Origin of the sequence: Mesorhizobium sp. WSM3860 (genome assembly GCF_002294995.1) — a bacterium.
Taxonomy (GTDB): Bacteria; Pseudomonadota; Alphaproteobacteria; order Rhizobiales; family Rhizobiaceae; genus Mesorhizobium.
This window is the reverse complement of sequence record NZ_NSGF01000005.1, coordinates 57,672-173,014: the sequence shown is the minus strand read 5'-3', so window position 1 is coordinate 173,014 and position 115,343 is coordinate 57,672. Positions and strand designations below refer to the sequence as shown.

93 protein-coding genes, 5 pseudogenes and 1 riboswitch (2 of these 99 cut by a window edge) are annotated in these 115,343 nt (G+C 60.0%); of the genes and pseudogenes, 32 read left to right on the top strand and 66 right to left on the bottom strand.

Annotated elements, in window-relative coordinates; all coding sequences use genetic code 11:
• The 15 genes from CK220_RS11370 to CK220_RS11300 all read right to left on the bottom strand — a co-directional run.
• Window positions 1-267 carry the 5' portion of a hypothetical protein gene (locus CK220_RS11370; protein WP_095811616.1) on the bottom strand. The gene continues 1,284 nt to the left of window position 1, outside the view, so the window shows 267 of its 1,551 coding nt (coding positions 1-267); its start codon is at window positions 265-267; the stop codon falls past the left edge of the window.
• Between the two features lie 304 nt (window positions 268-571).
• Window positions 572-1,579, bottom strand: coding sequence for a polyprenyl synthetase family protein (locus tag CK220_RS11365; protein ID WP_176479056.1), 1,008 nt, complete (start codon window positions 1,577-1,579; stop codon window positions 572-574).
• Window positions 1,580-1,712: 133 nt separating this feature from the next.
• Window positions 1,713-3,056, bottom strand: a complete 1,344-nt coding sequence (locus CK220_RS11360) for a cytochrome P450 (protein ID WP_095811615.1) — start codon at window positions 3,054-3,056, stop codon at window positions 1,713-1,715.
• A complete protein-coding gene (locus CK220_RS11355; protein WP_095811614.1) occupies window positions 3,056-3,901 on the bottom strand; it encodes an SDR family oxidoreductase in 846 nt (281 codons plus the stop codon). Before CK220_RS11355 ends, CK220_RS11360 begins: the two co-directional genes overlap by 1 nt.
• Complete coding sequence (locus CK220_RS11350) at window positions 3,888-4,196, bottom strand: ferredoxin (RefSeq protein ID WP_095776552.1); 309 nt, start codon at window positions 4,194-4,196, stop codon at window positions 3,888-3,890. The genes CK220_RS11355 and CK220_RS11350 overlap by 14 nt, the downstream gene beginning before the upstream one ends.
• A 1-nt stretch (window position 4,197) precedes the next feature.
• The gene (locus CK220_RS11345) at window positions 4,198-5,487 is read right to left on the bottom strand and encodes a cytochrome P450 (protein WP_095811613.1); all 1,290 of its coding nucleotides are present in this window, start codon (window positions 5,485-5,487) and stop codon (window positions 4,198-4,200) included.
• A gap of 87 nt (window positions 5,488-5,574) precedes the next feature.
• Window positions 5,575-6,777: a cytochrome P450 gene (locus CK220_RS11340; protein WP_095811612.1), complete on the bottom strand. Its 1,203-nt coding sequence runs from the start codon at window positions 6,775-6,777 to the stop codon at window positions 5,575-5,577.
• Between the two features lie 971 nt (window positions 6,778-7,748).
• Window positions 7,749-8,588, bottom strand: coding sequence for an intradiol ring-cleavage dioxygenase (locus CK220_RS11335; RefSeq protein ID WP_095811611.1), 840 nt, complete (start codon window positions 8,586-8,588; stop codon window positions 7,749-7,751).
• 44 nt (window positions 8,589-8,632) lie between these two features.
• A complete protein-coding gene (locus tag CK220_RS11330) occupies window positions 8,633-9,412 on the bottom strand; it encodes an ATP-binding cassette domain-containing protein (RefSeq protein ID WP_095811610.1) in 780 nt (259 codons plus the stop codon).
• Entirely contained in the window at window positions 9,412-10,551 is a 1,140-nt protein-coding gene (locus CK220_RS11325) for an ABC transporter permease (protein ID WP_095811609.1), read from the bottom strand. The genes CK220_RS11330 and CK220_RS11325 overlap by 1 nt, the downstream gene beginning before the upstream one ends.
• A 67-nt stretch (window positions 10,552-10,618) precedes the next feature.
• Window positions 10,619-11,572, bottom strand: a complete 954-nt coding sequence (locus tag CK220_RS11320; RefSeq protein ID WP_095811608.1) for a sugar ABC transporter substrate-binding protein — start codon at window positions 11,570-11,572, stop codon at window positions 10,619-10,621.
• A 323-nt stretch (window positions 11,573-11,895) separates the two neighbouring features.
• Entirely contained in the window at window positions 11,896-12,966 is a 1,071-nt protein-coding gene (locus CK220_RS11315; protein ID WP_095811607.1) for a zinc-binding dehydrogenase, read from the bottom strand.
• Between the two features lie 89 nt (window positions 12,967-13,055).
• Complete coding sequence (locus tag CK220_RS11310) at window positions 13,056-13,856, bottom strand: SDR family oxidoreductase (protein ID WP_095811606.1); 801 nt, start codon at window positions 13,854-13,856, stop codon at window positions 13,056-13,058.
• Between the two features lie 23 nt (window positions 13,857-13,879).
• Window positions 13,880-14,662 (bottom strand): SDR family oxidoreductase, encoded by a 783-nt coding sequence (locus tag CK220_RS11305; protein WP_095811605.1) that lies wholly within the window; start codon window positions 14,660-14,662, stop codon window positions 13,880-13,882.
• A gap of 54 nt (window positions 14,663-14,716) precedes the next feature.
• Window positions 14,717-15,127, bottom strand: coding sequence for a Dabb family protein (locus tag CK220_RS11300; RefSeq protein ID WP_095811604.1), 411 nt, complete (start codon window positions 15,125-15,127; stop codon window positions 14,717-14,719).
• Between the two features lie 108 nt (window positions 15,128-15,235).
• Here CK220_RS11300 and CK220_RS11295 point away from each other — a divergent pair, with 108 nt between their 5' ends.
• Window positions 15,236-16,150 carry a LysR family transcriptional regulator gene (locus CK220_RS11295; RefSeq protein WP_095811603.1) on the top strand — a complete coding sequence of 305 codons (915 nt, stop codon included), beginning with the start codon at window positions 15,236-15,238 and terminating at the stop codon, window positions 16,148-16,150.
• 52 nt (window positions 16,151-16,202) lie between these two features.
• On the opposite strand, the gene pcaF is transcribed toward CK220_RS11295, so the two are convergent.
• The 9 genes from pcaF to CK220_RS11250 form a co-directional block, all read right to left on the bottom strand.
• Window positions 16,203-17,402: a 3-oxoadipyl-CoA thiolase gene (gene pcaF / locus CK220_RS11290; protein ID WP_095811721.1), complete on the bottom strand. Its 1,200-nt coding sequence runs from the start codon at window positions 17,400-17,402 to the stop codon at window positions 16,203-16,205.
• A 1-nt stretch (window position 17,403) separates the two neighbouring features.
• Window positions 17,404-18,072 (bottom strand): 3-oxoacid CoA-transferase subunit B, encoded by a 669-nt coding sequence (locus tag CK220_RS11285; RefSeq protein ID WP_095811602.1) that lies wholly within the window; start codon window positions 18,070-18,072, stop codon window positions 17,404-17,406.
• Window positions 18,069-18,803 carry a 3-oxoacid CoA-transferase subunit A gene (locus CK220_RS11280; RefSeq protein ID WP_095811601.1) on the bottom strand — a complete coding sequence of 245 codons (735 nt, stop codon included), beginning with the start codon at window positions 18,801-18,803 and terminating at the stop codon, window positions 18,069-18,071. Before CK220_RS11280 ends, CK220_RS11285 begins: the two co-directional genes overlap by 4 nt.
• 61 nt (window positions 18,804-18,864) lie before the next feature.
• Window positions 18,865-19,923, bottom strand: coding sequence for a maleylacetate reductase (locus tag CK220_RS11275; RefSeq protein ID WP_095811720.1), 1,059 nt, complete (start codon window positions 19,921-19,923; stop codon window positions 18,865-18,867).
• A 16-nt stretch (window positions 19,924-19,939) separates the two neighbouring features.
• Window positions 19,940-20,227 (bottom strand): YciI family protein, encoded by a 288-nt coding sequence (locus CK220_RS11270; protein WP_095811600.1) that lies wholly within the window; start codon window positions 20,225-20,227, stop codon window positions 19,940-19,942.
• Window positions 20,228-20,254: 27 nt separating this feature from the next.
• Window positions 20,255-20,977 carry an SDR family oxidoreductase gene (locus CK220_RS11265; RefSeq protein ID WP_095811599.1) on the bottom strand — a complete coding sequence of 241 codons (723 nt, stop codon included), beginning with the start codon at window positions 20,975-20,977 and terminating at the stop codon, window positions 20,255-20,257.
• 33 nt (window positions 20,978-21,010) lie between these two features.
• On the bottom strand, window positions 21,011-22,015 hold the full coding sequence (locus CK220_RS11260; protein ID WP_095811598.1) for an ABC transporter permease: 1,005 nt from the start codon (window positions 22,013-22,015) through the stop codon (window positions 21,011-21,013).
• Window positions 22,012-23,565: a sugar ABC transporter ATP-binding protein gene (locus CK220_RS11255; RefSeq protein WP_095811597.1), complete on the bottom strand. Its 1,554-nt coding sequence runs from the start codon at window positions 23,563-23,565 to the stop codon at window positions 22,012-22,014. Before CK220_RS11255 ends, CK220_RS11260 begins: the two co-directional genes overlap by 4 nt.
• A gap of 2 nt (window positions 23,566-23,567) precedes the next feature.
• A complete protein-coding gene (locus CK220_RS11250; protein ID WP_141245112.1) occupies window positions 23,568-24,581 on the bottom strand; it encodes a sugar ABC transporter substrate-binding protein in 1,014 nt (337 codons plus the stop codon).
• A 296-nt stretch (window positions 24,582-24,877) separates the two neighbouring features.
• Between CK220_RS11250 and CK220_RS11245 the strand changes: the two genes are divergently transcribed.
• Both CK220_RS11245 and CK220_RS11235 read left to right on the top strand, forming a co-directional pair.
• Window positions 24,878-25,738, top strand: a complete 861-nt coding sequence (locus tag CK220_RS11245; protein WP_210201421.1) for a sugar phosphate isomerase/epimerase — start codon at window positions 24,878-24,880, stop codon at window positions 25,736-25,738.
• A 622-nt stretch (window positions 25,739-26,360) separates the two neighbouring features.
• Entirely contained in the window at window positions 26,361-27,173 is an 813-nt protein-coding gene (locus CK220_RS11235; protein ID WP_095811718.1) for a TIM barrel protein, read from the top strand.
• Between the two features lie 14 nt (window positions 27,174-27,187).
• Here the strand turns inward: CK220_RS11235 and CK220_RS11230 are convergent, their stop codons facing one another.
• On the bottom strand, window positions 27,188-28,132 hold the full coding sequence (locus tag CK220_RS11230) for a LysR family transcriptional regulator (protein WP_095811595.1): 945 nt from the start codon (window positions 28,130-28,132) through the stop codon (window positions 27,188-27,190).
• Between the two features lie 109 nt (window positions 28,133-28,241).
• On the opposite strand from CK220_RS11230, the pseudogene CK220_RS11225 reads away from it, so the two are divergent.
• Both CK220_RS11225 and nolL read left to right on the top strand, forming a co-directional pair.
• A pseudogene (locus CK220_RS11225) lies at window positions 28,242-28,685 on the top strand (hypothetical protein); the annotation flags it as partial.
• Window positions 28,678-29,799 (top strand): nodulation factor fucose acetyltransferase NolL, encoded by a 1,122-nt coding sequence (gene nolL, locus CK220_RS11220; protein ID WP_095811593.1) that lies wholly within the window; start codon window positions 28,678-28,680, stop codon window positions 29,797-29,799. The pseudogene CK220_RS11225 and the gene nolL, both read left to right, overlap by 8 nt.
• Before the next feature lie 18 nt (window positions 29,800-29,817).
• Here the strand turns inward: nolL and CK220_RS32415 are convergent, their stop codons facing one another.
• Window positions 29,818-30,018 carry a hypothetical protein gene (locus tag CK220_RS32415; protein WP_280952726.1) on the bottom strand — a complete coding sequence of 67 codons (201 nt, stop codon included), beginning with the start codon at window positions 30,016-30,018 and terminating at the stop codon, window positions 29,818-29,820.
• On the opposite strand from CK220_RS32415, the gene CK220_RS11210 reads away from it, so the two are divergent.
• Window positions 30,017-30,922 (top strand): LysR family transcriptional regulator, encoded by a 906-nt coding sequence (locus CK220_RS11210; RefSeq protein ID WP_095811591.1) that lies wholly within the window; start codon window positions 30,017-30,019, stop codon window positions 30,920-30,922. The genes CK220_RS32415 and CK220_RS11210 overlap by 2 nt on opposite strands.
• A 290-nt stretch (window positions 30,923-31,212) precedes the next feature.
• On the opposite strand, the gene CK220_RS11205 is transcribed toward CK220_RS11210, so the two are convergent.
• Both CK220_RS11205 and nodU read right to left on the bottom strand, forming a co-directional pair.
• Window positions 31,213-32,430, bottom strand: coding sequence for an MFS transporter (locus CK220_RS11205; RefSeq protein ID WP_095811590.1), 1,218 nt, complete (start codon window positions 32,428-32,430; stop codon window positions 31,213-31,215).
• Between the two features lie 965 nt (window positions 32,431-33,395).
• Window positions 33,396-35,063, bottom strand: a complete 1,668-nt coding sequence (gene nodU / locus CK220_RS11200; protein ID WP_095811589.1) for a nodulation protein NodU — start codon at window positions 35,061-35,063, stop codon at window positions 33,396-33,398.
• 254 nt (window positions 35,064-35,317) lie between these two features.
• On the opposite strand from nodU, the gene CK220_RS11195 reads away from it, so the two are divergent.
• Together CK220_RS11195 and CK220_RS11190 are read left to right on the top strand one after the other, a co-directional pair.
• Window positions 35,318-36,193: an AraC family transcriptional regulator gene (locus tag CK220_RS11195; protein ID WP_095811588.1), complete on the top strand. Its 876-nt coding sequence runs from the start codon at window positions 35,318-35,320 to the stop codon at window positions 36,191-36,193.
• A 47-nt stretch (window positions 36,194-36,240) separates the two neighbouring features.
• Entirely contained in the window at window positions 36,241-37,371 is a 1,131-nt protein-coding gene (locus CK220_RS11190; protein ID WP_245429113.1) for a low specificity L-threonine aldolase, read from the top strand.
• Window positions 37,372-37,593: 222 nt separating this feature from the next.
• On the opposite strand, the gene CK220_RS11185 is transcribed toward CK220_RS11190, so the two are convergent.
• Entirely contained in the window at window positions 37,594-38,112 is a 519-nt protein-coding gene (locus CK220_RS11185) for a 2Fe-2S iron-sulfur cluster-binding protein (protein WP_095811587.1), read from the bottom strand.
• Window positions 38,113-38,135: 23 nt separating this feature from the next.
• Window positions 38,136-40,961: a molybdopterin cofactor-binding domain-containing protein gene (locus tag CK220_RS11180; RefSeq protein ID WP_095811586.1), complete on the bottom strand. Its 2,826-nt coding sequence runs from the start codon at window positions 40,959-40,961 to the stop codon at window positions 38,136-38,138.
• Window positions 40,962-42,535: 1,574 nt separating this feature from the next.
• On the opposite strand from CK220_RS11180, the gene CK220_RS11170 reads away from it, so the two are divergent.
• The 8 genes from CK220_RS11170 (at window position 42,536) to rlxS (ending at window position 50,519) form a co-directional block, all read left to right on the top strand.
• On the top strand, window positions 42,536-43,498 hold the full coding sequence (locus tag CK220_RS11170) for a zincin-like metallopeptidase domain-containing protein (RefSeq protein WP_095811584.1): 963 nt from the start codon (window positions 42,536-42,538) through the stop codon (window positions 43,496-43,498).
• Between the two features lie 143 nt (window positions 43,499-43,641).
• Window positions 43,642-44,061: a DUF2958 domain-containing protein gene (locus CK220_RS11165; protein ID WP_095811583.1), complete on the top strand. Its 420-nt coding sequence runs from the start codon at window positions 43,642-43,644 to the stop codon at window positions 44,059-44,061.
• A 79-nt stretch (window positions 44,062-44,140) separates the two neighbouring features.
• On the top strand, window positions 44,141-45,871 hold the full coding sequence (locus tag CK220_RS11160; protein ID WP_095811582.1) for a ParB/RepB/Spo0J family partition protein: 1,731 nt from the start codon (window positions 44,141-44,143) through the stop codon (window positions 45,869-45,871).
• A gap of 537 nt (window positions 45,872-46,408) precedes the next feature.
• A complete protein-coding gene (locus tag CK220_RS11155; RefSeq protein ID WP_095811581.1) occupies window positions 46,409-46,732 on the top strand; it encodes a DUF736 domain-containing protein in 324 nt (107 codons plus the stop codon).
• 149 nt (window positions 46,733-46,881) lie between these two features.
• Window positions 46,882-47,142 carry a helix-turn-helix domain-containing protein gene (locus CK220_RS11150; protein WP_095811580.1) on the top strand — a complete coding sequence of 87 codons (261 nt, stop codon included), beginning with the start codon at window positions 46,882-46,884 and terminating at the stop codon, window positions 47,140-47,142.
• A complete protein-coding gene (locus CK220_RS11145) occupies window positions 47,139-47,687 on the top strand; it encodes a S26 family signal peptidase (RefSeq protein ID WP_095811579.1) in 549 nt (182 codons plus the stop codon). The genes CK220_RS11150 and CK220_RS11145 overlap by 4 nt, the downstream gene beginning before the upstream one ends.
• Window positions 47,675-48,358: a lytic transglycosylase domain-containing protein gene (locus CK220_RS11140; RefSeq protein WP_095811578.1), complete on the top strand. Its 684-nt coding sequence runs from the start codon at window positions 47,675-47,677 to the stop codon at window positions 48,356-48,358. Before CK220_RS11145 ends, CK220_RS11140 begins: the two co-directional genes overlap by 13 nt.
• Before the next feature lie 190 nt (window positions 48,359-48,548).
• Complete coding sequence (gene rlxS / locus CK220_RS11135; RefSeq protein WP_095811577.1) at window positions 48,549-50,519, top strand: relaxase/mobilization nuclease RlxS; 1,971 nt, start codon at window positions 48,549-48,551, stop codon at window positions 50,517-50,519.
• A 63-nt stretch (window positions 50,520-50,582) separates the two neighbouring features.
• On the opposite strand, the gene CK220_RS11130 is transcribed toward rlxS, so the two are convergent.
• Genes CK220_RS11130 through CK220_RS11115 form a run of 4 tightly spaced genes read right to left on the bottom strand, consistent with a single transcriptional unit; the run spans window position 50,583 to window position 53,533 of the window.
• Complete coding sequence (locus tag CK220_RS11130) at window positions 50,583-52,142, bottom strand: E2 ligase fold family C protein (RefSeq protein ID WP_095811576.1); 1,560 nt, start codon at window positions 52,140-52,142, stop codon at window positions 50,583-50,585.
• Between the two features lie 2 nt (window positions 52,143-52,144).
• On the bottom strand, window positions 52,145-52,633 hold the full coding sequence (locus tag CK220_RS11125; protein WP_095811575.1) for a Mov34/MPN/PAD-1 family protein: 489 nt from the start codon (window positions 52,631-52,633) through the stop codon (window positions 52,145-52,147).
• Window positions 52,630-53,247, bottom strand: a complete 618-nt coding sequence (locus tag CK220_RS11120) for a putative metal-binding protein (protein WP_095811716.1) — start codon at window positions 53,245-53,247, stop codon at window positions 52,630-52,632. Before CK220_RS11120 ends, CK220_RS11125 begins: the two co-directional genes overlap by 4 nt.
• Window positions 53,240-53,533 (bottom strand): DUF2604 domain-containing protein, encoded by a 294-nt coding sequence (locus CK220_RS11115; RefSeq protein ID WP_095811574.1) that lies wholly within the window; start codon window positions 53,531-53,533, stop codon window positions 53,240-53,242. The genes CK220_RS11120 and CK220_RS11115 overlap by 8 nt, the downstream gene beginning before the upstream one ends.
• Before the next feature lie 728 nt (window positions 53,534-54,261).
• On the opposite strand from CK220_RS11115, the pseudogene CK220_RS11105 reads away from it, so the two are divergent.
• A pseudogene (locus tag CK220_RS11105) lies at window positions 54,262-54,496 on the top strand (segregation and condensation protein B); the annotation flags it as partial.
• Between the two features lie 310 nt (window positions 54,497-54,806).
• Here CK220_RS11105 and CK220_RS32405 read toward each other — a convergent pair.
• From CK220_RS32405 to CK220_RS32400, 19 genes and pseudogenes are all read right to left on the bottom strand, one after another.
• Window positions 54,807-55,087 (bottom strand): annotated as a pseudogene (locus tag CK220_RS32405) (hypothetical protein); the annotation flags it as partial.
• Window positions 55,084-56,259 carry a PAN domain-containing protein gene (locus CK220_RS11090; protein WP_095811573.1) on the bottom strand — a complete coding sequence of 392 codons (1,176 nt, stop codon included), beginning with the start codon at window positions 56,257-56,259 and terminating at the stop codon, window positions 55,084-55,086. The pseudogene CK220_RS32405 and the gene CK220_RS11090, both read right to left, overlap by 4 nt.
• On the bottom strand, window positions 56,243-57,820 hold the full coding sequence (locus CK220_RS11085) for a hypothetical protein (RefSeq protein ID WP_095811572.1): 1,578 nt from the start codon (window positions 57,818-57,820) through the stop codon (window positions 56,243-56,245). Before CK220_RS11085 ends, CK220_RS11090 begins: the two co-directional genes overlap by 17 nt.
• Before the next feature lie 323 nt (window positions 57,821-58,143).
• Window positions 58,144-58,950: a thermonuclease family protein gene (locus tag CK220_RS11080; protein WP_176479055.1), complete on the bottom strand. Its 807-nt coding sequence runs from the start codon at window positions 58,948-58,950 to the stop codon at window positions 58,144-58,146.
• A complete protein-coding gene (locus CK220_RS11075) occupies window positions 58,947-59,156 on the bottom strand; it encodes a hypothetical protein (RefSeq protein WP_095811571.1) in 210 nt (69 codons plus the stop codon). Before CK220_RS11075 ends, CK220_RS11080 begins: the two co-directional genes overlap by 4 nt.
• Before the next feature lie 9 nt (window positions 59,157-59,165).
• A complete protein-coding gene (locus CK220_RS11070; RefSeq protein ID WP_245429109.1) occupies window positions 59,166-59,531 on the bottom strand; it encodes an excalibur calcium-binding domain-containing protein in 366 nt (121 codons plus the stop codon).
• A 33-nt stretch (window positions 59,532-59,564) separates the two neighbouring features.
• Window positions 59,565-60,065: a hypothetical protein gene (locus CK220_RS31370; RefSeq protein ID WP_126078968.1), complete on the bottom strand. Its 501-nt coding sequence runs from the start codon at window positions 60,063-60,065 to the stop codon at window positions 59,565-59,567.
• A 912-nt stretch (window positions 60,066-60,977) separates the two neighbouring features.
• A complete protein-coding gene (gene nodB / locus CK220_RS11060) occupies window positions 60,978-61,631 on the bottom strand; it encodes a chitooligosaccharide deacetylase NodB (RefSeq protein WP_095811568.1) in 654 nt (217 codons plus the stop codon).
• A gap of 539 nt (window positions 61,632-62,170) precedes the next feature.
• The gene (locus tag CK220_RS11055; RefSeq protein ID WP_095811567.1) at window positions 62,171-63,640 is read right to left on the bottom strand and encodes a PLP-dependent aminotransferase family protein; all 1,470 of its coding nucleotides are present in this window, start codon (window positions 63,638-63,640) and stop codon (window positions 62,171-62,173) included.
• A gap of 1,181 nt (window positions 63,641-64,821) precedes the next feature.
• On the bottom strand, window positions 64,822-66,837 hold the full coding sequence (locus tag CK220_RS11050) for a carbamoyltransferase (protein WP_095811714.1): 2,016 nt from the start codon (window positions 66,835-66,837) through the stop codon (window positions 64,822-64,824).
• A 292-nt stretch (window positions 66,838-67,129) separates the two neighbouring features.
• Complete coding sequence (locus CK220_RS11045; RefSeq protein WP_095811566.1) at window positions 67,130-67,918, bottom strand: ABC transporter permease; 789 nt, start codon at window positions 67,916-67,918, stop codon at window positions 67,130-67,132.
• 3 nt (window positions 67,919-67,921) lie between these two features.
• Window positions 67,922-68,944, bottom strand: a complete 1,023-nt coding sequence (gene nodI / locus CK220_RS11040) for a nodulation factor ABC transporter ATP-binding protein NodI (protein ID WP_095811565.1) — start codon at window positions 68,942-68,944, stop codon at window positions 67,922-67,924.
• A gap of 43 nt (window positions 68,945-68,987) precedes the next feature.
• Window positions 68,988-70,262, bottom strand: a complete 1,275-nt coding sequence (gene nodC / locus CK220_RS11035) for a chitooligosaccharide synthase NodC (protein ID WP_095811564.1) — start codon at window positions 70,260-70,262, stop codon at window positions 68,988-68,990.
• Between the two features lie 127 nt (window positions 70,263-70,389).
• Entirely contained in the window at window positions 70,390-70,983 is a 594-nt protein-coding gene (locus tag CK220_RS11030) for a NodA family N-acyltransferase (protein WP_095811563.1), read from the bottom strand.
• Window positions 70,984-71,783: 800 nt separating this feature from the next.
• Entirely contained in the window at window positions 71,784-72,965 is a 1,182-nt protein-coding gene (ubiM, locus tag CK220_RS11025; RefSeq protein WP_095811562.1) for a 5-demethoxyubiquinol-8 5-hydroxylase UbiM, read from the bottom strand.
• Between the two features lie 410 nt (window positions 72,966-73,375).
• Window positions 73,376-74,350 carry a hypothetical protein gene (locus CK220_RS11020; protein ID WP_095811561.1) on the bottom strand — a complete coding sequence of 325 codons (975 nt, stop codon included), beginning with the start codon at window positions 74,348-74,350 and terminating at the stop codon, window positions 73,376-73,378.
• Between the two features lie 752 nt (window positions 74,351-75,102).
• Entirely contained in the window at window positions 75,103-76,518 is a 1,416-nt protein-coding gene (locus CK220_RS11015; protein WP_095811560.1) for a mannose-1-phosphate guanylyltransferase/mannose-6-phosphate isomerase, read from the bottom strand.
• On the bottom strand, window positions 76,518-77,948 hold the full coding sequence (locus CK220_RS11010; RefSeq protein ID WP_095811559.1) for a phosphomannomutase: 1,431 nt from the start codon (window positions 77,946-77,948) through the stop codon (window positions 76,518-76,520). Before CK220_RS11010 ends, CK220_RS11015 begins: the two co-directional genes overlap by 1 nt.
• A 575-nt stretch (window positions 77,949-78,523) precedes the next feature.
• Window positions 78,524-78,641, bottom strand: a pseudogene (locus CK220_RS32400) (IS481 family transposase); the annotation flags it as partial.
• Between the two features lie 299 nt (window positions 78,642-78,940).
• Between CK220_RS32400 and CK220_RS31870 the strand changes: the two are divergent.
• The 6 genes from CK220_RS31870 to metE all read left to right on the top strand — a co-directional run bounded on the left by CK220_RS31870 (window position 78,941) and on the right by metE (window position 89,233).
• A complete protein-coding gene (locus CK220_RS31870; protein ID WP_095811557.1) occupies window positions 78,941-79,153 on the top strand; it encodes an NYN domain-containing protein in 213 nt (70 codons plus the stop codon).
• Between the two features lie 1,607 nt (window positions 79,154-80,760).
• On the top strand, window positions 80,761-81,453 hold the full coding sequence (locus tag CK220_RS10995; protein WP_095811556.1) for an OmpW family protein: 693 nt from the start codon (window positions 80,761-80,763) through the stop codon (window positions 81,451-81,453).
• A 94-nt stretch (window positions 81,454-81,547) separates the two neighbouring features.
• On the top strand, window positions 81,548-82,810 hold the full coding sequence (locus CK220_RS10990) for a cytochrome P450 (protein WP_095811555.1): 1,263 nt from the start codon (window positions 81,548-81,550) through the stop codon (window positions 82,808-82,810).
• 320 nt (window positions 82,811-83,130) lie between these two features.
• Entirely contained in the window at window positions 83,131-84,561 is a 1,431-nt protein-coding gene (locus CK220_RS10985) for an NAD-dependent succinate-semialdehyde dehydrogenase (protein WP_245429133.1), read from the top strand.
• A gap of 500 nt (window positions 84,562-85,061) precedes the next feature.
• Complete coding sequence (locus tag CK220_RS10980) at window positions 85,062-85,835, top strand: HAD-IIA family hydrolase (protein WP_095811553.1); 774 nt, start codon at window positions 85,062-85,064, stop codon at window positions 85,833-85,835.
• A gap of 753 nt (window positions 85,836-86,588) precedes the next feature.
• Window positions 86,589-86,789: riboswitch (cobalamin riboswitch) on the top strand.
• 89 nt (window positions 86,790-86,878) lie between these two features.
• Window positions 86,879-89,233 carry a 5-methyltetrahydropteroyltriglutamate--homocysteine S-methyltransferase gene (gene metE / locus CK220_RS10965; RefSeq protein WP_095811550.1) on the top strand — a complete coding sequence of 785 codons (2,355 nt, stop codon included), beginning with the start codon at window positions 86,879-86,881 and terminating at the stop codon, window positions 89,231-89,233.
• A gap of 721 nt (window positions 89,234-89,954) precedes the next feature.
• Here metE and CK220_RS10960 read toward each other — a convergent pair.
• Both CK220_RS10960 and CK220_RS10955 read right to left on the bottom strand, forming a co-directional pair.
• A complete protein-coding gene (locus CK220_RS10960) occupies window positions 89,955-90,203 on the bottom strand; it encodes a DUF982 domain-containing protein (RefSeq protein WP_095811549.1) in 249 nt (82 codons plus the stop codon).
• A gap of 273 nt (window positions 90,204-90,476) precedes the next feature.
• A complete protein-coding gene (locus CK220_RS10955) occupies window positions 90,477-90,779 on the bottom strand; it encodes a DUF982 domain-containing protein (RefSeq protein WP_095811548.1) in 303 nt (100 codons plus the stop codon).
• Window positions 90,780-91,020: 241 nt separating this feature from the next.
• Here CK220_RS10955 and CK220_RS10950 point away from each other — a divergent pair, with 241 nt between their 5' ends.
• Window positions 91,021-91,482 (top strand): MucR family transcriptional regulator, encoded by a 462-nt coding sequence (locus CK220_RS10950; RefSeq protein WP_095811547.1) that lies wholly within the window; start codon window positions 91,021-91,023, stop codon window positions 91,480-91,482.
• Window positions 91,483-91,740: 258 nt separating this feature from the next.
• Here the strand turns inward: CK220_RS10950 and CK220_RS10945 are convergent, their stop codons facing one another.
• The 5 genes and pseudogenes from CK220_RS10945 to CK220_RS10920 all read right to left on the bottom strand — a co-directional run bounded on the left by CK220_RS10945 (window position 91,741) and on the right by CK220_RS10920 (window position 98,338).
• A complete protein-coding gene (locus CK220_RS10945) occupies window positions 91,741-92,040 on the bottom strand; it encodes a cold-shock protein (protein WP_280952722.1) in 300 nt (99 codons plus the stop codon).
• Window positions 92,041-92,682: 642 nt separating this feature from the next.
• The gene (locus CK220_RS10940) at window positions 92,683-93,675 is read right to left on the bottom strand and encodes an adenosine kinase (protein WP_095811546.1); all 993 of its coding nucleotides are present in this window, start codon (window positions 93,673-93,675) and stop codon (window positions 92,683-92,685) included.
• A gap of 128 nt (window positions 93,676-93,803) precedes the next feature.
• Window positions 93,804-94,970 (bottom strand): annotated as a pseudogene (gene metK / locus CK220_RS10935) (methionine adenosyltransferase); the annotation flags it as partial.
• A gap of 58 nt (window positions 94,971-95,028) precedes the next feature.
• Window positions 95,029-96,384 carry a serine hydroxymethyltransferase gene (gene glyA, locus CK220_RS10930; RefSeq protein WP_245429132.1) on the bottom strand — a complete coding sequence of 452 codons (1,356 nt, stop codon included), beginning with the start codon at window positions 96,382-96,384 and terminating at the stop codon, window positions 95,029-95,031.
• A gap of 1,438 nt (window positions 96,385-97,822) precedes the next feature.
• On the bottom strand, window positions 97,823-98,338 hold the full coding sequence (locus CK220_RS10920; protein ID WP_245429107.1) for a DUF2285 domain-containing protein: 516 nt from the start codon (window positions 98,336-98,338) through the stop codon (window positions 97,823-97,825).
• A 1,336-nt stretch (window positions 98,339-99,674) separates the two neighbouring features.
• Here CK220_RS10920 and CK220_RS10915 point away from each other — a divergent pair.
• From CK220_RS10915 to CK220_RS10905, 3 genes are read left to right on the top strand one after another with little or no spacing between them, the layout of a single operon-like run.
• Window positions 99,675-100,991: an NAD(P)-dependent oxidoreductase gene (locus CK220_RS10915; protein ID WP_095811544.1), complete on the top strand. Its 1,317-nt coding sequence runs from the start codon at window positions 99,675-99,677 to the stop codon at window positions 100,989-100,991.
• Window positions 100,988-101,692, top strand: a complete 705-nt coding sequence (locus tag CK220_RS10910) for a class I SAM-dependent methyltransferase (protein ID WP_095811543.1) — start codon at window positions 100,988-100,990, stop codon at window positions 101,690-101,692. The genes CK220_RS10915 and CK220_RS10910 overlap by 4 nt, the downstream gene beginning before the upstream one ends.
• Window positions 101,689-102,618, top strand: coding sequence for a 2-oxoglutarate and iron-dependent oxygenase domain-containing protein (locus CK220_RS10905; protein WP_095811542.1), 930 nt, complete (start codon window positions 101,689-101,691; stop codon window positions 102,616-102,618). Before CK220_RS10910 ends, CK220_RS10905 begins: the two co-directional genes overlap by 4 nt.
• 137 nt (window positions 102,619-102,755) lie before the next feature.
• Here the strand turns inward: CK220_RS10905 and CK220_RS10900 are convergent, their stop codons facing one another.
• The 6 genes from CK220_RS10900 to CK220_RS10875 form a co-directional block, all read right to left on the bottom strand.
• A complete protein-coding gene (locus tag CK220_RS10900) occupies window positions 102,756-103,802 on the bottom strand; it encodes a GlxA family transcriptional regulator (protein ID WP_095811541.1) in 1,047 nt (348 codons plus the stop codon).
• A gap of 91 nt (window positions 103,803-103,893) precedes the next feature.
• The gene (locus CK220_RS10895; protein ID WP_095811540.1) at window positions 103,894-104,832 is read right to left on the bottom strand and encodes an electron transfer flavoprotein subunit alpha/FixB family protein; all 939 of its coding nucleotides are present in this window, start codon (window positions 104,830-104,832) and stop codon (window positions 103,894-103,896) included.
• 23 nt (window positions 104,833-104,855) lie between these two features.
• Window positions 104,856-105,605, bottom strand: a complete 750-nt coding sequence (locus CK220_RS10890; RefSeq protein WP_095811539.1) for an electron transfer flavoprotein subunit beta/FixA family protein — start codon at window positions 105,603-105,605, stop codon at window positions 104,856-104,858.
• Between the two features lie 16 nt (window positions 105,606-105,621).
• Window positions 105,622-106,857, bottom strand: coding sequence for an FAD-dependent oxidoreductase (locus tag CK220_RS10885; RefSeq protein ID WP_095811538.1), 1,236 nt, complete (start codon window positions 106,855-106,857; stop codon window positions 105,622-105,624).
• A 26-nt stretch (window positions 106,858-106,883) separates the two neighbouring features.
• Window positions 106,884-108,179: an aminotransferase class III-fold pyridoxal phosphate-dependent enzyme gene (locus CK220_RS10880; RefSeq protein WP_095811537.1), complete on the bottom strand. Its 1,296-nt coding sequence runs from the start codon at window positions 108,177-108,179 to the stop codon at window positions 106,884-106,886.
• Entirely contained in the window at window positions 108,172-110,649 is a 2,478-nt protein-coding gene (locus CK220_RS10875) for an FAD-dependent oxidoreductase (protein WP_095811536.1), read from the bottom strand. The genes CK220_RS10880 and CK220_RS10875 overlap by 8 nt, the downstream gene beginning before the upstream one ends.
• Window positions 110,650-110,719: 70 nt before the next feature.
• On the opposite strand from CK220_RS10875, the gene CK220_RS10870 reads away from it, so the two are divergent.
• The 5 genes in view from CK220_RS10870 to CK220_RS10850 are tightly spaced (at most 12 nt apart) and all read left to right on the top strand, a layout consistent with a single transcriptional unit that may run on beyond the window.
• Window positions 110,720-111,616, top strand: a complete 897-nt coding sequence (locus CK220_RS10870; protein WP_245429101.1) for a MurR/RpiR family transcriptional regulator — start codon at window positions 110,720-110,722, stop codon at window positions 111,614-111,616.
• Window positions 111,613-112,713, top strand: a complete 1,101-nt coding sequence (locus CK220_RS10865; protein WP_095811534.1) for an aromatic ring-hydroxylating dioxygenase subunit alpha — start codon at window positions 111,613-111,615, stop codon at window positions 112,711-112,713. The genes CK220_RS10870 and CK220_RS10865 overlap by 4 nt, the downstream gene beginning before the upstream one ends.
• Entirely contained in the window at window positions 112,706-114,157 is a 1,452-nt protein-coding gene (locus tag CK220_RS10860; RefSeq protein WP_095811533.1) for an aldehyde dehydrogenase family protein, read from the top strand. The genes CK220_RS10865 and CK220_RS10860 overlap by 8 nt, the downstream gene beginning before the upstream one ends.
• Window positions 114,158-114,169: 12 nt before the next feature.
• The gene (locus CK220_RS10855; protein WP_095811532.1) at window positions 114,170-114,550 is read left to right on the top strand and encodes a carboxymuconolactone decarboxylase family protein; all 381 of its coding nucleotides are present in this window, start codon (window positions 114,170-114,172) and stop codon (window positions 114,548-114,550) included.
• Window positions 114,547-115,343: the 5' portion of a mandelate racemase/muconate lactonizing enzyme family protein gene (locus CK220_RS10850; protein WP_095811531.1), read on the top strand. It continues 310 nt past the right edge of the window; only the first 797 of its 1,107 coding nucleotides appear in the window; its start codon is at window positions 114,547-114,549; its stop codon lies off the right edge, out of view. The genes CK220_RS10855 and CK220_RS10850 overlap by 4 nt, the downstream gene beginning before the upstream one ends.

Sequence of the window (115,343 nt, the reverse complement as noted above, 5' to 3'; positions counted from 1 at the left end):
GGGAATAGAATCGGCACGTTGCAGTGCCAGCAACGCCGCCCACGTGGGCGCATGGCGGAACAGCGGGAAGTCCGCGTTTCCCCATCCGCCATCGGCCTGTTGCTGCGCGATGAGCCACGCGTAGGCCTCCTGCCGACCGGTGACGTTGCCGTGGAAATGCAGAGCTCGCGCCGTGTCGTATACGGACGGACCGACGGCGCCGCCGTCGCTCATCTCGCTCAGCAGCTGGCGCAGTTCGGAAAGGACCTGTTCGGACAGCGCGTTCACGCGGGATGTTCCTTCTGCAGACGGTTACCGAGGATAAGGATCGGGCAGACGCCGCGCGCCTCGCCGCAGGCCCGTCGCGGCCCGGCGCATGTGCAACGCCGTGCGGCCGCCCTGCTGCGGCGCGGCGACGCGCCCCGATGCTGGCGCCGGTGCGCTGCATAGGCTTGCGCGCAGAGCGCCGGTGTGCCGCGACCGTGCTGGGCAAGCGCTGACTATTGCCGCGGACGCGGACGCAGCGCAGCATGCACCGGTGGCCCCGGCCGATCGCAGCGGCACAGGGGCGACTTCATGCGGACGGGCGCGCTCATGCGCATGGCGCGTGCTTGGAGAGATACGCTTTGGCCCGCTGCAGCATCTGCGCCAACGGCTCCGCACGCGGCCCCAGCGGGGCGATGGCCTCCCCGGCGTCGCGCAACAGATCCAGCGCGAACTGGCGCGCTGCCTGCAGCCCCATGATCGACGCGCAAGTCGGCTTCTGCGCCGCCGCGTCCTTGCCAGGGGTCTTGCCCAGCGCCGCGGCATCCGCTGTCGCGTCGAGAATGTCGTCGACCACCTGCAAGGCGAGTCCGAAACAGGCGCTATAGCGATCGAGCGCACAGTACAGCGCAGCGTGCAGGGCATCCTCCGCAATGGCACAGAGCGCGCCCATGCGAACGGACGCGCGTACTAGCGCTCCGCTCTTCATCCGGTGCATCGCCACGATCCTGTCCAGCTCGACGTGCTTTCCGACTAGCGACAGATCCAAGGCTTGCCCCCCTGCGGCACCTTGGGCGGACACCGCCTGCGCCAGTTCGCGCACGATCGCTATACGGTTGTTACCTGGCGCATCCAGCCTCGCCAAGGTCAGGAAGGCGTGCGCCTGCAGCGCATCACCGACCAGGATCGCAGTGGCTTCGCCGAACTTGACGTGCACGGTCGGAAGGCCGCGGCGAAGCACGTCGTTGTCCATCGCGGGCAGGTCATCGTGGACCAGGGTACAGGCGTGCATCATCTCGATGGCGGCTCCGACGTCGTCGAGCATGTGCGCCGGCGTATCGGCCAGTGCGCCGGCAGCCAGACAGAGCAAGGCGCGGGTGCGCTTGCCGCCGTGCAAGGTGGCGTAGCGCATGGCCGCCATCAGCTCGGTCTCACCGTCATCTTCGGCGCAGAGAAGACGCGCAAGCGCCTGTTCGACGCGCTTTGCGCCGTCCTGCATCCAGATCTCCGGCGGTAGCGCGCCGGATGCGCCGCGCGACTTCGCGCCCAATCCGCCGAGCGCGGAAACGCCAGTTCGGTCGTCGTGTAGCGTGGAACCGGTCTGCATGCTGTTCATAGTCCTTGTACCTGACACGGCCACTGCGAGCGCCGAGCCGCAGTGTCGCCGGCGCCGAGCGGTTGCGCCGAGTGCTGCAATGCTGCCCGTCGCCGGCGCCGCTGCCTCGCCACACGGGGCATGCCATGCCAGCTCATGAGAAACCGATGCGGACTGTCATGGACGGATGTGCGGTCGGGTAATAGCGCCGGCCTTTTTCGACGCCGCTCAGCAAACGCGGCCGCACTCCGGCCTCGTGCATGGTCAGCGCCAAGGCGATGCAGAACTGCACCATTTCCAGCCATACCAAGTGGTAGCCGATGCAGACGTGTGGGCCGGTACCGAACTGCAGCATGTCCACCGGATGGATCGGATCCGTGCGTTGCAGCCACCGTGCCAGGCGGAACTGATCAGGCGCCTCGTGCAGCAGCGCCGAGGTCGAGAAATGCAGCAGTGGGATGCACAGATGGGTGCCCGCGGGAATGCGCCGTTGGCCGAGCTGCAATTCCTGCAGCGCGCGACGCGGCAGGAGCGTGGTCGCCGGATGCACTCGCAGCGTCTCGCGGAACAGCGCCTCGGCGACCGGACACTGCGCCAGGTCCGCGTGCCGGGTCGGCACCGCGCCTACGCGTTGCGCTTCCTCGACCAGGGCGTCCCACAGCATAGGCTGTCGCGCCAACTCGATCACCATCCAGGCCATCGTCGAGGCGGTGGTGTCGTGACCGGCGAGCAGCAGCAAGCGGATGTTGGCGACCAGTACGTCATCGGAGAGCGCATCGTCGCTGCGATCGAAGGCGCTCACCATGTCGTTGATCAACCCGGTGCGCGCGGCATTCGCGCGCGCGTCGCGGACGAACTGGTGCAACTGCGCGTCGATCCAGTCGCGGGCGGCGCGGCCGCGCCGCAAGGGCAGTCCGGGGAGATCGAGGGGGGGCGCGACGATCAACTGCAGCAGTTGCCGGTACTTGCGATGCCATCTCGGCAGGTCCTGCGCGGGGATTCCCATGAGGCTGAAGATTAGCTTGAGCATCAAGTCGCCGGTTTCGCGCAGGATGGTTACGTCGCCGCGGTCGCGCCACGCCTGCACCCGCGCTCGGATAACGGGCGCGAACAGGTCGCCGATCCCGGCCTGGGTCAGCCCCTTCGGCAGGAACGCCGCCTTGATCGCATCGCGCGCCTGCCGGTGCGCGCCGCCGTCCTGGGCGACCAACGTTCCGCCAAGCAATTCGGGCGCGATCTCTTCGATCAGCGCCGAGGACACGTCCTTGTGTCGGAGCAGTGCGAACGCATCCGGATCCATGCAGGTCATCAGGTGGCCGGCGGGGCCGAAATCCAGCCAGAAGTGGCTGCCCAGCGTCCGTTCCGCGCGCCGCAGCAGGCGCGGCAGGTCGCAGACGATGGCGGGAAGATGCCCGATCAGCGGGAAAGCGCCGGGCATGACCGGGATGTTTTGCCGCAACCGGCGCCGACGGTCCAGGGGGTTGAGGAGCATGTCCATCAGCAGTGCTGCTCCGCGGCCGCTTCTGCGATGCCGCCGGCAGGCCGCGCGGCGGCGCTGTTGCCTCCGTCAGCGTATGTCGGCACATGCGCCAGCATGCCGCCGTCGATGCACACGACCTGCCCGGTAATGAATGCAGCATCATCGGAGAGCAGGAACGCCACCAGCGCGGCCACGTCCTCGGGGCGGCCGACACGCGGCAGGAGCTGGTGCCGGCGCAGATGCCGTTGCATGCATTCGTCAAGCTTGGCGAGGAGACGCTCGGTCATGATGAGACCCGGCGCAACGGCGTTGCAGCGGATGTGCGCATGACCGTACTGCGTGGCGAGCGAGGCCGACAACATGTTCAGCGCCGCCTTCGACGCGGCGTAGGACGTCTGCGCGGTGTCACCGCTGAGCCCCTGGCACGACGACATGTTGACGATCGCACCACCGCCGCGGGCGATCATCAATGGGATGGCCTGTCGGCAGCAGAGCAGCGTGCCGCGCAGATTGGTCGCCATGGTCTGATCCCAGACCGCCAGGTCCAGGTCGAGGATCGCGCAGTCGCGCGGGGTCAGATGCATGGCGCTCGCGTTGTTCACCAGCAGGTCGACCCCACCGAAGTGCCGCTGCGCCGTCTCGAACAGCGCTGCCACCGCCTGCGCATCGGCGATGTCCATGGCTAGGGCCAGCGTGTGGTCTGCTTCGGCCCCGATCTGCGTGGTGCAGGCGATGGCCGCCGAGGCATCAATGTCGGCCACCACCACTCTGCCGCCCTCGCGCGCGATGGCGAGGGCGCATGCCTTGCCGATGCCGGCGCCGGCGCCGGTCACCACCGCCACCTTGCCCTCAAACCGTCCCATCGTGTCCTCCTGGATTGCGTTGGTCTTTCGCGGCATGCCGCTCGACCTCCACCGGAGAAGGCGCAGGGTCGGCACTGGCGAGCTCCTCATCGCCAGCGTCGCTTTCGATGACCAGAATGGCGGCGACTGGGCACTGGCTGGCTGCGAGTCGCACGGCGGCGTGCAGCGCCTGCGGAATCGTTGCCACGCACAGTTCGGCCACTCCGTCCGGTTCGCGCTGGCGAAAGGTGCCCGGCAGCGTAAGCGCGCACTGCCCGGTGGTTCCGCACAGGTCCTGGTCGACCACGACGCGCATCTCAGCCCCCCTGCGCTTGCAGCCGCACCGGCAGCGCGCGGAACGTCCTAAGGAACGCGGAGGGCTCCCGGGTCGGCTGCTCGGCCAATGCCAGCGTGGGGAAGCGCGCCTGGATCCGCGGCAGGCTCTCGGCCAACTGCACCCGGGCGAGTTGCGCACCGAGGCAGAAGTGGATGCCGTGGCCGAAGCTCAGCATGATCTTCCCATCGCTCGACATGCCAGGACTGGTGCCGTAGAACCGCGCGGGATCGAAGCGGTCGGGATCGGCGAAGGCGTCCGGGTCGCGATTGCCGGCCGCGATCAGCACGCGCACATCCGCGTTCTTTGGGATTACCACGCCGCCCAGTTCGATGTCGCGCTGGGCGATACGCGGAATGGAGCTGAACATGGCGGGCGCGTCGCAGCGCAGGACTTCTTCGACGAATGCCTTCACCCCCACGGCGTCCCCCTGCAGCCAGTGCCGCTGTTCGGGAAACGCCAGCATCGCCAAGACCGCATGGTCGATACTCGAAGCAGTGGTGGCGAAGCCGCCCAGCAGCATGCCCCACAGCATGCTGATCAACTCCGCATCCGACAGCGTGTCGGCATCGTCGTCGTGTGCGCCGACCAGCATCGACACGATGTCGTGGCGGGGATCGGTGCGTTTGCGCTGTATGAGGTCGCCGAAGTAGGCATGCACCTTGGCGCTGGCCGCGTCCGCCGCGGCGAGTTGGGGATCGCTGGCGTGCGGGCTCAAGCCTTCCAGAATGGCGCCGATGCCGGCGGCGAGCCCGAACATGTCGTCCTGGGGCATGCCGAACAGTTCGGCGAAGACCAGCATGGGCAAGGCCAGCGCGAATTCCCGATGCAGGTCCACCGCCTCCCCGCGCTCCAGCGCGGGCGCCATGGCGTCCAGGCGCGCTGCGACGATGCGCGCGATGGTCGGCCGCAGGTTGTCGATCTCGCGCACGGTGAAATCGCGCGAGATCAGCCGGCGCAGACGCGTATGCGTCGGTGGTTCCTTCATCGCTAGCGTTGACGCCAGCAGACTGAGCGAGAGGCTGGTCGCCGCGCGCGGGAAATAGCGCGCCAGTTCGCCCGGAGCCGGTCCCCGAAACGCATCGCCCGTGGCCTTGAGCACCCAGTAGATGTCGGCGTGGCGGCTCAACAGAAAGAGGCCCGACGCCGCGCGATGCACCGGATCGTGCTCGCGCAACCACCGCATGAATGGATACGGGTCATTGATGCACGCTGGAGATGCCAGTTCGGCAAAGGCGTCCCGGCATGCTGCCATGGTTTCTTGCACGTCCATCTTGGTTACCTGTTGGCTGGAGATCTGACCGGCGCGCGCCAGGGGCGCCGGCAAGTTAAGATCGCGGTTCCCGGCGGCGTCGGTGAATCACCAGAGCACCGGGAACTCCTCGAACCCGCCGGTGATGATCTCCTTGCGCAACTTTAGCGCTTCGGGCGCCACGGCCAGGCGCAGCGCGGGAAAGCGCTGGAAGATCGAACCGAACACCACCTTGAGTTCCAGCCTGGCCAGCGCCATGCCGATGCAGTAGTGCGGCCCGTGCGAGAACGTCAGGTGCGGATTTTCCTCGCGTCCAATATCGAAGATTTCCGGGTCGTCGAAATGGCGCGGGTCGAACGACGTCGCCGGCAGGCCGACGAGCACCTTGCTCTCCGCGGGGACATGCACGCCCGCGATAGTCACGTCGGTCCTCGGATAGCGCATGATGCCGTCCCAGCCCGCGCCCGGCGGGTACATGCGCAGGATTTCCTCCACGGCCTTGTCCACCAGGGATGGATCGCCGACCAGGCGTTCGCGCTGTTGCGGATGGCGGAACATTGCCAGCAGGCCGAATTCGATCTGCGCGACGGTGCTCTCGTGCCCAGCCACCAGCATGCCCGCCGCCAGGCCGATCGCCTCTTCCTCGGTCGCCTTGCCCTGGTCGACCGCCGAGAGCAGGTCCGTCAGCAGGTTGTCGCCCGGATCCTGGCGCTTGTCCCACATCTTGCCGCGAATGTAGGCGCGCAGTTCTTCCCAGGCCAGGCGAGACGCGCTGCGCGGACCGCTTTCATGCTGGTGCGTCATCACCTCGTCGGACAGCCCGGCGAAAAAGGCGTGATCCTCATAGAGCACGCCAATCAGCGCGCTGATGACCATGGCCGGAAGCGGAAAGGAGAAGTGGCGCCTCAGGTCGGCGGGCTGGGGCTGGACAGCTAACGTCTCGAACAACTTCGCAGCGATCGCCTCGACCTGCTGCGCGAGCAGCTTCACCCTGCGGTTGCTGAAGGCCGGCGCCACGATCGTACGTAACCGATCGTGCTCGCCCCCCTCGTGGGAGACCAGCCACCCCGGCGAACCGAGAATCACCGAATCCGGGGTGAATGCCGCCGGCGGCATTCCCCCGGGTCGGAATGCCGCGTCGGAAAGCGTCGCCTTGGCCTCGTCGTAGCCTGTCACCAACCAGCCTTCGTGCCCGGACGGGAAGCGCACGCGGTGGATCGGACCGTTGGCGCGTAGCGCCAACATCTCGGGCGAGGGCTCGATGTGATCGACGCGCCACATCGGCAGCGTCGGCAAGGAGTGTTCGGACATGGTGGCACTTCACTTCTCTAAGCGATGGAAGGGCGGAAGGCGCTGCGGGCAGCGAATGACGTAAGACGGCATGTAGACGTCCTCCGCGGCGTAGCCGGCGCGATTATCAAGATTGGCCAAGGTATAACTGTGCAGGCACCGCGCGGGGCGAGATGCAGAACTCATCCTGCGCCTTTGATGTCAGGATAAAGCGAGTGTGGTGGGCCGGCCTTTGAGTGGCAGCCGGCCATCAAGATTTCGTGCGCAAGGGTCGGCAAGGGCGGCGCCTGTTTGGGTACGGGGCGGTCTCGCCGAGGCCGCCCTGCCATAGAATGCTATCTGATGGGGATTTGACATTTGCTTTTCTTTCTTCGTTCCACCGATCGCGGTGTCATCCACGAATGAAGGTCGGTCGGCGGCCCCCGGCTCCCAACGAAGGAGTTTCAAAACTCGTGCCAATTTGGCCGACCCGACAGAAGAAAAAACATTGTGATTGTTTTCAGCCGATTAGCGTGAGGCCAGACAAGAGCTCCGCGAAAAAGACCGGTGGCAGGGACCCGACAAAAGCGACAGAACAGTGTCGGATAGTATACGATCGTCCCGCGCCAGACCGGCGACACACCCCCGCGAACGCGCCGTCCTCCCACTTCCTCGTTATTGAAGCCTGACCGGCACATCAGGGCACCAGCGCTTGCTGATGTTGGCGCTCATGTGGGGCGGCGCGGAAGAACCACCCATCGGGCGGTGTTTCCAGAATACTTGGGGGGAGCGGCTTTGGCCTTGAGATAACGCAATTTGAAAGGCGCAGACCGACCGCAGTCATACCCCCGCCTGAAGAAAATTATCGGTCGTAGTCTGAACTCGACAGTGTTCAAGACACCCGCACCGAGCGCTGCGAGCGGACAATACCGAGCACCTTTCTGCCTTCTTTACCGAAGGGCCGAGTTCGAGCGAGGGGGAGATATCCTCGCGATCGGCTTCCGCTGGGCGGGTCACTCCTTCTTCAGCACGAAATCGAACTGCGCTTTCCATTTGACGTCCCCCTCATCGACCTGGACGAAATCCACGATCAGCGAATCCTTTACGCCAAACACCGCATCCGACTCGATATAGCGGTCGCCCGCGACGAAGATATGCGTGCAAACGCGATCATACCCAGGCGCGCCGCATAGGAAATGCACGTGTGCCGGCCGGTAGGGATGGCGGCCCAGCTTCTCCAGCATCTGGCCGACGGGTCCGTCGTCGGGGATCGGATAGGAGACAGGCTTGATGCCGCGGAAGAAATAGCGACCGTCCGCTCCGGTCCTAAAGATGCCACGGTTGTTAAAGGGCGGCTGGATGTCCGGCTGCTGGACATCGTAAAAGCCCTCTTCATTGTCAGACCATACGTCGATGCAGGCGTTTTCAATGGGCGTTCCGTCTAGGTCGATAACACGCCCCTCATAGAGGCAAAGCTCCCCCAAGCCATCTAGGTTGATACTGTCCCCCATCTGCCTTTCGGGGGCGCCATCAACATGGAATGGGCCATACACAGTGCTTTCCGTCGCGCCGCTCGGTCTCCGGTGATTGATCGCGTCAACCAGCATTGAAACGCCGAGCACATCGGAGAGCAGGATGAACTCTTGCCGCGATTGACTGCAGATTTGCCCGGTCCGTGTGAGGAATTCGATGGCAAGGCCCCATTCCTCTTCCGTTGGTTCGACGTCTTTGACGAAAGCGTGCAGATGGGCAACGAGGGAGCCCATAACCTGGCGGAGGCGCGGGTTGGCGTTGTTGCCCATACGCGCGTTGACCGTTTCGGCTGAGTTGTGTTCGTTCAGATACTTCGCCATGTTCCACTCTTCCCATTTGCGCGCTTGCTCGTTGGTCGACCAAGTCAGACCGTTCCCCCCAGTGATGCTTCCAACTGCGCAAGCTCTTGTCCGCCGGCCATCAAATTTTGCAGCTCTTCGGCGCTGATATGACCCCGGTCAGCTGTCCCCAGGGTCTTGCCCCGATTGAGGACCGTGAAGCGGTCTCCGACTGCAAGTGCGTGCCGAACATTATGCGTGATGAACACGACACCGATGCCCTTTTTTCGGACATGATCGATGGTGGTGAGGACATTGGCCGTCTGCCGGACCCCAAGGGCTGATGTGGGCTCGTCCAAAATGAGAACCTTCGCACCGAAGTAAACCGCGCGCGCGATGGCAACGGCTTGGCGCTCGCCGCCAGAAAGGGTTCCCACTGCCTGGCCAGGCTCGCGCAGACTGATGCCCATATGCCGCATTTCCTGCATAGTTATGGTGTCGGCCGTTTCAAGGTCGAAGCAACGGAAAGGCCAAAAACCCTTCTGGGGCTCCCTGCCCATCCAGAAGTTTCGCGCGACGCTCATCAGAGGGATCATCGCGAGGTCCTGATAGACCGTTGCGATGCCCGCCGCCATTGCGTCTCGAGGGGTGGTGAAGTGGGCGACCTGCCCTCCTACCCTTATCTCCCCTTGGGAAGGCACATGCACGCCGGACATAGTTTTGATCAAAGTCGACTTGCCTGCGCCGTTGTCTCCGAGGAGGCAATGGCACTCGCCAGCCTGCACGCCGAAAGACACTCCAGACAAGGCTATGATGTGGCCAAACTGCTTGCGAATGTCGACCATTTCGAGGATCGGGGCAGCCATCACTTCTCTCCCGTGATCAGGCGGCGGACATACGTATTGGCCAGGACCGCGGCAAGCAGGATGCTCCCTAGGAACACTCGGAAAAGCGAGCTCTCCACGTTGGTGAAAAACAGGCCTTGCTGGACGACACCGAAAATAATCGCGCCCAGCGCGGCGCCGACCACAGAGCCGTAGCCACCGGTCAGAAGTGCGCCCCCGATCACCACGCAGATGATGGCCTCGAACTCCTTCATGATTCCCCGATCAGAGGCTGCCGAACCGAATTCGATGACTTGCTCGATGCCGAGGAACGCGGCACAAAGGGCCGCAACCATAAACATCAGTATCTTCACGCGAGCAACTGGAACACCAACGTATCGGGCAGCTTCCGGATCACCGCCTGCAGCAAAAATCCAGTTTCCGAAGCGGGTCCGGGTGAGAACCCATTGCCCGACAAGCACGAAAACGATGGCCCAGACCATCAACATGGGGATGCCGCTCACGACTGGCTGCCCCATGCGGGTGCCCTTGGTGAAGGTCGCGATGACGCCTTGCTGGCCAAGCCACTGGAATAGTCCTGTGAACGCCTCACCTCCAAAGAGCCAGGCGATCGGATCTCCGGCCGCGACTTCGCCAACGCCCGAAACAACGGGCTGACGGTTGAATGTAATGGCGCTCCAGATCGTGGCGCCGCGAAGAATGAAAAGAAAAGCGAGTGTGACGATGAACGATGGCAGCCCGGTTCGGATGACAAGCCAGCCGTTGATCATGCCTAGGCTAGCGCAGAGCATCATCGTCAGCAGGATTCCTCCCCAAACGGGAATGCCGAGCTTCATGACAAGAAGTGCAAATATCATCCCAGAGAAGCCGACCATCGAGCCTAGCGAGAGGTCGAATTCACCCGCAATCATCAAAAGACATACACCTACTGCAAGCACGACGAACTGAGCCGAAACCGTGCCCCAATTCATCACTCCCTCGAGGGCGAACATTTGCGTGCCGCCAGCAAGGATCATGAAGAATACAAAGACCGCGATCGTGCCACAGATTGCCCCGAGCTCCGGGCGGATGAGCGCCTTGTGGAGGCGATGCAGCTCTTTGACGCGCTCGTCTTTAGGGAGCGTAGGCCGTGGGGCCTCGTTGGTCTGGACGTTCGTCATGATTCCAACTCCTGCCGCAAAGCTACGGCGGAAGCACATGCCTCCGCCGTGCTCGATGGTGATTGCCCTAGCGGTACTGACCCGCGAGGGATTCAACCAACTTGATGTTGTCCTTGGTCACGAAGCCGGGTCCGGAGAGGACTGAGTTCGCCGGAACGACGCCGTAACGGAGGTAGTTGGTCAGAGTGATCACCGGCAGGTAGCCCTGCAGGAAGGGCTGCTGGTCAATGGCGAAATTGATGACGCCATCCTTGATCGCCTTGGAGATGTCGGGGTTCAAGTCAAAGGTCGCGAAGAAGATCTGTCCCGCCATTCCGTTGTCCTTCAGGGCCTGGATGGTCGGGAGCGCAGTCATCGGGCCGAGCGCCAGGACGGCGCCGGTATCAGGGTTGGCAGAGAGATAGGCCTTCACCCTGTTGGCGATCTCCGCGGCATCGGTGCCAGAGTCAATCATCTGCTTGCCGAGTTCTACGCCAAGACCCTTCGCGAAGCCCTGGCAGCGCTGCTCGCCGGCGACATTCGGAAACAGGCTGTTCACGCAGAGGAACGATTTGATGCCCGCAGCCTTCGCTCGTTCACCGGCGCCCTCGCCCGCGTCGAACTCTGGTTGCCCGACATGCAGAAGCGCTCCGAGCTTCTTCGACTGTTCGGCCGTTCCGGTGTTCATCGTCACCACCGGAATGCCCTTGGCGACCGCATCAGCGATGGGGCCGCCGACGAGGTCGGCGTCGGGAATGGTTACGATGATCCCACTCGGCGCTTCTGCAGTGGTCTGCTGAATGATGCGAACCATGTCTGCAAGATCGCCGGTCGGCGGATTGCGGAACGTAACCTCCGCTCCCACTTCCTTAGCCGCCAAGCTGGCGCCGTTCTTCACGGTGTTCCAGAAGGTCTCGCTATCGGGCGAATGCTCGATGAGGACGTATTTCTCGCCATCGGCATGAGCGGATAAATTCCAACCGACGGTGGCGGCGACGGTGAATACGGCCGAAAGCAGTGCGTTCTTGAATGAAGATTTCATTGGATCCTCCCTGGTGGAATCTTGCTGTCGCTCTGCCCAACGTTGCTTGAAGCGACCTCCCCGCTGTCCGGGCAGCTCGGCTGCCAGGTCCAACGTATGTTCATTTATGCAGATAGCGGCAATCGGGATAAACGGGGCAATCAAGGAAACAGTCTTGCATTACTTGCAAAAAGCTTTCCTGACTTGATCTTTCGTGCGAGCTGCAAAGCAAGGGCATTGCGCAAGCGAAGCCCAGCCGACCACCACCGTGATCGACGGCTATTGCACCGTTGCTTCTAAGGTCAGGTCGGCAGAGCGCCCGGCGTAGAACCCCTCGTTCGGGATTAGGCGTTGAGGTCTACAAGAATTTTCATTTTCGTTCCACTCGGGTCCAACAGTGGTTGGAAACCCTTGTCCACAAGCTCGTCGAGCGAGATGACCTCATCAACCAGTTGATCGACTGGAAGCCGCCCGCTTTCTATCATCGAGAATACCCGTGGCCACATCGAGGTCGGGTAACACAGTGAGCCCTGCAGCCGGATATCCCGCACAATGAGGTCGAATGGTGAGACCTCGACCTTGCCATTCGTGAGGCCGATCAACACCACTGTTCCCTGCGGTCGGACGGCCGATAGACAATCGGAGATCGCGCGTGGGTTGCCGGCGCATTCGATCGCGGCGTCGCAACCGAGCCCTTCGAACGTTTGTCTGCTGATCGACGAGGCCAGAGAGGATTGCGTCGGGTCGATCGTCGTAACCGGAACCCCGAGGTTTTCTATGCGGCGACGCCTTGATGCATTGGGTTCACTAAGGAAGATCTTCGCTGCTCCGGCGGCGTGGGCCGCCAAGACAGTCAGCGCTCCGATTGGGCCGCCCCCAGTGATTAGAACCGACCCCCCAGGCTGTAGTCCACTTCGATCAACCGCGGTCACCGCGACAGCCGCGGGTTCGACCAGGGCGCCCTGGCGAAACGTCAGCTTCTCGGGCATTTTCACGGTGGCGTAACCCTTCATCACCGCATATTGCGCGAAGCCGCCCCAAGGCCAGGTTAGTCCGGTGGCGGCCCCGCGCGTGCCCAGGAAATGCAATCCGCGAACGCCAAAATAGCCATCAAGCGGTCCCATGTGGGGCTGGATGGAAACGCGATCGCCGGGTTTCAGGTGGGTGATTTCACCGCCTACCTTCTCGACGATCGCGCTGAACTCATGTCCCAGGATTTGCGGAATAGAGGCGCCAGAAAATGCATTCGGTTGAGGCGAGATGAAAATCGGACCGGCAGCGAACTCATGAAGGTCGGTCCCGCAGATTCCGCAGAGTTGGTTTCGAACGAGAACTTCGTCGGGAGCGAGCTGTGCTGGCAATTCTACTTCCTCGACGCGAACATCGCCCTTCGCGTGAAACCGAGCTGCTTTCATGTCAGGTATCCTCCACGAATTCGCCGAAGGAGATGCGAGCCTCCGTTCCAGCAACCGGCGGCGCATTGTTGCTCGGCCGGCTCTAGTCGTTAAACAATCGACCGGATCGATCCACCATCGACACCCCAGACGGCCGAAGTGACGAAACTCGCAAGGTCGGAAGCGAGGAAGACGAGGACATTTGCGACCTCGTCGGGATCGCCAAGTCGCTGGAGTGGCAGCTGGCGGAGCTTCATCTCATGCTCCACGGCGGCTTGCGGCTCCATCTTGTGATACTTGCCCATCGTCTCGGCGAATCCACCAGGCTTTGTCCAGAACGGCGTCCAGATGGGACCGGGTGCCACTGCGTTAACGCGGATCTTAGGGCCTTCGGCGCGAGCAAGGGCTTTGGTCAGGGAGAGCACAGCAGCCTTCGACACCGAATAGTCGATCGGCACCGGTTCAGGTTGCCTGGCAAGATCGGATGCGTTGTTGACGATCACGCCGCCCTTTTCGCGAAGGATTGGCAACACTTTGCGGATGGCCCGCACGTAGCTCATGAAGTTCAGGGCCAGGGTAGCATCCCAAGCAGCATCATCGACGTCGTCGAAGGAGCGGATGGCCCCCGACCCGACATTGTTCACCAGAATATCAATGCGATTGCCGAAGGCGGCGAGTAACGTGTCCATACCATCGGATACGCCGCGCGCGGTCGAAAGATCTCCGGCCGCGGTGTGCACCGTGACTCCGAGAGCCTTGGCAGCCTCGGCTACCTTTTGCATTTCGGCCTCATCGATATCCAGGATGCCGACGTGCGCACCCTCTTTCGCGAACGCTATAGCCGTGGACCGACCAATTCCGTTCGCACCGCCAGTGATAAACGCGACTTTACCTTTGAGACCAGTTTCCATTGTCTTCCTCCATATGGTCCCGCTTAGATTGAAGCCCCTTCGGCCCCGGTGCGGAAGTCAAAGCCAGCAGTCAGGCCGCCGTCTGCGACGAGGTCTGCACCCAAGATCGCGTGGGCGCCGTCAGACAAAAGGAACAGCGCTGCTCGAGCGACTTCGACCGCCTCCAGGATCTTTCCCTCCGGCTGCCTGTTGGAGCGCGTCGCCAGGAATTTGTCGCCGTCGGTCGCGGATTCGAGGTGGCGCTTGAACAGTCCAGCCATCATAGGGCCGGGGCTGAGGACGTTGATGCGAACACCGGCGCGAGCATGGTCCAGGGCTGCAGTTCGTGCAAGTTGCCTTACCGCAGCTTTGGTTGCGTTGTAGACAGCCAATTGCTGCTCGGCCAAACCTGCATTTACCGATGCTACCGCAACGACTGAGCCCCCTCTCCTCTCCATCAGCGGGATCAACGCGGCCATTGCAAGCGCAGTGCCCGTGACGTTCACGTCCATCGCACGCGCGATAATCTCGGGGGTTGTGTCCGGTATGAAACCTGTGTCGAGGATCGCTGCGGAGGTAACCAGACCTAGCTTCCCGGAGCTCGTGGAATTGATGGCGTCTTTCACCTTTGTCCAGGTGCTCCGGTCGGAAACAGAACCTAGAACCTGGATGTAGCCTTCACGTTCAGACAATCGGGAGGACGTCAGATCCACTCCGACGACCTTCGATCCACAATCCAGCAGCAAAGTCGCGATCTCGCTCCCAAGCCCGGACGCGGTGCCGGTAACGACGATTAGGTCGGGCAATCCGAAGGTGAGCGTTGGCATTGATGTATATCCTCCAACTTCGAACGGCGATCGGCAAGGCTAAGCGATTCAAGCCTATTCGACGGCGTTGTGCGATCGACCAGTGCTTGAGAGCGCGCTCCTGGAAGAGGAGGCGACTGCCTCTACGTCCTGGACGTAGTCAACTTGGTGCCTTGCTATGCGCATACCCTCCAACTCATCTCGGACTTTCAAATGAGCTGGGTGGGTCGCGTATGCAGCAAGTGCTTCCTTACTGCTGAACTCGGAATACAGGACCACATCGCAGGCATAGGATACCCGGCTGAAATCCACACCGATTTCCAGATGGAGGAGCCCGGGAATGAGGCCCCTGAGGCCCTCGAACCTCAATTTTATTATAGCGGCAGCCTGATCCTTCTCGGTCTCGTTCGCGCCAGCAACGTTCCACATGACGATGTGCTTTATACAGTCGCCAACAGTTCGGTTTTCAATGCTGGGGAGACCCATCCGACCCTCTCAGGCGTGTGACAACTGATTATCGTCAGCAGGAATTGCATTTGCCGTAGAGACGATAAAGACTGCCAACGAGAAAACACCTTCCCGCTGGGCGCAAAAATGGATCGCTGGACCGAACTGGACGTGTTTGTAAGGATCGCGGAGGAAGCGAGCCTAACTCGAGCAGGCGAGACGCTCGGAATGTCTATTTCGAGCGTAAGCCGCAACCTGATGAACTTGGAGACACGCCTCGGCGTTCGCTTGGTCCAGCGATCCACCCGCCAATTGAGCCTCACCAGCGAGGGTGAGCAGTTTTATGAACAGGCACGGGAAATCATCCACAACCTTCTCGATGCTGAAGCAAACGTGTCAGCCAAAGCGGCTAGCCCGAATGGTCGACTGCGGGTCGGAGCCTCTCTTTCATTCTCCTTGCTGCATCTGATGCCTGTCGTACAACAGTTTCGCGATCGATACCCCAACGTCATTATCGATATCGTGTCGTCCAACCGATACTATGACATCGTCGAGAATGGCCTCGATCTCGCAATCAGAACGCGCCGTGTAGAAGCGGACAGTTCCATTACAATCAGACGCCTAGCCGAGACGCGGCGTCTTTTGGCGGCGTCTCCAGCCTACCTGGAGCGTCGCGGCACGCCCCAGCATCCCAGTGATCTGGCCGATCATGATCTCATTCTCTACACACTCGCCGACAACTGGAACCAGTTCAATTTCCGCAAGGGCGCCGACCAACTAAGGATCGACGTGGACGGCATCATCAATGCAAATGATGGCCAGTTGATCTGCGTGGCTGCGCGAAACGGGTTGGGGATTCTGGCCCAGCCAGCCTACATCATACAGGCCGATCTGGACGCCGGGCGTCTCGTCAGGGTTTTGGACGACTGGGACTTGCCCCGCCTTACCATGAACATCGCGTTTCCTACCAAGGTCATGCTTCCAACACGAACCCGCCTGTTCATAGATTTCCTGGTCGAACGCTTCCGCGTCGGCGAATACGAAAAAATTTGGACGAGTTAAGCGTGTGTTGGTGCCTGGGCTCGCACGAACGCCCGGCATTGGCGGCAACTGCCTATGTTCTCTCCAATGCCACCGCGATCCCCTGTCCGACACCGACGCACATGGTAGCAAGGGCTCGCCTGCCGCCCGACAGAGACATCTCGATTGCTGCCGTGCCGGCAATGCGGGCGCCCGACATGCCCAAGGGATGACCCAGTGCGATCGCACCGCCATTGCGGTTAACCCGATCATCATTCAGAGCTACCCCTAGCTCACGGAGCGTCGCCAGACCTTGCGAGGCAAAAGCCTCGTTGAGTTCGATGACGTCGAAATCGTCCGCCACTAACCCCAAACGGCTCATCAACTTCTGAGATGCTGGCGCCGGGCCGATGCCCATGATCCGCGGTGGAACGCCCGCGGTAGCGCCGGCCACGATGCGCGCGATTGGTGCCAGTCCATTCTTTTTGGCGGCGGTCTCGGTTGCGATGATCAAGGCCGCGGCCCCGTCATTTACTCCTGACGAGTTGCCAGCTGTCACGCTGCCACCATTGAAGAGCGGCTTCAGTTTGGAAAGGGTTTCGAAGGTAGTGGCGCGAGGATGTTCGTCGCGGTCGACCATCAGAGGGTCGCCCTTGCGCTGAGGAATAACGACAGGCGTGATTTCTCGCGCCAGGCGCCCATTCGACTGAGCATTTGCCGCCTTGTTCTGCGAAGCTACCGCAAACAGGTCTTGATCCTCCCGGCTGATCCCGAAATCGTCCGCAACGTTTTGGCCAGTCTGCGGCATCGAATCGACACCGTAGCGCCCCGCCATCGCTGGATTGACGAAGCGCCAGCCGATCGTCGTGTCGTGGACCTCTGCATGTCGAGAGAATGCCGTTTCTGCTTTGGGCAATACGAACGGCGCCCGCGACATGGACTCAACGCCCCCTGCGATCACAAGGTCTGCTTCACCTGCCTTGATAGCGCGGGCCGCGGTGATCAGAGCATCCATGCCTGAGCCGCATAGGCGGTTCATCGTCGTTCCGGGCACCGTTTCAGGTAGTCCGGCTAGCAGCAACGACATTCTTGCCACGTTGCGATTGTCTTCGCCTGCTTGGTTCGCGCAGCCGAATATCACCTCATCCACCGCTTGCCAGTCGAGGGACCCGTGTCGCTTCATCAGTTCCTTCAGCGGAACAGCTCCGAGGTCGTCAGCTCGCACCGACGAAAGCACGCCGCCGAAGCGGCCGATCGGCGTGCGAATGTAGTCGCAGATAAACGCTTCGCTCATGTCAAACATCCGCAACGATAAGGTCGGCGACCCCGCCGACAACGTGCAATTCAGCGCCGGTCAGCGCCTGCAATTCGTCGATTGAAATGGAGGACAGTTTTTCACGAAGCACGAAGTGCTCGTCCTCGACGTCGATCAATGCCAGGCTGGTGTAGATGCGTGTCACGCACTGGACACCGGTAAGCGGCAGACTGCATCGCTTGACGAGTTTGGCCTTACCATCCTTGGTGATGTGGTCGGTTATCACCGCTACCCGTTTGGCGCCATGGACCAGGTCCATGGCCCCACCGACGGCGGGGACACCTCTTGGCCCGGTCGACCAATTTGCCAGATCGCCATTTTCAGCCACTTCGTAGGCACCGAGAATAGCGACATCCAGATGGCCGCCACGAACCATCGCGAAGCTGTCGGCATGATGGAAGAAGGCGGTCCCTGGGTTCAGTGTCACTGCCTTCTTACCTGCATTGATCAAATCCCAGTCCTCTTGTCCTGCTGCAGGAGCTTCGCCGAAACCCAGGATTCCATTTTCGGTATGAAAGATCGCTTGGCGTCCGGGCGGCTGAAAGCGCGCGACGAGCTCAGGGAGCCCTATGCCGAGGTTCACGTATGCGCCATCAGCTATGTCCTGGGCAGCCCGCCACGCGATCTGGGTGGGGTTCAACTTGTTCATTGGACGGCCTCCGGGTAGACGGCATTTGCCCGGTTAAGCGTCTCCTCCTGCGCCGGCTCCGCAACCTCCACGAGGCCTTGCACAAAAATGCCGGGAGTAACGACGGTCTCCGGATCGATGTCTCCCGGGCGAACAATGCTGGAGACCTGGGCTATTGTGGTCTGGGCTGCCATACACATCAGCGGATTGAAATTTCGCGCGGCTTTGTTGAAGGTGAGGTTGCCAAACGTGTCGCCAAGATGCGCCTTCACCAATGCGAAGTCCGCCTTCAGCCAACGCTCCCTGATGTAGCCGCGTCCCTCGAACTCCTCGACCGGCTTGCCCTTTGCAAGGTCCGTTCCGTATCCTGTTGGCGTGTAGAAGGCCGGGATGCCGGCGCCTCCCGCACGAATACGTTCGGCGAGTGTGCCCTGCGGAACGAGTTCGAGTTCGATCTTGCCGGCCAAATAGAGGTCAGTGAAAACCCGCGGATCGGCCGACCTCGGGAATGAGCAGATCAGTTTAGACACCATTCCCTGTTCGATGAGGGCTGCGAGCCCGACATGCCCGTTGCCAGCGTTGTTGTTCACAACCGTCAAGTTCGTCGGATGGCCGGTTTGCACGAAACGGTCGATCAAAGCGTGGATCAGCTCGATCGGTGCCCCGGACCCTCCGAAGCCGCCGATCATCACCGTCATGCCGTCTTCGATGCCCCTCACCGCTTCGCGCAGAGACGCGATAGTTTTGTCCATACCATCTCCTCTTGGACCGGGCTTGCTCTCGCGAAGGCGAGGGAGGATCGGCCCACACTTTTCAAGCCTGTGGTGGTTCTCCGGCATAGGCCCGGGCGATCAGTTCCCTGATTGGACCGCGCTCCAAGGTGCGCGGATTCCAATACGGATTTGCGAGCGCACGGTCGGTTGCGATATCGATTCCGCTCTGCGGCATGCCGATGTCCGAAAGTGCACGTTTGGCCCCAATCTGTCCGGCCAGGTCATAGAGCGCCATCGCAGGATCCGCCTTCAGGATCGCACGCAAATTGTCGACGACCGTCGGAATGGCAGGAGCGTTGTAGGCTAGCGCATGCGGCAACACGATCGTGTGGGTCTCCGCATGTGGCAGGTCGAAGGTGCCTCCCAAAGTGTGGCAGAGCTTGTGATGCAACGCCATTCCAACCGAGCCAAGACATATGCCACAGAGCCAGGCGCCATACAGCGCTTTCCACCGCGCCTCTGGGTCTTGCGGCCGTAGCGCAATGACCGGCAAAGCGTCAGCGAGAGCACCAATCGCTTCTTTCGCCATCAAGCTGATTACCGGATTGCTTTCCCGGGCATAGAGGGCCTCAACCGCGTGTGCAATCGCGTTCATGCCGCTTGTTCCAGACATAGCGGCGGGAAGTGTCATCGTGAGCTCCACGTCATAGATGACAACCTCTGGCAGGACCTTCGGGCTCGATTGGGTAATCTTCGCACCGTCTTTGGTCTCACCAAGGATCGGGGTCATTTCCGAGCCAGCATAGGTTGTTGGGGCTACGATCTGCGGCAAGTCGGTGCGCAGCGCGATTGCTTTGGCGAGCCCCGTGGTTGAGCCACCTCCAACTGCAACCAACCCGTCGATATTGAGATCGGCCACCGTGCGCATCGCCTCTTCCGTGACCGAAACTGGCGTATGCATTGTTGCTTTTGCATAGACACCAGCAGCCCGTTCCCCGATTGACTCTGAAAGACGTAAGGCATCGGCCTCCTGCGGCGGGGTCGCCAGCACGAGAACGCGTTGCAGGCCCATCCGCTGGACCTCTTCCGGCAGGGTCGAGATCGTGCCGGAGCCGAAGATCACTCGAGCAGGTTGGCCGTTATAGACGAACGTCTTCATTGTCATTCCTTTCGCGTCAGAGGCGGTTGTCCACACGCATCAGAAAGGGATGGATGTTCACGCTCTGCCAGACATTGGCCGAAGCGAATGGATCTGCAGCGTTAAAGGCCTTTACGTCGTCGATAGCGTTGGCCGAGAAAACGAAGAGCGATCCAATCATGGTCACACCGTCCTGCGCGACCAACGGCCCGGAAATCACGGTCGCGACGGAACCGCTCGCAAGGTACGCCTTGTGCGCGTCGTAATTTGCAAGACGCCGCGGAAGTGCATCTGCATGGTCAAGGCAGTGAACGGCAAAGAGCAACTTGTATCTCCCGAGTTTTCGATCGGTCTATGGCGCAGTGTAGCCGCCATCAATGACGAGCTCGGCGCCAGTCATGAAGCTGGATTCGTCACTGGCCAGGAACAATGCGCCGTAGGCGATCTCTTCTGGTCTCCCGAGCCGCTTCATGGGTGTGATATTGACTATGACCGCCGTGATGCTCGAATCCTGGGCGTCGATCATCGGCGTGCTGATAATCCCCGGGTGGATTGAATTGACGCGTATACCGTCGCCCACATAGGTCAGAGCCGCGTTCTTACTCATATGCCGGACAGCGGCCTTGGACGCGGTATAGGCGGACACGCCTGCCGCTCCGGCAATTCCCCAGATCGACGACGTGTTGATAATTGACCCGCCGCCATTTGCCTTCATGTGAGGGATGACGACCTTCATTCCGTAGAATGGGCCAGTTTGATTGATGGCAATGACTTTGTTCCAGTCCTCGATCGCGATCTCTGCGATCCCCTCGTAGGACAGAACCGTCCCCGCATTGTTGAAAAGGATGTCGATCCTGCCGTCTTCAGCGATGATGGCTTCCACGACGGCAGTCCAATTCTCAAACTCTGTAACGTCGAGCTTGTGTCGAACCACGCTCTTGCCGGTGGGTTCGTCATCGAAACTGAGATCGCATGCGTGGACCTTCGCGCCCTCCCTCTCAAACAGCTCCACAGTAGCCTTGCCTATACCTCGTGCTCCGCCGGTTATGAGTGCCACCTTGTCCCTAAGACGCATCGTCTTTTCTCCCGTGTCGTGCCGTGGACCGTTTCAATTGGCCTTGTCGGCTCCGCTTATTTTGCTGATGAAGAGCGCAACGAGGATGATCCCGCCTGTCGTGGCATTGATCCAATATGCGGGGACTTGGGACAGGACCAACACGTCCTGGATCAGAACAAGGAGAAGCACACCCCCACACGCGCCAGCGATGGTACCGCGCCCGCCGTTCAAACTTACTCCGCCCAAGACAGCGGCTGCGAAGGCATTGAAGATCAGGTTCTGTCCGAGAGATGACGGGATTGACGCAATTCGTCCTGCCTGCAGCAACCCTGCCAGCGCCGCGAGGACGCCGGCTACCACGAATACGCCCATCAGAATTCGCTCCACCGGGATACCTGCGACCCGAGCTGCCTGTGGGTTGCCGCCAACCGCGTAGAGCATCCTCCCGATCCTGTGCCGGGACATGAATACGGTGAGAATGATCAGCAAGCCGACGGCGACCAAGAAGGAGACCGGCGCTCCCAGAGCAGTCGCTTCTCCGGGATATGTCAGAAGCGGAGGCAAATCAGAAAGAGTTTCGCCACGTGTCAGCCCGAGGCTGATGCCGCGCAGCAGGATCAGGGTGGCCAAGGTGGCGATGAAGGCGTTGAACTTGAGATAGACCACTAAGATGCCGTTGAATGCACCGATCACTGCGCCCGTTAGGAAAATTGCGATAAGCGCCAGGAACGGAGAGCCTGCGAGGTTCAGGCCACTACCGCCTGCATCGAGAAGGCAATAGACGCCGACCATAGGCGCTAGCCCAAAAGTGGATTCAAGCGACAAGTCGAACTTGCCGGCGATGAGAACCACGGTCAGGCCCATGGTGAGAATCCCAAGCTCACTGGCCTGCTGCACCACGCCATAAAAATTGTCGTAAGACAGGAAAGACGAGTTCAGCGCGGCGCCGACGATCATGACGACGACCAGGACCGGCAAGATTGCCCATTCCGGCTGGAGCAGATCGCTCAGAACCCTTTTTGGCGCGACCGCGCCTGCGATTGGGTTGTGTGTCATGGTAACTCCGGAGACAGATGGAACCCTTCCATTGCGGACACGAGCTCTTCCTCGCTCATCCCGCTTTTTTCGATGACTTTTCGCCCGCGAACCCAGACTTGGACACGATCGCAGAACGCAAGTTCCTCGGGTTCGTCGCTGACGAGGACAACGGCCAATCCCTCCCGACGGTGCCGTTCGACAATCTCGAGGATGGTGGCCTTCGAGGCGATGTCGACGCCGGCGGTTGGGTGGAAGAGGATCAGCACGGATGGGTTGCTGCTGAGCGCCGACCCCAGCAACACCTTTTGCTGGTTGCCACCACTCAATTCTCCGACGCCTTGCTTGATCGAATGACAGACAATTCCGAGATCTGCGCGATTGTCTTCCGCAAATTTTTTGCGAGCCCGCCGGTCAATGAGAACGCGTTTCGAAAATGCTTTGAGGGACGGTAGAGTGATGTTGTCCTCGATGGACATTGAGCCGACGAGGCCGGTTTTGATGCGATCCTCCGGCAAAAGCGCCATGCCTCGCGCGACCGCTGTCCCAGGATTCCAAGGCTTGGGAACGGTTTTACCGTTCAGCACAATCTCGCCCGACCACCTCGAAACGTGTCCCGCCAATGCGAGCGCCATATGGCGAGAACCTGAGCCAGAATGTCCGGCCAATCCGACGACCTCTCCAGCGCGGAGCGAGAGATCAAGGGCATCCTGGCAAGCGCCCACCTTAACTTGCGCCTTGAGCACTACAGGGGTCTTGGGGGGGAGCGCCGGCCGCGCTACGTGCTCGCTGGCCGTTAAAGCGATGCCAGTCGCCTCATCCCCTACCATGGCTGACACGATCTGGCCAGTAGAGAGCTTTTGCGCGTCTCCATGCAAAACATCGCGACCGTTGCGGAGCACAGTCACGGCGTCACAGACGCGCGGCACCTCATCCAAGTGGTGCGAGATAAAAAGGAAGGTCACCCCTCGCTCTCGAAGTTCATTAACCCGCGTTATAAGCTGATCGATCTCGCTTGTGATAAGCTGAGCAGTCGGTTCATCGAGGATAACGAACCGCGACCCCTGGCTGAGGGCGCGCGCTATCTCCACCATTTGCGCTTCCCCGACGCCGAGGTCTCTGACCTGCGTAGTGGGGAGGATGGGAATGTTCCAGCTCTCCAGGGCCGCTGCAGCTTCCCGGTTCAAGGCGCGCCAGGAAATCACCCGTTTGCCTTGGTAGCGCCCAAGGTAGAGATTCTCGGCGACGCTGAGGTCTGGAACGAGAGTTCGATGCTGATAGACGCAGGCTACCGCCTCGCGCCACGCATTTCGATCGCTCAGCGCCGGCGGCGCTGAGCCATTCAGCAAGAAGGTCCCGGAATCGATCGCCCTCAGGCCCGTGAGGACTGATACGAGGGTAGACTTGCCCGCGCCATTGCGGCCGATCAGGCCATGCGACTCGCCCCGTCTAATCTCGATGGACAACCCATTGAGAGCGGTGGTCCCGCCGAAGCGTTTGACGGCGCCGTCGATCTTGACGATCTGCTCGGACGCCGCCGACGCATTCGAATATTCGGGGCGGGCGGCCATGACTACTTCGCGTTGCCCCAGAGGGTTTTGTCGTCGACATTTGCTTTGGTGATAATCGGCGAGGGCAGTTCGTCGACGAAATACGCGCCGTCCCTCACGACCGTGCTGCCGTGATCGGTCGGGCCTTCTTTCATCGGCTTTCCCTCGAGTGCAGCATTGAGATACTCGACGCCGTGCTTGGCGTAGTCCACGACAGGCTGAGAAATGGTGGCGTCCAGGAAACCCGCGCGAATTGCCTTCAGGGCACCCGAGCCGCCGTCGATGGCAACCATGGCGATGTGTCCCGACTCGCCAGCCGGAACGAGGCGGCCACGGGACTTCAGCGCCGAAGAAACCGGATCATAGTAGAGGGTGTCCGTTGCCAGATAGATGCCGGCGATGTCAGGATTGCCGCTCATGACGGTGAGCGCAACGTTCGCGCTTGTCGGACCGTCCCAGTTGGCGGTCTGTTCAATGATTTTTGCGTCGGAGGCTTTTTTGAACGCCTTGTCGAAGCCGTCCTTGCGATTGCGGCCGTTGGTGGTCGTCAGCGCTCCGGTGATTTGTAGAACAGTGCCTTTCTTGTCGCCCATGGCGGCTTTGAGAGCTTCAGCTGCGCGCGCTCCCATCTCGAGATTGTCGGCACGCACAACTGCGTAAACCTCGCCGGCGGCAGGCTTGTCGTCGACGATGACCACCGGAACCTTGCGGCTCTTTGCGTAGTCGAGCGCCGGCTTGATGGCGGCGCGATCCACGACGCCGGCCAGGATCACGTTTGCGCCAGCACTGATCAGGTTGCGGAAATCCGTCACTTGCTGGCTCGCGTCCCTGTTTGCGTTCGTCGTTTGCACGACCTCTCCACCGACCGACGTGGCCCCATCGGTGGCTGCGTTCACCAGAACGGTGAAGAACGGAGTGTTGAGCGTAGGCATTGAGAGGCCGAGCTTCATTTTCTCGGCCGCATAACATTGCGACGCGAATGCGGCCGCTGAGACGAACAGCGTCGCGGTGAGCATGGATCTGTGCAGCTTATTCACAATCTACCTCCCTTGATGGCTCTAGATTCATGCCATTCCCGTCAGATGGGATAAAGGCGATGGATAGGGAAACAGTGTTGCTCCCGACGCAAAAAGCACCAAAGTCCTGAGGAGTAGGCGGTTAGTCTCGGGCGACCACTGGCGTCGGCAGTCCCCGGCCACCCCCGCCACACCGCTTATTGCGAAAACTGCAAAAGTGTTTCTTAAACGCTTCCCTTTCTTTCTAAATTCGGCATGATATTCCCTTGGGCAGGCGGGACGGGGCTGCCAAAATTTCAATGATAGGATGCAACATCGTGGCTCAAGACGTTGAACTCCTGATCTCGTATTTTGCCCTTTCGGGCGACGTTTATCCTCTCGGCCCTGTCGAGATCAGCCCGTTTCCATTCAAGGACAGGGTAGAGGCAGCAGCGCGAGCCGGCTTCAAAGGCTTCGGACTTCACTATGAGGACACGATAGCCACGCAGAGCAAAATTGGCTTTGCCGAGATGAAGCGCATCCTCAACGCAAACGGGATGAAATATCTCGAAATCGAGTTCTTGTTGAACTGGTATCGTAACGACGAGAAGCGGAAGGAGTCGGATAAATTCCGCCGCCAGTTGTTCGATGTCGCCGCAGAGCTCGGTATGCGCGATATCAAGATCGGCCCCGGTTTTCACGAACAGACTGCGGATGTCCCGCTTATGGCGGCTGAGTTCGCAAAACTGTGCCAAGAGGCGGCGGTCTATGGCGCAGATATCGTGTTGGAGATCATGCCTTGGTCGAACGTTCGCACGATCGAGACTGGCCTTGCCATTGTAAGCGAGGCAGACCAACCGAACGGCGGCCTGCTTGTCGACATCTGGCATCTGGCACGCGGGGGGATTCCGTTCAGCGATATCCGCAAGATCCCGACCCGCTTTATCAAAGCGGTAGAAGTTGACGACGCCATGAAAGTGCCGCCGGTTGACGACCTTTGGGAAGACACCATCCATCATCGCGAACTCTGCGGTGAGGGAGAGCTCGATGTCCCGGCGTTCTTGCGAGAAATTCGGGCCGCTGGTTACAAAGGCGTCTACGGGACAGAAATCCTGTCGGCACGCCACCGCAAACTGGGCCTCGATGAAATGGCAAAGCGCGTGTTCGACAGCACGATGGCACAATTCGCGGAGCTGTAAATTGCCGGCCTGCGTGATCAACGGGCAGGTTGAAGGTCGTGATGACTTGGGCATGCCCGAGACCGCGTTTCGGCAGCAAGCCAGGCGCGCGCATCACGTGCAAGCATAACTGGACCACGTCGATAGCTTCTGACTGGCTGTTTTCAGCAAGCCGAGCTTGCCGGTATGTGACTGGTAACGCAAGGAGTTTCGCGATGTAGACCCTACCGCTTTCCGCGACGAGCACAAGGTGCCTTCGCGACCAACGGCGCAGGGCTGCCTTCGTGGCCAGCGGCATTCAAGACGGTGCGGCAGCGCGTCCCGGGTTGATCCGCCGCCTGAGGCAAGCGTCGGGCGGCGCGATGGTCGCGCTGTGCGTCGGCCTCGGCTCTCGCGAAGCACCCTCCTGCCTGAACTTTGAATCCGATCGGTTGGGCATCTCTCCGTGTAGGCGGGTGAGCTTGCGGAAGCAGATGGAATGCCGCGAACCAGCTTCGGTCATTGCACCTATTCAGGCGATGTCTCAGCAGGCGCGGCACCACAGTGAGACAAGCGTGAGTTCGACTGACTCGCCGTGAATCAACGCACGGTAAAAGCCATGTCAGCCCAGAATGAAACCCGTTCATGGAAGGAAAACCAGCCCATGGGCCAAGCATCGCCCCGCTTTGCACTCGATCATATGGCGACACCCGGACTTGACGTCAGGGCACTTTTCGCTTTTGCCCGCGACCAGGGCCTGACCGATGTCCAGATCCGCAGCCAGCTGTGCGGTAACGATATTGCACTCGGCATGCCGGCTGCAGACGTCCGGTCTGCCGCCGCCGAGGCGGGCGTTGGGATTATTTCCGTCAATGCCCTGCAGCGCTTCAATGAGTGGACACCCGCCCGCAAGGCCGAGGCGAGCAAGCTCGCCGATTATGCGGCGGCCTGCGGAGCCAAGATGCTCATGTTAGTGCCGGTCAACGACGGCTCATGGCCTGCCAATGGCGAGCGCCGAGGCGATCTCCGTGTCGCCTTGAAGGCGCTCAAGCCGATCCTCCAGTCGCGCGGTCTGATCGGTCTCATCGAGCCGCTGGGCTTCCAAACCTGCTCGCTTCGATCGAAGCACGAAGCGGCTAAGGCCATTGCCGCGATTGATGGCCAGTCAGTCTTCCGCCTCGTGCACGACACGTTCCACCACACGCTCGCCGGGGAGACGTTCTTCTCCTGCGACCTGACCGGTCTTGTGCACATTTCAAGAGTGAACGATCCAATTCACTGGATTTACCCGGATCGCGTCCTAGCCGGTTCCGACAATGGCAGCCAGATCCGGGCCCTGCTTGATGGCGGTTATGGGGGCCCCTTCTCGTTGGCATCCTTTGTCGACGCAACCGACCCGCTGGAGGACCTCGCAGGCTCACTTGCAGCGAGCATCGATCTAGTCCGGCACGGACTATTGACGCGAGTGGCGGCGTAAGACGCGGGGGTAAATTAGGCGTGCCTGCGACGCCTTTTGGCGTCCTGCAGAGAAGTCATTCGAGACGCCTCCTGTAACAATACCTCTCGCATCCATATGCTTGCCGGATCGCTGTTGTGAAGGGCGGGCCATTGGACGGCCTCGGTGAACGTGGGTAGTGGCAGCGGCAGTTCGACGATCCGCAGGGGCAAGGTTCTTTCGAAATATTTAACCAGCCGGAAGGGCATGCTCCCTATACGAGCTGTGCCTGAAACCATCGGCGGGATCATGCTGAAGGCCTGCACGACGACCTCGATACGTCTCTTCAGGCCATGCTCAAGCAAGAACCGTTCCTCGATGGATGGCATCTGCGCACGGCCGAGCCTGACCGCGACGTGCCTCATCGACATGTATCTTTCGAATGTAAGCTGCCCTGGCAGCTGCTTGTTCGTGGGGCAGCCCACGCACACCAGCGTCTCGTCGAACAGCGCCGCTCTTGGATGGGCGCTCGACATGAACAATTCTGGACAAATCAGGAAATCAATGTCGCCGCGCCGGAGCAGCTCATCGGGCTCGTCGTCGAGCGGCAGCAATTCGAAGCTGATGGCGGGTGCTTCGCGTGCAACACGCTCCACGACCTTTTCAAAAAACACGAGTGTGATGAAATCGGAAAGAATGATCCGGAAGCGGCGATCGGATTGAGCCGGGTTAAACGGCTCCCAAGAAATAATCGAGCTCTGGATTTTCAGGAGTGCGCCGCGGACCGCGGGGGCGAGTGTTTCCGCACGCTGTGTTAGAACACGTTCGCGGCCGCTCATCGTAAACAGTTCATCGTTGAAAAAATCGCGCAGCCGGGCGACGGCCGCGCTCATGGCCGGCTGACTAAGGTTGATGCTGTTTGCCGCCGCCGTGAGGTTGCGCTCGGTCAGCAGCGCGTCGAGCACGACGAGGAGGTTCAGATCAAGACCCTTAAAGCGCATGGCTTTCAATTATCCATAGCGTGGATGCTCGCGATCTAAACAATCGATTTTACCAAACTTCCATGGCGCTGCATAGACACCTGAGATGCAACCGATCACGCCACTGCACGGCGTAGCCGCTCACTTGGACCTGCTGCGCCGTTTCCTCACGGCTGGCGAGGTTGATTTTTTGGTAGGCGAACTCGGATTGTACACGGTGCATCCGGATCTTGAGAGACTCGGAATGAGCCATTCTATCCGCGTCATGCGCCCGGTGCTGCAGCAGTTCGGCATTCCATTCGCCGTCGGCACGGTTCGGCACGCGCCGCGGAACCATCTTGAGAGGTTCTGCACAGACGGCGTAGTGCCGGGCGTCTGCGTCGCCACACATGATCGCGACCGCCACCGCGGTCGAGATTGCGATCAGGCACTTGTCCGCTTGCACCCGGTCGGCCCTCAAATCCACCCCGCGATCCGCGTCAATTTCGATCCTTGGCACCGAAACTGGCGCACTCGCCGTGCCCGTAAGCGGCAAGTAGCAACTGCGATAGATAGGCTGAGGTCTGATGCTTGATCACATAACAGTCGGAGCGGAGGCACGCGGCTCGCGCCGAGCAGGAGCAAACAACCGAGACCTAAGCTTTGATTTCGCCAAAGGTATACTCATTACTTTGGTGATAATTGGGCACCTATTGCAATATTGTATTTACCGCGGCACTGACGCCTTTTGGCTGTCGCCGTATTACAAGTCGATATACATATTTCACATGCCCCTCTTTATGGCGATAAGCGGCTATCTCTCTTCCGGGGCAATCTTGCGAAAACCGTTCATTCAAGCGGTCAGCGATCGAGCAACCCAGTTACTGCTGCCAATGCTTTTCTGGTGTGCGTTGATTTGGACGCTAAAGTCCACCGTGATGGTTCCGCCGAAGAGTTTAACTGATGGATTCTTGGGTCTATTAACCGAGGTCATTGGAACATACTGGTTCATATGGGCAGCATTTATTTCGTTCATCCTGGTTAAGTTTTTTACAACTTTCAATCGTCTATCGATGTGGATCATAGGCGCATCTGCAATTGCGATCGCAATCGCCCCCATCACATCATCGATAATCCCGTCGATAAGATACACTTACCCATTTTATTGTCTTGGGTTCTTTTTTGCTCAATCTAAAGGCTGGCAGGAGAGTATCATCTGGGCGAATAAATCAATTTTCTTATTTTTACTCTCGATAGCAGCTCTCATATGCTTCCTATGGTGGGATAAGCAGACCTACGCCTTCAACAATCACGTGTTCATCAATGATGAACTGTCAGCTAAGCAAGTATTGCTGATGTTTTCCGGCTCTGTGTCGGCTTCTGCAGTGGCAGTGCAGCTTATGTTTCAATGCTGGAGAAATGTCCATTCGACCAGAATAGCTCGCTTTGTCGCGGTCGAGCTTGGTCAGAGCACGCTGCTGCTTTATCTGGTTCAGGGTGCCGTGTTTCGCCTCACGGATTTTATACAGTTTGGGGAAGCCTGGAATCTCACGACCAGAATCGCGTTCGCAGGTGTTCTTGGAGTGGCCATCGTCCTGATCGCGATGGCAATTCGCAAGATTGCGCGCGACCTTGGATATGTGTCGCGCACCGTTGTCGGAGCGACGCCGCGCCCAAGTCTGCTCAAACCTCAATCTGTAAGCAACTAGCCACGTGAAAAATTCTTTTCATCGCTCCGGACCTATCCGATCAACTGTTGTGCATGTCGGCCATTCGCTCATCTCCCGCGAAATCGGCATAAACACGACGAGCACGTCCTCCACACGCGTGGGCGGCAGGTCGAGATACAACACCTCTGAGTTGGACTGTACGCGAACGCATACGATGGTCGCGATGACAAGCAACCACGTTACGGACGGATAGGGCATGCGTTTCAAAGGCCTTGATCTGAACCTCCTCGTCGTGCTCGATGCGCTGCTGACCGAGCGCAACCTTACGGCGGCGGCAAACAGCATCAACCTTAGTCAGCCGGCCATGAGCGCCGCCGTCGGCCGGCTGCGTAATTACTTCAACGATGAACTGTTTACGATGAGCGGCCGCGAACGGGTTCTAACCCCACGTGCGGAAACACTCGCCCCCGCGGTTCGCGGCGCACTCCTGCACATCCAGTGCTCGATTATTTCTTGGGAGCCGTTTAAACCGGCTCAATCCGATCGCCGCTTCCGGATCACGGCATCGGATTTCGTCACACTCGTGTTTTTTGAAAAGGTCGTGGAGCGTGTTGCACGCGAAGCACCCGCCGTCAGCTTCGAATTGCTGCCGCTCGATGACGATCCGGATGACCTTCTCCGGCGCGGTGACGTCGATTTCCTGATCCTTCCGGAATTGTTCATGTCGAGCGCGCATCCAAGAGCGCCGCTGTTCGACGAAAGATTCGTGTGCGTAGGCTGCCCCACGAACAAGCAGCTGCCGGGGCAGCTTACATTCGAGAGGTACGTGTCGATGAGGCATGTTGCCTTCAGGCTCGGCCGTGCGCAGATGCCCTCCATCGAGGAACGATTTTTGCTTGAGCATGGCCTGAAGAGACGTGTGGAGATCATCGTGCAGGCCTTCAGCATGATCCCGCCGATGGTCTCAGGCACATCTCGTATAGCGTCCATACCGTTCCGGCTGGTTCAGCATTTCAAAAAGACTTTCCCCCTGCGGATCGTCGAACTTCCGCGGCCACTACCCACATTCACCGAGGCCGTCCAATGGCCCACCCTTCACAACAGCGATCCGGCAAGCACCTGGATGCGGCAGATAATGTTGCAGGAGGCATCCCGCATGTGAAGTCGCGGGCGGTCCTGGTCTAAGCCCAGATCGTACTCAGCGCCTCGTAGTGTGCAAACGACCCGCAAAAACCGGGTCTGACTCAGATTCGATGATTTTGCATGACGAGGTGTGGTGCTGATTTCCCGACGCTGCAGCCGGGTGCTTCCCGAAAGATCAGGCGGCGATTGAGATACCGCCGTTAGCAGAGACCAAGCCTGCAACCGCCAAAAATCGTGCGTAGGATCGGACCGCGCGGCTGATGTGTTTGCATCTTCCCCGCACTGCACTGACGGCCTCTTTCAAGCGGTCTAGGGTTCGCGCTTCGGGCCAAGCAAGAACACCGTCAAGGCGGCGAGGAACGAGGCTACCGCGCTGTAGGCAAAAACACTGGCCACTCCGGCAGTGTCCACGAGTAGTCCGCCGAAAGCCGCGCCGGCTGCGATGGCCACTTGGAACGTTGCGGCCATCAGCCCACCGGCGTTCTCCGCCTGCTCGGGAGCAGCGCGCAGCACCATCCATGTCTGCAGTCCCACCGGCACCGCGCCGAAGGCGAAGCCCCATACTGCAACCGCAATCGCCGCGGTCCAGGCCCATGCTCCCAGCGTCAGCAGCGAGACAGCGGCCGTCGTTATGATCAGGGGCGCCAGGGCCGCGACTGCCTTGAGGCTGTGCTCGGCCAAGAATCCGCCGGCTAGATTGCCGAAGAAGCCGCCGATGCCAAAGGCGAGCAACACGAGCGAGATTGTCTCGATATCGAGCGCGGGAACATCCTCAAGGAAGGCGCGGATATAGGTGAAGGCGGCAAAGTGCCCGGAAGCGGCCAGCAGGACCACCAAAATCGCGACTTTGATGGTCGGGGTCCTGGCCACATCCAGCAGACTGCGAAAGCTGGCCGCTCCAATCGGAGGCAGCCTCGGAAGCGTCACGAGTTGCACTACCAGTGTAGCGGCGCCTGCGACTGCAGCGAGCATGAAGCCGCTTCGCCATCCCCAGATGTCGCCGACATAGGCGCCGATTGGAGCCGCGCAAACGTTAGCGACGGTAACGCCGGTGAGGATAATCGACATGGCTCGCGGCAGGAGGTCACTTGGAACGAGCCGCATCGCCAGCGCTGCCGACATCGACCAGAAGCCTCCAATCGCTATTCCGAGCAGGACGCGGGCGGTCAGGAGAACCGGCAGCGACCCCGCTACGGCCGACAGAACGTTCGACAGGATCAGCAGCAGCGTCATCGCCCACATGACGATCCTGCGGTCTAGGCGATTTGTGATGATGGCCATCATCGGCGCCGCGATGGCACCGACGATTGCAGTCGCTGTCAGCGCCTGTCCAGCTGCACCCTCGGTGATACCGAGATCATGCGCGAGCGGCGTCAGCACGCTGGCAGGCAGAAACTCTGCCGTCACAAGCCCGAAGGTGCCCAAGGCAAGCGAAATGACCGCACCCCATGCGGGGCCCGCCCGTTGATTTGGCTGTTCCGGGTCATGCAGAACGCCGCCCATGAAGCCTGTCGCCGAATCGGTCATGAACAGGGTCTCCAGTTTCGACGTGCTGCAACATCGGCGAGGCTGAGCTCCCGCATTGACGCCAGAAGGGCCTTCCGCTCGGGCGTTGCACGCAGGGGGTGTTCATCGCTTCGCGATACGCAAACGTTCGGCGCAAATGTGCACGGTCCTTGGGCGCTCGCGTTTTGCCATGGTTCTGTTGTTCTACGTGCGTTGATGGGCTCTAACGGATGACAGCAAGCGCCATGCCATTTCGCTTGGAGGCACCGAATCGGACTGTCTTTGCCGAATTCCTGTTGGCTTGAGCAGGGCTGCGGTGCCTTGACCTAGACCGAGTGCGCCGCACATCGATTTCGTCACCCGAACCGATCAAAAGAGCGTCTTGGCCGGATAATCAGCACACCGGCTCGGGAAGGCACCGAGCCCGATGCATTGCCGCACGCCGCCCTGCATCGACCGCGTAAGGCTTTGTCTCTAGCAGGCAATTGCGTCCGAAGGCCGCCGATCTTGGAGGACGCAAGCATCGCACCTCTACCATCGCGTTGTTGCTGCTCCCGCTATCGAGGAGGGTCTTTGACGCCTCCCCCCATCAGCACCGCGCGCGCCGGTTTGCCCGCGGCTCGGCCGTGCGCCTATCCGGAAACGTTGTTGTGTCCAAAGGCGGACGAGAATGTCGCAAGAGCGACCAAAAGATCGCCACGGCCGGTCTGCCCGTACGGGGGCATGAAAGGCAAATGACACGGCAATCACTTCCTCGACAATTTTGTCAGTGAAGACGTCAGCAGTGCTTCATAAAGCTCAGCGGATTGGCCAACGATTAGACGGCGTGGCGGTGTCGAATTCTGACGCGAAACACCGCGACGAGAGCCTTGATGCCCTATCGCCACGGGCATGTGACGCTGCCCGATGCTGCAGCATGTATGCGCCAAACCGGGCGCGATCGTCCCCGTAGACCCAGCCAGCGCTATTGACGACGGGAGCGGCGACTAACCTGTCTTAGTCAACAGCAACCCATTGCTCCAAACGTGGTCCACGCATCCCCACTCGCACGCCGCCGCGGCATCCGGAAAGAACCCACGTCCGTTAAGGTTGGCACTGGTGTTGCACAGCAGCGGGATGCCGGTGAGTTGTTCATATTCCTCCAGGAGCTCTGCAATAGGGTGATCAGATTTTCTAGACACTGTCTGTAATCGTGCCGTCCCGTCTAAATGAACGACTGCCGGGATTTTCTCTTTCCACTCCGAACGTGTTCGGTGATCAAACAGCATGTAAGGATCCGGCGTGCCAGGTTCGAATATCTCATGTGCACGATCCTCCAAGCATATTGGCGCTACCGGCCGGAAGTGCTCTCGACGTTTCACCTTGTTGAGGTGGTCCTTCATTTGCGGCGAAGTCGCGGCTGCCAGGATGCTTCTGCCTCCCAAGGCTCGTGGACCAAGCTCTGCACGGCCGGTGAGGAAAACGACGGGCTTGCCGTCGGCGAGCACGCTGGCCAGTTCTGCCACGCTGCATGGAGCAGCCTGCCATCCCGGAGGCACAGGGCCATCCTTAATGTCTGGTCCGCTGTAGACCGACCAATCGAGGTGAACGAGGCCTTTGTCGGCAGCCAGCGCGCAGCAAGCAGCACCGATCGCCGACCCGCTGTCGTTTGGAAACGGAGGCACCCAAACTGTGTCGAACAAACCGCTCGCCCGAAGTGCGCTGTTCCATTTGATATTCAGCCCGCATCCGCCGGCGATGCACAGGTTTCGCGTTCCGGCAACCGAGAGCCCACGCATCGCGATTGCCATCTCGCGAACGAGAAGACGCTCGAGAAAGGCATGAAACGAAGCAAGTATGTCCTCAGGTGTCTCGGCGACCAGCCGTGACTCGGCTGCATCGAAGAAATCATGCACGGCCGTGAGTAATGCGTCTTCGGAGCGGCTGTTGTTTCTATACTCAATTGCACGCTTCGTGTCACCGGCGAAATGTTGGTCGTAAAGCTCCCCAAATACTGTCTCGATCTTTTCGTTGACAGATCCGAGCGCGATATAGGCCATCAGCTTGCCGGCAATATCCAGATTCCAGCCCGTCCTCGTTTCCTGCCTGTAAGGACCGAAGTGTTGGCCCGCGGCGGCATAGGCATGACCCATCATCGGAAACAGGCATTCGATAAACCGCACTCCGCTTGGTTCCACGTAGTAAAGCCGCGGAAAGATGAAGCCGTCCCATACCAGGCAAAGGGCAGGTTCTTTGGCTTTAGCAAACGGGCTGGTGCAGTATGCGGAAGCTACGTGGCCAAGGACATGCGGATAACTTTCATAAGAAAATACCCCGCCGCCCAGCACGAGGCCTGAGCCGTGACAAGCTGTCAGGGGACTTTTAGGATCCCGCTCCACATACGGTGCCCCGTTGAGAGTGACCGGCGTGCCCTCACTAACAACCTGGAATCGCGACTCGATCTCACCGTCCCAGCCATCGATGACGAACCGATCAACATCGCGCGGATCCAGGCCATGTTCCGCTAAGGCGGCAACAATCGTTTCAAGACGATCGATGGATTGATATCGTGGATTATTGTCGAGTTTCTCCTGCTCGATGCAAAAGACCAATCGGCCGTCCTCGACGACAGCGATTGCCCCGTCGTGCGTGAGCTTGATGCCGCAAATTCGCATTATGGATCCATGTCAAAGTTAGCTGTGGAACAACTTAGAACAGCCGAGGAAAACGTGAGATGGAAAGCACGGAACATAGGCTTTCAAGCAATGCGCTATGCAGTATGAGGCCCCATCGGTAAACTTGATTGTTTGGATATATTGCATCCATGCTGTGGATATGCGTGCCATGTCCACGGGCGACTGGCCCGGTTGATGCACCACGATGAGCGAAAGCATGCACCGTAACGATGACCAATCTGGATGATCAATAAGTGGCCGATACCGCCGGCGAGTATGGGCAAAAGGTGCGTGGCCGTTCCTCTCTTCGGGGTCGGCCGCCGCAAAACCGCGCGGTGATGAAGCACTCCGATGTCCTTGGCGGGCTCGAATACCTCGCGGCGGATTATCACCGGCAGGACTTCGCCAGGCACGTCCACAACGAGTATCTGGTAGGCCTAATCGAGCGGGGCGTCCATGACGTCTGGTGCCGGGGGGAGACGTGGCACGCAGGCAGCGGCACCATCGCGACATTCGCGCCCGGCGAACCGCATTTCGGGGGTGCCGGTGACGATCTTGGCTGGAGCCAGAGGATCTTCTACCTACCCGAAGGCCTTGTCAGGCAGGTGCTTGAGGACAGCGGCCAAACCGAACCCGGAACGATCGACTTCAAGAGCCCGTTCCAGGAGAATGCCGCAGTTGCGCGCGGCCTCAGCGCGCTTTGGCGCCAGCTTGAACATCAGCACAGCTCGGCACTGGAGATCGAGGAGCATCTGATCCGTTGCCTGCCCTACATCTTCGCACAGGTCGGCAGGTCGCGCGTTGCTGAGCGCAAATCCGTGCCACCCAGGTTCCGCGACGTGCGCGACTTCATCCATGCCCACTCCGATGAAGTCCTGCAGCTCGCCGCCCTTGCCGCCCTCGCCGGATGCTCCAAAGCGACGCTGATCGACGGCTTCAAGGCCCATTTCGGGGTGCCTCCCACCCGCTACCTGATCCAGGTCCGCATCGACGAGGCGCGACGGCTGCTGAGGCGAGGTCAGAACGTCGCCGAGGTAGCCGTGGCGGTCGGGTTCGCAGACCAGAGCCACCTGACCCGACAGTTCAAGGCCGTGTTGGGGGTGACGCCGGCACGTTACCTCTCAATTTGAATATCGTTCAATAAAGCGCTCGGCGACCCGTCTAACTTGGACGCTCAATGGATGAAACGAGCGTCAAGACCATGAGCGACAGCAAGCAGACCCGCCCCCGCGGCTTCACCAGCGACAACATCGCCGGAGCCTCGCCCGAGGTTATCGCAGCAATCACGGCGTGCGCTTCGGGTCAGGCGCTTCCCTACGGCAATGATGAGCTGACGCACTCGGTCGAGCGCCAGCTCGCCGCAATGTTCGAGCATGAGGTCGATGTGTTCCTGGTCTCGACGGGGTCTGCGGCGAACGCACTGGCGCTCGCGGCGATTACGCCGCCATGGGGCAGCATCCTCTCGCACGCCGATGCACACATCCACCGCGACGAGTGCGGCGCGCCGGAGTTCTATACAGCGGGAGCAAAGTTGGTGCAGCTCCCGGGTGAGGCCGGCAAAATCGACATCGACGCCTTGGCGGCCAGTACGACGCGCATGGTGGGCGACGTCCACTCGGTCCAGCCATCCAGCGTCAGCATCACGCAGGCGACCGAGGTCGGATCGGTCTACTCTCTTGATGAGATCAAGGCGATCGGCCATATCTGCCGGTCGGCGAACCTGCCGCTCCACATGGACGGTGCCCGCTTCGCCAATGCTCTCGTCACTCTCGGCTGCTCGCCGGCCGAGATGACCTGGAAAGCCGGCGTCGACCTTTTATCGTTTGGCGCCACGAAGAATGGAACGTTTGGGGTCGATGCGGTCGTCTCGTTCCGCAAAGATCTCGCGAGCACGATCGCCTTTCGCCAAAAGCGGGCCGGCCAGTTGAGTTCCAAGATGCGCTTCATGGCGGCGCAAATGGACGGCTATCTGAGAGATGGTGTCTGGCTTCGCAACGCGGCCCATGCCAATGCGATGGCGTCGGCGCTCGCGCAGGGGTTGGCTCCCCTGCCGGCTGTGAAGATCCAGCAGCGTCCCGACGCCAATATATTGTTCTGCCGGCTTCCCATGCCCCTGATACGGGGGCTGCTCGACATGGGATTCTGCTTCTACCATGATCGCTGGCAGTCCGGAATCGTGAGGTTCGTCACCTCTTTCGCGACGACCGAGGCCGACGTGTCCGACTTGATCGGCGCGGCGACCAGTCTCTGCGCACGAATCGGCCCGGCTCGTGTTCCGGCGGCGCCGAATGGGTGTGGAGACCGTTGAAGGCTAGGCCACCGGCGCCGGACGCGGCGCCGGGCGCCATATGGCAGGCGGCCCAGTCGGCCGCTTGGGCAAGATTACCGGACAGCGGCTTGTCAACTACCGTTTGGTTCATTACCGCACCGACGCGCTCCTTTCGAACCGACCGAGGAACACCGCCAGGGCAGCAAGAGAAGGAGAATATGCCGCGGGCTAAATCGCCAGGCGCGCCTCATCGCCGGAAACTCAGCCCCGAACCAGTCCGGGCGTGCTCAGGATCACGTCGCGAACCGCCTCATAGTAGCCGACATAACCGGTGCAACGACAAATGTGCTGCGCAAGCGCCTGCTCGATCGTGCGTTCGACTTCGGCCCTGCGGATCGGCTTCCTCATTAGATGCTCAACCAGCACGGTTGCACCAGTGACAAAACCCGGCGTGCAATAGCCGCACTGGAACGAAAAATATTCGACGAAGGCCTGCTGAATCGCGGAGAGCCGGATGACGTCGCCATTCGCGCCGCGTTCGGCATGCGCTTCGATGGTGCGGACGGACTTGCCCTCGAACAAATGCGCGCCGGTGATGCAGGTCCGGATCTCGCGGGAACTTCCGTCCGGCCCATCGAGAATGATCGCGCAGGCGTGGCACATGCCTTCCCCGCAGCCGAGCCGCGAGCCTGTAAGGTTCAGATATTCGTGCAGGAAGTCGATCATCATCAGATCGTCCGGCACATCGACCGGGCCGACCTTGCGATTGTTGACGATCATGGAGAGTGGTCGCGTGGCGAGGCTCACAGCAGGGCCTCCAGGATCTTCTCGGGCGTGATCGGTGTCTGATAGAAGCGCTTGCCGATGGCATGGTTTAGGGCGTTAGCAACCGCGGGAACGATCGCAATCATCACGACCTCGGCCATGCCCTTCGGCGGATCGGTTTCAGATAGTGGCGGCAGCACCTCCGACGTCTGCGTCCAGACCGCGACATCGGTCGCTTGCGGCAGGCGATAGCGGTTCCAGTTCCAGGTGCCGTCACCGGGGCCGTCCTCATAGAGCGGCAACTCCTCGAGCAAGGCATGGCCGACTCCCATCGCGAGGCCGCCCTGGATCTGGCCGGAGACGAGTTCCGGTACGATTTGAGTGCCGCATTCAAGGATAGAATGATGTGATAGGAGCTTCACGTCGCCAGTGGCGGTGTCGACGGCGACCTCTGCGATCGTCGCCATGCCAGTATAACAGGTGCCGGCACCGTTCTGGCACTGCGGCGGATAGAAGACCTGGCGCCGGTCGAGAAAATGGAAGCCGCCCGAGGTCATCAACGCCTTCAACTCGGCTGGCGCGCTTCGGCCATAGCAGACCGAAAGCGCATCGACCGGCAACCGGACGGCGCCGACGTTCGGCACGTCGAACATCGCCTCGGCCCATTGCCAGCGATTGAAGACATGGACGCTGACCCCGCTGACCAGACCGAGCTTGTGCGCCACTGCCGCGAGCTGATCCAGTCCGAGCGGCTCCATTCCATCTGCCGTCAATTTGCCGTCGAGGACTCGCGCATCGGCGATATCGATCGCGAGCGGACGCGCCTGCCCGCCACCCGACCAGAGCGCGATTGCCGCCGGCCAGAGCGACAGGCGCAGCAGTGCGCGGGCCGCCGTGCGCGTTGCGTGGCCGATGAAACAGGCGCTGCTCGAGGCGCTCATCGGTGAAATGAATGAGGGCGTCCAGCGCGGGTTCTGCGCCAGCGCGTCCTCCTCGTCCTGTGGCGTCGTATAGGGCTCCTCGGTAGAAACGAGCGGCATTTCCGGCCAGTCGACGACGCCGAAGGCGCAGTCGTCCGGCACCCGGCCGATGATGTCGGCGACCATGACCGCCTGCGACGTGGTCAGGCCCGTACCGATGTCGTTGCCGTTCTGCCGCATGGTGAGCTGGCCGGACGGATCGAGCGACAGCGTGGTCACCGCTGCGTCCGCTCTGGTCCCGTAATCCTTCTGCACCTGCGCGAAACCGACGCCATAGCGCTTGCCCGGATTGGCGGTGTCGAACGCCGTTTTCTTCGCGGCGCGACCCTTCCAGAGCGGATGGGCACGGGCCCGTTCCAGGATTTCCTCCGTCCTCAGGACCCCGCCGGGACCGGCGCCCTGCGAGTTCTTCATGCCGGTCTTGAACGCATTCTTGAGGCGAAGCTCGATCGGATCGATGCCGAGCAGTTCGGCCGCCTCGTCGACCATCATCTCGGTCGCCGCCATGGTCTGCAGCGCGCCGTATCCACGCGTCGAGCCGGCGTCAACGGCGCGCGAGGCCCGGACCTCGACAGAGAAATCGCTCTTAGGCAGGTAGTAGATACTGCGCGCCGCGTTGGCGCCGACATTGCCGACATCGGGCGAGACATTGCGCCGCCCGCCCGCGTCCGTGCGATAGCTCCCCTTCATGATGCGAAAGGCGTGCGTGGAGCGATCGACGACCAGCGTGTTCTCCATCCAGAAGGCATGGCGCTTCAACCCCATCTGGAACTGCTCGAACCGATCGTTGGCAAGACGCACCGGCTGCCCGTCGCCATAGAGGCCTGCCAGGACGGCGTAGTAAGGGAAGATCGAATGGCTTTTAGTGCCGTAACCGACCGTATGGCCGATCGAAAGGTCGAGCGCCTTCACTGCGAACCGCGATTTCGACAGCATTTCCAGCGTCGAGGTCGCCACCTCGTAAGGCGATTGGGTCGCGAAGATTGCATGCAGCGTCGAACTGCCCGGCTCGAACCAGATATTGCCGTTGTCGGCTTCCATCGCCGAGGCGTCGATCGATTGCGAGAAATAACTTCGCTTCAGGATCAACGCGTCGGCGCCGGTGGCCGCGATCTCGCGCTCGATCTCGCCAGCCGCCCACATGGCACGGGCCTCGGCATCACCGCTCTGATCCGGCTTCGGCCAGACGACCTGGTCTGCGTCGAAACCGCCGTAGATCGTCGTGCCTTTTTCGAGTGGAGCAAAAATGTCGGCATCGTCCGATGTCGCGCCGACGATGCGCACGACACGGCCGGCGCCGTAATGCGGCGGCGTGCAGTATCCGCCGACCGCGCCCCAGCGCACGACCCCCTCGGCGACACGGACCAGCCGCTTCGCGGCGTCGAATCGCGCGAAATCCTTGTAGATCAAGAGCGCAACGGGCTGACCGAGCAGACGCGGCGTGCATCCCTTTGTCACCAGGAACATGTCGCCGTAAAAGCCCGGGGCCGCTGTTTCCGGCGGCACAAGGCCATCGCGGACAAGGTCTTCGCCAAGCACGAGCCGGTCGGGCTTGAGATCCTCGCCGAGCAATGAGAGGTCCAGTCCGTCGAACGGAGCGTTGGCCCGAGTTCCACGAATAAGGAAAGCATGGCTCTGTTCCTGCGGCCAGCCGGCCACGTCGCGGGCTCGAAAATCGCGGGTGAAAGTCTTGTCGCCGGTGACCTTGGCTACGGCGTCGATCCGGAAGCGCGGCCGACCAGCCGGTCCGATCCAGTTCGGCAAACCGTCCGACCGATTGGCAATGAGCGCCGCCGCAGGCCGACCCAGAAACCCGATCTTGACCGATATCCCCGCGCCGGCAGCCGCCGCTATGAACTGGCGCCGCGAAAACCTGCCGTTCATGTCGTCTTCCCGAACGGCCCAGAGCCCGACCTCACACTCGGCCGGCTCGCCTCCCGGCGTCGCTGAAAAACGAAACAGTCCCGCCAGATCATGAAAATCGCGAGAATTCCTTTGTACAAGTCAGCACCATTGAGCCGCCTAACTTCCGCTTCTGATCCGAACGTTCTGGCAGACATTGTCCTCTGTCTAGTTCGATGCGTTCGAGCCAAGCCGGCTGGCTTACGGTGGTGTGTCGCTCTTCAGCCCTCGGAATCGACATTGCGAGTTTTTTCCTTCTGCATCGGACCACCGTGATCGGCCAGTCTTATTCGCACAGCCTATACTTGCCTTTTCGCCGCCGACCTGCATTAGGCGTCGCAACTGTATTCAAGCTGGGGCTCAGCCTTTCCCACGTGAAAACACGCTCTGCTCGCTCTTGAGGAAGGCCGGTTTGTATGGTCGACTTCGTAATGATATTAGTCCTGCTTCCATCTGTTCCTGTGTCTGGCCGCCAGACAAATCGACAGCGCGACCGATGGCGGCATTCGGCCATCGGTGTGTCGCTGTTGCCTGCAACGTTTGAGGATCATCTGTTGCAGGAAGCTTGCCAAAGGAAAAAGCTTTCAATTACAACATTGTGAGCCGCCCTATGTCCGTCGGACCTCTGACTTTGTTGCAAAGCCGACAGACCTACTCGAGACATCTGGCGTGATGGCTAGTGTGGACGTTGGGCTTGGCGTCGCGCAGAAATGTCGGTGGCGAGAGCGCGCGAATGTCGCTCGCACGGTAAGCTAAAGCGTCTTTGAGCCGTGCCAGGCAACCAACGCAACAGGTTTGGCTGGCTCCGGTTGATGGTCACAGCCGTTGACGTACCCGGCCTCTTAATGCTGCTCGATGTTCAGCGCCGCAGGCCTCGAGGTTTTCGCCCGCTTCCACGTCAGCGGCCCCAGATATCGGCCGAAGCCGTGGTCAAGCGGACGTTTTCATCGCCACTGCGTGGGCAATCGCGCGCAATGGTGATTGCGGTGACGCTCACGGCTTGCTCACAGCTCTCTGCTCGCGCATGAACATTGCCCGCGCGGCGAAACGGCCGGGAGCGGCTGGCCAACTCGCGCCGCACTCCTCAACCACCCCGCTTCGCCCCTCGCCGACAATCCGCAAGTTCCTGAAGGCCGCCAAAGGGGTCGAATTCGCAGCGGTCGACTTCACGCCGTTGGCACTGCTCAGCGCCCGCGCGCCTGAAGGCGCGCGTCGGGTGCTCGTGAACCGAGCCCGCTTTTTCTTCGGCAAGCTCAGGCGGTCTCGGCCATGCGGCTTCGCCCCCTGGCGCGGGCAGCCTCTCGGCTGCTGACGGTCGCCGGCCCATGGGCCGGCGTCGTTTCTTGTACTGGCCTTCCCCGGTGGCGCGCGGTGGGCGGCACTCCCTTCTAGGCCCGCCGCGGCGTCCCGCAACCCTTCGCTTGACGCTTCGGGTCCTCCTCTTCGTTCCGGTCCTTCGGATGCGGCCCGCCTTGGACGTCGGGCCTTTCCGGTCGCTTTCGCCGCCCACCCCGCTTCCGGGGAGGGCGCGGGATTGAAGAGCGGAGGACCAGACGATGGGTGCGAAATACAAGCGTTCCGGTAGCCGAGAGGCTGGCGCAGGCAAGAACGGGCGCACGGGCGCCAGCCTTTATCAGCAAATCACAGATCGCATTATCGCCGAGCTGGAGCGCGGCACCGTGCCATGGGTCAAGCCATGGGGCAGTGCGAAGGCCGGTCTCGGCCTGCCCAGCAACGCGGCCACCGGTCGCCGCTATTGCGGCATCAACATCCTGATCCTTTGGGGCGCCGTCTTCGAGCGCGGGTATGCCAGCCAGAGCTGGCTGACCTTCCGGCAGGCTCTCGCGCTTGGCGGCAATGTCAGGAAGGGCGAACACGGCACCACCATCGTCCACGCTGACCGCTTTGTTCCCAAGGAAGAAAAGGAACGCGCCAAGACGGATGGCGATGAGCCGCACGCCGTGCCCTTTTTGAAGCGCTTCACCGTCTTCAATGTCGCGCAATGCGACAACCTGCCCGAACATCTCTATGCCGCCGCCGAGCCGCTGCCCGAGCGCCAGATCATCCCGCAGGCCGAGGCGCTGATTCACAGCTGCGGCGCTGACTTCCGCATCGGCGGCGATCGCGCTTTTTACATGCCGGGCAGCGACTTCATTCAAGTGCCGCCGCAGCCCGCTTTCTTTCACCAGATCGACTATTACCGCACCTGTTTCCACGAGCTTGGCCACTGGACCGGCCATCCAACCCGGCTTGCGCGCGACCTTTCCGGCTCCTTCGGCTCGAAGGCCTATGCGCGCGAGGAACTGGTCGCAGAAATCTGCGCAGCCTTCGTCTGCAGCTCTCTCGGCATCGAGCCGACCGTGCGCCATGCCGACTACATCGGCTCATGGCTCGCCGTGCTGCGCCAGGACAACCGCGCCATTTTCCGCGCCGCCAGCCAAGCCACGAAAGCCGCCGATTTGCTGCTTGGCCTCAACGCCGGCGACGAAGGCAAGCCCCATGACGAGATTGCCGCATGAGCGCGCTCGATTGGCCATGCACGACCGCCTTGCGCTTCTGACGGCGCGCCGAGCGCGCGCGCTCGGCGCAGAAGCCGCTCGCATCCGCCTGTTTCAAAAAAGCCGCTCTCAATCAACCCGAACCGTTTTGGAGGAATTCCGCAATGATCCTGATCACCGACGACCTTTGCGCCCGTCTCCTCGCCAATGGCGCCTCCGACACCGAGACCGACCATGTTCCGGTCGTAAAACTGTTCGACCCGACCGGGGCAGCAACCTGGCTCTTGAGCGAACTGGACGCCGACGGCGACACGCTGTTCGGCCTTTGCGATCTCGGCTTCGGCTTTCCCGAACTCGGCAGCGTCAGCCTTGCCGAACTGCAAAGCGTCAACGGCCGGCTCGGCCTCGGCATCGAGCGCGACCGCTGTTTCAAGGCCGAGTTTGCGCTCTCCGTCTACGCCGAAGCTGCTCGGCTGTGTTGCCGCATTACCGAGGACGAGCGGCTGCTGCGGCAGGCAGCAGACGCGCTTGCAAGCCCCCATTCCGAGCTTCCGCCTGACACGGCGGGACAGACGCGCCGCTAGGGCGCGAAAACCGTCCCGCCGCGCCGGCCTTGCGGCCTTTGCGGCGGGAAAACCTCAACCAGACCGAAGGAGACAGATCATGCAGCTTGCTCATATTCCCCTTGATAGGCTTAACATTTCCGCCCTCAACATGCGCCACGGCAAACGCGCGCCGGATATCTCTGACATCCTGCCGTCCGTTCGCGCGCGCGGCGTTCTCGTGCCGCTTCTGGTGCGGCCCAACGGAACGCCGGAAAGCTTCGAAATCGTCGCCGGACGGCGACGCTATTTCGCCGCCAAGTCGCTCGCCGACGAGCGCGGCGAGAGCGACGCCCTGCCCTGCGCCATCATGGAGGACGGCGACGACGCCGATGCGCTCGAAGCCTCGCTCATCGAAAACATCGCGCGCCTCGACCCCGACGAGGTCTCGCAATGGGAAACCTTCTCGCGGCTGATCAAAGAAGGCCGCTCCATTGCCGACATCGCCGCCACCTTCGGCATCAGCGAGCTTCAGGTGAAGCGCATCCTGGCACTTGGCGAGCTTCTGCCCAAAATCCGCGAAGCCTACCGCCGCGAGGAAATCGACGCCGAGACGGCGCGCTATCTCACCATGGCTTCGAAAGCGCAGCAGAAGGACTGGCTGGCGCTTTATGCCGACCCCGAGCAATACGCGCCGCGCGGCTATCAGCTGAAACAATGGCTGTTCGGCGGCCAGTCGATTTCCACCAAGGTGGCGCTTTTCGCCATCGAGGACTATCCGGGCCTCATCGTCTCCGATCTTTTCGGCGAGGACAGCTATTTTGCCGATGCCGACCTGTTCTGGCTCAAGCAGAACGAGGCGGTCGCGGCCAGGCGCGACGCCTATATCGAGGCCGGATGGAGCGAAGTAACCGTGCTCGAACCGGGGCAGTATTTCCATTCTTGGGACCACGAGAAAACCCCGAAGAAGAAGGGCGGCAAGGTCGTCATCACCGTCTCGCATCGCGGCGAGGTCGAGTGTCACGAGGGCTGGCTGTCGCGCAAGGAAGCGCGGCGCGCCCGCGCCGATGACGAGGGCGGCGAGCCGGACGAACAGGTCGTCAAACCGTCGCGGCCTGAACTCACCGGCCCGATGCAGAACTATGTCGATCTGCATCGCCATGCCGCCGTGCGCGCCGCCTTGCTCGACCATCCCGCCATCGCCATGCGCCTCATGGTGGCGCATGCGATTGCCGGCTCAAGCCTGTGGCAGGTGCGCCGCGAGCCGCAGCGCCCGGCGAACGAGACGGTCGCCGCCAGCCTCGCCGCCTGCAAGGCCGAAGCGGCCTTCGCCGAGAAGCGGCGCGAGGTTTTGGCGCTGATTGGGCAAGCGGATGCCGATGGCCCGCTCGCCGGCGGCCATGGCGACGCCTTCGTTCTCGCCGGCTTCTTTGCCCGTCTGCTGGCGCTCTCCGATGACGTCGTCCTGCGCGTTCTCAGCCTTGTCATGGCCGAGACCCTCGAAGCCGGCAGTGCCGTCATTGAGGCGCTTGGGCATCATCTGAACGTCGACATGGCTGCTTCCTGGCAGGCGGACGAGGCGTTCTTCGAGCTACTGCGGGACAAGGAAGTCGCCAATGCCATGCTCACCGACATCGGCGGCAAGCCCGTCGCCGACGGCAACGTTTCGCAGAAGGTCAAGACGCAAAAGAAGATCATCCGCGACTTCCTTGCCGGCGAGAACGGCCGCGAGAAGGTGGAAAGCTGGCTGCCGCGCTGGATGAAATTCCCCGCCGAAAGCTACACAGCGCGCGGCGGCTTCCGCACCGCCGATCAGTGGGCCAAGGTCCGGCACCTGTTCGTGTCGGAGTGACCGGCCAAGCCTCGAGCGGCGGCATTTCGAAAGCCGCCGCTTGGGGCACCTCTCGGGCAGAACCGGTCGCACTTTCGCGATTCTTGAAGCGCGCACTGCCGGCGGTGGTCCAACGCACATCGATGCCCTTCGCCAGCCCTGTGCCAGGCCCCAATGCGCGCCGAGGCGCCACACGGTCAGGCACGTCGTCGCTGGCTGCGGTGCCTGAACCCGTGCCAAGCAGGTACCCGCCATGTTGCCTGGGGATCGTGCCAGCCGATCGCGCGATCTGTCTCCCAAGCGTCTTTCAGGACCATTTCCCTGCGGTTGGCTTGTCGACCTATGGGCGGTTCCGGCCCGCCCGAAACCCTCGGCCAGCAGCTTTTTTCCCCGCCGCCCATGGCGGCTTCCTCGCGCCCGCTTCGCTCCAAAAAAGCCGCCCGCTCGGGTCCTGCGCTGCCGCTGCGGCCCTGTCGGGTTCAGGCGGGCCGGACGCGCCCATCACGGTCCGCCATCGCAGGGGAATGGTCCCCGGCGACAGCAAAACAGGAGACTAACATGACCGCGATCGGATACGTCACCAAGCAGGAAAACGGCGGCTACAAGGGCCAGCTCAAGACGCTCAGCGTCCGCGCCGACATCGACATCGTGCCCAACCAGGGCAAGACCGCCGACAATCATCCAGACTTCCGGGTGCTGACGCAAGGCGTCGAAGTCGGCGCCGGCTGGACCCGCATCGGCGAGGCTTCCGGCAAGGACTATGTGAGCCTGTCGATCGCAGCCCCGGAGTTCGGTCCGCGCAAGCTCTACGCCAATCTCGGCCGCGCCGCCGGCCAGGACGATGACGACACCTACGCCATCATCTGGAACCCCGTCGACTAAAACGGCGGAGCTCCGAGCCCGCGCCGCCACCGGCGCGGGGCTCATCCCAAGAGCGGCGAAAACTCGCCCCCGACTCTTCGCCCGTCCCCGCAGCGACCTCGCTCGCCCATCCTCTCCATTGCTTCTCCTTAAGCGACACGAGGACAATCATGGACGACGAAAACGAACGCGCCGCCCGCGCCAAGAAGGGCAGCCCGTTTCTCAATACCGCGCAAGCAGCCTTCTATATCGGCCTCTCCCAGCGCACGCTCGAAAAGATGCGGCTCAAGGGCGGCGGCCCGAAATTCCGCAAGCACGGCCGCTATGTCCGCTATCACATCGACGAGCTCGACGAATGGTCGAAAGGCCATCCGCACTACGGCGCTCCCAAAGCCGGTTCCACGCCGGCCGACGATGGGGGCCGCTCATGAGCCGGCGTCCTTTTCTGCGCATCATCGGCTCCGGCCTGCGCCGCGTTCGCGCCCGCAAGACGATCGCCATTGCCACGATTGGCCTCAGCCTTTTAGGCTTCACCACGTTCGCAAAACCCACGCCCTGGCTGGTCTGGAACGCCTCGGCCAGCGCGCCGATCGGCCTCTATCGCATCGCTACGGGCACGCCGGCGCTGGGCGATCTGGTGCTCGTCCGCCCGCCTGATTACGTGGCGTATCTGGCGGCCCAACGCGGCTATCTGCCTGGCAATGTGGCGCTGGTCAAACGCCTTGCCGCACTGCCAGGCGAGCATGTCTGCGCCTTCCATGACGCCATCATCATCGGCGGCGACATCGTCGCGCGCCGGCTCAAGATCGACGCCCAAGGCCGGCCCTTGCCATGGTGGAACGGCTGCCGGGCACTCACCAAGGACGAGGTGTTCCTGCTCGGCAACGAGACCAATCGCTCCTTCGACAGCCGCTATTTCGGGCCGGTGCCGGCCCAAAAAATCATCGGGAGGCTCGTGCCGCTATGGACCGAGTGACCCTCCTGATGTTGGGCATGATCGCCACCGCGCCATGCGCCTTTTCCGCCTCGACCGGCGCCGAGCCGGTCGCCATCTCCCAAAGTCCGCAGCTTGGAAAGTGGCAGAAGTTCGTCGCGGAAGCCAGCCGGCGTTTTCGTGTTCCGCAGGCCTGGATCCGCGCCGTCATGAATGCCGAAAGCGGCGGCAACACCATGCGCGACGGCCGCCCCATCACCTCTCGCGCCGGCGCCATTGGCCTCATGCAGGTGATGCCCGCCACCTATGCGGAGATGCGCGTGGCCAATGGTCTCGGCCCAAATCCGCACGATCCGCGCGACAATATTCTGGCCGGCACCGCCTATCTGCGAGCCATGTATGACCGCTTCGGATTCCCCGGCCTCTTCGCCGCCTACAACGCAGGCCCCGGGCGCTACGAAGGGTATTTGAAGCACGGCAAGCCATTGCCCAAAGAGACCGTCGATTACCTCGAGCAGCTCAGGGCGGCGGGGATTTCGGCCACCGACATGAAGCAATTCAAGGGCAAATCTGTCGCTCCGGAGGGGCCAAAGGCACCCTCGGGGCGCTCGTTGTTCTTCCTCCACGACCGTGTTCGCGCCGGCATGCGAAACGGCGATCTCTTCGTGCCGCTTGGCAAGGATGGCATGCGGCCAAAGGAGCCGGATGGCTAGGAGTTTGGGGCGGTGGCGCGCGCAAAGGCAAGGCGCGTGAGGCAAGGCGCGTAAGGCAAGATAAAGGCACCGCCTCTTTGAGGTGGTGAAGTCTTTGTCTGCACATCGTTTTTCCAGGAGGCAGTTTGCGGCGCCAGGAGGCTGCGGCGCCTAAGCGGTTGATCTGGCTTTGGATTACCCGGAGGCCGGGATGCAGGATGATGAGTTCCGACCGAAGCTCGGGAAAATAGGCTCCCGCGGTTCGAAGGCCGGCAAACGCTATGCCGGTCAGGTTCGGGCCGCGATCAACAGGGCCGGCGGCCGGCCGCAGCGCGGTGGTCGCTTCACCGGAAGCCGTACAGGGCGCGGCGGGGCGGCGGCTGCGCTGCTGAAATCGCGCGATCGCTATGCCGCCTTCCGCCAGCGGCGGGTCGTCGTCAAGGCCCGCTTCGTCAAGCTCGCCGGCAAGGGCGCGGACGGGGCGCGTGCGCATCTGCGCTATCTCCAGCGCGACGGCGTCACCCGCGAAGACGAAGCTGGCGAGCTCTATGGCGGCGATAGCGACCGCATCGATGGTAAGGCGTTTGCCGATCGCACTGATGGCGACCGCCATCAGTTCCGCTTCATAGTCGCACCAGAAGACGGCATCGAGTATGAGGACCTGAAGCCGCTGACTCGACGTCTGATGGCTCAGGTGGAAGAGGACCTCGGGACCAAGCTCGACTGGGTCGCGGTCGACCATTTCAACACCGGCCATCCGCATACGCATATCATCGTGCGCGGCAAGGACGATCGCGGCGAGAACCTCGTCATCGCAAGGCAGTATGTCTCGAGTGGAATCCGCGAGCGCGCGGCAGAGCTGGTCAGCCTCGACCTTGGACCTCGCACCGATCGCGAGATCGAACAGCGCCTGCGCCAGGAAATGGAGCAGGAACGCTTTACCAGCATCGACCGGCAGCTGCTGCGCATGCGTGACGATGACGGTCTTGTTTCGACGAACGGCCGCGACACCTTTCGCCAGACGCTGCACCAGGGTCGCTTGCGAAAGCTCGAGCGGATGGGCTTGGCTGATGAAGTCGGCCCGGGCCGCTGGCGACTCGAGGGCGAGCTGGAAACCACCCTGCGGCGCATCGGCGAGCGCGGCGACATCATCAAGACCATGCATCGCGAGCTGGCCGGCAAGGGGCTCACGCGCAGTGCCGCCGACTGCGTGATCCACGATCGATCCGGCGAGGCGGCACAGCCCGTCGTCGGCCGCGTCGTGGCGCGCGGGCTCGCCGACGAAATCAATGACCGGCAATACCTTGTCGTCGACGGAGTTGACGGTAAAAGCCATTGGATCGACATCGGCAAAGGTGAGGCCACCGAACCCACGCCCGAAGGCTGCATCGTGTGTGCCACCCCGAGGAGCACCGAGCCGAGGCAGGTCGACCGTACTGTCGCCGAGATCGCCGCCGCCCATGGCGGCCATTACGACGTGGATATCCATCTGAAGCACGACAAATCCGCCACCGAGAGCTTTGCGCAAACGCATGTCCGTCGATTGGAGGCGATCCGGCGCGCCATCGGCGGCGTGGAGCGCGAGCCGGACGGCACCTGGATCATCGCGACGGACCATCTCGATCGCGTCTGCGACTACGAGCGCCAGCGGGCCAGGACCGAGCCCGTCACCGTCGAGAAGCTCACTTCGATGCCCCTGGAGCGGCAGGTCGGCTTTGACGGCGCCACCTGGCTCGACCGCGAGCTGGTCTCCGATATGCCGGGATCGTTGCACAACTCCGGCTTTGGCCGTGACGTCCGGGAAGCGCAAGCCCGCCGGCGGCAATGGCTGATCGCGCAAGACCTCGCGCGCGAAGAGCAGGATCGGATCGTTTACCGCGCCAACATGCTTTCGATCCTGCGGCAGCGTGAGTTGAACCGTGTGGCTGGCCAACTATCGAACGAACTTGGACTGTCGTATTCCGAAGCCAAGCCTGGGGTTCGGATAGCAGGCAGGCTGCGCGAAAAGTTGGAGCTTGCCAGCGGCAAATATGCCGTCATCGAGAAATCGCGCGAGTTCACGCTGGTACCATGGCGGCCTGTGCTCGATCGACACCTCGGTAAGGAGGTGTCCGGGATCGTGCGCGGTGAAGGGATTTCCTGGAACTTCGGCCGGCAGAGGAGCGGGCCAGGCGTGTCATAGTGGCGCCCCGATAGTCACGCGCACAAGCCGCCGCCCTGCGGCAAGGGAGACGTCGGCGTCTGCTTAGGCGGCGGAGACATCGCTTAGCTGCTCAACGCTCTTGCTATATTTGCGCCTGTAAGCGGCAAGGAAATCGTCGTCGCTACAGATGCAGCGGCCGCTGGAATCTTTGGCCTTCGGATCGTGCAAATGAGAGCCAAGGGGCCGCAGAAGATTCACCCGAGTGCTCGTCATCGGGCTCATGGGAAAACCCGCACTATGCTTGACCAGTTCCGCGGCAAGCATAATCCCGGCAAGCGCTGACTGAAACGCCATCGGAACCGCGGCTCGAACGAGGCGACTTCCATTACTGAGCTGGAACACCAGACCGCCGCAGATCGCCTGCTGATAAAAGGTGCGCAGCGGCTGGCCAACAAACGGGGCTAGCGGTTCAAACGGCACAGCCATCGCAGCAGCCACCCGAACAACAAAGTCGTTGGGAACTCCGGCATTCGTCTGCAGGAGCGTTTTCACCTGCTCCTGTGCTTCCGGTATTCCCAGTTCCTCGGCAATCAGCTGGTGCTCGTCCTTGGATTTTCCGGACGGCATGTACATGCAACAAAGGCAAGCCTGGCCGTAGTCGAAACCATGCCGGGAGATTCCGAGATCGTGCTCCTGGGTCCAGGCATTCGCGATCCATCGGGGCAGAGCACCTTGGACAGCCAGACGGTCGGCGGCGGTGTCAAGCGCCACACCCACTTGGTCGAAGACCCAATTGCCCCTGCGCGCAACATATTCTGCCCACTTCACCGGGTGCGCCTCGACATCGAGGGCGGTCGATCGAAGGACGGTGGTTGCAAGGACCGCCTTGGACATGCCTATCTCCGCCTGGCCGGCCAATGCGTAGCGCTGCAGGTTTGAGAGTTCGATCGCTTCGGGATCGATTACATGCAGGCGACCCGAGAGACCGGGTTGTCTCGCTAGCGTCCAAAGCGCGCCATGACCTATCGCGCCGAGCCCGACGAGGTGCGTTTCGCCAAGGTTGACAGGGAAGTCGATGGGGCCGGCATCGCCGGCCTTGGTCTTGTCGTAGCTGTATAACGAGAGGTCGATGGTTTCGTCCAACTCGGCGCCGGTGAGCTGGGCGGCGAAGATCGTTCGAAAGACATTGGCGGCGCCGAAACAACTGGCGGCGCCAGCTCCATAGGGCAGCAAACTTGGGCCAGAGCCCACCGGGTCGGTACGCGACAGCTTTGCCGCCCAACCGTCCGATCCCATGAAGAAGGTTGGGCACCGCAGTGATGGGCACGTTGCCCCTGCCACCACGCACACGCTGGCAGACTTGCCGGAGCGCCGGATGCCTACTTTCGGATTAATCGACTTTGCCAAGCGCTCCAGCGCTCGGGCTTGCGCGTTTGCCGCGCTGTCCAAGGGGAGTATTGCCAGAACCGGATAGAGTCTGGCGAGCAACCTCACCGCAAGATCCAGCGTCGCGTGGCCTTCGGCGCACGAAGCGGCCTGATTGTCGAAGGCGACAGCCACGACCTGCTTTTCGAGAGCTGCCTTGAAGTCGCCCAGATGAAAGTCGGCCAGCACCTGAGATGCCGCCGTGGCAGCGCGGTCGATGAAGTTTGCAAGGGCCATCGTCAGCTCGTTATCGTGATCATTCGCATCAGGGCCGCGGACGCGACCTCATTCCAGTTCGCCTTTGCGTCAAGTCGATAGGCAGCGACGCGAGCAAGATCGAAAGGCTCACGGGCGAAATTCGGCACCACCAGCGACAGACACCCAACCGTTGTAGCAACCGCATAAGCGTCGTCGGTCGTCGAATGGTAGGCGCGGCCCGGATGGCTGTGAATCTGGGCCAACAGTTTCAGGCCGCTTTTGTAGAGCCAGACGTTGAGCCGGTGCAGTTCTTCGGCCGGAACTATCACGCAAACGCCATCGCTTGTGCGAATGTGACGCTGCGCCGGGATAACCGTCTCTGTCACGGCAAATTGCCGGTCTTGCTGAACGCCGACCCAGAGCGCCATCCCCTCATTGCCCTCGCGACCAGCTGAGCGCAGATGCGCATGCGTGGTCGAGATGCAGCTCCGCGGGAGAGTCACGCTCGTTACATCTTTCAATTCAGTCATTCCGGTATCGCCTGAGGCGACACCGCCATTCCCACGATGGTCGGTTGGAGCTGAATCTGCAACTGCTCTATAGGGTTGATTCCGTATTTGATGATCTTGTCCAGAATGAAGGCCAAACAGCCTTCTCCAGAACCCCGATGAAGTAGCCATGGGTCACCCGAATGGGCTGGATTATCGTGGTATTCCCGCACTCCCGCCATGCACAGGAAAGGTTCGTGCTCGGGCCCGTTGGCCTGGATGAAGTCCGTCAGCGGCACGGCGTTCTGCTGGATGAGAGCTCCAATCATCTCCGGCGGCGTTCCGGGCAGCGGCGGGCGTCTCAGCATTTTCAGGTATAGATCTTTCCGGGCAATCCGCTGGCGCGTAAATGGATCGACGAAGCCCACCGACGGCGGTCTTAAGTCGTAGTTGGTGAAGTCGACCTCGCTCGCTGCGCTAATCACCCGCGGTTTTAACTTGGGGCTTCCGAAAATAAAGAAAGCGCGTGGGAAGCTCGCCTCAAGCAGGAAGCAGCCCTGAGCCCGATAGGCATCGGCATATGGCCGGAAACGGCCGATCTCCCGATCAAACTTCGCTCGGGAGACCTCCGGATCCACAGTTTGGGGTTCAGGCACCTGCAACGCCCGCCTTCAGACTGAGGAACAGGGTCACAGTGTTCGCGAAACCGAGATCGCCAACTTTTTTGTCGACGTCGAGCAAGTTGCCGGCCTCGTCCTTGAATTCCCAATTCTCGGCCGGTTGGGCGACGTTCTGCGTGTTTTCAAGGGCTTTGGTACGAACCACGTGCAGCGGCTGGTTGGGATTGGCTTCGACCTGCGTGGGCTGGCCGTTCACCACCACCGTGATCTCGATCTTGCCTGGCCCGCCGGCGTGATCGTTCTTACCTGAATCCTTCGACATTATCCTACTCCTGTGGCTTGCCAATCCCGCCCCCCGTGCCCACCTGCTGGTGAGTCCGTCGGTCTTCAATCGTCCACGCGGCGCCACGGACCGCGAGTACGCGAAAGACAGGGAATAAGCTACCGAATCGGTGCTGCGCTCTTTTATCCGTGACTTGAGCGGCAAGTAAAGGGACGGAAATTGCTCTTCACGACTATAATCGATTAGAGCAAGGCAAAATATTGAAGACCCCTCCCCGATTCATGTGTTCCTTCACTCGCCTGCTCCACTTGCAGCGTGCAAGGTTGGCCGACCCCGTGCAAGTCAGCCGGCCGAGCTCGTGCAAGTCCGCCGGCCGGTATGATTTCATGTTCGGGCGCTGTGACGATTTGGCTGGGGCGGCTTCTGGCCACTGCAATCTTGACGCAGGGTTTATAGTTGCGGCAAGCGCATCCGCGCTGGGAACAAACGTTTTGAGCGGGCGGTTTGCCTGGCGCTGGCTGAAGTGCCTGCCGGCTGGCCGGCGAGCTGTCGCCGCGCCGAAAACTCTTGGCGGCGGCACCAGAACTGCGCGCCAAGGGCGCCGGCGGCGTTATTTTTACTCCTGAATGAAGATGCTGTCGCCGGATCGCTTGTGACAAAAACCTGTCGGGCTTTGCGACGCCGCGCCTGTTCGAGCGACTGTAACTGCTCGAGGCGGTGTGCGAGCTGTCGGGCCGCACCCCCTTCCGGCTGTTTGGGCTCTCGCGATCAGCCAAGCGTCCGCCCGCCGCAAGCCGAACGATCAGCCGTCGCTGTTCGAGACCGAACCGGAACATCAGCCGGTGGAACTGCGCTGGCCCGAATGGATGGGCCGCGTCGAAGCGGTGATCATTGCAGCCAACGAAGCGGCGCCGCGCGAGGTGCTCGCGCTGCGTCGTAGGCAAGGGGTGTCTTGACTTGGTCATCGATGACATTCGCGCTGAACTCGCCGGCCGCCCTTTATGAGTTGTGTCGGTCGCCGGCGGCTAGCAGCACCTGGGCGTTGTCGCTTTGCGCCACAGCGACAGGCTCAGGACAGGACGACTGGTCGGGTGGCAGCCGGTGATCGGGATCGTGAACCGCGACATGATCGCTGTCGACAAGGTTGGCCGGAAAGATCACCAGGTTGGTGCCCCACCGGCATGACGCAGCGACGGGAACAGGATGCCGCGCAGCCCGGCCGTGATGACTCATGTCCGCAAGCTGCCATGATGGCGGGGTTTTCTTCTCGATGCGAGCGATCTGGCGCCCGGACAGTCCCATTTTTGCCAGGGGCTGTCCGGGAGTCGGCGATCGGTTCGTTGCGATACCAGTAGATCGCCTTGTCTATGTCGCCGGTAAGTTCCGTCGCAGCCGAGATCACCTTCACCATCTCGCGCATTCGACCCTGCAGGCGCTCCGATGACGGGTTACGGAGCCTGTTGCGGTGAACCCCCGTCAACTGGGCCAGGTTGGCACCTTCACGCCGAGCGCCTGCGATAGCCGCTTCGGCGAGTTGTAGGGCGTCCGCGGCTCCTGCAGACTATCGAGGAAGCCTGTCAGGGATCGGGTCATTGATTGCCGGCAGCCTTTGTTCCGGAAGCCACGCCCTTAAAGACAGAGAGCGAGGACACCTGGTTCAGCATCGAACACATGTTGTTCGGACCATCGAAATTGAAGCCCAAGCATTTCTGATCCACGGCGCAAGCAGTCACGCAACTGGCATAATTGCTAGGCTCGTTCGAATAGGAATCGCCTACGACCACCGTATTCTTGTAGAAGACTAGGCTGGAATACTCGACCTTGCTCGCGACCGCGGGCTTTGCGGCCATGGCGGCGTCCGGAGCCCTAACCAGGATCGAGGCATCGCCCTTCAGGAAGCACGCGGAGTGCTTCTTGTCATAGGTGATGGCCTGACATTGATCGTCACCCTCGCATCTGGTCTGGCATTGATCGAACGAGAGGTTCATGAGCGGCATTCCTTGGAGGTCGAACCCCATCGCGTCCCAACCATCTTGCGCGATGAGCTTCTTGGCCGCTTCGGCCCGTCCAGAAGGGAGCTGGAAGTCTGCTGGGCTAAAAGCCTTGCCGTCGAGCCAAGCACATTTGGATGCAAGCTCCCTGGCGGAATCGTCGTTTAGCCCGACTGATGCGAGTGTCGCTGGCGGCGCGATGGGAGCTTGGGGCGTCGCCGTTGGGGTCAGCCGGTTTACAAGGTCTGTGTTGACGTCGACGCCGTTCACAAGCCGACGGGTGTAGCACCACGCTCGATCCCAAGTGGGATCGTTCTCTTCGGTGAAGTAGTGCCCCGATGTAAGCGTCCAGTGAGCACCCCCGAAGTCGACCTCCTTCGTGAGGAACTTGTTGAAATCCTCGGTCACCTTGTCAGGCTTGGGCAGCGGTGCCGGTGAAGGCTCAACCGGCTTTGCTTCCTTAGGTGGATCGGTTCGGACCGACTTGGGTTGTGTGGTCATGTCGGACGGATCAAGTCTGTCGGTGTGCTTCTCGACCGGCTTATCAGGCGCGACTGGCGGTCTGATCTCACGCCCGAAGAACAATGCTGCTCCATAACCAATGCCGACCGCAGCAACCGCCACGGCTGCGCCCGTCATCATCCTGCGGAAGGCATTAGCGCGGGCCATCCTGTCGTAGGCTGCAGCTTCAGCCTCCAGAGTGGGAATTGCCGCTCGCTTGACGACCAGCTCGACCGCCTTTTCGAGGAGTGCAGTGTTATGCCGGACCAGCACGTTTGCGACCGCCCTTTGCTGCTACCTTCACGAGATCCACGACGTCGGCCGGCAATTCCTCGTTCAATGCTTTGCGCAGCGCGTCCGGATCGTCGGTGAGGACTGGAACATACAGAATCTCCTTCACCACTTTTTCGACCGGGACCTCGACGCGCTTTTCCACCTCCCTGTCAACCGGCACTTCGACCGGGACTTTGACAGTTCGCACTCGGCGCCAGCGCCATCTTAGAAGCAGGCGCCTGATCAGACGTGACAACCGGTTCTCGGAACGAGATTCAGCCTGTGCAGCGATGCGCTGCAGACCGAGAGCCACCATCGCGGTGATCGGTCCGGCAAGGCCGGCGATGAGCGCAAGCGAGCCAAACCAAATGGCCGCTATCTTTCCTGCCTCGCCTTCGCTTACCTGTTCGGGCTTCTCGCTGTACCACCGCGCTGCAATTCGCCGGATCTGATCAGTCCGAGCCAGCGGGATTCGCCTTTTCTCAAGCTCGTTGAGTTGCTTTGCTATCTCGTCGCGTCTCGCCTGGTTTGCTGCAAGCACCTTTCCTTCAGTCGCTTCGGCGCTCTGCGCCGCGGACAGGTCTCCTCGCGCTTGAGAAAGCCGTCGCTCCCAATCGGCCGAAATCTCGTCCAGTGACTTCTCCAGATCTACACGCCGATTTTGCAGCACCTGCTTCTGTTCATCGGTCATCTTGGGGCTTTGTAGCCTCAGCCGGTCGAACTCAGCGCGGGCAGCCGCGATCTGCTCATCAAGGTTCTGAATCTGCGGGTCGTACTTTGCCTCCGTTTTCGTGCGGGGATTAGCGAGCTTTCCGATCTCGTCTTCCCAGCGCTTCGCTGAAGCCGCGTCGCCGCTTTCCCTGGCGTCTTTGATCCGTTCGACGTAACTGTCTCTTTGCCGCTCAAATTCCTCGACCGCTTGCTTGACCCTTGTGTCTCTTTCGGCAACTAGGTCCGTGCGCCTTTGCTCCTGATCCTTAAGCTGTTCTCTTGCCTTTGCCGCCTCAGGCGTCAGTGCCGTGGTTGCCTGTAGTTCCGCGTCAACATCCCCGATGCGTGATTGAATTTCCTTTCGCGCATTGTCGGCAAGCGTGCCCACCTCCTCAAGATCGGCCTTTGCTTTGGCAACTTGATCCGTCTGTTTTGCCGCTTCGTCCGAGGCGGTCAGCTTTGCGTTCTCCCTGGTGAGAGTGTCGATCTCATCGGCGATCTCCTCGTATTGCAGTTCACGAAGAGTGCCGGCGCGCTCCAGGCCAAGCAGCACAGTTTCGAAAGTGATGCCGGCAAGCAGGAGCAGGAAGATCAAAAGCACAGGCTTCCAGAACCAGGACGCGCTGTACAGAAGCGTTGCGATCGGGATTTTGGTGAGTTCGGCAATCGACACAATGAAGAAAGGAGCGCTCGCCAGAACCAAGTCCATTGCCGTAGCTGATTGGCTGGCTTCGAAGGCTTGAACACCCAAAGCCAGACCGGTGGCCAAACCGATGATGGATGCTGTAATCTCAAGCGCCCAAGCGCCACGGTATGTCCACTGGCCGTAGCTGGCCAGCTTTTGGCTCATGCTTGAATTCACTCGGCGCCCGCCTTTTTACTTTCCCATTTTTACCCTGCCATTTAATTGCTCGGCTTGCATCAGGAAATTTTCTGAAACGGGACAAGGCGGTCAACAAGTTGGAAATATCGTTACTATGATCTGGACGAGTTGTGTTCCCGTAGAACAAGCCGGCAACAGAACCCTCAGACATGGGCTCGTTTGACCGCTTTCTCGGCTGGTCGAACGCGAAGGGGCCTACTTCAAGAATCCGAGTGCGGAGCTCTGGCATTGTTTTCGCGCAGGGACCGAGCTCGAAGTGCAAAGAGGGGTTTCCGTCCTGTAGAGAAACTCTACCGCTTTGACCGTCTCCAACCGGCTGCGACGGCCTCGGCTTCCGAGCAGAACCACCTTTCCCCCTTAGCCGGGCTAATTAGGGTGACGCTATAATATTTTTGTCCCGGTATGTGATAGATGCGTTCGCCCTCAGCCGATATATTGCCTTTGATATTGCAGCCGGCATTTCCGCTACTGAAAACTGAAAGCGGTGCAGTCGTTGGCCCGTCGTCACTATGTTGCGCTCGCCAGTCCCACGGCGCTTGAAAAGATCCCACCCATAAACCGACCCTCGCAGCACTGGCCTTCGATTGTTGCGTTGCATATTCGCCCTGACTGTACTTCGGCCAATCGAGAGCTTCGCCATGCTCGACCATCCACGCCGCCACGTTGGCGCCGTCGGACCGGGTGCAATCTCCGACAAAGCGCCCGTAGCGATCCCACGTAACGAACGAGCAGTGAATCGGCCTGGAGGCAGCCAGGAACTCATCCAGCGCTTGGGCGGAACGCCGGCCGCAGGGATATTCGAACCCCTTCGCATCGTCGCAGTACTGGCGGCTCTCCGGCGCGTCGATACCGTTGAGACGTATTCGTTGACCATGTACCTCGATCGTATCGCCATCGATGACCGAGGCGACTCCACCAATCGCGACTGGCTTCGGCTTGATCAGGTTTTGCAAATTGATCTCTGGCAGCGAGCCGGTGTTGTGCATGACAAACTGCGTCACCAGGGCGGTAGCCGCCGCCACAGTTACCAGCACGAGGCGGAGCGGCACGCTTGCCCAACGGCTGGCGCGAGAGCGCTTGGCGCGGAGTTGCTTCATCTGCCGCCAAACAACCTTTTGAGCAGGCTCCAGAAACTGACGGTGGTGCGGTCATAGACCCGATTGTAAGCGGCTCGCTTAGGGTCGGTGACCCATCCCATACCGCGTGGAGCCTTCATGCCGAGACTTTGCTTCACCATACGCTTGACGGATGTTCTGGCCGCCAAGCTGCGTTTGATGCTTGGTCTGCGGATCCCGAATTTCATTTTGCTCCCCTACCTCTCGCAACCCACGCCATCGTGATCACGGTCAAGGCGGTTGCGATCGGACGGGCCGACCGAGACAGGTCCCTGGACGACGGGGTTGTTGCCCCTGCCGCCGGCGCAGTCCAGATCGGCGCCGGTGTTTGGCAAGGCAGATGCCGGCTGCGCCGTTCCGCGGTACTTTTGAATGACAGCCGTCATCCGCTGCCCGTCGCCCTCGATCTTCGTGTTGTTGCTGTTGGGGTTGAACGGGTCGACCGTCTGGAGAAGCTGGTTCTGGCGAGCGGAGTCACCTGACGCCAACGTCATCGTGTCGTAGTTGTTGAGATAGTCGGCCGCGCAGCCGCTAACACTCAAGGCCACGATTGCGACGCACATCGAGATCTTCCTTCGCATAGCGTCGTTCCCGCCTTACACCGGGGAGGGATTGATGCCGGCTGATTTCAACTTCACTCCAAGTTTAGCTCGCGTGGCGCAAGCCGCCTTGTCACCAGCAACGCATTTGTTGTTCGCATCCTTCCAGTCCAACAGCGCGGTGTTGATCCAACTGCCAGGCGCGCGGGCAATCCCATAGGGCGTAGCCGATGCACCGGTAACAACCGGCGCTGCTGCCGCGCCAGCTTGTCCATGCGGCGCTCGCTTCCAACCGCTGATGATGAGACAATTTCTCATGAAATCATCCTCGGCAATCGCATTGCCGATAGCATTGCCAACCCCGGCACCGGCAACAAACCCCGGCGACCCGATAGCAATATAGCCTTGGTCTACTGACCTTTTCTGAAGTTCGCACTGTGCATGAGCGACATCGAAACTCGGCCCATACCCGATCTGAACGTAATCTGCTTGGTTGCTAGTTTGACAGCCGCATAGAGCGGCAGCCGCACAGAGTGCCGGCAACACCTTTATTTGCATATCCCCCCAACCCCTCCCATGGCTGAGGCCAGCATCTCTCAAAGCAAATATTAGCGCAAGAGACCAAATCCATTCTGGTGAACGCTGAACTGAAGTTGCTGTCGTCTGATATTGTCCGGGTGTAACGGGCGCTCTCAGCTGGCAAGCATGCTTGGCCAACCCACTCCATCGAATGACCAGACCATCTCACTCATGACGGATGTAGGGATTGAGGTACGCTCGTATCGGAGAGCAAACACGAACCAGCGTCATTACAGCCTCTCCGTGTTCGCCCTTTTGTGCTTCGAAATGCCTGATTGTGACAGTCCGGGCGCGATGTCGACATCTGCACGCCGGTCGAAGCCGCGCTGCTATTCAAACGGCGGCGAGACTTGATGCTTTGGATTCGCTAAATTGTTGTGACGGCCGTGGCAGAGGAACGCACCTTTGCGCGATTGCGTCCCTCCCCTCATCATCGGCTGCGAGCGGTGGGCGGCGAAAATCACCATGACCGCATTCGCTTGCAGGCCCGCATGGCCGCATGTGGGCGTATGTCAATGTCGGCGGCGCCATTACCAGGTGGGAGGAGCGCGGCTCGGCGCAGCAGCGCCGTTCTGCACCACGAACTCGGCCAGGTGAAAGATGGCGTCGCGCGCCGGATCATCGTGACGATCAACGAGCAGATCCACAGCGGGGTGCGCGAGTCGGAGGACCGGCCTGATTCGCAGCCGAGCGGTCGGGCGTACCCCTTATAACGGCAACGGCGGCTTGGTTGGCCAAACCTTGTGGACGTAATCCGCGATCCCCAAGGCGCGCGATGTAAACCTCCGGCAAGTCCAATAAAAAATTTATGGCGAAGTGGATCATATGCAAGCCCTTCATAAGCAAGGCCACACGATAAAGGCTGGGAAAGCAGGCATAGGATCTTGCGTTTCAGTGATGTACTGGAAGCGAGCGAATTTCATATCCGCTGGCATGTAATGCCGGAATCAGATTGGACAGCGCCACAACGGTCTGGTCGCGCAGACCGGCTTGAGTGCCGGAATCGTCGGGAGGGCAACCGTCATGCAAGAGCACGATTGCGCCAGGCCGGACCGAAGCGAGCACTGCATCGACGATCGCGTCGGTGCCGGGCCGCGCCCAGTCTCTTGGGTCTATCGACCAATGAAGGGCAGCCAGCCCGGCGATCTGTGACGCAGTGAACACTTCTTCGCTCCAGGCGCCGTATGGCGCGCGAATGTAGCGGATCGAGGCCTGCGGGCATGCTCCCATGATGGCACGGTTCGCCTCAAATACCTCACGTTGCACTTCGCCCAAGCCGCATTTGGACAGATCCGGATGAGACATCGTGTGGTTGCCCACCTCGTGCCCTTCTGCGATCATTCGCTGGATGAGATCCGGGTGCTCTGCGGCATAGGCACCAATGACGAAGAAAGTCGCTGGCACCCCGTTTTGCGCCAGCACATCGAGTATCTGTGGTGTGAAAAATGGATCGGGACCGTCGTCAAACGTCAGGTAAACGCTCGGACGGCCGGTTCCATCAGCGCATTCACTCTGCACCTCACATATCTTATCAAGATGCTTCATAGCTGCGTATCCTCAATTGTTGTACCGGACATCGGCCGCGCAATCGGCATAGCCAAGAGAGCACGTGCTCAACGCGCGAGACGTGCAGGTCGAGGCTCGGCACTCCGGAGTGGGCTCGTTCGCGAACGTAGACGCAATGGCCGCCACGCGGTACCGACGATCTGGTCGAAAAGCAGAGCGGCTCGCTTAGAGTTCGGCGCAGAGCAGGAAAGCACACACCAGAAAACGCATACACCGACAAACACCACCTAAGGCCGCATCTTGAATTCTTCTATGCGACGTCCTTTCAATCGGCAAAATCGATTGTTTCGATGACGAGCATCCACTTTGCGGATAGACGAGACAAAGGCCATGATCTGAACCTCCTGGTCGTGCGACGCACCCACCGAGCGCAACCTCATGGGGTGGCAAGCAGATCAACCCCAAGTCAGCCGGCCATGAGCGCGGCCGTGTGCCCGGCTGTCAATTATTCCGACGATGACTGTTTTCGGCGAGCACCCACGAACGTGGCCTGCCCGCGCGCGGAAACCGTAAGCGTCTCAAAGTTGAGCGACGACGTCCCGCAGCATCTCGACGCCTTTTTCGATCTGCCGGATGCCCAAGGCGGAATAGCCCATGACAAGCCCGACGCGATCGGCCTCGCCTGCTCCCGACTGCCGATGATAAAGCGGCGAAATGGGGTGCAGACCTAGACCCGCGTATCGCGCGGCTTCGACCAACGGCGTTTCGCGCGACCGCGGCAGGTCGTTGAACCATATGACGACGTGCAGTCCAGCCTCTGCCCCCTGGACGGCGATCCTATCTTGAAAACTGCGTTTCATGGTGGTCAGCAATACCTCCCGGCGCTCGCCGTTGAGGCGGCGCACGCGGCGCACATGGTTTTCATAGCTGCCGCTCTCGATCAGGGAGGCCAATGACTCCTGCTCGGCTATCGGAGAATGCCGGTCGGCAAACTGCTTGGCAGTTTCGAAAACCTGCTGCAATTCCACCGGCACGACGAGATAGCCGATGCGCAGCATCGGCGAGAGCGTCTTGGAGATGGTGCCTAGGTAGATGACGGCCCCATGATCCTCCAGGCTGTGCAGCGGGGGAACGGGGCTGATATCGTAGCGATATTCGCTGTCGTAGTCGTCCTCGATGACGTAGGCGCCCTCGTCCCGCGCCCATTCCAGAAGCTGATGCCGCCGCGCGATCGGCATGACGCCGCCGAGCGGAAACTGATGCGACGGCGTCGCATAAGCAAGCCGGGCCGCGACTCCCGCCAGTTGCTCCGTCTGTATGCCGTGCTCGTCAACCTCGACGGGAACCGGCGTGGCACCTGTACTGGCAAAGACCTCGCGCGCCATCCTGTAGCAGGGGTCCTCAATGACGAAGCTGTCCCCTGGGTCGAGCAGCAGGCGCGCGCAGAGATCGAGCCCCTGCTGCGAACCATTGACGATGACGATCTGCTCAGGGTCGCAGCGCACAGTACGAGCGCGCCAGAGATAGCCCTGAAGCGCCTGGCGCAGCCGGCGCGAACCGCATGGATGGTCGTAGGCGAGCCGTGCCGGCCGCTGCGCCATCACCGCGTTCATCGTGCGCTTCCAAACGGATGCCGGGAAATCTGAGGGCGCCAGGTCGCCATATCGGAAATCGATCTTCAGCCTGTTGGGCAGGTAATCCGGCCAGCGCCGAGCGCCACGCAGCCGTTCGCCATAGTTTGACAAGTGACCCGGGCCGGCCTGTTTTTGGGGATTGGCCGTTAGCTCAGGTCCGATCAGCGAGGACGCGACACGATGGCGCGCGCCTTGACGGACGTCGATGAAACCTTCCGCCGCCAGCTGCTCGTAGGCAGCGGTGACGGTCGTCCGCGAGACTCCGAGTTCCTCGGCGAGACCACGTGAGGAGGGCAGTTGGCTGCCGGTGTTGTAGACGCCTCTGAGGATCTGCTCGCGAAGCGATTCGTAGATCTGGCGCGCACCCATGCCGTACGAGCGGTTTGAGCCACCGGGACTTGGAAACTGGACCATTTCTTTTCCTCCCAACTGGACCAGTTTGCAGCTATTGTTGCAGAAAGCCAAGAGTTGTCCGAAGTCGATGCCCGAGCCCGACCCCCGCTCCAAGACTGAAAAACTGGCACAGTTTGCGAGCGGCCAATTCGGCTACCCGCGCGATAGGCTGCGGCGCTCCAGTCGAACTCGCATGGATTAGATCGGCGTTGCCAACTGAGGTTCGCGTCACGCTAGGAAGACGTTCAACGTTCCTCGCGGAAATCCTTCAGCGACGCGTGGCGCAGCTTGAGAAGCGCACCGCTCTCTACCATGCCGCGCGGCTGGAGATGTTGCACAACGGGGTGCTTGAGCGAAAGGAGCAGACCGACCGTTCTGCTGAAACGGTCGAGGAAGCGGCGGAAATATTCGCCGAGGCTGTTCAGCCCTTGCCGGAGGCACTCAGACGCTCGGTATGTGAGAGCCAGGCCGTCACATCGGGCTTTTGCAGTAGCAGACAACGGACGGCATCACTCGTCCCGGCCATCCGGATATCGGCGCTATCATTCGCGCTCGAACACCTTGGCTCAGATCGACCGACGCCGAGAGCGGCCCGTCGTCGCGGCTTATCCTTGGCGATGCCGATAGTCCGATCAATCACTCGGCCGGCCCGACCCGCGTCCGCCAGATATCCGAGTTTGCGCCGCCTTATCGCCTGGCTTATGCCGCCACGGATCGCTTCGACCTGGTCGCTTCAGAGCCTCACCGGCCAAACCCCTTCCTCCGGATCTGCCGACATCAACGGTTTTATTTTCGACATCCAATGCGCCCGTAGTAGTCCAACAGCTCGCGTTGGCCACGCCCTCATTCGCTGACCTCGACACGAGGCGATAACGCGTTCGACGCGGCTCCAACTGCCGGCTCCGTGAACGAATTTGATCTTCGGACTCGCCTTTCGCCGACGCCTCGAAGCGCGCCATTGTGCGGGACTCCAGATCCGCGACATGCCTTGCGCAGGTCGTGTGAGCGCCAGGCCGAGGCTGAAGTCCATATAGTTGGCGCGGCACCAGTCGAAGACCTGCGGATTGCAATAAATGGCTGTGGATCAGGATCCGGGTGTTCGGCCAATTGCTCCGGATCCCCGGCACCAGGCGGCGTGTCATAAGAAGGTTCTTGGACGACCGGTGTTTCGGCAGCTGGTATCGGTCGTCCAGGCTCTGGCATCATTTCTGGTGAACGCGAACAGCTTGTGAGGGGTGCATCCGAACGTGGCGCTGCTCCCACAATCGTCTCAGCTCTGATGTGAGAGCCTCGCGCTTGGCTTGATCCAGCGTAATCGTGTCGAGGAGATCCGCGAGCACGGCCTCGCCTTCGATCCGCGTCAGCAGATCGAACAAGTCATGTGATATACGCGCACAGTCACGGTTATCCGTTCGAATTTCGCAGACGGTCTCCTGGCGATCCTGCGCCGTGTATTCGCGGACTTTATGCAGGGATACATAAGGCGGCAATGAAACCGCGAGCGCAGTCCAGTCCTGCAGCGTTGCGGCCCGTTTTTTGACGAGGTACGGCCCGACCACAAGTCCATCCAGCTCTGTCGTCAAGAACGTGGCAATCGAGTCTGCAACTGAATCTACGATGGGCTCGGCATTGTTGTTAAAGGACGTGTTGAGCAGCATTGGGATGCCCGTCCGCTGCTTGAAGGCATTGATGAGGTTCCAGTAGGCAGGACTGGCCTTGCGCGATACTGTTTGCAGCCGAGCCGTACCGTCGACGTGCGTGATGGCGCCGAGCAAACCACGTTTGGAATCGTGCACACGAACTACGAAGTTCATGAACGGAAATTCGCACGCGCTCCCCGGGAGGTCGAAAAATTCGCGCGCATCCTCCTCCAGCACTGATGGGGCGAACGGGCGATACCCTTCCCGCTTCTTGACCATAGCGTTGATCCGGTCCTTGTTTGTGGCGGGCCTGGGGTCGGCAAGAATGCTGCGATTTCCGAGCGCGCGCGGCCCGAACTCCGAACGACCTTGCACCCAGCCGATCACGGCGCCACCCGCCATCCACTCGGCTGCCCTATCCGCCACTTCCTCGGTGCGTTCAAACTCCAGGTGCCCCGCCCATGCCTTTAGTTCCTCTTCGACAGCGTGATCACTCGCGAGATCCGGCCCCCAATAAACCTCCTGCAATCGCGCACGCGGCGCGGGGCGGCCCAGCTCATTAGACGCGATTAGTGCAGCGCCAAGTGCGCACCCAGCATCATGCGATGCGGGCTGCACGAAGATGTCTTCGAAAAGTCCTGAATAGAGCAGCTTGCCGTTCATGGAGCAATTGTGCGCGACTCCCCCGGCCAGGCACAACCGCGTCATCCCGGTGGCCTCACGATAATGCCGAAGAATGTGAAACACGATGCGTTCGAGCGCCTCCTGTAACGACGCACTCACATCCTTATGTTGCTGGGTGAATGGCATTCCCTTTTGCCGAACCTGAATGCTGCGGAGCAAAGTCGGGCCGATGCGGTCCAGGTGGACGCGATACTCGCCGTTTGCTGACAGTTCATAGAACTGCTCGAAAAGCTCGCGATACGGAACGGGATCGCCGTAGGGGGCAAGCCCCATTACCTTATACTCATCGAACAAGCCGTAGCCGAGATACCGGATCGTCTCGAGATAAAATTGCCCAAGGGAATTGTTCTCTGGGAAAGTCGCTAGTTGCTTAATTTCAGTACCGGATCCTATCGCCATAAGGCCCGACAGGAAATCACCAGAGCCATCGACCGCAAAAATCAGACTTTGCTCGAAGCCCGACATTGCAAAAGCACTCACGGCGTGCGCCTGATGGTGACTTACGAACGAGATGCGCGAAGCGTCAAGTTCGGTACCGAATTCCTGCGCCAACAGCTTCTGCACCAACAGTTTAGCATCCAACGGAATGGAGGCATCCGGCTGGGAAACAAGCATGTTTTCCAGCATGGCATTCGAGTAGGCTTCGGTAGCGTAGAACGCCACACGATCGATTTCGCTGAGCTGAACCCCGGCTGCTGAAAGACAGTATTGAGCCGCACTAATTGGGAGCTTGTTGGAATGTTTGATCCGATTGAGGCGCTCTTCTTCTACTGCCGCAATGACCTGTCCGTCCCGGACGAGCACCGCAGCGCCATCGTGCATGAATGTGTTCGGAATCTGAAACCTGTTTTCATAGACTTTGTCCAATCCGCCGTTCACTCCTAGACACAGCATCTTGCTCTCCATTTGTCGTACAGGAATACTAAATTGGCCTGTCTCGAGGCCGTTCGATCAGAAAGACCGGCTGCGTCGTCATTCGCCGCCGGCGAACGCCAGTCAGACATCATTGACCTCAAAGAAATTCTCTTGGGTCCGCCGGGATCAACATAAGATCCTGTGCTCGAGACGCCGGTCGTTCCATAGCGTCGTGAGATTGAATCGACGCCAGCCAAACCCTCGCCGCACATACTGGCGACGTCGTTTTATTTGCGTCCATAGCGCATGAGTTTTCGCCTTCTCTTTCGCGTCAGCGCATCAGTCGGCGGCGAAACAGCGCCATCGAGAGAAAGAATGGCAAGAGTGCGTACAGGCCGAGCACACCGATGTGCAGGGCGATGCCGGCGATCGGGCGATCAAGCATAATCGGACGAATGAGGTCGATCGAATGTGACAGCGGCATGCATCGCGCTATCTTCTGAAAGGTCTCAGGCAGCTGATTCAATGGGAAAACGGCGCCCGACAGGAACAGCATAGGTGTGAGCACAAGCGTCTGGTAAAATACGAAGTAATCGTAGCTGGGCGAAAGTGCGGTGACGATCATCGCGAGGCTTGCAAATACGCACCCCGTCAGAGCAATGATTGGCAGCCCATAGAGGACGGACGGCCAAGCTGCATAGCCCAACGTTACGGTGACAATGGTAATTGCCGTACCGGCCAGGAAGGCCTTGGTGGCTGCCCAGGCCAGTTCACCCAAAACGATGTCGCCGAGGGTAACGTGCGTGTACAGCATGGCTTCCCATGTGCGTTGAGAATGCATGCGAGCGAAAGCGGAGTACAATGTTTCGAGGGTAGAGGCGGTCATCGCACTTACCGCGACCATGCCGGCCGCCAAAAAGGCGATATACGACGCACCGTCGACGTGGCCGACCATTATGCCGAGTCCGGTGCCGAGTCCGAAAAGATAGATCATCGGATCGGCTAGGTTACCGAGAATCGACACGAGTGCGACTTTCTTCCATGCCAGATAGTTGCGGCGCCACACCGCAACCCAGTTCCACGCATTGGCCGGCAGCGCCGCGGCAAAACCTTCAATCATCGTTCACTCCTCCATCTCGCGCCCGGTCAGCCGCAAGAAAACATCCTCGAGATTGGCTGGGCGCAGAAGAAGACGCAGACCTGCACGCTCCTGCAGTTGCGTGCGCACCTGGTCGGGGTCTGGCGCATAGCAATAAAGGGTTTCGCCGCTGATCTCGATGCGCTGAGAATGTGGCTTGACCAGCGAATGCAACTCGCGCGGATCGCCGCCGTAGATCTCCATGACCTGGCATCCTATATGCTTGTCGATAAGCGCCTGCGGGCGGCCTTCGGCGATGTTGCGACCTCTTTCGAGCACGCACAGCCGATCGCATAATCTCTCAGCCTCTTCCATGAAATGCGTCGTCAGGATAATCGTCTTGCCGCGTGCCAACAGGGCGCGCAGCCGTTCCCAGATCAGGTGGCGCGCGTGCGGATCGAGGCCGGTGGTCGGCTCGTCCATCACAATGAGCTGGGGGTCGTTGATCAACGCCCGCGCCATCGTCAGGCATCGCTTCATCCCGCCGGAAAGTTCCGAGACACGCGCATCCGCCTTTCGCTCGAGGCGAGCGAATTCGAGAAGCGACGGGATGACCGCTTCGCTCTGGCGTGTGCTCATGCCGAAGTAGCGGCCGAACACCAGCAGGTTCTCGCGTACGGTGAATTCCTGGTCAAGATTGTCGAATTGCGGGACCACGCCAATGCCCCTGCGTGCCAGCCGAGCGCGCGCCGGCACCGGGACGCCGAGCACCGTGATCGTGCCCGCGTCAGGGCATGTCATGCCAAGGAGCATACGCGCAATCGTGCTTTTGCCCGCGCCGTTTGGTCCGAGGAGGCCGAAACACTCGCCCGACGCAACGCTGAACGACAGTTCGTCGACAACGACCTTGTTCCCATACGACTTGGTTACGCCGGCAAAATCGACCGCCACGGTCGACAGAAAGTCAGGCAGGGAGCTTTTCGCGCTTCTTGGCCCCTCAGACTTCCGTTCGATCGGACCAGTCTCGAGCCGCCGCAAATCCTCATGGCCCAACTTCCCACTCAACACTTGATGTTCCTGGTCCTGGCTCAAAGCTCTTCCACCTACGTGACTATTGCTGTTCGCTGTAAGTTGCGTCAGGTCTCACCAAGTTGTGCTTTGGAATGGCGCCACCCGTGTTTGACACATTGGCCGCAGAGCCTCGCGATAACCAATCGCTATTGCTCAATGTACACAGCGCGTATGCTTTCAATGGGAGCAAGAGAAAAATGTTGATGAGTGTGTGGAGCGAGAATCCGAGAAATCGAAGTTGGCGCGAACGAAACGCTGCCACGCTGCAGCGAATAAAAGTCATGACTGCGATCGTCAGGCATGCCGTCCAAGGCACGGTACCTGTCGTTACGAATTGGGCGAGTCCCGCCAGGAGCGACAATGACAGCAATAATGGTCCAAGGTTCTGCCCAATCACGTCCAATGTGATATAGATATTAAGGCCGCGCAGCAGTTGGAGCCCCAGCAACGTGTCACGGAACGTACTCCGGGCCCAGCGAAGTTGTTGACGCAGATAAGGCCCGATGCTGTTGGGAACGACTGTCGCCGCGACCGCCTCCGGGACATATTCTGTTCGAAAGCCTGCTTTCAGCATCAGGATCGTAAGGTGGCGGTCCTCACCGAAGTCGCTCGGCTTCCCTCGAAAGCGCTGCGTCTCGTACTGATCCAGCAGCGAAACGAGCGCGGTTCGCCGGTACATGGCACACGGACCGCAGCAACACATGACGGCACCGAACCGAGCCTGCGCTGCCCGCTCTTCGTTGCAAGCGAGCCAGTATTCCATGTCAATTAACCGCGTCAGCCAAGTTTCATTGCGATTGCTAGCCGCCAACTGGCCCATGGCGGCGCCGATCGCTTGATCTTGCATCTTTAGCGCAAGCCTTGTGATGACGTCTGGTGCGAGTATCGTGTCCGAATCTACATTGAGCACCAAATCTCCGCACGAGCGGCGAACCGCCGCAATCTGTGCCTTGCGCTTTCCGACATTCTTTGGGAGCGCAATGAAGTTGAACCTCGGGTCGCGCTCGTATTCCTCGTGTACACCTATGAGGGCATCGCGGTTTCCAGAACCGTCATCGACAACATAGACCTTCAATTCTCCGGCATAGTCCTGACTTGCGATGGAAGCCAGGCAGTCCGAGAGGGTGCGAGGTGCCTCGTTGTAGCACGGGATAATGACATCGACGCTCGGCCAAGGCTCACAGCCGGCCGGTTCGCCAGACGTCGGCGGTACGTTTGCAGGCAGGGTATAAAGCACCTGCGCGGTCTTATAGACGGTCGACAGCAGCGCATAAGAGCAGACGGCGACAATACTGGCTGGGACAAAGAGGTTCATGAGATGTCAGGTTTTTCAGTGCATTTGAGGAAGCGAGCGGACAATAAATCCGTGGTCAAGGCTGGATTCAGATCGGTCAATGCGATGAGGGGCGGGTCGCGGTGACTGATATCATTGTGAGTGTTCTTCATAGCTCTGGACCGTTCCGATCGATCAAAGTGCCGGCCGGCCACTCGCTCATTGAGCGGCCAATTGGGAGCACCATGACGAGCACGTCGTCGTCGACTCGCGTGGGAGGAAGATCGGGGTACACGTCCGGGTGGGTTGAACGCACGCTGACACCCGACAAAATGCTCGCCAAGCCTTTGCGGCAGAACCTGCCAACATGGTTTCGGAGCGCGTGCCGAACCGTGCCGAAAGCGAATGGAACGCCAAGCTGCTGCAGCACTGGATACATCGCGCTGATCGAATGGGCGATTCCTAGCCCCTCAAGATCCGGACGCACCCCGTATAGACCGAGTTCAGCGACAAGCAGATCAGCGTCGCCAACTTTGATGTATCGGCGCAGCACGCCCAAGTGAGCTGCTACTCCGTGCACATCATAGCCGATTGCGCGGACCTCCGGCCTAGCACCGGCCCAACTTCGACCGCCTGCGAAAGCCTTTGCACTAAAGGCTCCGACAGGCTCATAGATCTTCTGGAAGAACTCAGAGAGTTCGAGATGATCGGAAAGCCGCAACTCATTTTCCCAGCACAACCTCCACTGCACGTCAGAGCGCATGCGAAGACTTCCTCTTTTTCGGGTTCTTTTACGCACTACGCGGTTGGTGCAGCGGCGGTGCATGTCATGTGGGCGGTCTATGAACGACCCGCACAGATTGGTAAAATTGATTGTTTAGATCGCCAGCATCCACGCTTTGGATGCTAAAACCATGCGTTTCAAAGGCCTTGCTCTGAACCTTCTGGTCGTGCTCGATTGGGCCGATGGAGCGACGGCATCGACGGCAGCTGTCGGTGACACAACCTGCTTCAAGACGGCCAGCGCGTGGCTGCGCCCCCGTGCCGAAGCCGCGGTCAAGTGGAGGATGGGCCCGACTGTCAGGCTTCAGCAAACATTGCGACCTTTGAGGCACGATCGCAGCTCTGGTTGGCCGGTGGCAACAGGCTCCGGGAAGCCTCTGGCTCGACAAGTTGCGGCGAGGCGGCATGCCAATGGCGCGATTGTCGCGCTCGCCTACAGAAATCGTCGGTCAATGCTCTCGAGTGTTGCCTGTCAACCGGACTGTCGGTGAAAGCACCTGAGAGCGGAAAGGAGGGCGCCCCCGGATGGCGAGGTCGCCTGATAGGCGGCGCAGGTTGTCGTCTTGAGCTGCCTCCTGTCCGATCGATTTGACGAGGGGCTGCGATGCCGTTGCCGTGGACCGCTGCTTCCAATTCGCGCGGTGGACAGGTCTCGTATGCCGGCTGCGCCGTATCCAGTTGAGAACGACATGCGTGCAAGCAGGAGCCGGCTGCGCGTTGCGCGGGTCAAAAATTGGGGCTACGCCGCCATGCTGATGATGACACCAAGGTGACCGGGGTTCACCGCCTCAGCATGGCCGCAATGCCATGACGGACAAAGGGAAGATGTTGTCCGAGGCGCAGCCCCACATGCCTTGCTAGCCGCGCCGCCGGATGCTCGCTTGAGTAGAGTCCGACGAGGATATTCGTAGCATGATAGAGCGGCGCCGCCGACAGGCGCAATCGGCTTTCATATCTGTGGAGCATGTCGGGATCGGCAATGTCGCGACGCTCAAGCCATGCTGTCTGGATAGCACGGGCGAGATGCTTTTGGCCGCCGAGGCCGATGTTGAAGCCATGCGCGGTCACCGGGTGCATGCCGATGGCAGCGTCGCCGATCAATGCGGCGCTGGGCGCCCGGAACCTGTGCGCCCAGGTTGTAACCAACGGGTAGATATGGCGTTGGCTTGCCAGGCTCATCTTGCCGAGACGCCCTCGACAGCGCTTTGTCAATTCAATCAGGAACAACTCCTCGTCAAGGGCAAGCAGTCCGTCGGCCTCGTTTGAGGCCAAAGTCAAAAGCAGCGACGACACGCCTTGCGCGAGGGGCAACATCGCTACCGTCTGATGATGATCGAACCATTCGATAGCGATCTGGTTGTGGGGGCGCTCGTGCCTCACCCGGCAAATCAGCATCGAGTTGCCAAGCCGATTGATATCGGCGCCGATGCCGAGCAGATTGCGGGTGGCGGAAAATCGCGAATCGGCAGCAACGAGAAGCCGGGCGGTCAGCTGCCTGCCATTGGAGAGCGTTATGACTGCTCCCTGGCGGCTGTTTGTTGCACGAACGACCGAGTGGCCGCACAACAGCCGGGCATGGCCCTGCAAGCGGATGATCTTGAAAAGGGCATCGCGGATCCGGCAATTCGGGACCAGAACGCCCAGTGGTTCTGCGGATCGGCCCGGCGAATCGAAACACAGCGCGAAGGGACTCGATCCGTTGAGGACGCGTGCGCCTTGAAGCGGTGACTTGTCCGAAGCGCGGATAACATCCCAGGCGCCGAGCTCGCGAAGGATGCCAATCGAGGCGTGGGTGAGCGCGATCTCGCGACCGTCGAAAGCCGGACTTGCCAGTCTTTCCAGGGACTGTCCTTCGACAACCGCCAGTTTGAGCTCGCTGTGGGCAAGCGATGCGGCGAAGGAAAGACCGACCGGCCCGGCGCCAACCACAATGATGTCGAAGCTGTCGTCAAGGCCAGACATCAGCGTGCCGCCTGCGCGTCGGCTCTCTTCGCGAAACGCTGCTGGAGTCGAGCCGTATGTCGCACATCGATCGCGCTGCGATCCATGGCCGGCCGCATCGCCTCAGGCGCGTTTCTCGCGTCGGTTCCTGGCTGGTGAAGCGTCATTTGCCCGCCGTATGGTCCAGATTGTCAAGATGATGGGAGCGACGATCAGGCTGTCGGTCAGCACATGCGTTTCCCCTGAAGAACTGGCCGATCAAACCACGCCGACAAGGACATGGCCTTGATCTGGGTCAGTCTAGGCCCCCAACCGGAGTGACCTCGATCCAGTGTGCCAGCTGATCCCATGACGACGCCATGGCACCAGCTAGCCCAAGGGAGAACCAGGCGTGTGATCTGGGGAAAGCTGTTTTCAGGACTTTTGCGAGATCAGCGAATGACCGGCTCGCCGTGGAAGCGCCGGCGCGAGGGCGGGGACACGCCGAAGCCGACTTCCATCATCAGCCTTGGCGTGCGCGAAGGCACGGTGCCCATATGGAAGCCAAACGGATCCTCGACAAAGCCGAGGCCGGCTTCGCCGGTCAGCGTGACGGGGCTGTCATCGCCATAGACGTTGAGAACCTCATGCGCGGGATGGCCGACGAGCAGCGTCAGTTGATGCTTGAGGATGCGCCGCTTGTGGCTGCCCCGGACATAGACATGCGGGCCGGTGCCCTCGTCGACCGGCGCCAGATAGAAGAAGAATTTCAGCATCCGCCAGTCATCGAGATCGAAATGATACTTCCCCAGCGAGGCACGGTTCTTGTCGGCGTCGGAAGCCTGGCCGGTGGGAAAGCTCCACCACACGCGTGTGGTGATCAGTTTCGCCTGAGCGCCCAGATAATGCGCGGCGATGTCGAGCAGCAGCGGGTCGTTCTGGATTGCGACCGCTGCCTCGCAGCCGAGGATGCGTTCGAAATAGTGGCCGCTGAGCAAGGAACGGCCGAAACGCTTCTCGGCCCCGGCATGGTCCTCAGGCATGAATTCGAAACGCCGATCGAAATTGCCGAAACAAGGCGTGCACCGGGCGAAGGCGGCGATCTCCTCATGGATGAAAGTCGGAAGGACGAGCCCGCAAAACAGCCCGTCCGACCGCAGCGACTCGACAACATCCTGGCGATCGACGCCGGCAAACATCGTGTCGTGGGCCTTTTGCGACACGCAAACCGGCTTTGCCCCACGCCAGTGCATCCTGCGGGCCGGCATGGTGCGGGCCAGCACGAACATCGGCAGCCATGCCGGGTTCTCCCGAATGTCCGACAGATAGGTGGGAATGCGCACGGCGATGCGGCGCAGAACGCCGCCGTCTCGCGCGATGGCCTCGAGACTAGCGGTGCCGGATTTGTCAGGGCTCGAAAGGGTCATGAAGGTCCTCAGCTATGAATGCGATATCGACGAAGCCTCGGTTCTCGCTGCCCCGCCGCTGGGTTCCAAGCCCGATTCCCGCAGCGGAAGGACGTCTAGCTGCGGGTCGGATTTTGTGCAATGCACAATAGCCCTTGCGCGTGGCAAATGCTGTTAGGATCAATGTCCGAAGTTGGTCGGACAGAAGACCCCGCCGAGCCTTCGATCGAGAACAGCCGTATTTTGAGATCGGGGCCCTATAAACGCCGCCTGAATGGCAACTCTGTTTCTGAGGAAGCTGGGGTGGCGCCCGCCGAGTGCACCAACTCGCCAGCGATGATCGCGGTGGCATCGCTTTGAACGCCAATCTGTGCGGTGACGTTTTTGTCCTCGCCGTAAACTTGGGAATCCAAAACCTCCGATCCGGATTTCGCAGATATACTGCGCATCGACCGGCCCACGACCGACTGCAATGCATTGTCTGGTCGATCGGACGGTCGGCTATCTTAGCGAGGCACACGCGTGAAGGGCATAGAGGTGCCATGCGCCGAAGGAACTGAGTTCCAAATTGTCCTTATTGAAGGGGACGTCTGACAGCGCAGGTAATGGACCGAATAGCTCTTTTAACCGGCATTTCGGCCGAATGGGAGCATCTTCACCGTTCCAGTAATCAACGCAACCTTCTCGCTTCAACTCGGCACGTCACAGCTTAACGAGAAAACGGAAACCTCAACGAAGTTCCCTTCTGATCACGACCTGTAGACGTCGGACTGTCAGGTTCGGCCGTATACGTCCTCAAACCGCACAATGTCATCTTCGCCTAGATATTCGCCGCTTTGGACCTCAATCATAACCAAGCCGATATTGCCGGGGTTCTCGAGCCGGTGTTTGTGGCCGCACGGGATATAGGTGGATTGATTGGTGGTGAGGAGTAGCTCCTGGTCGCCGTTGACTATTTTCGCAGTGCCGCTGACCACGACCCAGTGCTCGGAGCGGTGATGGTGCATCTGCAGGCTCAAACGCCCGCCCGGGTTAACCTCGATACGCTTGATCTTGAAGCGCTCGCTTTCCTCCAGAACCGTGTAGGTGCCCCAGGGCCGGTGCACGGTACCGTGAAGCAAGTGCGCTTCGTGTCCCGCAGCCTTGAGCCCCTCGAACAGTTTCTTGACGTCCTGGACGCGATCGCGGGATGCAACGAGCAGCGCATCGGGGGAATCGACAATCACCAGGTCGCTGACGCCCACCGTCCCTATCATTCGTTTGTCCGAGCTTATGTAGGTGTCGACCGTGTCCACTAGATGGACATCGCCGCGGATCCTGTTGCCGCTCTCGTCGGGAGGGATCAGTTCGGCCATTGCGTTCCAGGAACCGATGTCGTTCCACCCCATCTCGCAAGGGACAACGGCGAGATTGTGCGCCTTTTCCATCACCGCAAGGTCGAGCGAGATGCGCGGAGCCACGGCGAGATGCTTGGCCGAGAGCTCGATGCTGGCGAAGCGCTCGCCGTCAATGACTGCGGCGTTCTCGTAGCTGCCGAGAACGGCATCGACCACCTCCTTGCAATGCAGGGCCATCTCATCGAGCATGACTTGCGCTTTGAAGCAGAAGATGCCGGCGTTCCAGAAGAAACGTTTGGAGGCGACATAGGATTTGGCGGTCTCGACGTCCGGCTTCTCTACGAAACGGACGACTTTTTCGCCATCGGCCTCGATGTAGCCGAATCCCGTGTCCGGCCTTTCTGGATTAATGCCCAAGGTTGCAATGCGCCCCTGCCCCGCATGCTCGATCGCCCGACTGATGGCGCTTCCAAAGGCCGCCAGGTCGCCGATCATCTGGTCCGCGGGAAAAATGCACAGGATTGCATCCGGCCCCTGTGTCGCCTTGGCGTGGATGGTCGCCGCGGCGACCGCGGCGGCCGTGTCCCGGCCCTCCGGCTCGAGCAGGAAGGTGCGTGGGAGCACGACGGAATCCAGCTCGTCAAAATGGTCTTTCGTGAGGAAGAGATGGTCCTTGGAGGTCACGGTGACGAGCTCGGCCGCCCCAACAATCGAAGCCGCGCGCAAGACGCTGTGCTGAATGAGTGAATGCCCGTCGGCCATCTTGAGGAAAGGCTTGGGGTGCGACTGCCTGGAGGCGGGCCACAGCCGCGAGCCGGCTCCGCCGCTGATGATGACAGGAACCACTTTCATCAAATGCCCTCTACCGTCTGCGACGAGAATGCCTGTGCTCTTTTCAGCACCGAGGCGACGATCGTCGTGGCTCTGCTCTCGCTCGAAGCTTCCGAATAGCAGCGCAGTTCGGGTGCATTGCCGGAGGGCCGCAGGTGTATGATCTCGCCTGTGCGCATACGCACCCTGAAGCCGTCGGTTTTGTCGACTTCGGCTACGGTCCCGAACGGGGCGAGAAATTGCTGCAGCGCGTCGAGGTTTGCGAGGCGATCCATCAATCTGCTTGAACGCTCGGCGGAGAAATCCTGCAGCCGGTCGCTCGCGCATACCGGAAGCTTCCAGAGCTCGCGCAGTTGCGACAGCTTCTTCTTTGTCGATGCCATGGTACCGAGAACAGCCAGGATGGGGAGAAGCGAGTCCCGCGTCGGCAGGGCGGTCAAAGTCTTCCCGTTCGCCGTGTAATCCGACCCCAGGAGAACGCCACCATTGGCCTCGAAGCCGACAACGATGCTGCCGGCACGATGTGACGCCTCCATGGCTTCGATGACAAATGGCGACCCGACCTTTGTCCTCAGAACGTCGAAGCCGAAAGCTTTCGAAATGCCGGAATTGGAGGTCACAGGCGTCACGACGGTATCCGCCTTCAGGAAGAGAGCCGTGGCGAGCCCAACCAGATCGCCGCGAAACAGATCGCCATTTTCATCGGCAATGAGTGGCCGATCAGCGTCCGCATCGGTCGACACGATGGCATCGAGATTGAATTCGCGGATCCATTCTTTCAATTTTGCAATCGTGGCTGCATCCACGGCTTCGGTATCGATAGGCAGGAAAGTTTCAGTTTTCCCGACGGCGACCACGCCGGCGCCGAGCGATTGAAGAACTTCCACCAAAAGTCTTGCTGCTACCGAACTGTGCCGGTAGACTCCAAGTCTTAGGCCGGAAAGGGAGCCCGGCTCCAGCATGTCATTGGCGCGCTCTCGATAACAGGCCATCGCTTCTTCATGGCGGATAGGCCACGTCGTTCCCAGAGGAGCGGGTGGCAAGCAATATGCATTTGATCTTTCGGCGACAAAGCGCGTAATCGCGGCCTCATCCGCCTTGCTGATTTCACCATTCGGGCCGTAGAATTTGATGCCGTTGCGATCGGCTGGAATGTGCGACCCAGTGACCATAAGAGCCGCCGCGCCGTGTCTGCGTGCATATAGTGCCAGGGCAGGCGTCGGTATGGCGCCGCAATCGATCGGCTGGAAACCATTTGCGGCCAACGCCGCCATGCAATTGTTGACTATCGCTTGGCTGCTGTCACGCAGGTCGCGGCCTACGAAGACCGAACTATTCGGCTGAACCTGGCTCGAACTCAAACGCCAGGCGAAAGCTTCGGTATAAAGCCCGCTGGCCTTGCCGAGCAATTCCGAATCCAAACCTCGAATGCCGCTTGACCCGAACTTCATGACTTCGCTTTGCTGGTGGACAGGTAAGGTATAATATTGCGGTGGGGTAGTAGCTTCTATTGAAAGCGCCATCGTTCTCAGCCACCTGCTATTCACATGTAATGTCTCTTCAGCATGGTAACGGCCGATCAAATTTGCAGAACGACCCAAACAGGAGCTCAGAACGAAAGTTAGGGACTCCACTGGCAGTCAGGGGCATCCATAGCTCTCCTTCAATTGAAGCTCTTGGCGCGCTCATCTAACGATCAACGCAGGGAGTGATCGGTCAGTGTCCGCCGGTACTTCGCTATGCAGCATTATGACGTATCGGTAAACTTGGTTGTTTGGATGGCAGGCATCCATGGCATGGATTGGGAAGCCTTCTTGATCAGCGCCGTAGAACCCTGCGATTTAGCTAATGGATGAAGGTCGGCTCGATGTGGAGCTTCCGCCCGACTTTGCGGCAAGCCTTGGCAAGGCCTTCGACCTATAGCAGGGGCCGTTATGGTCATGACACGCTCGACGGTAATCCCAAAGACCGGCACAGAGGGGAGAGCAGCCTTGAGGAAAGGCGGAGGCGCTTTCCTTCTTCTCGTCGGCAAGATTTTCGAGAAGGCGACACGTCAAAGAGTCATCGATGCAGACATGGACGAACTCCCATCCGATGCCGCGGCTGTTGGATTGTTCCTTTCGATCGCCGGTGATGCGGTGACCGAGATCCGGAGCGGCTTGCGTAGGCGGGGCGGGGCGCGCCCATGAGGGCAATTTTTTATATCGATGCTTTTAATTTCTACTAAGAACCAAATACCAGCCCCAATTAAGTGGCTGAATTTAAGGCTTTGGCGGATCTAATGGTACCCTAGGGGACGACTGTCGGCGCCGACAATATTATACAGCCGCTGTGTCAGGAAAGATCGACAACGATGCGCCAAAACGCCAGCAGGTGTTGGTGGCGGCGGTGAGGACGGTCTCAGAAATCAGCATTCATAACGGGGGTTTTTGTATTCGGAAAAATGGGCTGGATTGGTAAGCCCGCCTCAGGCTACGCCAGATGGCTACATCTGGGATATGCCACCCCCAGCGGTGGTATAGGTGGCCAAAACAGAAGAGAAGGCAGCGACGTCAATTTAGGCGCTTATCTCGTCCGCGACGCCTTCGTCGATGCGTTCGATGTGGCCTATCTTGTGACGAATGATACCGATCTAGTCGAACCCATCACGATGTAACCCAAGAGGTGGGCAAGCAAGTTTGTATCGTCGCCCCGTGCCAGCCGCGCGGCGTCGTTCCCGTGCCGTCCCCTCTCTAGAAAGCTGTGTCATGTTCAACACTACACCGACGACGCAGAGGTGGCGGCATCGCAGTTTCCGGATGTGGTGCTTAGGAGGGGAAGAACCCGATCAATAAACCGGCTACTTGGGTCTAGGGTGCCGCATTCATCCGCTGGTTTGGGGGGCTGGGTCGCGGCAGCGATTCACTTTTCGTTCACGATATTAGCGCAAGCTAACGTAAGGTCATGCTGGTACAGCGTACATGCCTGAAAGCCCTAGCGCCGATCACCCTCTGCGCTGGGGCTTTTCTGTGTCTCCAGACGGTGTGAGTTCTGGAGGTGCTTGCGGGACTGTTCAAGGGCAAGCCGCGATTGCTCGATTTTCAATCTTGCATCTTCCACTTCGGCGCGGGTGCGGCCAATCAAGCGGCGCGCGCTATCGACAAGCCGCCGTTGTGTTCCCCATGGATGCATCTCTTGGATCACCGGGCAACCCGTTCAAGTTCTGCCGATAGCTGGTCAGGATCAATCGAGCCTCGCCGGTAAAGCGCCAGGACTTTAGGCGCTATGCGCTCGGGCTCATGATCGCCTGCGACCGCGTGCTTCGCACAACGGTCGTTCAGGGCTTTCGTGAGAATTGCGAGTTGGGCGGAATCCGCCACACCGTATGCCGACATGCTCGTCTCCCCAGACGGACGACGGGAAGACGATACACCTAGAAAAAGTCAGAACCGAGTCAATTCCGTGCGACCTCAGTCGCGCATTACAGCGCCTAGGTTCCTACCTTGAAACATATTACCCGCTATCTAAGCGTTGTTTCCGGATGGGGGTTTTGAGGCCTTCGCCGCCAGTCGAAGTGCCAAAGCTAAAACATTCGCTGCGCCTTGCCTAACTCCACCGGTGTTTTCGTTCTGGGCGCGGCTCGTCATAATCCGTTGGTCAGGCGACCACACGAAACCCTGGCAGAAGACATCGGCTAAAAAAACCAACGGCGATGCAAAATCTCTGGGTCTGTCAGTCTACCGATGAATCTTCCGACTCCGGAGATGGGGCTGCCAGCTCTTGTCCGCGGCCGCTTCTTCTGTGCCACGGCGGTCTCGTCAGCGACGCTGCAATCGAAACAGCGCATCTTCACCAAGGTGGGACAGGTTCTCCGCCCGAAGTGCTCATGCGGCGAATTGCCAGCCAGGGTAGGTATGCCGGCAAGCCACTCCCCGTTGTGTCCACGGTCCCCGGGTCTGCGACCGCACGTGAACATAGGCTGGCGCCGTGTGAAATCTCCGAGGGTTTGAGACGTACAGCCCGTTCCCGTCCCAGAACCCGGCCGACTCTGGACTGCATTTGCCTACCCTGATGGCTGCGTCTGCACCGTTGTCGGATCTTCGACGAAGTCGGACATGAGACACAGCGCTCTCAGAGCGATCGCATTGTTTCGCAATGATTTGTCATTTTGGCACGACCTATGCGGGGGCTATCGCGCATGACCGCTCCGTCAATCTCGATTGATGCGAGCAGGGTTCAATCAAGGCGCAGTGCGTCGCTTCTGCGGATCAAGGAGAGAAGAGTATGGCGAGAGCGCGAATTAGCGTGGCGCGGGCAGTAACAGCGGCTGTCGTCCTCATCGTTGCGGGACAGGCCGGCGCGGCAGATATTCATCGAGCCGCGAGCGTTGCGAAGGTAGGAGCCCCGGTCGCGGAAGCTCCAAGCCCCTGGCAGCTCCGCATGCGCGCGTTGGGGGTGATCACCGAGGATTCGGGCTACGTCAACGCGGTGCCCGGCTCCGGTCTTTCCTATTCGAACAGCGTGACGCCGGAACTCGATATATCATATTTCTTCACCGACAACATCGCCGCCGAACTCATACTCGGCACCACCTATGCCAACATCGATGGCCAAGGTTCGATCGGCGGGCTGGGCGAGATCGGCAAGGTCTGGCTGCTGCCGCCAACGCTCACATTGCAGTATCATTTTACCGATTTCGGCCCCTTCAAGCCCTATGTCGGCGCCGGCTTGAACTATACGATCTTCTATCATCAGCAAGCCGGCAGCGCCGATGATCTCAAGGTCAAGAACACATTCGGCGCCGCGCTGCAGGTCGGATTCGACTACATGGTGGACCAGCACTGGGGCGTCAACTTCGACGTGAAGAAGCTTTTCCTTAAGCCCGACTTCGACGTCACTGTCGCCGGCGCTAAGCTCACAGGCAAGGCTAAGCTCGATCCCTGGCTGGTAGGCGCAGGTCTCACCTACCGCTTCTAACGACGAAGCACACTGAAGAGGCACTTCCCAGGTCCGCGCCCGGATCATCCGTGCCGAGAAGTGCACCGCGATGGGTCTAAAGGGAGTTGTTGGCATGCGCGTAGAAAACGATCATTGCGACGTGATCGGTGTGCCGGCCGCTCCCACGCAACTTGATGATCTGTCTTCTGCGATTCTGCAGCAGAGGGGAGTGGCGCGGGTGTCGCTGCCTGGCGATGTGGTGGCCTGGGCGGCAGGCCGTCACCAGACGCTCAGGCGGATGCTTTCCGACCAGCGTTTCAACAAGGACTGGCGACAGTGGCGGGCGCTGCAGGATGGCGAGATTCCCGAGGATCATCCGCTGATCGGGATGTGCAAAGTGGACAACATGGCCACAGCGCACGGCGCCGATCACCGGCGCTTGCGCGGCCTGCTGTCCAGCAGCTTCGCGCCCAGTCGTATCGCCTTGCTGGCGCCACTGATCGAACAACGCGTCGATCAACTCCTGGCCGAGATGGCGCAGCGCGGCGGCAGTGCCGATCTGATGTGCGAGTTCGCTGTTCCGCTGCCCACAAACGTGATCGCCGAACTGTTCGGTTTGCCGGACGAACAGCGTGAAGAGATCGTCGCCCTCACCTACAGCCTGGCCAGCACCTCCGCTACAGCCGCAGAGGTAAGACAGACGCGGCAGCGCATCCCGGAGTTCTTCCGTCGTCTGATCGCGCTCAAGCGTCGCCGGCTCGGCGACGATCTGGCTTCGGCGCTGATCGTCGCACGCGACAATGGCGAGCTCGTTTCCGACACCGAGCTCATCGACATGCTGTTCATGGTGCTCTCTGCAGGCTTCGTGACTGTCGCCGGCGTCATCGGCAATGGCATGCTGGCATTGCTGACGCATCCGCAGCAACTGCACCTGGTACGCAGCGGCCAAGTTCCGTGGTCACAGGCGATCGAGGAGATTCTGCGGTGGGGCAGCTCAGCGGCCAATCTGCCATTTCGCTATGCCACCCAGGACGTGGAGATCGACGGATGCATAGTGCGCCGCGGCGACGCCGTGCTGATGGCGTTACATGCGGCGAACCGGGACGAAAAGGCCTTCGGTCCCGGCGCCGACAGGTTCGATGTCACCCGGCTGCACAACCCGCACCTGTCGTTCGGCGAGGGACCCCATTCGTGCCTGGGCGCTGCGCTGGCGCGCCTGGAATTGGGCTGCGCCTTCCCCGCGCTATTCGGGCGGCTGGAGGATCTGGCGCTGAGCATCGCCGCGGAGGACGTGGTCTACATGCCGTCTTACGTCATTCGCTGCCCGGAGAGCCTGCCGGTCACCTTCCGCCCTTCCATGCCCCAGAGAGTGCGGCATTCGCCCCGGATTCACTGATTCTGAGTGGAAGGCTCGGCCAGTTGTTCTGCGTTTGCATGGGAAGCAGGCGCTCGGCGCAGTACCGGAGGTCATCCCGAAGCTCGGGTGGTAAACGTTGTCGCTTACGCCCTGGTCCAGACTTCGCTCCAGCTGGCTTTTCCCAGTATCGGACGCGGCGACCCCCAATTCTCTACCAGCCGTATGATCGAGGTCCTATAAGGAACCCGCAGGTGCGGAGTACAAACCGAGGCCTGCCGACATACAACTCCGCTGCTCTTGAGAGGAATCCGGTATTGCCCCTGCGCCTGCCAATAATCCGTCGCTTGAAATCCCCTGACCTGTTTGGCGCCATCGGTCGCCTGCCAGCACCCGGCACGCCGGCTAGCGAGCGGACATTCGAGGTCCTCAATCCATCGAGCGGGGAAGTCTTGGCGGTGCTTCCCGACATGGGTGTGAAGGAGACACGCGCTGCGATCGACAAGGCCTACACGGCGCAGCCTAGATGGGCTGCACTGACCGCCCGAGAACGCAGCGACGTTTTGTGGCGGTGGCATGAACTGATCATTGACCACGCCGATGATCTTGCCGCGATACTCACTGCAGAGATGGGCAAGCCGTTTGCCGAAGCCAAGTCGGAGGTGTCGCATGCGGCCGCGTATCTGCAATGGTACGCCGAAGAAGCCAATCGCATCTACGGCGAGACGATCCCCGCACCATCGATTGACCGTCGCATGATGGTGATCAAGCAGCCGATCGGTGTCGTGGGCACAATTACGCCATGGAATTTCCCAGCGTCGATGGTGGCGCGCAAGATCTCGCCGGCCCTGGCGGCGGGCTGCGCGATTGTGCTTAAACCCGCTGAACAGACGCCGCTCGTGGCAGGCGCAATGTTTGCGCTGGCGCATCAAGCCGGCTTTCCCGACGGCGTCATCAACCTGGTCTATGCGTCCGAAGGTGACGCCGTAGGACGCGAACTCTGCTCAAATCCCAAGGTGCGAAAGATCAGCTTTACGGGCTCGACCGAGGTTGGCCGGCTGCTCATGCGCCAGTGCTCGGACCAGATCAAGAAGGTCAGCCTCGAGCTCGGCGGCAATGCCCCTTTCATTGTCTTTGATGACGCCGATATCGACGCTGCGGTTGACGGCGCGATCCAGGCGAAATTCCGCAACGCCGGTCAGACTTGCGTTTCGGCGAACCGCCTTTACGTCCAATCGAGCGTTCACGATGAGTTCGTCGAGAAGTTCGTGGAGAAAGTGCGGCACTTGTCGGTTGGCGACGGCTTCGTTGCCGGAGTGGACATTGGACCGCTGATCGACATCCATGCTCTGCGCAAGATCGAGTCGCACATTGCAGATGCCGTTGCCAAGGGTGGGATTATTCGATGCGGGGCCGAACGCATCGGCAAGGATGGCACCTTCTTCAAGCCCACAGTGCTCACCGAAATTTCCAGCATCATGGCTGTTGCGCAAGAGGAGACTTTCGGGCCGCTGGCGCCGATCATCCGCTTCGAAGATGCGGATCAGGTTGTGCGTGAGGCCAACGACACGATCTACGGCCTCGCCGCCTATTTCTATGCCTCGAACCTCAAGCGTGTCTGGCGCGTTGCAGAGGCATTGGAATACGGCATGGTTGGCATCAACACGGGGCGTATGTCTTCGGAAGCGGCGCCCTTTGGCGGCATGAAGCAGTCGGGCATCGGGCGGGAGGGTTCCCGCCACGGGCTCGAAGACTACCTCGAAATGAAATACCTCTGCATGGGCGGCATCTGATCTCTATCTGGATGGACACCTCGGGCGGCGCAGAATCAAACCAAAGAGATGATTCGAGCGGTTGGGGAACCTTGTTGCGGATCGCTCCGGGTCGTTTCAGTGCCCCCGCCTGCGCGCCTTAAGTATGCATCTAGACGCCCAGCTACGTTGAACCCCCTCTACAGCGAGGAGGCAAGGTGCACCTGCGGACGGTAGGTTCTCACCTATCCAAGCGCGGCACGTCTCGCCAGGCCAGTGTCTGCTGCAACTAAGAAGGCGATTGTGCATCAGGTGCGCTGAGACAGCGAATGTAATCAACCCGACGATGCAGGACGTCCGCACGGCGAATTGGCGCACCGAAACGTTTACGCCGCAACCTCCTTATTGCCGCACGGCCAACTGAGCCCCCTTCGCGCATCGCTCTTAATCGGTACAGTCGCCGGCATTCTCGCCTGGAGAGATTCAGTGACACAACGTGCCCAGGCCGTGCATGCACGAAAGACATTGAGGGTTGAGATCCAATGATTACAGCGCATCTGCTCGACATGGACGGGGTCCTGGTCCGGGGCGGCCAACCGATTTCTGGCTCGGTCGGCTATGTCGCCGGGCTAATCGCCAAGGGTGAGCCGTTTCAGATCTTCACCAACAACTCGCGGTTCACGCCCGAAGATCATGCCGAGCGTCTAAGAGCGGTTGGCTTCGCCGTGCAGCCAGAGCACATCTACACATCGGCGCTCGCCACCGCGCGGTTCATGGCACTGCAAAAGCACAGATCAACTGCCTATGTCATCGGCGACCACGGTCTGGTCGAGGCCCTGCGGCAGGCAGGTTGCCGAATAACGGAGTTTGCTCCCGAATTCGTGGTCCTCGGAGACACCACTTCGTACCATTACGAGCAGATCGCAACTGGCGCTGAGCTTGTGGCGAAGGGCGCGCGCTTTCTCGCCACCAACCCGGATGCCACTGGCCCGACCGAGCGGGGCTCCCATCCGGCGTGCGGGGCTGTCGCGGCACTAATCGAGAAGGCCACCGGCCGTCAGCCCTATTTCGTCGGGAAGCCGAACCCGTTCATGATGCGCGGCGCGCTCGACCGGCTGGGAGTTCGAGCTGTCGATACCATCATGGTCGGGGACCGCATGGATACCGACGTGCTCGCGGGGCTGGAATCGGGCCTGAGAACAGCCCTTGTGCTTACTGGGGTGACCAAGCTGGCAGACATAGAGCGGTTTCCATTCAGACCGGACTACGTGGTCGAGTGCCTTGCGGATCTGGGCCAGATCATAGTGAACCAATAAGCCGAACGCACGCCTACACGAAGACCGAACCTCCTCTACGTTCCGCATGCCGGCCGTCAACCTGGGCAGTGATCGTGAGGAACAGCCGGCCCGCATCCAGAAAAGAAGTGACAAGCGTGACAACTTAGTCGAAGTACACCCATGTAGGGCAAGCAAGTTCATTGTGAGCTTCACTGCTTTGGTTCAGCCGTTCCAGCGATCGCACCGGAGTTGAGCCGGTGCTTACCGGGTGCGCCGTTTTCGGATCTCGACGATGTCCGCGAGGTGACACAACGCTTCCAGCGCGATTGCATCGTTCCTAACGATTTTCCCAGTTGGCACGACGATGCGTCCTGTGTGCAAGAGCACTGCGACGCGGCCGACCCGAGAAGGCACCACCTGATGATCACGCCGTTCCAACAATAGGGGCGCCGCCTCCAACGAGCGCCGATCAAACGGAAGCCATCGCGCTTTCATTTGTCTGGTTGTCCGGACATGACGAATTCGATTTCGGGCCAAAAGTGAGTGCACCCGATGACCCCCATGTTTGTGGAAGGCGGACCGGCACTTGCGTCGACGGCCGGCCAATCGGCAAACATCCTGAAGCACTTCGGGGGAGCGCAGTTCGAGCGCGACGGGGGCGCTGACCGCGATTTTCGACCGACCCGACCGTCGTATGCGGCTTTTGAAAGAGCCCCCATCAGCGTAAGGGGGTTATTCGCATAATCACATAAACATCTCGTTATATGGTATTGACAAGGAGCGAAGCGGCTGTGATTGTGCGCATGTCATGGTTCTCCGCGCGGCACTGCCGTAGCGGAGCTAAGAGGGAAGCCGGTGCGATGCCGGCGCTGCCCCCGCAACTGTTAGCGGCGAGCCAAGCCCATTGATGTCACTGAGGCGAACGGCCTCGGGAAGACGGGCGGAGGCTTTGACCCGCGAGCCAGGAGACCTGCCACGACGAACAACGTCCACGGGCGGGGTGTCTGGTGGTCGCGGTAGCTCGGCTTCGTGCCGCCTATTCGCGGGTTCCTTGTCCCCCGCCCCAACCATCGGGGTATGGCATGACTGTCTCTCAACGGATTCCTGTAGCAACGCTCGGCGTGCCGCGTATCGGTCGACGGCGGGAACTGAAATTCGCGCTTGAAAACTACTGGTCCGGAAAATCTCGCGCTGCCGATCTGCTCGCGACGGCGAAGACGCTGCGTGCCGCTAGCTGGAGGGAGCAGCACGATCGCGGCGTGTCGAAAATCCCGTCCAACGATTTCTCGCTTTATGACCACGTGCTCGACACAGTCGCCATGGTCGGCGCCGTTCCGGCACGATACGCCTGGACTGACGGCGAGGTCCCACTCGATATCTATTTCGCCATGGCGCGCGGCAATCAAGGTCAGGCCGCGGATTGTGGACCTGCCGGTAACGAGCCTGCGGCCAATGGGCAGGGCCTTGCCGCGATGGAAATGACCAAATGGTTCGACACCAACTACCACTACATTGTGCCGGAACTCAGGGACGATCAGAGCTTTGCCCTCTCGTCGGCGAAACCGGTCGACTATTTTCTCGAGGCCAAGGCGCTCGGCATCCACACTCGCCCGGTCCTGCTTGGACCGGTTACCTTTCTCAAGTTGGCGAAGTCACCTGAGGAAGGTTTCAACCCTATCGCGCTCCTGCCACGGCTGCTGCCCGTCTACGAGGAGCTCCTGCAGAGGCTAAAGCTCGCGGGAGCCGATTGGGTGCAGATCGATGAGCCGGCGCTCGTGCTCGATCTGATTCCCAACGAACGGGATGCGCTCCAATTCGCCTACTCCCGGCTGTCGAAAGCAGCACCCGAGTTGAAGATCATGGTCGCTACCTATTTCGGATCGCTGGGAGACAATCTCGAGACCGCAATTTCTCTTCCCGTGGCGGGACTGCACGTGGATCTCGTGCGCGCTCCAGAGCAGTTGGAGGCTATCGGCCGGCTCGCGCGGAAGGAACTTGTGCTCTCGCTCGGGCTGATCGACGGACGCAACGTCTGGCGCGCGAACCTGCCTGCGATATTTGACCGTATCAAGCCCATCGTCGCCGGTTGGGCGCTGGAGCGGGTGGAGATTGCCCCGTCCTGCTCGATGCTGCATGTGCCGATCGACCTGGACTTGGAGACGGCACTCGATGCGGATGTGAGGTCGTGGCTCGCCTTCGCAGCGCAAAAGACCGACGAGCTGGTCGTGCTCGCCCGTGCCCTGGCCGAAGGCCGGGACGCAGTGGCCGCCGAACTGGAGGCGTCGGCTGAGGCTGCCGCCGTTCGCGCGACATCCGCCAAGGTGCATGATCCGCTCGTCGAAGGCAGGGTCGCCAGCATCAAGGTCGGCATGACGCGCCGGAAGAGCGCATTTGCCGTCCGCTCCAAGCTTCAGGCCGGCCTATTTGGCCTGCCCCCCTTCCCCACCACGACGATCGGCTCCTTCCCGCAAACAGCCGAGATTCGCAAAGCGCGGGCAGCTCATGCCAAAGGCCAGCTGAGTTACGTCGACTATGAAGCGTTCCTGAAGAAAGAGATAAAAGCCACCGTTGGCTGGCAAGAAGAGATCGGACTCGACGTGCTGGTCCACGGCGAATTCGAGCGCAACGACATGGTTCAATATTTCGCCGAGCAGCTCTGCGGCTTCGCCTTCACGCAACACGGGTGGGTGCAAAGCTATGGCTCGCGCTTTGTGCGCCCCCCGATCATCATTGGAGATGTGTCGCGACAAAATCCGATGACACTACATTGGTGGCGATATGCCCAGTCGCTGACGCTGAAGCCGGTGAAGGGCATGCTTACCGGTCCCGTGACGATCCTCAACTGGTCCTTCGTCCGAGACGACCTTCCGCGCTCAGCCGTCTGCCGTCAGGTCGCGCTCGCCATTCGCGATGAAGTGAGCGACCTTGAAAAGGCTGGCGCCAAGATGATCCAGATCGACGAAGCCGCACTGCGCGAGGGCTTGCCGCTGCGCCATGCCGACTGGGAGGCCTATCTCGACTGGGCCGTCGAATGCTTCCGGCTGGCTTCAACGGCCATCGAGGATGCGACCCAGATCCACACCCATATGTGCTACTCCGAGTTCGGCGACATCGTGGATGCGATTGCCGCAATGGATGCCGATGTGATCTCCATTGAAGCCTCGCGCTCGCAGATGGAACTGCTCGATACGCTTCGAACCTTCAAGTATCCGAACGAAATCGGACCTGGCGTCTATGACATTCACTCGCCGCGGGTCCCGGAAGTGGGCGAGATTTCCAACCTCATCATGCTTGCGCGCGATCGATTGTTGGATGACCAACTGTGGGTGAATCCCGACTGCGGCCTCAAAACGCGCAGATGGGAGGAGGTCCGCCCTGCCCTGGTGAACATGGTGGCTGCGGCACGCGCAATTCGGGAAAAAGCGCAAACGGCGTAGGACTCGGTGACACTTGCCGGCGGTGAGCGGCGACGCTGCACCCCGGGCGAAGTAGGTTGAGGAGGCTATCCGGCTCACCCAAAGAAATCGACCTGCCGCCGACCGAAGCGCCTCCGTAAGCTTGGTCTGGTCGGGCCTTGTTATGGCGCGCCGACGCCAGCTGTTCCGAAGGCGGGCGTTATGGGCGATCGAAGCAGGCCGGCCCTCAAATGAGCCGGCCAGAGATCAGACGGCTGACCCCCAGCGGTTTCGGACTACGCCGGATTTAAGCTAGTCCAATATCACTATCATCTTTCCGATGCGATCGCCGAAACCTCCGTTCCGACATCGGCGACCATCGGGAGAGGCATCGGCGATCACGCGGGGCCGGTCCAAGGGTGTTCCGGGAAACCGGATGCAGGGCTAATCTGGGGGAGGTTCAAACGGCACTTCTGTTGACTATCGTGACAGTATCGACGCTCCGCCATCTGCAGTCGGCCAACTCTCGCTCAATGGCCCGTCTGCCTCTGTCTCCAATTACGATCGCCGCGCAGGCGAAGCCGAGCGACCGCAGCTTGGCTGCCCTTGTGTTTTGATGGTGGAAGATGCCACGCGCGACCAGGAAAGCCATTGCGGAAAGTAACGGGGTTGGTTTGCTCCTGGCGGATGCCGGCAGGGATGTTCGGACCGTGGCCAACAGCGATGCGCAGAGGGCCGAAATTCATGAGCGGCGTGATAAATCTCAATCGTTGCGCAGAATGCGTGCTTCGAGCGCGGCTGCGACGAAAGCTCGTCGAGCGGCTGGCGCATGGGTCTTACCGCGTAACACCTGCAGACAGACGTCCATCGCTATTCTGCGTTTATCGGTCTCATTATGCAGATCCCGCAGCAAGATAGCGACCGCGTCGTTGACGTCCACCACGATGCGCTCTGAGCTGCGGCGGCTGACCTGAACAACGACTGGCCTCTCAAATCTGATCAACCCGGTCATCCCCCCTCCTCCACAGCCACTATGCGGCAAACTGCCCCGGTCGTATTTGTTTACTCAGTCGAACGCGACCGATGCACCTGCACCACTGAGGCTGGCCATTCACGACCAAGCGATCGCCATGAGCTGCGTCTGGCCATAGTCAGGTTGCGTGCGATCTGGACTTTTGTAGTCGGTGGTGAGGAACTGCTTCTCATTCGCGCGGTCTAGCCGTGAAAACTGGACAATAGTGCACTGTTTGACGCGCCTTGCCAGTCTCAAACACGTCGTCGAGGTCTACACCTGCACTTTTCCACTGCCCGATCTGCAGGAAGCAATCCACTTCATCGCCGAGGTTGGATCTTCCAATATGTCGACCCGTTTCGCAAAGCCGAAAAAGGCATTGCGAGCCGTGCTTACCGGCTTGCGCCCATCGTATGCATCGTAGCATGCCCTCAGGGCGATCTCGTGGATCATGTCTCTGCGATCTTCAGGCCATTCATTGAGAAAATCGATGGCATCCGCAAGGCCGGCAATCTCTTGGATGATGTGCGTTGCGCGCTTCACGAAAAGGGGGTTGCTGAAAGCCTTAGCGTTCATTCGTTTCTCCGAACTATCCGAATAAATTTGGGTGAAGAGGCGCCGCATCGACGCGGCACAACCATGGCACAGCGGTGTTGTCAGGACGATGACGGCTGAAGAGTTATCCTGCGACTGCGGCCGGGTGTGTAGCGATCCGCGAACAGATCGTGCAATGGCTTGGTTGCCATCAAAGGCGGTCGTCACTATTAAGCTATGAATTGATTCCCCACGCCTAGTCTAAGTCCGCAGGAGCGTTTTCATGACCGAAGAAACTGAGACAGCTGATAACCTTATCGAACTCACCGCCCATGTCATCTCAGCCTATGTTTCGAACAATCCGGTTCCCGTCAGTGAACTGCCTGGGCTTATCGGCCTGATCCACATCGCATTGAAAGCCACTGCCGGTGGTGCAGCACCAGAAAAGTCGGAACCTCTCAACCCTGCCGTACCGATCAGAAAATCGGTTACACCCGATTACATTGTCAGCCTTGAGGACGGTAAGAAGTTCAAGTCGCTTAAGCGTCACCTGGCTACCCACCATGGCCTTACGCCCGACGAATATCGCGCGAAATGGGGGCTGCCGGCGGACTATCCCATGGTGGCGCCAAACTACGCTGCGGCCCGCTCGGCATTGGCCAAGACCATGGGTCTGGGCCGCAAGCCGAAGGAACCGGAAACGTCGGCACCTGCCAAGCGCGCCCGCAAGAATGGCGCAGCCTGACTGCACTTTTAACGATCGACCAAGCCGATGCGGCATGATTTCGCACCTGCGAGACATGATTTGTGCATTGCAATATCGGCGGCTATCGGTATGATCATGTTGTCGGCCATCTACTCCTCTCGGATGTGGTGCCGACGCTGAATGGGGCGCACCTCCTCCCGTGTCTCATTCGAAAATCGAGTCCGCTGCCACCTCCTCCCGGCAGCGGGCTTTCTTCTTTGTCTAAGGCGCGATTTCGTTAGGGCAAAGCATTTGGCTCTAAACGAGGCGAATGCTCCGAACCTCCGGGCCTTTCTTGCCCTGCCCGCATTGGACAAACACCTTCTGACCCTCCATCAGCGTGCTCAGTCTTGAGCGGGTCAGCGCGGTGGCATGAACGAAGATATCCTTCTCACGGTTTTCAGGAGCAATGAAGCCGAAGCCCTTTGGGGATTGTACCACTTGACCGTGCCCTCGCTCTCCAACTGGGCGCCGTTCCGGCGGCGGGCTCTCCAGCGCAACGCGTATGTAGCTGAGTTTTCGCGGTCTGATTACCGACCTCCAGCACTTGCGAGACATGGTGACATCTTGGACTTTCTTCCGTTGTGACCTGGAGACGCCTTCCCTCGGAAACACCGCGGCTTCCGCGCTGCCTCCAGCACCCGGATGTGCCTCAATGCGGCAATTTCACAAAGCCAAACCCTTGCTGGTGTTGAACAAGATTACGTCGGCGTTGACAGCGCGTGCGGTTACGGTTGACGAGCGCAGAAAGTAGCTTGGCTCGGAAGGCCGTTCCGCAAAAAAACCGTGTCACCGTCATGGCGATGCCAGCGTGGCTCACGATGGTCCTTATGATTGCCCATGATCGTCCGACTGGCGTGAACAGCGGTGCGCTCCCATCAGAATAATCTCAATCGGGCGATGCCTTCATGACAATTCACGAGTCGGCCGCTTACCCGCTGTATCGCACGGCCGGCCTGTTGGCACACGAGGCGACCACGGCGGGTGGGCAAGATTGCGATAGGTCGAGCTGCTAATCGGAACGCTTCCCCATATCGCACGGCAGAAGGTTCGCACTGGAGGGCGATACTCACCCTTATCCATCGTGGCATGCCCCCCGGTTGCTTCTCACGCGGATGCGCATCCGACATTTCGATTTACGCGCACCGCCCCGCACGGTCCGCAGGAGGGGAGACGGGCAGCCCGTCGTTGATCGCCCGGCTAGATCGACCCGGCCTGCTCGGCCTCGCGGCGCAGATTCTGGCGCGGACGCGGCCCGATCTGCTGGATCACCAGCCCGGCGGCCAGCGAGCCGAGGTCGCCGCAGTCCTTGAGGCTCCGTCCGGTCGTGTAGCCATAAAGGAAGCCGGCGGCATAGAGGTCGCCGGCGCCGGTCGTGTCGAGCAGTTCCTTGATCTTCGTCGCCTCGATAGTGACGGTCTCGTCGCCGCGCACGATCACCGAGCCTTTCTCGGACCGGGTGACAGCGGCTATTTTGCAATCCTTGCGGATGGCGTCGAGCGCCTCCTCGAAGGAAGCGGTCTGGTAGAGCGACTTGATCTCGTGGCTGTTGGCAAAGACGATGTCCACGGTGCCCGAGCGCATCAGCTCGAGGAACTCGTCGCGGTAGCGGTCGACGCAGAAGGAATCCGACAGCGTCATCGACACCTCGCGGCCCGCGGCGTGCGCCAGCTTGGCGGTCTGGCGGATGGCCTCCTTGGCGCGCGGCGGATCCCACAGATAGCCCTCGAAATAGGTCACCCTGGCGCCGGACGCCTTGTCCGCCTCTACATCCTCGGGCCCAAGCTCGACGCAGGCCCCGAGATAGGTGTTCATCGAACGCTCGCCGTCGGGCGTGACAAAGATCATTGAGCGTGCGGTCGGCGGCTCGCCAGCGAGCGGTCTGGTGTCGAAGGCCACGCCCTGGGCGTGGATGTCGTGCGTGTAGATTTCGCCCAGCGCGTCGTTCGACACCTTGCCGAAGAAGGCGGCTCGTCCGCCGAGGCTGGCGACGCCGGCCGCCGTGTTGCCGGCACTGCCGCCGGAAGCCTCGATCGCCGGTCCCATGCGGCTGTAGAGCAATTCGGCGCGCCTGGCGTCGATAAGGTTCATCGCCCCCTTGATGATGCCGTTGGTCTCAAGAAAAGCCTCGTCGCACTGCGCGATGATGTCGACAATGGCATTGCCGATGCAAAGCACGTCATATTCCGGCATCAAAATCTCCGCCAAGGAACCACCCGGCTATCTGGCATGCCGGCCGCGCGCGGGTATAGCGAGTTGGAATGGATTGCCGCATTCGCTTGACCGGCCCTCACGCAGCTGCCGGTCCTTGCTTCACGCAGCAAGTCGTCGGCTCTGTCCGTCTTTTCCCAGGTGAACTCAGGCTCTTCACGGCCGAAGTGCCCGTATGTCGCGGTCTTGCGGTATATCGGGCGTAAGAGATCAAGCATCTTGATGATGCCTTTCGGTCGGAGATCGAAAAGCTCAAGAATAAGGCGCTCGATCTTTTTTTCCTCAATCCTTGCGGTTCCGAATGTGTTGACCATGACAGAAACCGGACTGGCCACGCCGATCGCGTAAGCAAGCTGAACCTCGCAGACCTCCGCAAGGCCGCTGGCAACGATGTTCTTCGCGACATACCGGGCGGCATAGGCCGCCGAGCGGTCAACCTTGGATGGGTCCTTGCCCGAAAAGGCGCCGCCGCCGTGACGCCCCGTTCCACCGTAGGAATCGACGATAATCTTGCGTCCAGTGAGGCCGCAGTCGCCGGCGGGCCCACCGATCACGAACCGCCCTGTTGGGTTGACCAGAAATCTGATCCCAGAAGTATCAAGGTGGGTCGGCAGGACCGGTTTTATGATCTCCTCAATGACGCCTTCGCGTACTGTATCTTGGGAGACCGCCACGTCATGCTGCGTCGACAGGACTATCGTATCCAGCGCCACCGGGCGGAGACCCTCATATCGTACCGACACTTGAGATTTCACATCCGGACGCAGCCAGCCAAGCTGTCCCGTTTTTCGGACCTCTGCCTGTCTTTTGGTCAAACGGTGAGCGAGTTGGATCGGCAAGGGCATCAATGTATCCGTCTCATTGCATGCGAATCCAAACATGAGGCCCTGATCCCCCGCGCCCTGCTCGAGATCCTGCCCTCGTCCTTCGTCAACACCCTGGCTTATGTCGGGCGACTGCTCGGTGAGAGCCAGAACGACGGCGCAACGTCGACCATCAAAGCCTATGGCATCGTCGTCATAGCCAATATCGAGTATCGTATCGCGGGCAACTTGGCTGTAATCGATCTGCGCATGGGTGGTGATCTCGCCAGCCAGAACGACCATCCCTGTCTTCACCAACGTTTCACACGTCTTCACCAATGCTTCACAAGCGACGCGCGCCTTAGGATCCTCGCGAAGGACCGCATCGAGGATGGCATCCGATATGTTGTCTGCCAACTTATCCGGGTGTCCCGCACCGACGGATTCGGAAGAGAACACGAACTGCCTGGTCATGGAATGCCCTCGCTTCAAGTGTTGGAGTTAGCTGGGAGGTTTCTGGATTAGGGCGGCTCTATCGGTCGCTGATGCCGGGGACGTCGAACGCAGTGCAGAAGTCGGCAACCTCTCTTCGTACGCTCGCATGGACTTCCTGGTCATCGGGCTGGCGGCAGACCGAGTGGATGAAATCGGCGATCTGCACCATCTCCGTCTCGCGCATGCCCATGGACGTCACCGCTGGCGTCCCTATGCGGATGCCGCTTGTGAGCGCCGGATGCCGTCGGTCACCCGGCGCCATATTAAAGTTCGTAATGATGCCTGCCCCTGCCAGGCGATCGGCATAGGCTTTGCCTGATAGCGGCCGGTTCCGAACGTCAAGGATCAGCATGTGATTGTCAGTCCCGCCTGTGACGAGTTCATAACCTCGCGCCAGAAGCGCCTGGGCCAGAGCCTTTGCGTTGTTGATGATCTGCTGACCGTAGATACGAAAGGACGGCTTCGCTGCTTCCTGCAAAGCGACGGCAAGCGCGGCGATAGTATTCATATGCGGTCCGCCTTGCAGGAGAGGGAACACGGCGCGGTCAATGCGTTTGGCCAGATTGTATTGGCTGTTCGGACGATAAAGCGCCTGATAGCGATCTTCATTCTTCGACAGAATAAAGCCTCCACGGGGCCCGTGGATCGACTTGTGAGACGTGCTGGTGACCACATCGCAATGGGGCACGGGGTTCGGATGCACTCCTGCCACAACTAGGCCGCTGATATGGGCGATGTCGGCCACTAGATAGGCGTTCGCCTCCGAAGCAATTTCGGCCATTGCCGCGTAGTCAAAAATGCGTGGATAGGCAGTTCCACCGACCCAGATGAGTTTCGGGCGTTCCCGCTTGGCGGTCTCGCGCAAGCGGTCATAGTCGATTTGCTGCGTGTTTTCGTGCAGCCCATACGGGACGCGTTGATAATCAGTGCCGGAAAAGTTGACGGACCAACCGTGAGTCAAATGGCCGCCTTCGGGTAAAGGCAAACCCATGACTTTGTCTCCGGGAATCAAAAGGGCGCGATAGACAGCCTGATTGGCCGGCGAGCCGGAATAGGGCTGGACGTTGGCGTGTTCACTACCAAATAGCGTCTTCAGGCGCTCGATGGCGAGGGTCTCAAGCTCATCGACAATCTCGTTTCCCGCGTAGTAGCGCGCACCCGGGTAGCCCTCGGCATACTTGTTCGCGAAGATCGAGCCGGTCGCTTCCAGGACGGCCGAGGAGGCAAAGTTTTCGGAGGCGATAAGTTTGAGAGTTGTCCGCTCCTGGCGCTCCTGTCTTAGAAGCAGTTCGTGAACGCGACAATCTACGGCCGCAAGATGAAGCCCCCCGTAAGTGTCGGGTTCTGTGGTGTCGCCGCCGGCCGAATTGTGCGTGGCAGTTTCGCGCTCCAATTGGATGGATCTATTCCCCATCAAGCAGGCGGCCCCCCTGGCCCGGCCGCCTTGTACCGCCTCGAGCCGCTCCAGATCCCGCTTATGAGGCCCATCGTCGTGGGGCAGGAGATCGACCAAGAATTGAACCAAACCTCGGTCCTTGGCCACTGTGTTGAGATGATATGAGGACCAAGGACGTTGTCCGTTGCCGCAAAGAAAGTCGGCTCTGGCGAGCCTCCGCACATGTCGCACGACGTGCTCGCGATGCAGACCCAGAATCTCTGCTAGTTCGCAGACAGTCAGGTCGGCATGCGCGCAAAGGCCCAGAATCCTTAACCGATCAAGATGTGCTGCTGTCATTAGGCGGTCAATAAGCATCATCATCGGTCAGCACGACCACAGATAGAACAACACCCGAATCCTCGTCCTGCTTGCTTTGTCATTTCGCGCTCTTCGCAAGCTGTTCGGCGATGGAACATATCAACTATATCAGATTTCTGCCGCCACTGAAGTCGAAGTTCTAGTGAGAGTACCATTCACAAGGATTTTCGGTGCAAAGATTACATGAATTTTCTTGAAGGGTTTGTTGCAACCCCTAAACAAGAACGCAACGAAATTGGCGAAGTGCTGGTGAGACGGAAAGCTGGCGAACTGCATGGCCCAAAAGGTAGGCGGTCGGCGCGCCTTTCCCCCAGGCAGCAGCGTTACGCCGCGTGGTGCACAAGACTCGCCCAGAGATGTTCGACGCTGAAGCATTTCACCGCGCAGACTACTCCTCGGACGTGCGCCGTGGCGGCACTGTCTGCGTCAGGCGGCGGGGCCAATGCCGAAACAGGTCTGAAAGGGCGTGGAAGGTTTGACTGTTGTAGGATCTAGTCGGCCCGCTCAAACCGCAGAGATCCATAGAACTGCGTCCACGCTATGTCCAACTGTCAGCCCTATTCCCATCGATGTGTTGCCGGTGAATTGTGAACCGGCGCCGCCATCACACCAGCTGCAGCCCAGATATCCCCTCCGCCTGAGATCCCGGCTCCCTACCGAATGAGACGCCAGGGGCCGTCGATCCTGCGTCGGCTCGTGGGTACTCTAGAAGCCACTATCGGTACGGTTATCGAAACTGCGCTGTGCGATGACGATGAAGAGAACCCAATACGGGCCTCGGCTTTTGGAGCGCAGCATGCCAGAAGACTTTCGCATCATCGTCGAGCGGCGGGCGGCTGCGCCGGCCTCAAGTACCTGGTCTTGAAAGCGTCTCGCGCGAGGGGATGCGGCCATGGAAGGGAGGGGCCAACGTGTTCGTAGACGCAAGCTCCCAGCCCCATCTCGTCGGCATGACCGTTGACTTCGTCACGGATCTGGAGTCCGCGAGCTACCGCCTTTTCGGCCGGGTGAACTGGTCGTGACTGAGTTTTAGCTCCCAGCTGTTCGCCGGCTGACGCACAGGGGCGGACTGCTTTCAAGTGAGGAATTCTTTGTACCCTCCATTCATGAGGGCGCGGCCACGCGAGACGGCGCGGCGAATGCGGTCGCGCAAATGACCGCGAGGATCCCTCCAGTCGGCATGGACGCGCCCTTGACCAATCAGCGCCTCCGCGAGTTCGCGATGTGATGCCCCAGCCCGTGAGCCGTCGAGCGCACGAAGTACGAACGTTAGACGGGGGCCGCGTTTTTCCGGCGGAAACAACCGGGAAGGCAGTTGTTGACCCAAAGTTAAAGTATTGAGGCACTCGAGCGCCTTCAGGCGGGGCTTGGAGAACATTGCCGGCCAGATAGCCTCGGTACGGAGGCAAACAGGATTTAGTATGTCCGCGCCATAGACGGCGAGCTGGAGCGTATACTCCGCATTGCGAAGAAGAACGTGCTGGCTTCTGTCGGGCGCCAGCAGGACCGTCGCAAGACATGGCAATGCCGACAGTTCGAACGGCAATATCGCCCAGGATGCAGACAGCTGTTCTGCAATGACTGGCAGCACATGGACGCACCAAAGCGGAGACCAGAATACGACCGAATTTCGCCCATAAGACTCGGCGAAACAGGACACCCCAGCGTGACAAGTCACCGGTCGGCGTGACCATGTCGATAGACGGCTGGTGAGGCAAGGGGTTGGCCTGCTGAGGCGCTGCGATCACAGCACGCTGGAATGCTGGATTGCGGCGCAAGAACTCCCAGGCCCACCCGCGTGGCGTCAGACCGCTGGTGTAATCGTATGATCTTTCCTCCCACCAGTCGGCCTGATCAGCGTCGGTCAAAAGAACTCGCATGACTGCCGCTCCCCTCCCCGCCCAGAAACGTTGAAGCATCATGCGATCGGGCGGAACAGCAGCGACGAAAGCACCAGACATCAGTGGTGCCCTTTTGTCGAACCGGACGCGATTGACGTTGCCGAGGAAAGAAATCGCAGGCAATCAGCAAACTGGCTATCGACGCGCAGCAACGATCAGCGCGGTGTGAGCGGGTCAACAGAATCGTCTTCATAGGTTGCCGGCTGCGGCGGCCGGCGCCAAACGTCGCGTGAAGGCGCAGGTAAAGGCTGGCGATGGATTGCCCACGATATTGTCGGCAGGTTGATGTAGTATCGGGCGCAATGAACGCGGTCATAGAAGGCCTCCTCCGGAAACTTCCACGCCATTGGAGCCCAAATCTAGGGGTTTTGGCATCCTGTGCAGTTGTACAGGTAGACCGCCTCAAAAGCGGAGCAGGATAGGACTGGCAGCTGTGTCGAGGAATTCGCAGAGTTCGGGCGAAAGTACAGCGATCGATTGCCTTCTGAAGAATCGGTCGTCTCTAATTTCCACAGTTGTGACTGAACAGCTGGACGTTGCTTTTTCCTCGGCAGGGTAAGGTCTCCTTTTCCCTTTCTCGGGCCGCGGTACACGGCGCCAGGCTTCAGCTCGGCAATCTTGCGGTCTGGGACCTCTTAGTAGAGGCTGGAGGCCCCGCAACTCTTCGCTCTCTCTTTGAGACTTTTTATTTCATTTCGGTCCTGCGTCCACCTAGATGGCGGCCGCGGCACCGATGCGGGGGATCACCATGATCGTTGATGGTGGTCGACCCGGATGAACGCCTCTCTAACTCCGTCCTTATCCCAATTGTGAATTTTGTCCGCGACAAATTTAATAGCGCCGTTACATTTGCAATACAACTGCAACAACTTTATATATATCTTCGCTTGTCACCACTCTAAATCTAGCGCTTATTCTATTTTGAGGTGGTCATGACCTCATTCCATTTATGAGGTGGTCCGGGCCCAAATTGAAATAAGGCGCGGCTGTATTTGTGAAAGGAAGCTAGTGTCTGCCCTAACGTCTATGAGCGCCGCTCATTTCCCCAACATCCAACGGGTAGGATTTATTGGTACCGGCAGCATGGGGCGACCGATGATCGCCAAGCTCCTGCAGGCCGGCTATCAGGTGGGCGTCTACGACATCGATCCCCCGGCTGCGAAAGACGTGGTCGAAAAGGGCGCCCGGTGGCATGACGCACCGAGCGACGCGGCTCGCGATTGCGAAATTGTCATCACCTGCCTGCCGCTGCCACACGACGTCTTTGACAACATGACGGGCGAGCAAGGCGCTTTGGCCGGAATGCCACCGGGGAGCGTATGGATTGATACGTCCACCACCGACTACCACAACACGGTCGAGATCGCCCGCCGGGCCGCAGCAATAGGCGTGGATTCACTAGAAGCGCCCGTAAGCAACTTGTCCCACATGGGGGTCGATTTCGCCAATGTCAGCTTCTTCGTGGGCGGGCCATCGGAGGCCTATGGGCGTTGCCAGACGGTGTTACAAACCATGGGAGCCATCTCCTTCCATGTCGGAGATATCGGTCAGGGCCAATCAGTCAAACTACTGACGAACCTACTCTTTTATGCTGCAGCCGTTGCGAGCGGGCACGCGCTCTGCCGAAGCGTGCGCGAAGGCATTCCAGCGCAGCAAGCGTGGCGCAAGTTTGTCGCCTCGTCCGCCAACTCCGTTGCAATCGAGCAGTTCGTCCCGTTTCTCCTGGATGGCAGCTACGATCGCTCTTGCACTCTGGAGATCACGATCAAGGACATGGGCTTGACCGTCCAACTGGCCGACGAACTCGGCGTGGGACTGCCGATCGGGCGCGCGGTCGAAGAGCGCTATAGAGAAGCGGGACGGAAGTTCGATCGATACGACAGCCATCTCCGAGTTGTCGAGTTGGCGGAGGTGGTCTTCGGCGTTCGATTGCAAGTGCCGGGTTACCGCACGCCATCCAAGTACGGTGCCGACCCTGGGTATCCTCTAGACCAAGAATTCCTTACCGATTCCCTCGGTCGGACCAAACCGAAGCGGGAGCATGTGTTCCCGCTCGACGACGTCCCACTCACTGACATCCAGATCCACTTGCTCAAGTCCCTGGTCGACGAGCTCACCCAGGTCAATCGCCTGATTCTTGAAGAGGCGTTTGATCTTGGACGCGGGATGGGCCTGAGCGATGTCTTGATCCACGACGTTATCACCTGGAGCGTGGGCGCCTCCGCATGGTCGGATAGCCATGCTCAGCAATACAGCAGCCAGCGGCTTGTGCATCTAGCCGGTGCCGTTTCGCCGCTGACGATGCCGCATCTCATCTGCCCCCAAATGGAGGAACTGTCATGACTCTCGATCAGCAGACGGCATTGGCGCAAGCCTCACGAAAGCGCATCAAGGATTCCCATGCCCTCGACGGCGACGCCGGTAGCTTGGTCCACTTCTATCGCGGATGGGTCAATTCCTACGAGTTGGATGTCGGCCGCGATGGATACTGCGGGCCGACGATCGTTGCGGAACTGGCGGGCACCGTGCAGACAGCTTATTTGGCCAATAAGCGAGCAGCCATCGAAATCCTGGATGCTGGTTGCGGAACAGGTCTCGTTGGCGTGGAACTGAAACGCCTCGGCTTCCAGTTGATTGACGGGATCGACCTCTCCGAGGAGATGGCGGAAGAGGCCCGGAAAACTGATGTCTACCGGCACATCCAAGCCAATGTCGACCTTAACGGGCCGCTCTCCGACTGCTCCGGTGCCACCTATGATATTACGGTCTGCTGCGGGGTCTTCACGGTCGGTCACATCCGACCGGACGCACTGCGCGAACTGGCTCGCGTCACGCGTCCCAACGGATTCATCATAGCAAGCACCCGCAAAAGCTATGCGGAGGCAACATCCTTTGTAGATGAGGTGCGTCGTCTGGAGGATGCGGGCGTGCTTGTGACGACCCAGCGTCTAATCGACGGCAGATACATCGCGGAGGAAGGCGCACACTACTGGGTCTTCCAGGTACCCGATAGAGCCACGGCATCAACGGAGAAACAGTTATGACCACACTACCGCAAATCTCGCTGGCGAAACTGGCCGCTGATGCAACGCGAAAGGAAGAGCGCGAAAACTTGCGCCTGGCCTGCGAAGAGTACGGATTCTTCTATCTTGAGCACGGAATCCCGAAAGAACAGATCTCAGAAGCGATCCAGGCTTCCAGGCGCTTCTTCGCGTTGCCACAGCCGACAAAGGAACGTTTCGGTCACGCCGCCCAATACGTGTATCCCCCGACCGCTCGCGGATACAGTCCGTTGCACGGCGAGGTGCTACATCCCGACGCCGGCCCCGATCCGAAGGAGATGTTCGACCTCGGAATCGAGAATGAAGGTGACCGGCGTCCGTTTGCTGGTCGAACACGCCTTCCGGATGAAGCGTTGGCTCCTGGTTTCGCTCGAAGCCTGCTTGCTTTGCAGGCTACCGTGGTCAACGAGGTTGTGCCGCAGCTCGGGACCGCGCTGGCCGACCTGCTCGATATGGAAGAGGGCTGGTTCCAACGCCATTTCAACCCGCCGACGGTCCTGCAACGCGTGATCCGATATCCATCCACAGGCGGCACGGCCGGAAAGCATACCGACAATGGGTTCTTCACCCTGCTGCTGCAGGAGGAACTCCCCACGCGCTCCTTGCAGGTGTGGTTCGGGGGACGCTGGGTGCCGGCGCCGAGCTTGCCCGACAGTCTCGTTGTCAATCTGGGCGATATGCTTCAAGCCTTGAGCGATGATCGATTCAAGAGCACGCCCCATCAGGTCGTGCACACCGGTCCGGCCGAACGAATTTCCCTTCCTTTTTTTATCTATCCCGACATCGACGCTCGCCTGACTTCCCGGCAAGGGAAGCACACCTTCAGCGTCGCGGAAGTGATGTTACGCAACTTCGACTCGATCTGGGAAACCAGGAATGGCGCTGGACGTGCGCGAGAGTTGCAGTAGGTCGTTCGGTTTTGTCGAGCTTGCGCGCAAAGTATTGGCGCGACGCACCGCTCAAGTTGGCACGTGCCGACGTGGAACTGACTCCGTTTGGCTCATCAGTGTTTGGGATCGCCAGGGCTACGCACGGGAAAATCTCGTTAACCGCGTCGCATACTGCTCGGCGCTTCACCGAAGTGGTCACGATAGCATTTTGAAAAATGCGATGATGAGACGAAACCGCAAGCGATTGCAACCTGCAGCACGGACATATCGGTTAGTTCGAGTAGTTGGCGCGCCCGAGTAATTCTGAGTAAAAGATAATATCGCATCGGGGACGACTTGAGATGGTGAAGAAAGAGGCGCTGAATTTGCCGACAAGAAAGGCCCTGCTGTTCCGCAATAGCGCTAATCGTCAACGGCTCATCTACAGAATTTTCCATACTTCGAATGATGCGGATTAGCTTTTCGCTGGCGCCGCTAAAGCGAAGCCCAAGGGGAGCAGATTGGGAGCTTTCCCCTTCGCGCCATCGATCAGCTGTGAGGAAGCGGCAGACCGATCGCGCCACGTCGGCACCACATCGCGATTCCACCGAGCTAATCGCAAGATCAAAGGCGGCAAATTCGCCGGCGCAAGTAACTATTCCTCGCTGCTCGACGAAGAGGGCGTCAGTCAGCTTAAGGCCTTCAAATGTCTCAGAGAAGGCTGCCATCGTGTCCCAATGGATGGTGCAACGCGTGCCTGACAGCAGACCGGCCGCAGCGAGGACCCAAGCGCCGGTGCCCAGTCCGTAAAGCCTGACATTTTGACGCGCACACTGGCGTAGAAGGGACACCAATGATGCTGATCGATAGTGTTCGACACCCTCCCCCGTGCACACCACGATTCCATCGGGTAGACGCTTTGATTTCAGAAGCTTGGCTTCCGCGTTAAGACTTGCCTCCACGCATACTTGGATGCCACTGGAACACATCACGGGGGTGCCGTCGTCGCTTATCAATTTCCATCGAAACCGCTCGCGCCCGGACAATCTGTTTGCATACCGCAGTGGATCGATGAAGGACGACATACACAGTTGCGAGAATCCCGGAACAAGAATTATCAAAAATTCCGTCGTTCCATCAGCCAATGGCATGAAGGCCGTGGCATCTAAGTTTACGGGGTCCAATCTCCCCTGGCTGACGAGTCGGTTATTTATTGAGTTCATTCTGTCACCGCCTGAAGTTTGGTGGCATACGACCAGAGGACGCCGCGTCGTTTCCTGCCTCTAGCGAGGATCGGAACCGATTTCCCATCTTTCAGCCGCTTGAGAGCGCCTTTTGCAGTTCCGGCAGGATGACGAAGAGATCGCCGACCAGGCCGTAATCGGCGACCTGGAAGATCGGGGCTTCCTCGTCCTTGTTGATGGCGACGATGACCTTCGAATCCTTCATGCCGGCCAGATGCTGGATAGCACCCGAGATGCCGACGGCGATATAGAGATCGGGCGCGACCACCTTGCCGGTCTGGCCGACCTGCCAGTCGTTCGGCGCGTAGCCGGCGTCGACCGCGGCGCGCGAGGCGCCGACCGCGGCGCCGAGCTTGTCGGCGACCGGCAGGATAACTTCCTGGAACTTCTCCGACGACCCCAGCGCACGGCCACCCGAGATGATGATCTTGGCCGAGGTCAGCTCGGGACGATCGTTCTCGGAAAGCTTGTTCTCGACGAACGACGAAAGACCGGGATTGGCGGCGGCGTTGGCCGTTTCGACCGAGGCCGAACCGCCTTCCGGCGTTGCCGCGAAGGAAGCCGTGCGCACTGTGATGACCTTCTTGGCGTCGGTCGACTGCACAGTCTGGATGGCGTTGCCGGCATAGATCGGCCGCTTGAAGGTATCGGGCGAGACCACTTCGATGATCTCCGACACCTGCGCGACGTCGAGCAGGGCTGCCACGCGCGGCGCGATGTTCTTGCCTGCAGAGGTCGCCGGCGCGACGATCGTGTCGTAGCTGCCCGCAAGCGACACCACGAGAGCCGCGGTCGGCTCGGCGAGGCGTTCCGAAAGCTCGTCGGCTTCGGCGAGCAGCACCTTGCGCACGCCCTTCAGCTTGGCGGCGGCGTCGGCTGCGCCCTTGGCGCCCTTGCCGGCCACCAGCACGTCGACCTCCTGGCCGATCTGGAGAGCCGCCGACAGCGCTTTTGCGGTCTGGTCGGAAAGGCTTGCGTTGTCATGTTCGGCGATGAGGAGAATTGCCATTTTCTTTGTCCTTTCCCGATGCCTTACAGAACGCCGGCTTCGTTCTTCAGCTTCTCGACCAGCTCGGCCACCGACTTCACCTTGACGCCTGCCTTGCGGCCGCCCGGCTCCTCGGTCTTGATCACCTTGAGGCGCGGCTTGACGTCGGCGCCGAAGTCGGCCGGGCTCTTCTCGTCGAGCGGCTTCTTCTTGGCCTTCATGATGTTGGGCAGCGAGGCATAGCGCGGCTGGTTGAGGCGGAGATCGGCGGTAACGATCGCCGGCATCTTCAGCTCGACCGTCTGCAGGCCGCCGTCGACTTCGCGCGTCACCTTGGCCTTGTCGCCGGCGAGCTCGATCTTGGAGGCGAAGGTGCCCTGCGACCAGCCAAGCAGCGCGGCCAGCATCTGGCCGGTCTGGTTGGAATCGTCGTCGATCGCCTGCTTGCCGAGGATGACAAGGCCGGGCTTCTCGGCCTCGACCACGCCTTTCAGCACCTTGGCGACGCCGAGCGGCTCGGTCTGCTCGTCGGTCTTGACCAGAATGGCCCGGTCGGCGCCCATGGCCAGCGCGGTGCGCAGCGTCTCCTGCGCCTGCTGCGGGCCGACCGAGACGACGATGATTTCCTCAGCCTTGCCGGCTTCCTTGATGCGGATCGCTTCCTCGACCGCGATCTCGTCGAACGGGTTCATCGCCATCTTGACGTTGGCAAGCTCCACGCCCAGTCCGTCGGCTTTCACCCGGACCTTGACGTTGGCATCCACAACCCGCTTCACGGGCACAAGCACTTTCATCGGATTTTTCCTTTATTCATCCAGACGGGTCGGCGGCCGTACGAACGTACTGCATGAGGTTGAAGTCAGGTTTTAGGAGTAGTTCACGCCGGAGCTCGACACGAGCTCCGAAGAGCCGGCGCGCTGCCATATGCGTTTTTGGGTCGTTCATCGTGTCGACGGCCACGGCCAAGCCATCGCGAAAATACCAAAACGCCGAACAGCCCTGTTCCACGGACACCGCAAGGATGTCATCGTAGTCAAGCGCCAGACCCGCCGTTTGCAACTTGGTGTCGTACTGGTCGCTCCAAAACCACGGAACGGGCTCATATTCCACTGGCCTGCCCAAAATGGCATTGGCGACTACGCCGCCTTGCTCGATGGCGTTTTGCACCGATTCGAGGCGGATTAACCGGCCGCCAAAAGGAAAAGCGGCACAATCGCCAGCCGCATAGATGTCGGTGCCGGAGGTCTGTCCCAATCTGTCAACGACAATCCCATTCTCGACTGTCAGGCAGGCTTCGGCGGCGAGCTCGACATTCGCCGTGCCACCAATAGCGACCAGAACCAAATCTGCAGGGAGCATGGTGCCGCTTTCCAAGGCAACGCCAGCGACTTTGCCGCTGTGGCCGGAAAATCCTGTCAGCTGTGCATTGGTTAGAATGGTCGCACCGTGGCGCGCATGGAGCTCTTCGATCGCTTCAGCCGTTGGAGCGCCTGCGACGCGCTTGAGGACACGGTCAGCCATTTCGACGATGGTAACCGCATTGCCCATTCGCACAGCAATCGAAGCAACTTCCAGCCCCACATAACCGCCGCCAACGACGACGATGCGCTTTGCACTTGCTAACGCGCGCCGAAGGCGATCGGCATCCGCGATGCTCCTCAGGGTCAGAATCCCATCCAGGCCGTGCGTCATCACATCCGGAAGGGTTCGTGCCCGCGAGCCTGTGGTTAAAACGAGCTTGGTATAAGCATAGCTTCTGCCGTCCGATGTTGTAACGCTTCGGTTGCTGCGATCGATAGAGGTAACCCGACTGTCCCGCTCGACCCCAATTCCGGCTTTTGCGAAGAACTCCTGAGGACGAAACTCCAATCGGTCCGCAGTTGTCTCGCCCTTCAAATAGGCCTTGGACAGCGGCGGCCTTTGGTAGGGCAGCCAGGGCTCATCACCAAGCATGGTAACGGCGCCCTCGTAGCCCGAGTCGCGCAATTTTACGGCACACGAGAGCGCAGCCTGCCCCGTGCCGACAATGACAACATTGTCCTGCATATGTTCCTCAGGGAATGCTTTGTGCTCTATGCTGCCAGCAGCCTAGTGGCAGCGTGATCGATTGCTTCTTTCGTCCAGGCCAGATCACTGTCGATCAGGGCAAGGGATGGATAGATCTTGCCCGGAGACTTGAAGATCCCCTTCTCACGCAGGGCGGTGTTAAATCTACCGGCAGCCGCGGAATTGCCTTTTGCGACGTCTTGATACGATTTCACGGTTTTTTCTGTGAAGACCACGTCAAACAGCACTGGATCCCCGACGATCTGGTAAGCAATACCGGTTTGGTCTAGCGCGTTGCTGAGCATGCCCATGACGCCTACGCCATAACCGCGAAGACGGTCATAGCTACCGGGTCGACGGAGGATTTCCAAGGTTTTGAGCCCGGCCACAGCGGCAAGCGGATTACCGCTCAACGTCCCGATTTGGAGGGTGAACCCGTCCTTCCCAACAGCTGCTTTGTCGAAGTGGGCCATGATCTCCGTCTTACCCGCAATAGCGGCAAGCGGAAGGCCGCCTCCGATGATCTTGCCCAAGGTGCATAAATCGGGCACCACGCCGTATCGCTCTTGAGCGCCGCCATAGGCAAGGCGAAACCCGGTGACGACTTCGTCGAAGATTAGAACGATACCTCGCTTCGACGCTTCCTCGCGCAATGTCTCCAAGAAGCCTGGCGCTGGTGGGATCAAGCGCTGGAGCGGTTCCACGATGATTCCAGCAATCTTCGAGCCATGCTCCGCCAGGAATTGACGCAGGAATTCAATGTCATTGAATGGCGCGACAAAGACGCCGTCGCGGACTTGCTCCGGAATCCCAGCCGAGTCTGTAACACCGTTGGGATAATTCCCAATTTGGTCCGGAAAAACGCTGATAAGGGCTTCAGACGACATCCCGTGATAGCCGCCCTCGAACTTTAGTATCTTATCGCGACCAGTATGCGCTCGTGCGAGACGCATAGCGAACATGTCCGCCTCGCCGCCCGTCGAAACATATCGAAGCTTTTCTGCACACGGCACCGCCTCGCACATGATTTCTGCAAGTTCGATCGCATGCCTGTTGCTGGCGAAAAAGGTAAGCCCCCTCGTCGCTTGCTCGCGAACGGCCTCGATGACCTCGGGATTGTCGTGACCCAGGATCATAGGTCCCGAGCCTATCAACAAGTCGATATACTCCTTGCCATTCTCGTCCCAGACGTGAGCGCCGTGGCCTTTTCGTATGACGATGGAAGGATCAAAATTTCCAAATCCACCGCCAGGCAGGACCGCCTTCGCTCGGCTCACCCAATCGCTTTGTGTCGCGCTCGTATTCACGCCGGTGTCAAGCATGTGCCGCAACCTTCTTGGTCGTGCTTGAGCTTTCCGCATCAACCCGTGGATGTACATTGTCCGGATCGAAGGCGGCGTCGCCCAGAACCGTCGCCGCTCGAGGCTCGCCCAGCACCATGACCTGCAAATTCGTTCCTACCCGCGCAGCTTCGGGAGCGATGTAGGCGAACGCCAGGATTTTCCCGACAGTCGAGGAATAAGCAATGGAGCTAACGGAGCCGACTTGCCGATCACCCAGCAAGACAGCTTCGCCGCCATTTCCATCGGACACGCCGTCGGCTTCGATCGCAAGATAAGCGCAAATCCAACCCGGGCCTCTCTCCATTGCTTCCAACGTCGCCTGCTTTCCGGCGAAATGAGGCTTGTCCAACTTTACGAAACGCATGACGTCGGCCTCTGGAAGCGTCACTTCATTGGTCAATTCACCTGCTCCCTTGAACATCTTTTCCAGGCGCATGACGTTCATTGCGAATGAGCCGTAATCGACTAAGCCGAAGGCGCTGCCGGTGGCATGCAGGGCGTCATAGATTGCCGGCAGGCTTTCTCTAGAGGCATGGAATTCCCAGCCCAACTCGCCCGCATAGGACATGCGAAACGCCCAAACCTTCTGCCCGGCGACTTCGATTTCTTGAGCCGTCAGCCAGGGAAAAGCAGCATTTGTAAGAGCAGCCTCGGTATTCGGTCCCAGAATGTCACGAGACCGTGGCCCGTTGAGCGCAAGCGCCCCCCACCTGTCCGAAAGATTGGTGATGGTCACGGATTCGTTTGCCGTACGCGCAAACGTCAGGTGATCCAGGAGGCGCTGTTCGAAGAAGGCAGCGCAGGTGAAATAGAAGCTGTCATCCGCCAAGCGAACGATCGTCGTTTCCAGCTCGATGCGTCCCCTGTCGTTGAGCAAATGCGTAAGACCAATTCGGCCGGTTTTCGACGGGAGCCGGTTCGGTATCAGTCGATCAACGAACACTGCAGCGTCCGGGCCTGACACCTGAACCTTCGAGAAGGCCGAGATATCCATCAGGCCGGCACATTCGCGCACCGCGCTGACTTCCTTCTGAACGAGGGGAAACCAGGCGGGTCGACGAAACGAGTAGTAGTCTTTCTGCTCAAGACCGTCCTTTGCGAACCAGCGGGGGCGCTCCCAACCATAGACCTCCTCAAACACAGCACCACGCTTCTGCAGACGGTCGTAAAGTGCACTTGGCTTGACCGGCCGCCCGTGATGACGGTTGAGGTTTGGGAAGGGTATCTCATGGCGAAGAAGGTAATCCTCTTTGGCCTTGGTGACTTGGTAGTTTTGATCAGCAAACTTGCCAAAACGCCGCGGATCGTAGTCGCGCATGTTGATGTCGGCGGCGCCGTGGACCATCCAACGGGCCAGTTCGCGCGTCAGCCCTGGCCCCCATCCGATACCAATCTGACAGCCGCAATTGAGCCAAAAATTCTTAAGCCCAGGCGCAGGACCGATCAGCGGGTTCCCGTCCGGGGGGTGTGAAATGGCACCATGCACAGCCCGCTTGATGCCGAGTTGGGAGAGCACAGGCATTCTACCCATGGCATTTTCGAGCCAAGGCATAATGCGATCGTAATCAGGCTCGAACAGCTCATGCTCGGCTTCCCATGGGCAGCTTTCGATCCAAACGGCGTTGGGCTTCGCCTTCTCGTAGATACCGATCAAACCCGATTTCTGCTCCATCCGAATGTAGCCGGATACCAAGCGATCATCCCGGACGACCGGAAGCTCCTTCTCCAACGTCATGAATTCCGGAACAGTGTCCGTTATCAAGTAATGGTGTGTCATCGAGGTGACGGGCACGTCGAGCCCCACCCATTTGCCGACCTGGCGCGCGTAAGTGCCACCAGCGTTAACGACATGCTCGCAAACGACCTCGCCTTGGTCTGTAAAGACGCGCCATTCGCCATTGGGCTCCGGCTTTACGTCCAAGACCCGACATTGACGTACGGTCTTGGCCCCGAGCTGGCGTGCACCTTGCGCAAGTGCGAAAGTGGCACCGGAAGGGTCAACGTGGCCGTCATCCGGCGTGTACAGCGCCGCCTGCACGCCTTCGAGATTATAAAAGGGGTGAAGCTGTCTGATGCGCTCCAGATCTACCAATTCCATGGCGAAGCCCAGCGCCTTTCCGACGCTCAGCGTCTGACGGAGCCAGTCGAGTTCGTCATCCGTGTAAGCCAGCCGTAAAGACCCACATCCATGCCAGGTCACGGACTGCCCAGTCTCCTTTTCGAGCACCTTGGAATAGAGGTCGATATTGTAGCCGACGCATTTGCCGAGCGAAAAACTCGACGTCGAATGCGTGATTTGCCCAGCCGCATGCCACGTCGATCCCGAAGTTAACTCGGCCTTCTCGAACAACACGATGTCGGTCCAGCCTTCATGCGCAAGGTGGTAGGCGAGGCCGCATCCCATGATGCCCCCGCCTATGATTACTACCCGCGCGTGAGATATGCTCATTGTCGTCTCCCGAGAAACTGCCTGTAGACACAGCTACCGAACAAGTGTACGATTGTCAAGGATGAAACACATGAATGTACCAAATGGAAAAACAGCCACAACGGTTCTCGACGATCTTACGAGCCGGCTATCCACATTCACTCCCGAATTGCAGAAGGCAGCTGCCCACGTGCTCGAGAATTCGAACATGATCAGCATCACGTCGATAAGAAGGATGGCGCAAGGTGCAGACGTAAAGCCCAATACGCTGGTGCGAATGGCGCGCGCGCTTGGTTTTGATGGCTACGAGGATTTTCGTAGGCCCTTTCGTGAGCAAGTGATGCGCGGACGCGAGGACTTTCCCGATCGGGCCCGCTGGCTGCAGTCGCTATCCAAAGGCGGTAAACTGGCCAGCCTGTACAGCCAGATGGCATCCACATCGATCGAAAATATCGAAGGCCTGTTTTCGGGAACAAGCGCGTCCGAGATCAAGCAACTCGCCGATGCCATTGTAAAAGCGCGCACCACCTACGTCTTGGGCTTAGGTTTTGCGAGTTCAGTTGCGCGAAATTTCGCCTATCTGGCAAGCATGGCGGTGGACAGCGTCGTCGCGATTCCACGCGAGGGATCCCTTCCTGTCGACGGGTTGGTTCGCGCCGAGAAAGGTGATCTCCTAATTGCTATGACGTTCAAGCCGTACCGGCGCGAGGTTGTCGAGGCCGTAGATTTGGCTCGAGCGTATGGCATCAAGGTCGTTGGCATCTCCGACAGCCCCGCGTCGCCTATCCTTGCCCGCGCCGACCAGCGTTTCGTCATACCGACCGACACGCCTCAGTTTTTCCCGTCTACCGTTGCCTTGACGGCGCTTTTCGAAACGATCGTTGCTTTCGTGGTGGCGGAAGCGGCAGCCGATGCAGTCAGTAATATCGAGCGCTTTCATAAGCGCCGCTACGAGCTTGGTGTCTATTGGAAAGAGGAACCACGATGAACGTTTCGTCAGTGTCGCCGAAACCCCTGCGGTCGCTGGAGGCCCGCTACTATACCGACCCTATAATTTTCACCAAAGAAGAAGACGGACTTCTGAGCCGGACGTGGCAATTTGCAGGCCACTCCTCTTTGGTGGAAAAACCTGGCGACTATTTTACCTTCGAGCTAGCAGGGCAGAGCCTATTCTGCATTCGCGACAGAGAAAACCAGGTCCGCGCTTTTTACAACGTATGCCAGCATCGCGCGCACGAGTTGATAAGGGGAAGCGGAAACGCTCGGCTTTTGGTATGCCCCTACCACGCCTGGACCTATGAACTCACGGGCAAGCTTCGAGGCGGTCCCAACGTCAATGCCGTACCGGGGTTTGATCGCAACGACATCTGTCTGACCAGCGTGAAAGTCGAACTGTTTTGCGGGTTCGTTTTTGTCAATCTCGACCCGGACGCCAAACCGATGGACGAATGGTTCCCAAAGGTTAGGCAGGAGCTGACCGAATTTGTCCCTCACATCAACCAGCTGAAGCCACTGGAATGGGTTGAGATTCCCGAAAACTGCAACTGGAAGGTATCGATCGAAAATTATTCCGAGTGCTACCACTGTGCTCTGAACCATAAGACGTTCGCTACAGGGGTCATAAAGCCCGAGACCTATGACATCCAGCCTCAGGGCTATTGCTTGCGTCATACTACCGAATGCCAGAACCTCGACCGAATGAGTTACCCCATTGACCTCAACGCCAATGCGCGCGCAGGGGAATATGCATCCTGGTTTCTTTGGCCGACATTTTCCTTTCAGGTTTATCCCGGCAACGTTCTCAACACCTATCACTGGCGCATCAAGAATGTCGACGAGGTCGTCGTCTGGCGTGGTTGGTATACGATCGACGGCGCCGAATCCGACATCATCCGAAAATTGGCGATCCAAGACAGAGCAACTACCGTCGAAGAGGATATCCATATTGTCGAGGCCGTCCAGCGCGGCTTGCACAATCGCGGATACAGACCGGGTCCGCTCGTCATTGATCCGAACTGCGGTGTGAACTCTGAGCACTCGGTACGCTTGTTGCAGCAATGGATGCGTGAAGCTGTCGATGTCTGAGATCAAACCCTATTGGCAGAACTACATAGATGGCGAGTGGGTTGACGGCGGTGCAGGGAATCTCACCGTTGATGATCCTGCTACCGGAGAGGCACTTGCGCAGCAGGCCTTGGCGAGCGCGCAAGACGTTGATCGCGCCGTGAAGGCTGCCAAGGCCTGCCATGAGGCCGGCGCGCTGACAGAAATGCGCCCAGTCAAGCGGGGTCGAATGGTGCGGGCGATGGGCACCTATTTGCTCGATCATATTGATGAGATTGCCTACGTGTTATGCCGCGAAGCGGGCAAGCCGCTTTGGGAGGCCCGCATTGAGGTCGAAGGGGCGGCACGATATTTCGAGTACTACGGCAATCAGTGCGAAACGATCGAAGGTCGTTCCATACCCCTCGGGGACAGCTATTACGATTTCACGGTCTACGAACCGTTTGGCGTATCCGCGCATGTCGTTCCCTGGAACTATCCACTTGAGATGACCGCACGCTCCTTGTCGGCGGCTCTGACAGCAGGCAACGCATGCGTTGTAAAGACGCCTGAGCTCGACCCTCTGACCAATTCGTTCATCGCAAGCGCCGCCGAGTACGCGGGGCTGCCGCGGGGGGCGGTGAATATCTTCTGCGGCTTGGGCCGCGAGGCGGGCGCGTCCCTCGTCAGCCACCCCGACGTAAATCAGATCGTTTTCACCGGTTCGGTTGCAACAGGGGTCAGTATCGCGTCGGCCGCCGCCAAAAATGTGGTTCCGTGTGTCCTTGAATTGGGCGGCAAATCCGCAGCCATCGCTTGGCCGGACGCGAACCTGGACAACCTGGTGTCGAATGTTCGTTGGGGAATTTTCTTCAACGCAGGCCAGGTGTGCTCGGCTATGTCTCGCCTGATCGTGCATGAGGATGTGCACGACGAAGTTGTTGAGCGCGTTGCGGACATGGCGCGGTCCATTTCAGCAGGTCCTGGCGTCGATAGGCCCGAGTTCGGTCCCAACATGGGCGCCATGATTTCGGACTCGCAGCGCAATCGAGCTGAATCCATGTGTCAGCAAGCCGAGCGGCAGGGAGGGAGGGCGGTAGTCGGTGGGAGGCGTCTCAACCGTCCAGGATTTTTCTTGGAGCCGACCGTGTTCGACAAGGTGACACCGGACATGTCGATCGCACAGGAGGAAGTCTTTGGACCTGTTCTCTCGGTTTTAAAGTTCGGCAGTGACGATGAGGCGCTGCGTCTTGCGAACGGTACCGACTATGGCTTGGTCTCCGGCATTTTTACGGCAGATGTCGATCGCGCCATGAAGACCGCCCGGCGCTTGAGAGCCGGACAGGTGTTCGTCAACGAGTGGTACGCCGGGGGCGTCGAGACGCCTTTTGGCGGCTACGGCAAATCAGGCTACGGGCGCGAAAAAGGCCGTGAGGCGCTTTGGAACTACCTGCAAACCAAAAACATAGCGATTGCCATTCGGTAAAGGAGAATTCCATTGCAACAGGATTTGTTTGACGTTGGCCTTGCCAAGCGCAAGGCCACGTTAGGAGCAAAGTATGTCGAAGCCAATCTCGCTGCGGCTGATGATTTCACTCGGCCCTTTCAAGAAGCGATGACTGCTTGGTGCTGGGGTTTCGGGTGGGGCGATGAAACGATTGACCCAAAAACGCGCTCGCTGATGAACCTCGCCATGATCGCGGCTTTGGGCAAAATGCATGAATGGGAAACCCATTGCCGCGGCGCCATTATCAATGGCGTCTCAACGAACGAAATCCGCGCTGTTATCCACGTTGTCGGCATCTATTGCGGCGTTCCCCAAGCGCTCGAGTGCTTTCGCGTTGCCCGCAAAGTGCTGCAGGAGCAAGGGATGCTATGAAGATCACCAGTATAACGGTTTGGCAGCTAGACCTCCCTCTCTCGAAACCATATTGGCTATCGGGAGGACGGCTTCGGTTCGATAAGCTCGACAGCACGTTCGTCCGGATCGACACCGATGAAGGCATATCGGGTTGGGGTGAAGGATGCCCCTGGGGCAACACCTATCTACCCGCGCATGGGCCCGGTATTCGCGCTGGAATTGGAACGCTGGCGCCTTCTCTCTTGGGCCAAGACCCTTGCGCTCTCGATGCGATCAATCGCACGATGGACGTCGCGTTACCTGGCCACCACTACGTCAAATCAGCACTCGATATGGCGTGCTGGGACATACTGGGGCGCGTTTCTGGAATGCCTCTTTGGCGGTTGCTTGGAGGCGACAAAGCCGATTCGGTTGCCGTCAACTCGTCTATTTCTACCGGCTCGAACGACGAGATGATCGCGCTGATCCGTCAGGCCTACGAGCATGGATATCGGACGCATTCGGCGAAGGTTGGTGGCAGTGACCCTGTCGTTGACATCTCGAGAATCGAGGCAATCGAGGCGGCGCTGCGTCCAGACGAAACGGTCACCTATGACGTAAACCGCGCGTGGGTTCCTGCCGTTGCGGTTCAAGTCTTGAATAATGTCGCCTTGCGTGGATGGGTCGAGCAGCCTTGCGAAACTCTTGCGCAATGCGCGCAAGTGGCAAGCCGGGTCAAACAACCTATTATGCTTGATGAGTGCCTACATACCTTCCAGGATCATCTTGATGCGTGGAAGCTCGGTGCCTGCGAGGGCGTCAAGGTGAAGCC

What these genes read in the sequence shown, in the direction of transcription:
- CK220_RS11010 (WP_095811559.1), bottom strand. Translation starts at nt 77,948, where the DNA reads ATGAAGTTCGGGTCAAGCGGCATTCGAGGTTTGGATTCGGAATTGCTC.
- pcaF (WP_095811721.1), bottom strand. Translation starts at nt 17,402, where the DNA reads ATGAGCGAAGCGTTTATCTGCGACTACATTCGCACGCCGATCGGCCGC.
- CK220_RS11075 (WP_095811571.1), bottom strand. Translation starts at nt 59,156, where the DNA reads ATGAAATTCGGGATCCGCAGACCAAGCATCAAACGCAGCTTGGCGGCC.
- CK220_RS10945 (WP_280952722.1), bottom strand. Translation starts at nt 92,040, where the DNA reads ATGTCTCGCAAGTGCTGGAGGTCGGTAATCAGACCGCGAAAACTCAGC.
- CK220_RS10865 (WP_095811534.1), top strand. Translation starts at nt 111,613, where the DNA reads ATGAACGTTTCGTCAGTGTCGCCGAAACCCCTGCGGTCGCTGGAGGCC.
- CK220_RS11320 (WP_095811608.1), bottom strand. Translation starts at nt 11,572, where the DNA reads ATGAAATCTTCATTCAAGAACGCACTGCTTTCGGCCGTATTCACCGTC.
- CK220_RS11115 (WP_095811574.1), bottom strand. Translation starts at nt 53,533, where the DNA reads ATGTCGAAGGATTCAGGTAAGAACGATCACGCCGGCGGGCCAGGCAAG.
- CK220_RS11145 (WP_095811579.1), top strand. Translation starts at nt 47,139, where the DNA reads ATGAGCCGGCGTCCTTTTCTGCGCATCATCGGCTCCGGCCTGCGCCGC.
- CK220_RS11180 (WP_095811586.1), bottom strand. Translation starts at nt 40,961, where the DNA reads ATGAACGGCAGGTTTTCGCGGCGCCAGTTCATAGCGGCGGCTGCCGGC.
- CK220_RS11170 (WP_095811584.1), top strand. Translation starts at nt 42,536, where the DNA reads ATGGGTGCGAAATACAAGCGTTCCGGTAGCCGAGAGGCTGGCGCAGGC.
- CK220_RS11085 (WP_095811572.1), bottom strand. Translation starts at nt 57,820, where the DNA reads ATGAGCCAAAAGCTGGCCAGCTACGGCCAGTGGACATACCGTGGCGCT.
- CK220_RS11255 (WP_095811597.1), bottom strand. Translation starts at nt 23,565, where the DNA reads ATGGCCGCCCGCCCCGAATATTCGAATGCGTCGGCGGCGTCCGAGCAG.
- CK220_RS11325 (WP_095811609.1), bottom strand. Translation starts at nt 10,551, where the DNA reads ATGACGAACGTCCAGACCAACGAGGCCCCACGGCCTACGCTCCCTAAA.
- CK220_RS10910 (WP_095811543.1), top strand. Translation starts at nt 100,988, where the DNA reads ATGACTCTCGATCAGCAGACGGCATTGGCGCAAGCCTCACGAAAGCGC.
- CK220_RS11315 (WP_095811607.1), bottom strand. Translation starts at nt 12,966, where the DNA reads ATGAAAGCAGCTCGGTTTCACGCGAAGGGCGATGTTCGCGTCGAGGAA.
- CK220_RS11080 (WP_176479055.1), bottom strand. Translation starts at nt 58,950, where the DNA reads ATGAAGCAACTCCGCGCCAAGCGCTCTCGCGCCAGCCGTTGGGCAAGC.
- CK220_RS11015 (WP_095811560.1), bottom strand. Translation starts at nt 76,518, where the DNA reads ATGAAAGTGGTTCCTGTCATCATCAGCGGCGGAGCCGGCTCGCGGCTG.
- CK220_RS10885 (WP_095811538.1), bottom strand. Translation starts at nt 106,857, where the DNA reads ATGCAGGACAATGTTGTCATTGTCGGCACGGGGCAGGCTGCGCTCTCG.
- CK220_RS11190 (WP_245429113.1), top strand. Translation starts at nt 36,241, where the DNA reads ATGGATGAAACGAGCGTCAAGACCATGAGCGACAGCAAGCAGACCCGC.
- CK220_RS31370 (WP_126078968.1), bottom strand. Translation starts at nt 60,065, where the DNA reads ATGCAAATAAAGGTGTTGCCGGCACTCTGTGCGGCTGCCGCTCTATGC.
- CK220_RS11020 (WP_095811561.1), bottom strand. Translation starts at nt 74,350, where the DNA reads ATGACCCTTTCGAGCCCTGACAAATCCGGCACCGCTAGTCTCGAGGCC.
- nodC (WP_095811564.1), bottom strand. Translation starts at nt 70,262, where the DNA reads ATGAACCTCTTTGTCCCAGCCAGTATTGTCGCCGTCTGCTCTTATGCG.
- CK220_RS11300 (WP_095811604.1), bottom strand. Translation starts at nt 15,127, where the DNA reads ATGGGTCTCCCCAGCATTGAAAACCGAACTGTTGGCGACTGTATAAAG.
- CK220_RS10900 (WP_095811541.1), bottom strand. Translation starts at nt 103,802, where the DNA reads ATGAACTCAATAAATAACCGACTCGTCAGCCAGGGGAGATTGGACCCC.
- rlxS (WP_095811577.1), top strand. Translation starts at nt 48,549, where the DNA reads ATGCAGGATGATGAGTTCCGACCGAAGCTCGGGAAAATAGGCTCCCGC.
- CK220_RS11070 (WP_245429109.1), bottom strand. Translation starts at nt 59,531, where the DNA reads ATGTGCGTCGCAATCGTGGCCTTGAGTGTTAGCGGCTGCGCGGCCGAC.
- ubiM (WP_095811562.1), bottom strand. Translation starts at nt 72,965, where the DNA reads ATGTCTGGCCTTGACGACAGCTTCGACATCATTGTGGTTGGCGCCGGG.
- CK220_RS11280 (WP_095811601.1), bottom strand. Translation starts at nt 18,803, where the DNA reads ATGGACAAAACTATCGCGTCTCTGCGCGAAGCGGTGAGGGGCATCGAA.
- CK220_RS11165 (WP_095811583.1), top strand. Translation starts at nt 43,642, where the DNA reads ATGATCCTGATCACCGACGACCTTTGCGCCCGTCTCCTCGCCAATGGC.
- CK220_RS10990 (WP_095811555.1), top strand. Translation starts at nt 81,548, where the DNA reads ATGCGCGTAGAAAACGATCATTGCGACGTGATCGGTGTGCCGGCCGCT.
- CK220_RS11275 (WP_095811720.1), bottom strand. Translation starts at nt 19,923, where the DNA reads ATGAAGACGTTCGTCTATAACGGCCAACCTGCTCGAGTGATCTTCGGC.
- CK220_RS10955 (WP_095811548.1), bottom strand. Translation starts at nt 90,779, where the DNA reads ATGAACGCTAAGGCTTTCAGCAACCCCCTTTTCGTGAAGCGCGCAACG.
- CK220_RS10880 (WP_095811537.1), bottom strand. Translation starts at nt 108,179, where the DNA reads ATGCTTGACACCGGCGTGAATACGAGCGCGACACAAAGCGATTGGGTG.
- CK220_RS11185 (WP_095811587.1), bottom strand. Translation starts at nt 38,112, where the DNA reads ATGATCGTCAACAATCGCAAGGTCGGCCCGGTCGATGTGCCGGACGAT.
- CK220_RS11345 (WP_095811613.1), bottom strand. Translation starts at nt 5,487, where the DNA reads ATGGACGTGCAAGAAACCATGGCAGCATGCCGGGACGCCTTTGCCGAA.
- CK220_RS11355 (WP_095811614.1), bottom strand. Translation starts at nt 3,901, where the DNA reads ATGGGACGGTTTGAGGGCAAGGTGGCGGTGGTGACCGGCGCCGGCGCC.
- CK220_RS10870 (WP_245429101.1), top strand. Translation starts at nt 110,720, where the DNA reads ATGAATGTACCAAATGGAAAAACAGCCACAACGGTTCTCGACGATCTT.
- CK220_RS11265 (WP_095811599.1), bottom strand. Translation starts at nt 20,977, where the DNA reads ATGCGTCTTAGGGACAAGGTGGCACTCATAACCGGCGGAGCACGAGGT.
- CK220_RS10980 (WP_095811553.1), top strand. Translation starts at nt 85,062, where the DNA reads ATGATTACAGCGCATCTGCTCGACATGGACGGGGTCCTGGTCCGGGGC.
- CK220_RS32415 (WP_280952726.1), bottom strand. Translation starts at nt 30,018, where the DNA reads ATGCCCTATCCGTCCGTAACGTGGTTGCTTGTCATCGCGACCATCGTA.
- CK220_RS11305 (WP_095811605.1), bottom strand. Translation starts at nt 14,662, where the DNA reads ATGCCAACGCTCACCTTCGGATTGCCCGACCTAATCGTCGTTACCGGC.
- CK220_RS10905 (WP_095811542.1), top strand. Translation starts at nt 101,689, where the DNA reads ATGACCACACTACCGCAAATCTCGCTGGCGAAACTGGCCGCTGATGCA.
- CK220_RS11205 (WP_095811590.1), bottom strand. Translation starts at nt 32,430, where the DNA reads ATGACCGATTCGGCGACAGGCTTCATGGGCGGCGTTCTGCATGACCCG.
- CK220_RS11160 (WP_095811582.1), top strand. Translation starts at nt 44,141, where the DNA reads ATGCAGCTTGCTCATATTCCCCTTGATAGGCTTAACATTTCCGCCCTC.
- CK220_RS11050 (WP_095811714.1), bottom strand. Translation starts at nt 66,837, where the DNA reads ATGCTGTGTCTAGGAGTGAACGGCGGATTGGACAAAGTCTATGAAAAC.
- nodB (WP_095811568.1), bottom strand. Translation starts at nt 61,631, where the DNA reads ATGAAGCATCTTGATAAGATATGTGAGGTGCAGAGTGAATGCGCTGAT.
- CK220_RS10895 (WP_095811540.1), bottom strand. Translation starts at nt 104,832, where the DNA reads ATGGCAATTCTCCTCATCGCCGAACATGACAACGCAAGCCTTTCCGAC.
- CK220_RS11330 (WP_095811610.1), bottom strand. Translation starts at nt 9,412, where the DNA reads ATGGCTGCCCCGATCCTCGAAATGGTCGACATTCGCAAGCAGTTTGGC.
- CK220_RS11140 (WP_095811578.1), top strand. Translation starts at nt 47,675, where the DNA reads ATGGACCGAGTGACCCTCCTGATGTTGGGCATGATCGCCACCGCGCCA.
- CK220_RS10890 (WP_095811539.1), bottom strand. Translation starts at nt 105,605, where the DNA reads ATGAAAGTGCTTGTGCCCGTGAAGCGGGTTGTGGATGCCAACGTCAAG.
- CK220_RS10875 (WP_095811536.1), bottom strand. Translation starts at nt 110,649, where the DNA reads ATGAGCATATCTCACGCGCGGGTAGTAATCATAGGCGGGGGCATCATG.
- CK220_RS10915 (WP_095811544.1), top strand. Translation starts at nt 99,675, where the DNA reads ATGAGCGCCGCTCATTTCCCCAACATCCAACGGGTAGGATTTATTGGT.
- CK220_RS11340 (WP_095811612.1), bottom strand. Translation starts at nt 6,777, where the DNA reads ATGTCCGAACACTCCTTGCCGACGCTGCCGATGTGGCGCGTCGATCAC.
- CK220_RS11150 (WP_095811580.1), top strand. Translation starts at nt 46,882, where the DNA reads ATGGACGACGAAAACGAACGCGCCGCCCGCGCCAAGAAGGGCAGCCCG.
- CK220_RS11045 (WP_095811566.1), bottom strand. Translation starts at nt 67,918, where the DNA reads ATGATTGAAGGTTTTGCCGCGGCGCTGCCGGCCAATGCGTGGAACTGG.
- metE (WP_095811550.1), top strand. Translation starts at nt 86,879, where the DNA reads ATGACTGTCTCTCAACGGATTCCTGTAGCAACGCTCGGCGTGCCGCGT.
- CK220_RS10860 (WP_095811533.1), top strand. Translation starts at nt 112,706, where the DNA reads ATGTCTGAGATCAAACCCTATTGGCAGAACTACATAGATGGCGAGTGG.
- CK220_RS10995 (WP_095811556.1), top strand. Translation starts at nt 80,761, where the DNA reads ATGGCGAGAGCGCGAATTAGCGTGGCGCGGGCAGTAACAGCGGCTGTC.
- CK220_RS31870 (WP_095811557.1), top strand. Translation starts at nt 78,941, where the DNA reads ATGGGCTGGATTGGTAAGCCCGCCTCAGGCTACGCCAGATGGCTACAT.
- CK220_RS11130 (WP_095811576.1), bottom strand. Translation starts at nt 52,142, where the DNA reads ATGGCCCTTGCAAACTTCATCGACCGCGCTGCCACGGCGGCATCTCAG.
- CK220_RS11030 (WP_095811563.1), bottom strand. Translation starts at nt 70,983, where the DNA reads ATGCGCTCTGACGTGCAGTGGAGGTTGTGCTGGGAAAATGAGTTGCGG.
- nolL (WP_095811593.1), top strand. Translation starts at nt 28,678, where the DNA reads ATGCTTGATCACATAACAGTCGGAGCGGAGGCACGCGGCTCGCGCCGA.
- CK220_RS11230 (WP_095811595.1), bottom strand. Translation starts at nt 28,132, where the DNA reads ATGCGCTTTAAGGGTCTTGATCTGAACCTCCTCGTCGTGCTCGACGCG.
- CK220_RS11210 (WP_095811591.1), top strand. Translation starts at nt 30,017, where the DNA reads ATGCGTTTCAAAGGCCTTGATCTGAACCTCCTCGTCGTGCTCGATGCG.
- CK220_RS11260 (WP_095811598.1), bottom strand. Translation starts at nt 22,015, where the DNA reads ATGACACACAACCCAATCGCAGGCGCGGTCGCGCCAAAAAGGGTTCTG.
- CK220_RS11155 (WP_095811581.1), top strand. Translation starts at nt 46,409, where the DNA reads ATGACCGCGATCGGATACGTCACCAAGCAGGAAAACGGCGGCTACAAG.
- CK220_RS11055 (WP_095811567.1), bottom strand. Translation starts at nt 63,640, where the DNA reads ATGGTCCAGTTTCCAAGTCCCGGTGGCTCAAACCGCTCGTACGGCATG.
- CK220_RS11285 (WP_095811602.1), bottom strand. Translation starts at nt 18,072, where the DNA reads ATGAACAAGTTGAACCCCACCCAGATCGCGTGGCGGGCTGCCCAGGAC.
- CK220_RS11360 (WP_095811615.1), bottom strand. Translation starts at nt 3,056, where the DNA reads ATGGACATGCTCCTCAACCCCCTGGACCGTCGGCGCCGGTTGCGGCAA.
- CK220_RS10940 (WP_095811546.1), bottom strand. Translation starts at nt 93,675, where the DNA reads ATGCCGGAATATGACGTGCTTTGCATCGGCAATGCCATTGTCGACATC.
- CK220_RS11365 (WP_176479056.1), bottom strand. Translation starts at nt 1,579, where the DNA reads ATGAACAGCATGCAGACCGGTTCCACGCTACACGACGACCGAACTGGC.
- CK220_RS11295 (WP_095811603.1), top strand. Translation starts at nt 15,236, where the DNA reads ATGGATCGCTGGACCGAACTGGACGTGTTTGTAAGGATCGCGGAGGAA.
- CK220_RS11235 (WP_095811718.1), top strand. Translation starts at nt 26,361, where the DNA reads ATGGGCCAAGCATCGCCCCGCTTTGCACTCGATCATATGGCGACACCC.
- CK220_RS11310 (WP_095811606.1), bottom strand. Translation starts at nt 13,856, where the DNA reads ATGGAAACTGGTCTCAAAGGTAAAGTCGCGTTTATCACTGGCGGTGCG.
- CK220_RS10950 (WP_095811547.1), top strand. Translation starts at nt 91,021, where the DNA reads ATGACCGAAGAAACTGAGACAGCTGATAACCTTATCGAACTCACCGCC.
- CK220_RS11335 (WP_095811611.1), bottom strand. Translation starts at nt 8,588, where the DNA reads ATGGCGAAGTATCTGAACGAACACAACTCAGCCGAAACGGTCAACGCG.
- CK220_RS11350 (WP_095776552.1), bottom strand. Translation starts at nt 4,196, where the DNA reads ATGCGCGTCGTGGTCGACCAGGACCTGTGCGGAACCACCGGGCAGTGC.
- CK220_RS10960 (WP_095811549.1), bottom strand. Translation starts at nt 90,203, where the DNA reads ATGACCGGGTTGATCAGATTTGAGAGGCCAGTCGTTGTTCAGGTCAGC.
- nodU (WP_095811589.1), bottom strand. Translation starts at nt 35,063, where the DNA reads ATGCGAATTTGCGGCATCAAGCTCACGCACGACGGGGCAATCGCTGTC.
- CK220_RS11125 (WP_095811575.1), bottom strand. Translation starts at nt 52,633, where the DNA reads ATGACTGAATTGAAAGATGTAACGAGCGTGACTCTCCCGCGGAGCTGC.